Here is a 113,395-nt window from a genome sequence, read left to right on the forward strand (position 1 = left end):
GCTCCTTGCACTCGGTGCAGGCGAGCGTGATCTTGGGGCGAACGTCAGAGCTCTTGCTGGCCATGGTCTTGCCACCTCTCGCGCCGCCGGGGGCGCTGCGTACCGGGTTGCGCACGTCGCCGGCCGACGTGCGGATGTGTCCTGTTGGTAGCGGGAGCGGGACTCGAACCCGCGACACCACGATTATGAGCCGTGTGCTCTAACCACCTGAGCTACCCCGCCAACTATCGGTGGACGGGGGTCGCACCGCGGATCTCCCCGCAGCACAACCCCCGACACACCAACAGAGCCCCGAAAGGGAATCGAACCCTTGACCTTCTCCTTACCATGGAGACGCTCTGCCGACTGAGCTATCGGGGCAGCGCGAGCAAGGTTACAACGATCTTGGCGTGGGAGTGAAATCGGCTCGTCGGAGCCGCCCTGAGGCGCCCCGTCGGCCAGCCCTCGGGCCCCCGTCGGGCACCCCCGGGGATCCCAGATCGCGAGACGGATGTGGCCCAGGTGGGTGATCTGCACGCGGCGGACCGCGGCGATCTCGAGCTCGGGGGTTCCCGCTCGGCGTCCGCCTGCGTCACAGTACGGCCGTGCCCATCGACGACGACCTCAGGGTGGAGATCACCGACGCCGACGTGCGTGCTGCCAAGCAGGACTGGCTCACCGCACGCGACTCCGGCGTGCCCGGGATCGGCGTCGACGCGGCGTTCTGGCTGTACGCGCGCCTGATCTCGACCCAGGCCCAGCAGCTCGCCGAGACGTTCCGCGCCGCCCACCGCCGCGCCTGAGCACCCGCGGACGCCCCGCGCGCCCGTCGCTCGCCTAAAGGTTTCAGGTCATCGCGGCGCCGTCACGGCCCGTGCCAGCATCCCCCGCATGCGTACCCCACCGCGGCCCGCGCGCGCTGCCGCCCTCGTGCCCCTGATCGCCGCCCTGGCCCTCACGGCGGGCTGCTCGGGCGGCGGCCCGGCCGCCCCGCCGACCCCCGAGTGGCCGACCGCGCTCACCGTCGACGCCGACACCGCCGCACCGTTCTGGGTCGTGTGGACCGCCGTGGCCGAGCAGGGCGACACCGCGGCCAGCACGCTCCAGCCTGCGCTCGACCAGCTCGACGAGGCGGGCTACAGCGGGCAGGAGTGGGACCCCGCGTGCGTGACGGCCTCCGAGCAGCAGCTCGCCGCCCTCACGGGCTACGCCGACGTGGTGGGCGTGGGCGTCGCGTTCGCCTCCGAGAAGGACGTCGGGGCGTTCGACACGCTGTTCGAGGGGACCGTGGTGTCCGTGACCTCGGGCGAGTACACCTGCACCGCCTGAGCGCCCGAGCAGGCTCCGCAACGCGGCCGTCAGGCCCCGGACGCACCGATGGGGCGCCCTCTCGTGAGAGAGGACGCCCCATCTGCTGTGGCGGGTGAGGGATTCGAACCCCCGTAGGCGTTGCCAGCTGATTTACAGTCAGCCCCCTTTGGCCGCTCGGGTAACCCGCCAGGGTCGCAGCGCCGCGAACGGCGTGCGGATGGAAGGATAGCAACGAATCCGCGGTGCTCATGCATCGGGCCCACGGATCGACCATCGGATCACGGCACCGTGCAGGTGCCGGCAGGGAGGGAACCATGGCGAGCGAGTCCTCGTTCGACGTCGTCAGCAAGGTCGACCGGCAGGAGGTCGACAACGCGCTCAACCAGGCATCCAAGGAGATCGCGCAGCGCTACGACTTCAAGAACGTCGGCGCCTCGGTCGCCTGGAGCGGCGACAAGATCGTGATGATCGCCAACTCGGAGGAGCGCGTGCTCGCGGTCCTCGACGTGCTCCAGACGAAGCTCATCAAGCGCGGGATCTCGCTCAAGGCGCTCGACACGGGCGAGGGCACGCCCAAGGCGTCGGGCAAGGAGTACCGCCTCGAGGCAGTCCTCAAGGAGGGCCTCGACAGCGAGACCGCCAAGAAGATCGGCAAGCTCATCCGCGACGAGGGACCCAAGGGCGTCAAGTCCCAGATCACCGGCGACGAGGTGCGCGTCTCGGCCAAGAGCCGCGACGACCTCCAGGAGGTCATCGCGCTGCTCAAGGGCGCCGACCTCGACGCGGCGCTGCAGTTCACGAACTACCGCTGAGCCGGACGACGGCCGCGCGACCCCAGGTCGCGCGGCCGCGGGCCCAGGTCGCGCGGCCGCGGGCCCGCGTCAGGCCACGGGGACGTCCGCCGCAGCCGGTACCGGCTCGACGGCGAAGCGGGCGAGCGAGAACGCCCCCAGATCGACTCCCGGGACGTTCGGGCCCGCACCCGTCGCGAGCGCGGCCAGCACCTGGCCGATGCCCGGGGTGAACTTGAAGCCGTGACCCGAGAATCCCCCGCCGACGACCACGGGCCCCACCCGGTCGAGCACGAATAGACCGTCGGGGGTCGTGGTGTAGGTGCAGCTCACGGGCTCGGGAACGGACGAGTCGACACCGGGGAACCAGGCGTCGACGTACTCGCGCAGCGCGGCGAGCCGCATCGGCTCGGCCGCGAAGTCGCGTGCGTCGGGGTCCACGACGGGTCCTGTGCCGTGGTGGCCGACCTTGATCCCCACCCCCGGCGTGTGGTGCCCGTACACGCCCAGCGCGGGGTAGTCGTCGTCGGCGCCCAGCTCGCCGCGTGCCTCGGCGTGGGCCTGGGGGTCCACGTGGTGGATGAAGCTCGGCCAGGAGTCGTCCGCGACGAGCGCGGCGTCCCGCACGGGGAAGTGCGCGGGCTGCTCCTGCGTCACCACGAGCGACGCGAGCGCCTCGAACCCCGGCACGCCGGCCAGCAGGCCCTCGCTCCACGCTCCGGCCGCGACCACGACCGTCGCCGCCCGCAGCTCCTCGACGTCCCCCGGCGTCGCGGCCGGGTGGCCGCCGCGGGCCGACGGCGCCTCGGCGGCCACCCGCACGACCACGCCGTCGGGCACCACGTCGATCCCGAGCACGCGCACGCCGTGCCGCACCTGCGCACCGTGGCGCACGGCCTCGGACTGGAGCGTCGCGACCGTGCGGTCGGCGTGCGCCCGGCCCGCGACGGGCTGGAACACGACACGGTCGTCGAAGCGCATGCCGGGCCAGCGCGCGTGCGCCTCCCGGGCCGTCAGGTACTCGAACGGCACATCGCACTCGGTGAGCGTCTGCGTGAGCTGACGCAGCGCAGCCGCCGGACCGTGGTCGACGCAGCCGTTGAGGGTCAGCAGCTGCTCGCCGGACTCGGCCTGCAGCACGTCCCACCACCCGTGCGCGTGCTGCGCGAGGCGCACGTGCAGCGGGTCGGCGTAGCCCAGCCGGAAGATGCGACCCACCCCGTGCGACGCCCCGCGCACGTGCCCCGGCTCGAACCGCTCGAGCAGCACGACCCGGACCCCCTGGCGGGCCAGCGCCCACGCCGTCGCGGAGCCCATCGCCCCGCCCCCGACGACGACGACCTCGGCATCCTGTCCCCTGTCACCCATGCCCGAACACCCCTCGTCGTCCGACCCCGCTGCCGCGCGCCACGCTAGTGGCGGGCGCGCGGCAGCGGCAGGGGCAGTTCACCAGGGGGACAGCTCGGCTCAGTGCGGCGGCAGGCCCGACATCCGCTGGAGCCGGGCGATGCGGTCCGACATCGGCGGATGGGTCTGGAAGAGCTTGCCGACGCCGGCCCCGCGGAACGGGTTCGCGATCATCAGGTGCGAGACGTCGACGAGCTCGCGGTCCTGCGGCAGCGGGCGCGCCTGGGTGCCCTGCTCGAGCTTGCGCAGCGCGGACGCGAGAGCGAGCGGGTCGCCCGTGAGCCGGGCCCCGTCCTCGTCGGCGTCGTACTCGCGCGTGCGGCTGATGGCGAGCTGGATCATGGTCGCGGCGACGGGTGCGAGCAGCGCCGTCGCGATCGCCGCGAACGGGTTCCCGCCGCGATCGCGGTCCCCTCCCCCGCCGAAGATGAGCATCATCTGCGCGGCCGACGTGATGACGCCGGCGACCGCCGCCGCGACCGAGGACGTGAGGATGTCGCGGTTGTAGACGTGCATGAGCTCGTGGCCCAGCACCCCGCGCAGCTCCCGCTCGTCGAGGATCTGCAGGATGCCCTCGGTGCAGCACACCGCGGCGTTGCGCGGGTTGCGGCCCGTCGCGAAGGCGTTCGGGGCGGCCGTCGGCGAGACGTACAGCCGCGGCATGGGCTGGCGTGCGGAGGTCGAGAGCTCACGCACGATGCGGTACATCACGGGCTGCTCGAGCTCGCTCACGGGCCGCGCGTGCATCGCCCGGATCGCGATCTTGTCGGAGTTCCAGTACGAGTACGCCGTCATGACGACGCCGAAGAGCGCGAACAGCACGATGTAGCGGCCGCTGCCGACAGCCGCACCGATGCCCAGCAGGACCGCCCACAGGACGCCGAAGAGCGCGGCCGTCTTCAGGCCGTTGAAGTGTTGGTGCCCCATCGGGATGAACCTCCTAGTCGTCACCCGGACAACGCCCGGCGAAGCCGCGCGGTTCCCCTACTCTGGGCGCGCCTGCCCCCACCCCCCGAGGAGCACCCTGTGCGTACGAGCCGCGTCCTTGCCCTGGCAGCCCTGAGCGCCCTGGCGCTCGCGGCCTGCGCCCCCGCCGACGAGAGCACCCCGGAGGCCACCGACGGCGCGCTCCCGACGCTCACCGCGGGCACCCTCACGATCGGCACGTCCGACCCCGGCTACGAGCCGTGGGTCGTCGACAACGACCCGTCGAACGGCAAGGGCTTCGAGTCGGCCGTCGCGTACGCGGTGGCCGCCGAGCTCGGCTTCGACGCCGCGCACGTGGCATGGGTGCCGGTGTCGTTCGAGCAGATCATCGCGCCGGGCGCCAAGACCTTCGACCTCGCGATCAACCAGGTGTCGATCAGCGACGAGCGGCGCAAGAACCTCGACCTGTCGTCGAGCTACTACGACACGGCCCAGGCCGTCGTCGCGCTCGCGGGCAACCCGGCCGCGCAGGCCACGACGGCCGCCGAGCTCGCCGGGCTGCGCATCGGCGCGATGGTGGGCACCACGAGCCTGACGGTCGCGACCGACGCGATCGCCCCGACCACCGACGTGTCGGTCTTCAACGACAACGACCAGGCCAAGCAGGCCCTCGTCGCGGGCCTCGTCGACGCGATCGTGGTCGACCTGCCGACCGCGCTCTACATCACAGCGGCCGAGCTCGAGGACGGCGTGCTCGTGGGCCAGCTGCCCGCGGGTGACGACCCCGACCAGTTCGGCCTGGTGCTCGACCTCGACTCGCCGCTCACCGACGCGGTGACCGCCGCCGTCGACGCGCTGCGCGCCGACGGGACGCTCGCCGAGCTCGAGACCACCTGGCTCACCGACGCGGCCGGCGCGCCGGTCCTGCGGTAGTGGCGGGCACGGCACCGGCCGTCGGCTGGGTGCCGTCGGCCGTCCAGCAGGAGCGCCTGGCCTACCGGCGGGCGCGGGGCCGCCGCTCGACACTGGTCGCGCTCGCCTCGACGCTCGCGTGCGCGGCCGTCGCGGCCCTCGCGCTCACGAGCGCCCCGGGGTGGCCCCGGGTGCGCGCGTCGTTCTTCGACCCCGAGGTGGCGCTCGCGTCGCTGCCCGAGGTCCTCGACGGCCTGTGGCTCAACGTGCGGGTCATGGCTGTGTGCGCCGTGGTCATCGTCGTGGTGGCCCTCGGGCTCGCGCTCGCGCGGACGCTGCGGGGCCCGGCGTTCCTGCCGCTGCGCGTGCTCGCGACGGCGTACGTCGACGTGTTCCGGGGGCTCCCGCTGCTCCTCGTGCTCCTGCTCGTGGGGTTCGGGGTGCCCGGGCTGCGGCTCCAGGGCGTGCCCGCGTCGGCCGTCGTGCTCGGAGGCGTCGCGCTCGTGCTCACCTACTCGGCGTACGTGGCCGAGGTGTTCCGGGCCGGGATCGAGTCGGTGCACCCCTCGCAGGTCGCCGCGGCGCGCGCGCTGGGTCTCACCCGCGGGCAGGCGCTGCGGCACGTGGTGCTCCCCCAGGCCGTGCGTCGCGTCGTCCCGCCGCTGCTCAACGACCTCGTCGCGCTCTCCAAGGACTCCGGGCTCATCTCGATCCTCGGCGCGGTCGACGCGGTGCGGGCCGCGCAGATCCAGACCGCCACGCACGCGAACTTCACGCCCTACGTCGTGGCGGGCGTCCTGTTCGTGCTGCTGACCATCCCGTTGACCCGGTTCACCGACGCCCTCGCGCGGCGGAGCGGCTGGCTCGGCACCCAGGGCGCCCTCGCGGGAGCGGGGGCGCTGCGATGACCGGGCTGACGCGATCGGCCGAGCCGGGGCCCGCGGGCGCACCGCTCGGCGACGCGCCGGGCGGCAGCGCGCTGCTGCGGGTGCGCGGCGTGCGCAAGGCCTTCGGGGAGCACGTGGTGCTCGACGACCTCGACCTCGACGTGCACGCCCACCAGGTGGTCGTGCTCGTGGGCGCCTCGGGCTCGGGGAAGTCGACGCTGCTGCGCTGCGTCAACCTGCTCGAGGACGTCGACGACGGCGTGATCGAGGTCGAGGGACGCGACGTCACCGACCCGCGGGTCGACGCCGACGCGGTGCGCGCCCGCATCGGGACCGTCTTCCAGGCCTACAACCTGTTCCCGCACCTGCGCGTGCTCGACAACGTGACCCTCGCCCTGCGGCTCGTGCACCGCACCCCGCGGGCCGACGCCGACGAACGGGCGCTCGCGATGCTCGAACGCGTCGGGCTCGCCGACAAGGCGCGGGCGTTCCCGGACCAGCTCTCGGGCGGCCAGCAGCAGCGCGTGGCGATCGCACGCGCCCTGGTGAGCCAGCCCGCGCTCATGCTGCTCGACGAGGTGACGAGCGCGCTCGACCCCGAGCTCGTGGGCGAGGTCCTCGACCTGCTCGGCGAGCTCAAGGACGAGGGCACCACGATGCTCGTCGCGACCCACGAGATGGCCTTCGCCCGGCACGTCGCCGACGAGGTCGTGTTCCTGCACGAGGGGCGCGTGCACGAGCGGGGCACCCCCGCGCAGGTGCTCGACGACCCGCGCGAGGCGCGCACCCGCGAGTTCCTGGGCCGGGTCCGGGGCGCCTGAGGCTCCCCGGACCCGCGTCTCAGACGGCGCGGCGACGCCAGACCAGGACGAACGCCCCGGCGCCCACCAGGAGCGCGGCGAGGAGCGCGAGACCGGCGGCGAACACGCCCGTGGTGGCGAGCGAGCTGACCGTCACCTCGGCGGAGTCGCTGGCCAGCACCTCGGACGAGGAGGGGTCGGAGCCGTCCGTCCACCCCACCGACGCGGTGTTGACCACGGAGCCCGAGGCCCCCGGCGCCACCTGGACCGCCACCGTGACGTCCGGTGCGTGCTGCTCGGCACCGAGCCACCCGGCCAGCACGCACGTGACGAGCCCACCGTTGCCCTGCGCGTCGCGCTCGGTCACCGTGCACTCCTGCCAGGCCGGCGTCGTCGCGTCGGCCGGCGCCGCCGTGCTCACCCCGACGACCGTGAGCGCCGACGGCACCCGGTCGCGCACGGTCACGTCACCCGAGGCGCCGCGCCCCGTGCTCCGCACCGCGAGGGTGTAGTCCAGGTCCGCCGAGGTCCCCACCCGGGACGAGGACGCCGTCTTGCCCAGGGCGAAGCGTGCCGCGCGCGGCAGCATGCACCCCGAGCCGGCCGCGGGGTACACGGCGGACAGCAGCGCCGAGTCCACCGCGTCGACGCGGACCAGCACGCCGCCGGTGAGCGCCGCCTCCGGCAGGGCGGGGTCGGTCACCAGGTTGAGCCACGTCGGGGTCTCCCCCGCCCGCACGACCCGCATGCCCGGCCAGCCGGTGGCCACGCCGTCGGCGTCGAGCGTGGTGCCGGGCCACAGCAGCCGCCCGCTGAGGTCGCCGCCCGCGGGCACCGTGTCGACGTGCAGCGCGGCACCGTCCGGCACGCCGTCGCGGTCCGCGTCGGCGAACCAGGTGAACGTCACCGGGGTGCTGCTCGCGTCGATGGTGTGCAGCTCGACGTCGTACGTGAGCCAGCGCGCGTCGGCGACGCAGGCCGGTGCGGCCTGGGCCGTCAGGCGCAGCACAGTCACCCGGGCCTCGTCCGGGTCCTCACGCTCCGTGGGCGTCGGGTTCGGCGAGCCCGTGTCCGTCCAGCGCACGACCGCCGAGTTCACGAACCCGTCGACCGCCACGTCCGGGCGCACCTCGACGGTGACCCGCACCACGGGGGCGGACGCACCCGGGGCGAGCCGCGAGCCTGCCGGGTACGCGCAGGCCAGCGACCCGCCGTAGCCGTCGGCGTCGGCGCCGGTGGCCGCGCACGTCCACGGCGCCGGTGCGTCCACCTGGACCACCCTCACCTCGGTCGGCAGCGTGTCCACGAGCCGCACGTCGGCGGTCGCGGCAGGACCGGTGTTGGCCACCCCGAGCGTGTAGTCGAGCTGCTGGCCGCGCAGCACCGAGGCGGCGCCCACCTCCTTGGTGAGCTCGAGCGCCGAGAACGCGTTCTCGATCGCCACCTGGTTCGACGCGCCCGCCAGCGTCACGGTGCCGGTGGTCGACACGGTGGCCGACGTGCCGACCCGGTACCCGATGAGCGCGCCGTGCGACCTCGTCTCCGTGACGATGCACTCGGCGCCCACCGGCAGGTCGGTGACCGTGCGCGAGCCGCCCGCGGTGAGCGTGAACGCGGCGTCCGCGGCGGGCAGTGCGAGCGGCGTGCCCGCGGACGTGCAGACCAGCGTCACGTCATAGGTCTGCGACGCGGGGGCTTTCGATCGGGCGTCGACGACCTTGGAGACCGACAGGCTCGTCGCCTCGAACGTGTTGTGCACCCGCAGCGTGTCCGCGTCCGGGCCGGTGCCGCCGACGAGCACCGTCACCGGCTGCGCGGCCAGCGGGCGCCCGGGGTCGGCGGTGCCGTACTCCACGCCGGTGGCTCCGGCCGCCCCGGTCTCGGTCACCGTGCACGAGGCGCCGTCCGGGACGGAGGCGACCTGGGCCCGGTAGGAGCCCGCCGCGTCGAGCGTCAGCACGCCGCCTGCGGGCAGCATGAGGGCCGCCGTGCCCGCCGGGGTCGGCACGGTGCACGCCACGAGCACCTCGTAGGAGCGGTCCACCTGGTAGGCCGGGTCCAGGGCCGACTGGTCGACGGTCTTGACCACCGTCAGCGGGCGGTGCGGGAACAGCACCCCCACCTTGTCGGGCTCGAGCTGGCGGGCCATGCCGCCCACCGGGGTGACCTGGTAGCGGAACGAGTTCCACGCGGTCGCCCCGGCCGTGGCGTCGATCTGCGTCGGCGCCGTCATCGACCAGCTCACCGTGGCGGAGGCCAACGGCACCATCAGCCGCTGCCCGTTCACCGACGGCAGCGTGACGACGAACCGCAGCGACCGCACCGTGGCGGGGTCGACGCCGGGATCCAGCAGCGACCACACCCGGGGGTCGATCACGTCGTAGTCCGCGGGGACCACGCCGCCGTCGTTCCGCGTCGAGTAGTACGTCGTGAGGGCCACACCGTCAGCCGCACCGAGCTGTGCGCCGTCGGCGAGCGTGTACGTCAGCGTCGGCATGACGCCGTCCCACACGGGCGCCCAGGTGCTGCCACGGAGCTGGCCGCCCGGGGTCAGGTACGAGTCGCCGGGGTGCGGCAACGTGTCGATCATCGACAGCTTGGTGCCGTCGACGTTGCCGGTGTTGGTCACGCGGGCCTGCCAGGCGATCGACCCGCCCGGGGTGGTGACCGCGACGCAGGCCGACGAGCGGCTCATGCCGTCCGCGGCCGGCGTGCAGGTCGTCGTCGGGCCCGTGGAGGTCACGAACGTGCCGTCGGTGCGCACGCCCTTCGTCGCGGTGAACGTGTCGTAGGTGTTGACGCCCACGTCCCGTGTCGCCGAGCAGGAGGCGGCGGGCAGCGCTGCGCTGCCGAACGTGCCCGTGCAGGTGGCGGCGGTGAGCCGGCGCGTCGAGGACGCGGTGGACAGCCCGAAGGTGTTGCGGATCGAGACACCCGCCTCGGCGCCGGCCGCGATCTGCAGCGGCAGCCGGATGGTGCCGACCTCCCCCGGGCGGATCACCGAGCCCGCCGGCCACGTGAAGGTGATCCGGTGGGTCGCCGCGTCGTAGGCCATGGCGCCGCCCGTGGCGGGCAACGACGTGCCCGTCAGGCTCCACGGCCGGCTGCCCGTCGCGGGCGCGGCGTGCGTGGCGGCGGTGTCGAGGACGAGCTGCTCCCGGCCGTTGCGCAGGGGCAGCACGTCGGTCACCACCGGGTCGATCACGTCGGCGGTGCCGGTGTTCGTGAACTGCAGCGTGAAGGTCGCGGACTGGCCCGGGTTGAACGTGGTCGAGGAGCCCTCGACGCCCTTGCTCACCGCGACCCGCATGGCGCCCGCCAGCACGCCGAACGCGGCGGCTGACGAGTGCGGGGCGCTCGTGAACACGGCGTTCGGGCTGGCCGTGTCATCGGCCTGCGCGTACCCGGTGAACCCGTTGGACACGCGCCCCACGACGGACTCGCCCGGGTTCGGCGCGGCGTCCGCGGGGACGTTCGCTGTGCTCGTCGCGCTGGGCGCGACACCCGAGGAGCGCAGCGTCGCGCGCACGTTCCCGCGCATCGTCACCCTCGCGCTGGACGACGAGGGCGTCGTCAGCTTCTGGCCCGACGCCGCGAGGAACGTGACCCGCACGCCGTCGACGTCGGCCCAGCTCGACACGCCGGCAGGCAACGGCAGGGCGCCGTTCAGCACCGCCGGCCGCGCGACCCCGTTGGTCCACGCGCCGCCCGTCGCCGTGAGCGTCCCCCCGTCGACGGCGGAGGGCGTGCCGGCGGCGGCGAAGGAGGCTCCGTGGTGCACGTCGAGGCGCACGGTCACCGCCCCGCCCGACACCGACGGGACCCGGGCCACCGTGACCCCGGACAGGTCCACCGCGTCGTAGAACGTGGCGGAGCCCTGCACCGTGATGCCTTGCGGTGCGGCGCCGTCGGTCACCGCCGTGTCCACCAGCGCCAGGCCGTCCGAGGCCGTGTTGCCGATGTTCCACACCTCGAGCGTCGCGCTGACCGGCCCGCGGGTGTCACGGTCGAGCGTCGACGGGCTGATCACCTTGGTGGTGGACACCGTGAGCGACTTCGACGCGACGGCGATCGGCGCGCTGGCGAGCGCGGTGACCACCTGGGGCGTGCAGCTCACGGCGTCCTCGACCGCCGGGACGCCGGTCGCGGTGCACACCCGCGCGTCCGTCAACGACGCCGAGACCGTGTTGTCGACCGTGAGCGCCGAGACGATCGGATCGCCGGTCACCCGGTTCCTCGCGCGCAGCTCGGTGTCGAGAATCACGGTCGCGACCTGACCGCTGTCGATCCGGCCCGCGTACGCGACCTGGACCTGCACCACGTCCGCGAGGTCGGTCGGCGTCAACGCCAGCGCCTGGGCGAGGCTGTAGGTCGTGGCGTGCGCGGCGCCCGCGCGCGTGAGCCGCACCTCGACCGTGGTGCCGGCCGGGGTGCTGGTCGGCGTCGAGATCGACGTGATCTTCGTGATCGTGAAGCTCGAGAACGGCGCCGTGGCGGCGTCCGGTGTGGCGGCCGGCTCGGTGACCGTCATCGAGTCGACCCGCATGCCCGAGGAGTTCGTCCCGGTCAGGGTCAGGCGCGAGGTCGGGTACGGGCCGGCCTCCGTGCTCGGGATGCCGACCTCGCCGCGGCTCCACGCCTTGGTCGCGCCCGGCGTCAGCGTGGCCGGCAGGATCGTCACGTCGCGCTCGGACGGGAGCGAGGACGCCGAGCCGCCGAGCGCCGGACCGCTCGTGGTGGGCCCGGAGATCCACCCGTCGTTGACGACGTTGCCGTGCTTGGAGCCGTTGTAGTCCAGCGCGTCGTTGACGGGGTCACCGCGGTAGGTCGGGGTGACGGTCGAGCGCAGCGTGTCGCGCAGCACTGCGGTGACCTTGACCTGACGGGGGCTGCCGGTGCCCGGCGCCACGGTGGCGACGCCCGAGCCCACCGCCGGGGCGACGAGGACCCGCGGGTCGCCCCCGGCCACCAGCGCGGCGAGCTGCGCGGCGCGATCGGCGCGCTCGGCGTAGACGAGCCGGATGCCGCCGGCGACGGCACGCTCGGCGACGGTCAGGTTCAGACCCGGGAACGCCCCGACGCAGGCGCCGCCCTTGCAGACGCTCGCGACGTTCGAGGCGGTCTTCCAGGTGTCGGTGACGGTGTCGAAGTACTGCACGTCGACGACCTCGTCGAACACCAGGTACGGGTCGTAGGCCGTGGTCCCGACGCTGGCGGCGCCCGAGGTGATGGGGCCCACACCGACCACGTCGAAGGACTCCCAGAAGCTGCCTGCGCCTTCCAGCGGCCGCTCCTCCTCACCCGGCGTGGGGTTGTGGTCGCTCACCGTGACCTCGTCCAGCGACCCGCCCAGCAGACCGGTGTTCCACTGGAGCAGCGCGGTGACCTGGGTCGCGGCGCCCTCGAGCGCGTCGCCGGTCATGGTCTTGGTCAGCGGCGCGGGCTGCCCGGCGCCCAGGGCGACGCCCTTGACGGTGGGGCAGGTCGCGAGCCGGGAGGTCGCCTGAGCGGCACCGGGACGATCGGCGGTGGCCGTGACGCAGTTGGTGAGCACGGCGCCGTGCGCGAAGGCGGCGCCGCTGCGGACCTCGAAGCCCAGGTTGACCTGGATGCTGCCGTTCGCCGCGAAGTGCAGCCCGGTGTCGCGGGTCATCTCGGCTCGCACACCCTGCCACGTCGACGGGTCGCCGCTGAACGCCTCGTCGACGAGCAGGCCCGTCGTGCCGCCGTGCCTGGTGAGCACCGGGGACCAGGTCGTGCCGTCGGTGGTCGCGTACACGGTCAGCGTGGTCTCCGCGGGCACCATCGTGAGCTTGAGGCCCGTGGGCTGCATGACGTCCCACCACGCCTTCTCCGCGCCCCCGAAGACTGCCGGGTCCTGCACCGCGAGGGTCGTGGGCTGCACGTTGCCGCCGCTCACCGTCGCGGTGAGGCCGGCGATCACGGTCGAGCCCGGAGCCGTCGAGACGCTCGTCTGCGAGAGCCGCTTGCCGGCGGTCACGCCCAGCACCGGGGCCACGACGCGCAGCGTGGCGCACGCGGGGTCGGAGGTGTCCGTGCCCACCACGTCGGCGCCGTCGGTGGTGGCGGCGGTCGCCGCGACGCAGTTGACGACACCGCCGGGGGCGGCGGCAGCGGTCGCCGCCGGCCTGACCCGGTACGACAGGGCCACCGAGGCGCCCTGCGGCACGTCGCCCTCGAGCACGAGCTCGAAGCCCGTGAGCCCGGCGAGGCCGGTGAGCGCGATCAGCCCCGCGGCGTCGGCCACCGAGAAGACAGCCGCCGGCGCGGACGCGTACGCCACGTGCAGCGTCGCGCCCGTGGCCCAGGCCGGCCAGCTGAGGGCGGTGAAGCCGGCGAACTCGAGGACGTCGCCGCCGAGCAGGCCCGTCGTGCTGCCGGCTGCGGGGTCGCTGAACGTCAGCGACGTGACCGACTGGTTCGAGGCGTTGCGACCGGTCACGGTGAAGACAGCGGTCTCGCCACCGAGGGCGATCGTCGCCGGCGTCACCGACTTGGCCGCCGTGGCGATCCACACCGGTCGCACGATCTGGAACGAGGCCACCGGGCTCAGCGCCGAGACCCTCGCGACGGTGCCCGGGCTGACCGGGTCGTCACCCGCGAGGTCGACGCCGATCTGATTGCTCACCGTCACCGCGGTGTGCGTGGCGGGCGGGATCGGCGCACCGGCACGGGACGTCGCGCGCTGCGCGAGCTCGACCCCGACCGAGGCGGTGCGGTCCGCCGTCGACCCGGTCACCCGGAAGGTGCCGGCGAACTCGAACCGGAAGCCGGTGACGTCGGCGGGCGCGATGCCGGCGGGCCACGCGACCGCCTGACCCCGGGTGAACGTCGCCGGGGCGCTGGGGGTCGGGCCCTGGAAGGACGTCACCGTCACGCTGGTGGCGCCGTCGGGCCAGGTGACCTGCGGCGCGGTCGCCGCGAGGTCCAGCAGGTCGAAGGCCGAGCCGGGCGGGGCGGTCGACGCAGCGGGGTTCACCGGCTCGGAGATCGTGATCGTGTCCAGCGCGATGTTGGACGTGTTGACGGCCGACAGGGTCAGCGCCTTCGCGGCCCCGGGAGCGGCGAGCTCGTCAGCGCCCGACTGCCCGCTCGTCGAGGCGCCCCACACCTTCGTGGCGGTCGCCGACGGCGCCGCGGGGAACACGCCCGTCACGGCGGCCGTGTCGGTGGCCGTGATCGGGGTGAGGTCCACCGGGTGCACGGTCGACATCGCCGCGGTGTTCACCACCGGCCCGTGCGTCCCGGGAGCCTGGTCCCGGAACCGCGCGAGCACGGTCACGGTGCCGCCACCACCCGAGGCGAAGTCGCCGAGCGTCACGGTCAGCGGGGTGACCCCGCCGGTCCCGGCGTTCGTCGTCCAGGGCTGGACGACGCCCTCCGTGGACGTCACCGAGATGACCTCGAGCTCCGCGGGCACCTCGTCGGTGACGCGCGCCTGCGCGCACACCGTGACCGAGCAGCCGAACACGAGCCGGAAGGTCACCGACTCGCCGGCTCCCACGCGCGCCAGCTCACCCTGCGGACCGGTGGACGCCTGGGCCGTCTTGCTCAGCGTCGGGACCGGCACCGCCGTGTCCGCCGTCGCCGGGGACGCCGCGGCGAGCAGCATCGTCGCCGCGAGGATCACCGCGAGCGTCGAGGCGACGGCGTCCCGGAAGCGACGGCCCGCGGAGGTGACGATTCGGGCGCTGGGCACGGACCGGCCGTGGCGTGGGTGCATGGGGGACATCCATCGTTCGGGAGGGCGTGGAGAGACCTCGGGAGCAGGCCGATGAGGCCGCACCCCCAGTCAGTCATGCGTCCAGATGGCTTTTGCCCGGTCGAGAGGTGATCTTTCGGGTGATCCTCTGGCGCACCGACCACCGGGCGCCCGGTTGCTGCCCGGATGTCCGGATGTCCGGATGTCCGGATGGCAGGTCAGTCGGCGAGGAGGCCGATCCGGTACGCCGCCACGAGCGCGTCGTCGCGGTTGTGCACCCCGAGCTTGCGGTACAGCGACCGCACCTGGGACTTGACCGTGTTGGTCGAGACGAACAGCCGCGCGGCGATCAGCTCGAGCGACGAGGTGGTCGCGAGCTCGACGAGCACAGCACGCTCACGCTCCGACAGGTCGACCACGTCGACCCGCGAGGGCAGCGCGTCGCCGTGCTCGCGCAGGGCCGGGGAGTCGAGCAGGTCCAGCACGCGGCGCACGGCGCGCAGGGTCGTCCGGCCCGCCCCGGGAGTCACCGCACCCGCGATCTCCCGCAGGTCTACGGACGGCACGAGCGCGAACGGCTGCACGAGGCCCTCGGAGTCGGCCACCTCGACCGCGCGCGTCACCGCGGCGAGCGCCGCGGTGTCGTCGCCCATGCGGTGCTCCGCGACCGCCTCGATGAGCAGCGCGTCGAGCAGGTGACGGGTGTGCACGCCGGACGCGTGCGCGACCGAGACCGCGTGCGTCCGCGCATTGCTCGCGTCGCCCGTGAGCAGGTCGACCCGGGCCCGGCGCAGCCGCACCCCGGTGGCCGCCCCGGGTGCGCAGCGCATCGCGACGCTCGACCCGGGCGCGGTGCCGAGCGCGACCCGGGCCCGGTTGCCGTGGCCGAGCGCGAGCAGCAGGTCGACGCGCAGGCAGCCCACGACAGCCCCCAGGTAGGTCCCCTGACCGCACGTCGCGGGGTGCAGCGCGATCTGCTCCTCGAGCCGGTGCAGCGCTGTGAGCGTGTCGCCCCGCATGACTGCCAGCTGGACGTGGGCGACCTCGGCGAAGGCCCAGAGCTCCTCGCGCATGTGCACGTCGTCGAGCGCGTCCAGGTCGTCGAGCGTCTCCGCGGCCGCGTCGACGTCGAGACGTCCGAGCGCGACGAGGGCGCGCGCGACGGTCCACCCGGTGCGCGAGAGCCGTTCGAGATAGCCCCCGAGCGGGGGCAGCGCATCGACCTCGTCGAGCCACTCCTGTGCCGAGCCCAGGCTGCCGCGCAGCGTGTGCACGAGGGCCAGGTCACCCGCCGCGTTGCGGGTCAGGAAGTCGATGCCGGTGCGGTTCGCCGCCTGCGCGGCCAGACGGAAGTCCTCGGCGGCCGCCACCAGGTCGCCGCGGAGCAGCCGCAGGATGCCCCACTGCAGCCGGACCAGGGCGATCACGTCGTCGTGAGCGTCCGCGTACCCGGGGTCGGGGAGGAGCTGCTGCGCCTTCGCCGCGATGACCTCCGCCTCGTCGAGGTGCCCCAGCGTGCGCAGCGTGATGACCTGCGTGAGCGCGGGTGCGAGCCGGTCCCGCACCGTGGGTGGGCGCAGGGGGGCCGTGGGCGCGGCGCCGAGGACGGTGCCCGCCGCGGCGGTGCCGTCCGTGACGAGGACACGCACGAGGAAGCTGCGGGCCAGCGCGAGCGTCGCCCGCCCTTCGAGCACCTCCGTCGGGACCCGCGTGAGGAAGAGGTGCACGACCGGGAAGTGGTGGCAGAGCAGCGCGACGGGTTGGGCGTCGAGCACCTCGATCGCACGCTCCCAGTCCTCCGCGACGATCGCGTGGGCGAGCGCGCGGTGCAGCTCGCCCGCGTCCGTCGAGGTGTCGACGAGGCGTCGGTGCAGGTCGCGGCCGATGTCCGGGTCGTCGGCCAGCAGGCGGCGCGCCAGCGCCCGCCGCACCGACGGCGGGTACACGACGCCCTCGGGCGCGACCCCGAGGAGACCGGCACGGACCAGCCGGGGCACGGCGTCGACGTCGACGCCCAGGGCCGCGATGGCGGTCGCGTCGATCTCGTCGACGAGCGCCAGGTGCAGCGCGGCGGTCGCGACGGCCGGCTCGAGGTCGGCGAGCGCTGCGAGCACCGGGGGTGTCGCGGCGTCCCAGTCGTACCGGTCCTGACGGTGCACGCCCTCGGCCGCCGCGGCGTCCGACGCCAGCACAGCCCGCACCGGGGCGACCCATCCGCCGAGCTCGTCCACGACCACGTCGACCTGGTCGGGCGAGAGCGGCGAGCCGAGCATCACGGCCAGCTCGCGCGCCTCGACGTGCGTGAGCGCGAGGTCCCGCGGGCCGATCACCCGGACGCCGACCTGTGCGGGACCCCCCGTGTCGAACACGGTGTCGTACCGCGTCGTGAGCACCACACGCAGTCCGGGCACCGCCCGCAGGAGGTCGAGCAGCAGCAGGTCGCGCTGCGGGGGCGCAGGCGCGAGCCGCTCGACGACGAGGGTCGTCGGCCCCAGGCCGCGCAGCAGGGCACGCGCTGCGGGAAGCCCCGCACCCGTCGAGCGGGTGGCCCCGCCCACGACCAGCGGGTCCACCGCGACCCGCAGCGCGGCGAGGAGCGACGTCACGTCGCCCGCGCCGCTGCCGTCGACCCGGACGAGCCGGGTCTCGCGCACGCCACCCGCCGCGAGCCACTGCTCGAGGAGCACCCCGGCCCCGCTGCCTGCCGGGCCGCGCAGCACGGTGAGCGGGGCACCGGCGTCGGCCGCCGCGATCAGGCGTGGACGGACGACCAGCGTCTCGTCCCGCGTCGGGGCACCTGGCTGCGCAGGGACGTGCAGGGCGGCGCCACGGACGGTGACGCCTGGTTGCGCAGGGACCATCGGGACATCCCGTCTGTGCGTGCCGCGAGTCCTCACGCACCGTCGCTCCAGCGCGAACCCAGCACTGCGGCGGGCCGGCTGGGGGACCCACGCTAGAGGATCACCCCGACGTTCACCCCGACGTCCCGCGCACCGGACGGGCGCGCGGACCGCTCAGGCCTGCGGGCGCACCGTCCCCAGCGCGACCTGGACCATCTCCTCGCGCGGCACGACCTTGATGCGCTCGCGCCCGTGAGGCTCGCCGAGGGCCCGCTCGTACGCGTCGAGCTGCTCCCAGCCCGACCACTCGATGGGCTGCACGCCCCGCGCGACGAGGAAGTCGACCACGGCCTGCGGGTCCGGCTCGACCGCCGTCGCGAACTCGTCGGCCGGGCTCTCGACGCCGCCTGCGTCCTCGACGAGGTGCCGGATGGTCTCCGACGCGTCGGACTTGGTGTGCCCGATGAGGCCCACCGGGCCGCGCTTGATCCAGCCCGTCGTGTAGACCCCGGGGACGGGTTCGCCGTCGACGTCGATCACGCGGCCCTCGTGGTTGGGGATGACACCCGCGACCTCGTCGAACGGCAGGTCGACCAACGGCGAGCCGAAGTACCCGACGGCCCGGTACACGGCCTGCACGGGCCAGTCGTGGGTCTCGCCCGTGCCGGTGACGTTGCCGTCGCCGTTGAGCGCCGTGCGCTCGGTGCGCAGCCCGACGACCTTGCCGTCCTCGCCGAGGACCTCGACGGGCTTGTGCAGGAAGTGCAGGTGGATGCGACGGCTGGCGGTGAGCTCCTCGGGCTCCTTGAGCGTCCAGTCCGTGAGGGTCTTGACGACCTGCTTGGTCTGGTTCGAGGAGTGGATCGCGGCCATCGAGCCCTCGTCGAACTCGAAGTCCTCGGGGTAGACGATCACGTCGACGTCGGGCACGTGGCCCAGCTCGCGCAGCTCGAGCGGCGAGAACTTCACCTGCGCGGGGCCGCGGCGGGCGAACACGTGGACGTCCGTGACCGGCGAGGCCTTGAGCACGTCGTACACGTTCGCGGGGATCTCGGTGGGCAGCAGGTCGTCGGCGTGCTTGGCCAGCACGCGCGCGACGTCGAGCGCGACGTTGCCCGCACCGAGCACAGCCACCTGCGCGGCGTCGAGCGGCCAGGTGCGCGGGGCGTCCGGGTGCCCGTCGTACCAGGACACGAAGTCGGCGGCGCCGTACGAGCCGTCCAGGTCGATGCCCGGCACGGGCAGCTCGGCGTCGCGGATCGCGCCGGTCGAGAAGATCACGGCGTCGTAGAACTGACGCAGGTCCTCGAGCTTGAGGTCGACGCCGTACTCGACGTTGGCGAGCAGACGGATGTCGCCCCGCTCGAGCACCTTGTGCAGCGCGACGATGATCTGCTTGATGCGCGGGTGGTCGGGGGCCACGCCGTACCGCACGAGCCCGAACGGTGCGGGCAGGCGCTCGAACAGGTCGATGCTCACCTCGAGCCCCGTCTTCGAGAGGATGTCGGCCGCGTAGATGCCGGCGGGGCCCGCGCCGACGATGGCTACGCGCAGGGGTCGGTTCGTGCTCACGGGACGCGGGTGCCTTCCGGTCGAGGAGCCCAGGCAGCGGGGTCGGCGGCGGGGCCGTCGGACGTGGTCCGGGGTCGTCCCCGCTCGGCAGCTGCCGGGCGTGCTGGTGCCCGCCCAGTGTACGGCGGGGACGAAGGCATCCCTCAGGGGAACCAGGACGGGGACGGGACGGACCTCGGGCGCTCGTCCATGGACATCTGGGTCACGACCGCCCGAACCCTCTAGGTTCGGGACGTGAGCCCTGCACCCTCGACCGACGCGCTCGATCGCCTCGGCCTCGCCACCGGCGTGAGCGCCTACCTCCTGTGGGGCATGCTCCCGCTGTACTTCCCCCTGCTGCAGCCCGCCGGAGCGGTCGAGATCATCGGGCACCGCATCGTGTGGTCGCTCGTGTTCTGCCTGCTGCTGCTGGCCGTGACCCGAGGCTGGGGCCCGTTCCGCACCGTGCTCCGCTCGCCGCGCACGCTCGCGCTGCTGTTCGCCGCCGCGACGCTGCTCGCGGTCAACTGGCTCGTCTTCGTCTACGGGGTGCTCTCCGGCCAGGTCGTCGACGCCGCGCTCGGCTACTTCATCAACCCGATCGTCACCGTCGCGCTGGCCGTGGTGGTGCTGCACGAGCGGGTCCGTCCCATCCAGTGGGTCGCGCTCGGCATCGCGGCGACAGCTGTGGTCGTCATCACCGTCGGCAACGGACGGCTGCCGTGGATCGCGCTCGCCGTGGCCAGCACGTTCGGGGTCTACGGCCTGCTCAAGAACCGGGTCGGCCGCACCGTCGGCGCCATCCCGGGGCTCGCGGTCGAGACGCTCGTGCTCGCCCCGGCGGCGCTCGCCTACCTCGTGGTGCTCGAGGCGCGCGGCACCGGGTCGTTCGGTTCGTCGGGCGGGTGGCACGCCGTCGCGCTCGCCGCCTCGGGCGTCGTCACCGCCGTGCCGCTGCTGCTGTTCGGCACCGCCGCGCGGCGCCTGCCCCTCAGCGTCCTGGGGATGCTGCAGTACCTCGCCCCTGTGCTCCAGCTCGTGGTCGGGGTCGCTGTGCTCCACGAGCCCATGCCCGCGGCCCGCTGGGCGGGCTTCGCGCTGGTGTGGGTCGCCCTCGTGATCCTGACCGTGGACGGCGTGCACACCCACCGGCACCAGGCCCGCGACGCGCACCACGCGCTGCCTCTCGCGGAGGCGTCCGACGTGCCGGACGTCGCGAGCGGGCGGGACGCGAACGCGTCGAGCCCGTCGAGCCCGCCCGATCAGGACGAGGGCGCCCTCGCCTGACGCCGCCGGGTCCCGCCCAGCCGCGCCGTGAGCACCGCGAGCAGCACCGCGGTGAGACCGCCCCACGTCCACCACGCACCCACGCCGCGGGTCGTCGCGAGCGGGTCCGCCCGCACCTCGACCACCACGTGCTCGGCCGCGTCGGTCGCCGCGGTGGGACGCGCGTGCACCGGGCTCACGGGCCCGGCGGCCGAGCCGTCGTCCACGAACGCGAGCGCCTGGTCGGGGCGGACGATCCCCCAGCCCACCAGGTCGTCCCGCTCGCCGGGTCGCACCCGGGCCGCCGTGACCTCGAGCCGGTAGCGCCACTGGTCCGGGGTCTCGTCCGGGTAGCGCTCGGCGAGCAGCGCCGCCGCGGCGCTCACGTACGCCGTGGCGAAGCTCGTCGACGCCTGGTCCCCCGCGAGCAGGCAGTCGCCCGCCGCGTGGTACGTGGTCAGCACGTTCGTCCCGGGGGCTGCGACGTCGACGTGCGCGCCGCGCACCGAGCCGTCGGTGACCTGGTCCGCGTCGTCGACGGCGGTGACCGCGAGCACCTCGGGGTACCCCGCGGGGTAGCGCGGCCCGTCCGCGGCCCCGCCCGACGTGGCGCGGCTGCCGACGCTCGCCACGACGAGCACCCCCGCGCGGGTCGCGTCCTGGACCGCCGACCGCAGCTCCGGGGAGTCCTCGGTGGTGCTCATCGACACGTTGACGACCCGCGCGCCGTGCTCCGCGGCGTAGCGGATGCCCGCCGCGACCCGGTCGGCGCGGGGCCCGTTGCCGTCCCGCACCGACTGCTCGTCGTCCGCGAGGAAGACCCGCACCGGCAGCACCCGGGCGTCGGGCGCCAGCCCCACCACGCCCGAGCCCGGCACCGCGCGGGCGGCGATCTGCCCGGCGACCGCGGTGCCGTGCCCGTCCGTGTCGCTCAGCCCCGTGGGGTCGCCGCCCGCACCCACCAGGTCGACGCCCGGCAGCAGCGCGTCCGCGAGGTGCGTGTTGCCCGGGTCCACCCCGGAGTCGACCACGGCCACGACCACGCCTGCGCCGGTGGCCGTGCGCCAGGCCGCCTCGCTCGCGAGCCGGGCGAGCGCGGGAGGCGGGTCGGGCACGTACGTCGTGGTCCCCGGCGTGCACGCCACGTCCGCCGCGGACGCCGCCGTGCCCGGCACCACGACGCCGCCGCCCGCGACGAGCGCGACCAGCGCGACGACGAGCCGGGCGCGCGGCCGGCTGCCGTGCCTCACGAGCCGAGGGCCGCGACGACCTCGGTCGCCGCGTCCGCCTCGGTCAACGCCGGTCCGGTGGCGAGCAGCGCGGCCCACGCGGGGGGCACAGTCACGACCGCGTCGGGCGTGTACCCGAGCCGGGCGAGGATCTCGTCGTTCGCGTCGGGCACCGGGAAGGCCACGCCCGACTGGTCGACGAGCAGCACCTGGGACGTGGCGCCCGCGGCACCCTGGGCCCGCACGAGCGCGCCGCCGCCCGCCACCACCCGCACGCCGAGGCCGGTGACCGGGGCTGCCGGGGCGGAGGGCACCGGGCCGGGGGTGGTCACGAGGTCGACGCCCGCCCCCGCCCCCGTGGTCAGCCGTGCGCACGGCGCCTGGTCGGCACCCACCGCCGCCGGGAGGTCGGTCGGCCAGTCCGCGGGTGCGACCGGCTGCGCCGCGGTGCGCACGTTCGCCACCTGGGCCGCGCTCACCGCGATCTCGGCACCCGTCGAGGCCCCCGACCCGAGCTGGTAGAGCGGGTAGGCCCACGGGCTCAGGGGCGCCAGCTCGCCCTGCGCGTCGACCACGTACCGCGTCGGGCCGTCCGCGGTGCCCGCGACCTCCACGACCGAGCCGACCACCGCACCCCCGGGCAGCACGACGCCGAGCGGCGCCGGGTCCCCCGCGCCCGCGATCTCGAGCGGCGCCAGGTCGGTGCCGGGTGCGAACAGCCCGAGCCAGCCCGCCGGCACCTCGAGCGGCACCGCGGTCTCGAGCTCGAGGGCACGGCGCACCGCCGCGACGTGCTCGTCGGGCACCAGGTACCGGTACCCGCCCGCGACCACGTACAGGTCACCCACGACGGTCACGAGCACGGCCCGGGGCGCGCCGCCCGCGGCGTCGACCGTGAGGGGAAGATCGGCGCCGAGCAGCGTCGTCGCGGCGCCGTCACCGACCGCGCACGAGAGCCAGCCCGTCGCGACGAGCCGGGAGGCCGCCGGCAGCGAGTCGGGCGCACCGGCGATGCCGATCGTGGGCCCGCGCGGCGTGTCGACGATGTCGCTGTCCTTGACGGTCACGACCTTGAACGCCTGCGACGGGATCACCAGGCGCGCGCTGGTCGTGTTGAGCACCGGGTAGAGCGTGCCGTCGACCGCGACGTACCGGCTGCCGTCGGCCTTGACGAGCACGAGCGAGCTGTCGTCCCACCCGGAGGGGAGGCTCGGCGCGAGCAGCCCGAACGCCCACGACCCGGCCACGAGCAGCACCGACAGCGCCACGCCCGCGACGACGCCGCGCAACGGCTTCGTCGGCTCGAGCTCCTGACCACCGGGCGCACCGCTCACGAACGCCGTCAGCAGTCGCCGCCGGCTGTAGGTCTGCGCCTCGACGAGGTCGCGCTTGGACGCCACGCGCTCAGACCACGCCGGCGGCGGTCAGTGCGACAGGCAGCAGCAGCGCCAGGAACAGCAGCTCGCCGGTGTCCGCGAGCCGCCCCAGCCACAGCCGTCGGCCGGGGTTCACCAGGCCCAGCGCGACGACGACAGCGGCGAGCAGCCCGGCGGCCCCCGCGAGCCCGCCCCGCCAGCCCGGGTGGACGAGCGCGGCCGCGAGCGCCGTCGCCGCCAGTCCCACGATGCCCACCGACACGACGAGCAGGACGTCGCTGCGCGAGGAGGTCTGGCGCACGCTCAGCAGCAGGCCGCCGTAGCAGAGCACGAGCAGGAGCGTCCCGGCCACGCCCGTCCCCACGATCGCGGGGGTCGCGACGAGGGCCAGCACGCCGACCGCGGCACGCAGCGTGACCTGCAGCCGGTGGCCGGTCGCGTACTGCGCGCGCACCACGGCCGGGTCGACCTCGACGGGGTCGAGCAGGATCTCGGCGTCCGAGCGGGCGGTGACGACCCGCAGCGGCGTGCCCGACAGCGCGAGCCACGGCACCCCGATCGAGCACGCGACCACGACCGCGACGACGACCGCCAGCACTGCGCCCGGATCTGTCCCCGCGGCGGCGACCACCGTGCCGCTCGCAGCCAGCGCCAGGCCGACGAGCATCGGCCCGACGCACAGCTCGCGCCGGTCCGGCATCGCCAGCAGACCGATCCCGCCCGAGACCAGCAGCCCCGCCCCCGCGAAGGCCGTCGACCAGCCCCAGGTGGGCGCCCCGTCCAGAGCGGTCAGGCCGGCGACCGCGCCGAGCACGGTCGCAGCGAGCACCAGCACCCGACCCGCACCCGGCTCGGTGCCCACGCGCCCGACCACGGCCCCCGCCGCGAGCACCAGCACGCAGCTCGCGGCCGCCAGCACCGGGGGCAGCAGCGACGCCGGGTCGGCGCCGACGAGCAGCGCAGCAGCAGCGAGCAGCAGCGCGACCGCGGCGCCCGCCGCGCTCCGTGCGCTGTCCTGCGCGGTCCACGGCGCGTGGTGCGCCTCGACCGCGTCGGCCACCGCTTCCACCACGTCGTCGTACACGCGGGGCTCGGCCCGGTCCGCCCCTGCCTCGAGTGTGAGCACCGCGCCGTCCTCGACCCCCTGCGCCACGAGGCTCCGCGCCGACTCGACAGGTCGGCCGTCGGCCCGCAGCAGGCGGTAGCCGCCGTAGACGGTCGCGGCGTCGAGGACGCCCAGCGTGCGCGCGAGCCCGGGGATGAGCTCGGCGACGGGGACGTTGCCCGGCGCGCCGAGATCCGCGCGGCGGTCGTCGGCGACGACGGACAACCGGACGAGCGTCCCGACAGTCGTCGGGGACGAGGTCAGATCGGTCATCCGTGTCCTTCGGTCCAGGCCACCGGGCCGCGTCGGGTCGGTGGTGAGCATAGCCACGCGGGAGCCACCGCCGGAGGCTGCACACCCCGGATGCGCTGCCCGATCGCGTCGCACGCCCGACACGTGAGACGGGTCCTGACCCGATCGGGTGATTGCACTGCCCTGGGACGAATGCGACGGGGGGCTGCACTACGGTTCCCGTGTCAGGACGCATGCGTCCGTGACGGCGTCGCCGCACGGTGGTGCTAGGGGTTCGACCCGCAGGGGTCGAGTAACGGGAGGTGACGATGGCGGTCGAGGTTTCCGCAGCCGACGGTGCGCTCAAGCAGGGCGCGTCCGCGGTCGCTCAGTCCAAGGCAGACCTGCAGCGCGAGCTCTCCGCGCTCGAGGGCAAGCTCGCCGGGATCGGCTCGCACTGGCAGGGCCAGGGCGCCGTCGCGTTCTCGTCGCTGATGGCCCGGTGGCGCGAGGACGCGCAGAAGATCGTGCGTTCGCTCGACGACTTCGAGGCGAACCTCGTGTCGTCGCAGTCCACCTACACCGCCGCGGACGACGCCCAGCAGTCGGCCATGAGCCGCCTGCAGGGCCGGCTCGGCTGACCGCGCGACGAGAGGAACGACGACGATGAGCAACCTCAAGGTCAACTTCGGCGGGCTGCAGACCGCGGCCGCCGACATCGCCTCGGGCGCGAACCAGATCGAGAGCCGCCTCGCAGACATGGACCGCTCGCTGCAGCCGCTGCGTGCGAACTGGACCGGTGCGGCGGCCGAGTCCTACGAGGCCTCGAAGGCCTCGTGGACCGCGGCCATCACCGACATGAAGGCCCTGCTCGCGGACATCGGCCGCGCGGTCGCGGCCTCGGGTGAGGACTACCAGGCCACCGAGCGGGCGAACGCCCAGCGCTGGTAGCTCGACCCGCGCGCCGCGGCGCGCACGGCACCACGACGGACGCCCGCGCCGCCATCCCCCCGGGGCTGGCGGCGCGGCGCGCGTCGAGCACATCGGCCCGCGACACGGGCCGCGACGAGGGGACGGGCATGGCCGGCGAGATCGAGCTCGACAGCGAGGTCCTCAGCGCGCGGGTCGCGCGGCTGACCTCCATCCTGGACAACCTCGAGATCCTGCAGGGGGCGGTCGCGGAGATCGGCGGGAACCAGGACACCACCCGGTGGTCCGCCGCCCCGGGACCCGACGACTTCTCGCGGACGCTCGCCGCGTCGCTCGACGAGGCGCGCGGCTTCATCGCCCGGCTGCATGCGACCGTCGACAAGCAGATCACGGGACTGAGCACGAGCGCCTCGGCCCTCCTGGCGCAGGACGCCGCCGCAGCGGCCTCGCTGACCGCCGCAGCGAACCGGCTGGCCGGCCTCCAGGGCCGCATGGTCCCGCTGTGACCCGACGAGACGTGACGCGACGGCCCCTGCGCCACGGGGTGGTCGCGACGCTCGCCCTGACCGCCCTTCTCGCGACCCCCACGGGTCCGGCCATGGCCGCCGACGCCGGGGACGGCCTGTGGTACTACACCCAGACCGGCGTCGCCGAGGCCCACCAACGCACCCGGGGCGAGGGCATCACCATCGCCGTGCTCGACGGCCCGATCAACGCGGGAGCACCCGAGCTCGCGGGCGCGGACCTGACCGTCCACGAACCGGCCTACTGCGCACGGACGCCGGGCGGACCGCCCATCGACGCGATCACCACCGACCCGGAGGCGTTCCACGCCACGACGGTCACCTCGATGATCCTCGGTAACGGGAAAGGGGCCGCCGGCCAGCCGGGCACACTCGGGGTGGCCCCCGGAGCGCACGTGCTCCACTACACGGTCCACTTCAGCACCGGAGGCGAGAACAGCGACTGCGCTCGGGTCGGAGAGAGCACGGCGACGTCGGTCGTCTCTGCGCTCGACCAGGCCGTGGCCGACGGCGCCGACATCGTGAGCCTGTCGTTCGGCTATGGATCCACCGCCGACGTCACGGACGCGCTCGCGCGGGTCCTGCGAGCAGGCGTGGTCGTCGTGGCGGGCGTGCCCAACGACAGCTTTCAACCCGACTTCCTGTCCAGTGCGAATGGCGTGGTCGCGGTCGAGCGCAGCGACGTGGACGGCCGCTCGGCCACGGACACCATGGAAGCCACCCCGTGGATCACGGTCGCCGCGCCGGGGCAGGACGTCCGAGTCATCATGCCCACCTGGGACAGCTACGGGCTCGCCGGCGGGTCGTCCTACGCGACGCCGTTCACCGCGGGGGTCCTCGCGCTCGTCTGGTCCGCCTACCCCGACGCGACCGCGAACCAGATGATCCAGTCCCTGATCCGCAACACCGGGCCCACGGACCACGAACTCACCCGCAACGCCGACCTCGGCTACGGCATCGTGGACGTCCAGCACATGCTCGCCCACGACCCGACCACCTACCCCGACGAGAACCCGCTGCTGCGCGACGACGCCGAACCCTCGACCGCCACGATCCTCGGCCAGCCCGAACCCGGCACCGACACCACCACTGCGCCGCCGGCAGAGGCGCAGGACACCGCCACCCCCACCACGACGGCCTCACCCCTGAGCCCGCTCCTGCTCACCGCCGCCGGAGCTCTCGGGCTCCTCGTCCTCATCGGCATCGCCCTCGCCGTCGCCCTCACCCGCCGCGCACGACGCCGCACCACCGCCTCCTCGTCCCCGCCACCGACCCCCGGCCCCTGGGCCTGAGAAGGGATCCCCGATGGGACAGCACGCCGACGACCTCGCCCTCACGCTGCAGGCGGAGCTCGACACGATCACCCAGGACGCGATGCGCCTGCACTTCGCCGCGTCGGCCCTGGACTCGATGGCTGACTCGGTCACCGCGATCGTGGGCGACCTCGGCATCACCGGAGAGATCGCCGACGCCTCAGAGGGCGAGCTGACCCTCCTGGCCAGCGACATGCGCAGGACCGCCGACTCGATCACCCGCGCCCAGACCGCCGCCGAGAGCGCCCGCGCCGCGGTGGCCGCCGCGCAGGAGGCCTATCACGCACTGCCCGAGGGCAAGCTCTCCTTCGCCCAGCGTGCCGCCCTCACCGCGGGGGGGACCATCGCACTTCCGGGCATCGGCACCGTCGCCGCCACCGTCGCCGGGGAGATCTGGTCCAACCAGCGCGAGAGCGACCGGGAGTCGGCAGCGAAGAAGGCCCTGGCCAATCTGGCGACGGCGATCACCGACGCCACGCACTCACTCGCGTCCAGCCCCGAGATCGACGCCTACGTGACCCCGCTGTCCAGCCTCCCGGCCACGACCCCCACCGACCAGGCCCCGGTTGCCGATCCCGCCGATGCCGGTACCTGGACCCGGCAGCGGACCACGTCCGGCGTCCCGTCGCGGTCCGCTGCGGGGTCCTGGTCCACGGCCGCGGCCGGTGCGACGCCCTGGACCGCTGGCACCGAGTCGTCGCTCGACATCGCCAGCAAGCCCGGCACCACGATCGGCGGGGTCCCCGTCAGTGGTACCTCGCCGGTGGGTGGTGGCACGACCTCGGCCGACGGCACCGTGAGCGGGTACGTGCCCGGCGCGGGCACGACAGGCACGGGGCTCGGCACCGGCACGGGGCTCGGCACCGGCACGGGGCTCGGCACCGGCACGGGGCTCGGCACCGGCACGGGGCTCGGCACCGGCACGGGGCTCGGCACCGGCACGACCCCCGGGATCGGCGGCTTCGGCGGGAGCGCCGGCCACGGGGCGGGGCTCGGCGGGTCGGCTGCGGGCGCGGGTGCCCTCGCGGGCGGCCTGGCCGTGGGTGGTGCGGCGCTGGGCGCGGCCGGGGTCGGCCGGCTCGGCGGCTCCCCCACGGCGCTGGGCGTCGGCAGCGGCCTCGGCGGAGGCCTCGGGATCGGCGGAGGCCTCGGGATCGGCGCGACGGGCACCGGCACGGGCGCAGGGGCAGGCGCGGCAGGTGGCACGTTCCTCGGCGGCGGTCAGGGAGCGGCGGCCGGGGCGGGCTCGCGGTCGACGGCGGGAGCCTCGGGATCGGGCCTCACGGGCACCAGCGGCCGCTCGGGCCTGGTCGCCGGCTCGTCGACGACCACGTCCACGACTCCCGGTGCAGGGCAGGGCTCCACGATGGTCGGTCCGCAGGGCGCGGGCGCCGGCGCTGCGGGCGGCTCGACGAAGTCCCGTCGCACCACCTCATCGGGGTACCTCGCGCCCCAGCTCGAGGAAGACGACGCCCCCATCCCTGCGGCGCTGACCGCACGGGCACGCGCCGGGTCGCGCGACCAGCTGCCCACCGCCCCGGAGCCCGACCCCGAGGCCGACGAGCCCTGGTGACCCGCACCGCCCCGGCGCCGGCCGCGGGCGACCGCGGCGTTCGCTAACGGGTCGCGGGGCGGACAGTGAAGGTCCGGTTGCCGATCTGCACGGTGGCCCCGGCCGGCACGGAGACCCGACGGTCGGTGGGCACGACGACCGTGGGTCGGCCGGGGACGAGCAGCACGGTGCCGTTCCCCGAACCCGCGTCGGAGATCCAGAACCCGGTGCTGTCGATGCCGAAGCGCGCGTGGGTCCGGGACAGCGAACGGTCGGGGTCGTCGACCTGCACCACGTGGTCGCAGCGCTCGCCGGGCACGGCCCGCGGCGCACGCCCGACGACACCCGGCCCGTGGACCGTGGTCGACTCCCCGGTGTCGAGGGTGAGGACGAAGCCGGCCGCAGGGGCGGCGGACACGGCCGCGACCTCGCGAGGCGGGGCGACCGGCACGCCCCTGTCGACCGGCACACCCTGCCCTGCCGGCACACGCTGCCCGACGGGCGCGCCCGGCCTGCCCCCCGCCGCCACGTGGCCGGCGGCGTCGGGCCGCAGCCGCGGCTGGGCCTGGGTGACCGCCGACGTCGTCGGGGGCTCCGGTGTGCGGGGCTGCGCGGGTCGGACGGTGCTGACGGCAGGGCCGCTCACCGCACGGGGTGCCGGCGGCGGCGCCGGGCTGCGACGGGGCGCCCGCACGTCGACCACCACGGTGCGTGCAGCGCGGTCGTGCCAGCCGCGCACCCGCCCGGTGGGGTCGAAGGCCCCGGAGGCGACGACGAGCCACTGCCCGACGCCCAGACCCAGGTGGCCGGCACCGAGCACGAGGGCCCGGCGGGTCGAGCGGCCCGACCCCGCGGCGTGGGGCGACTCGATGCGGGCGGTGCGCAGGCCGACCGCGAGGTTGCCGAACGACGCGCCCGTGCGTCCCTCCCACACCACGATGCCGACCACGAGCTCGGCGCCCACGAGCACCGTGAGCACCACGCTGCGGGTCAGGACGAGCACGAGGGCGCACGCGAGCGTGACCGCGAGCGCGTCGACGGCGTAGGCGAGGAGCCGCTGGCCGACCCGTGCGGGCGTGACGCCGCCGAACGCAGGGTCCAGACTCGCGGCCCGCTCGTCGGTCGGGGACGGTGCGTGCGCGGTGCCGGTGCGGCGCGCCGCGCCCCAGGGCTCGCTGTGCGGCGCGGCGGGCTGGGCGTCCTCGATGACCACCACGTCGGACCCCGCGAGGACGACAGCGCTGCCGCATCCAGTGCAGAACCGGGCGCCGGGCTGCAACGGGCGCCGGCAGCCTGCGCAGACGGCTCCCTGGGCGGTGCTGGTCATCGGCTCTCCCGGAGGTCGCAGGACGGCGAGGGGTCGGGGGGCGGCGGCACGACGGACGCCGACCCAGCGGCTGCGGTCGTCATCCGGACGCCGCCGCGCGGAGCAGGGCGATCGCGTCGACCGCGACGAGGGCAGCGGGCAGGGCGAGCACGACCGCGAGCGACTCGATGCCGTCTGCGCACCTCGACGCCGCGACCGAGCGCCACCCGCGCCCCGTCGGCAGGCTCGTCCCGGCGGCCACCAGGGCGACGAGCACGAGCACGGTCGCCGCGAGCACGGGAGACGCTCCCCCGACGTCGGTGAGGACGACGGCCTCGGCCAGCACCGCGGCGGCGGCGAGGCGGGGCACGACCCGGGCTGTGGTGCCCCGGGCGGTGCGGGGCAGCAGCGCGAGAGCGAGCGCGACGCAGCCCGCGAGCGCGAGGCTCCCCCACCGCGCGACGGCGCTGGGCGCGGGGGTCGTGAGCACGACCGGGAGCAGCAGGGGGCCCACGATCGCCACGAGCACGGTGCCCGAGTCCTTGCGCCGCTCCGCGCGTCCGACGGTCAGCTCGACCTGCTGCCGGGTCGCCCGTGCGGGGGCGGGGCGACGGGGTCCGCGCACCGACAGGGCCGTGCGCGCGGTCAGGGTGAGGTCGACGAGCTGCTCGTCGGGCACGGCGATGGTCAGGCTGGGCAGGGCCCGCAGGGCGAGCGGCGCGGCCCCCACCAGGACGGCTGCCGCGAGGGCGCCGGGGAGCCCGGCGAGCAGCGTGGCGGCCGCGGCGGCGGCGGCGACCGCGAAGGCCACGAGCACGACGCCGGACAGGTCGGCCGCGGCAGAGCGCGCGATGCGGCTGACCGCGTGGCGTGCCGCGGCGACGACGGCGGCCACGACCAGCCCGACGGCGACGGCCAGCTGGTGCGCGCGGGCGAGCGCCGGGTCGACGGCCAGGACCCCGGCGGCGAACCCGAGGACGGGCGCCACGAGCGTGGCCGCGTCGGCCACCCCACGGCTGCTCCCGCGCGCCGTGACGAGCGCGACAGCGGTGAGCCCGAGCACGGCCGCGAGCACCTGCGGCCCACCGGCGACGGGCAGCGCGGACGGGACGCCCAGCAGCGCGGCGCCTGCGACGACGAGCCCTCCGACCCCGCCCAGGAGCACGAGGCCCGCCTGCGCCGGCGGCCGACGTGACGCCGACCCGGTGGTCCTGCGTCCCACCGGGTCGGGCGCTGCCGGGCGGACGACGTGCACCACGGCACCGTCGGCGAGGTTCGGGCCGACGCCCTCGTCGATCGCGAGCGGGCGGCCGGACGAGTCGAGCACCACCAGGCCGGGCTCGCGGACGTCCACGCCCGCGGACCGGAGGGTCGCGGCGAGGCTCACCTCAGGGGTGAGCGCGACGTCGAGCCGGTCGCCGCCGATCTGGAGCGCGAGACGGACGAGCGGCGCGGCAGGTGCGCTCACGCCAACCTCCTCCGATGGGGGCCGGTCGACCCGGGCAGGACCGGCGACATGCTACTGGGGCCCCGGGCGCGGCGGGGGCCCGCGCCCGCGCAGGTCACGCAGGTGGGTGAAGCCTGCACCTCCCGGGTGGTCTGTCCGAGATCGCACGCGCGGCGCCCGATATGGTGTGCCGCGGCTCACCGCACGACGCCGCCGGACCTCGCCCAGGGGCCGCGGCCGGCGGGGCCGCGGCCCGGCACCACGGAGGAGCAGCTCGGAATGTCGATCGCACCGTACCGGGCAGCCCGCGTCGCACCGCCCGGCGTCCCCTCCGGTCGTGTCGCGCTCCTGGCCCCGCCCGAGATCCAGGCGTCCGACGGCGTGAGCGGCCTGCTGGCCACGATGCTGCCGATGCTGGGCAGCGTCGGCTCGATCGTCTTCGTCGCGGTCTCCTCCCCCGGTCCCCGCGGCATGATCGCGGCCGGCATGTTCCTGGTCGCGTCGCTGGGCTTCGTGGGGGTCAACGGCTGGCGCCAGCGTTCGCAGCACCAGGCACAGGTGGTCGGTGCGCGGCGTGAGTACCTCGCCTACCTGGCGGACCTGCGCGGCACGGTGCGCCAGGCCGCGCGTCAGCAGCGTCGGGCAGCGGAGTGGGTCATGCCCGACCCGCGCGCGCTCGCGGCGGTCGCCGAGGAGGGCAGCCGGGTCTGGGAGCGCGAGCCCGACCACGACGACTTCCTGCTGGTGCGCCTCGGCCTGGGCGCCCAGCCGCTGTGCCTCGAGCTCGACGCCCCCGAGACGGCGCCGCTCGCCCAGCTCGACCCCGTCGCCGCCTCGGCCGCCCACCGGTTCCTCGTGACGCACCGGGTGCAGCGCGACGTCCCCGTGGGCATCGACCTGGGCTCCGTCGCCCGCGTCGAGGTCACGGGAGGCGAGGACGAGGCCCGCGCGCTCGCCCGGGCGCTCGTGAGCCAGCTCGCGGCCTTCCACTCCCCGGAGCACCTGCAGGTCGCGGTCCTGACGAGCGAGCGCAACGCCGCGGCGTGGGACTGGACCAAGTGGCTCCCGCACACCCACTCGGCCCGGGTGCGGGACGCCGTGGGGCCTGCGCGGATGATCGGCACGGCACTGACCGACGTCGAGGGCCTGCTCCCCGAGGACCTGCGGGACCGGCCGCGCTTCGGGCCGGGTGCGCAGCCACCGGTGCCCCATGTGCTCGTCGTGGTCGACGGCGGCCACGTGCCCGCCGGCAACGCGATCCTCACGCCCGACGGCGTGCTGGGCGTGACCGTGCTCGAGCTGCCCGAGAGCTGGTCCGACCTCGACTCCCCCCACACCCTGCGCCTCGGCCTGGGGGTCGCTCCGGCCACCGGGCCGAACGCCGGACGGGTGCCCGTGGACGTGCTGCGCGTGGGCCACGAGCCGTACCGGGTGGTCGCCGACCAGCTCGCGGTGCCCGACGCCGAGGCTGCCGCACGTCGCCTGATGCCGCGCCACGTCGAGCAGGGTCCCGCACGCACCGACGGGGCCAACGCGTCGTCCGAGCTCACCGACCTGCTCGGCATCGGTGACATCCGCGACCTGGACCTGGGCCTCACGTGGCGACCACGTCTGCCGCGCGACCGGCTCCGGGTGCCGATCGGGCTGACGATGCAGGGCCAGCCCGTCGCGCTCGACATCAAGGAGTCCGCGCAGCAGGGCATGGGCCCGCACGGCCTCATCATCGGCGCCACCGGATCGGGCAAGTCCGAGGTGCTGCGCACGCTCGTGCTGGCCCTCGCGCTGACCCACTCCTCGGAGGACCTCAACTTCGTCCTGGTCGACTTCAAGGGCGGCGCGACGTTCGCGGGCATGGCCGACCTGCCGCACGTGTCCGCGATCATCACGAACCTCGGCGAGGAGCTCACGCTCGTCGACCGCATGCAGGACGCCCTGCAGGGCGAGATGGTCCGCCGCCAGGAGCTGCTGCGCGCGGCGGGCAACTTCAGCAACGTCACCGAGTACGAGAAGGCGCGCGCGAACGGGCGCACCGACCTGGACCCGTTGCCCGCGCTGCTCATCGTGTGCGACGAGTTCTCCGAGCTGCTCTCGGCCAAGCCCGAGTTCGTGGACCTGTTCGTGACGATCGGACGGCTGGGCCGGTCGCTGCAGATGCACCTGCTGCTGTCCTCGCAGCGCCTCGAGGAGGGCCGGCTGCGCGGGCTCGAGTCGCACCTGTCCTACCGGATCGGGCTGCGCACGTTCTCGGCCGCCGAGTCACGCACCGTGCTGGGCGTGCCCGACGCGTACACGCTGCCCTCGGTGCCCGGCATGGGGTTCCTCAAGCCCGACACCACCACGATGGTGCAGTTCCGCGCGGCGTACGTCTCGGGGCCGCCGCCCGCGCGTCGGCACGCGGCACGCACGGCCGGGCCCGCCGGCCCGGCGCGCCTCGAACCGTTCACCGCGGCGCCGGTGCTGAGCCTCGCGTCCCCCGTCGCCGCGGCCGCCGAGGCACCCGTCGTCGAGGCGCCCGACGAGCGCGCCACGTTCGACATCGCGGTCGAGCGGATGCGCGGCAAGGGCCCCGCGGCGCACCAGGTGTGGCTGCCGCCGCTCGTGGTGCCGAGCACGTTCGACCAGCTCATGCCCGATCTCGCGGTCGACCCGCAGCTCGGCCTCGTCTCCCCCACCTGGCGGGCCGCGGGCGACCTGACCGTCCCGCTCGGCATCGTCGACCGGCCGCTCGAGCAGCGCCGCGAGAACCTCACGGTCTCGCTCGGCGGCGCGGGTGGGCACCTGGCCGTCGTGGGCGGACCGCGCACGGGCAAGAGCACCCTGCTGCGCTCGGTCGTGACCGGTCTGGCGCTGACCCGCACCCCGCACGAGGTGCAGGTCTACGTCCTGGACTTCGGCGGCGGCACGTTCAGCCCGCTCGCCCGTCTGCCGCACGTCGCGGGCGTGGCCGGCCGCTCCGAGCCCGACGTGGTCCGACGGGTCGTGGCCGAGCTGCGCAGCCTCGTGGACGCCCGCGAGCTGTACTTCCGCGCGCAGGGCATCGACTCGATCGAGACGTACCGCGCGCGCCGCCTCGAGGGCCGGGCCGACGACGGCTACGGCGACCTGTTCCTCGTCGTCGACGGCTGGGGCACGGTCCGCACCGAGTTCGACGAGCTCGAGCCCGAGCTGCAGGCCCTCGTCGGGCGGGGGCTGACGTACGGGCTGCACCTGCTCGCGTCGGGCGCACGCTGGATGGACTTCCGCGCGCAGGTCAAGGACCTCCTCGGCACCAAGATCGAGCTGCGCCTGGGCGACCCCGCGGACTCCGAGATCGACCGCAAGACCGCCGTCGACGTCCCGAAGGACCGTCCGGGGCGCGGTCTGGCCATGTCGCGGCACCACGTGCTCGCCGCCCTCCCCCGCATCGACGGCTCACCCGACCCAGGGACGCTCGGCGCGGGCGTGGACCACCTGGTCGACGCGGTCGTCGCCGCGTGGCGCGGTGCCCCCGGACCCAAGCTCCGGCTGCTGCCCGAGCGGGTCACGCTCGCCCAGGTGCGTGCCCTCGCGCAGCACGACACGAGCCGCCTGCTGCTCGGCATCGACGAGGCCCGCCTCGCGCCCGTCGGCATCGACCTGGCCGAGGAGAACCACCTGTACGCGTTCGGCGACGGCGGATCGGGCAAGTCCGCCCTGCTGCGCGCCGTGGCCGACGAGGTGCGCCGGGTGTGGACCCCCGACCGCGCGCAGGTCTTCGCCGTCGACCTGCGTCGCTCGCTGCTCGGCGAGATCCCCGGCGAGTACCTCGCGGGGTACCTCACGACCCAGGAGCAGGCCACCGAGGAGATCGCCGCACTCGCCGCGTACCTGCGGACCCGTCTGCCCGGGCCCGACGTCACGCCCGAGCAGCTGCGCGCGCGGTCGTGGTGGACGGGCGCCGAGGTGTTCGTGCTGGTCGACGACTACGACCTGGTCGCGACCAGCGCCGGCAACCCGCTCGCCCCGCTCGTGCCGCTGCTCGCCCAGGCCGGCGACGTCGGGCTGCACCTCGTGCTCACCCGGCGCACCGGCGGCGCGGGACGCGCGATGTACGAGCCCGTGCTGCAGGCCCTGCGGGACCTCGCCGCACCGGGCCTCGTGCTCGCGGGAAGCCCCGACGAGGGCGCGCTCGTGGGTGCTGCCCGGCCCGTGCCGGGCGTGCCCGGCCGCGGTCAGCTCGTCACGCGCGACGGCGGTCGCCAGGTGGTGCAGCTCGCGTTCAGCGCACCCACGCACTGACCGACGCGCGGTCAGTCCCGCGGGGCGTCGACCACCACGGCCGTGACGTTGTCCCGGCCACCCGCGGCGACCGCTGCCGCGACCAGCGACTCGGCCGCGTCCTGGGGGTGCGGGCGCGAGCGCAGCAGCCCCGCGATCAGCGAGTCGTCGAGCTCGCCCGTGAGCCCGTCCGAGCACACGAGCATGCGGTCGCCGTGCTCGACCGGCACCAGCAGGTAGTCGACCGCGAGGGAGGACGCCGCACCGAGCGACCGGGTCAGCACGTGGCGGCGCGCGTGGTGCAGCGCCTCCTCGGGCGAGATGTGCCCCGCGTCGACGAGCTCCTGGACCTCCGAGTGGTCGACGCTCAGCTGCTCGAGCACGTGGCCCTGCAGCCGGTAGGTGCGCGAGTCGCCCAGGTTGAGCACGAGCCAGTGCGGACGGCCCTCGTGCTCGGTGAGGACGACCCCGGCGACAGTCGTGCCCGGGCTGCGCCCGAGGGTCGGCGGCAGCGCCTGGAGCCGCGCCCGGGCGGCCTCGAGCCGCAGCTGGACGTCCTGCGCGGTGACGTCCGTCAGCCCGGCGAGCCGTGCGAGCGCCCCGGCCGCGGCCGCGCTCGCGACCTCACCGGCATCGTGGCCACCCATGCCGTCGGCCACGGCGAACACGGGCGTCGCGGCCACGTAGCTGTCCTCGTTGGACGTGCGCCGCGTGCCGATGTCCGTCGCCGCGCCCCACACGGGGCCGATCGCGCTCATCGCGCCTCGACCCGGAACGCGCGCTCGCCGAAGCGCACGACCCAGCCCGGCGCGACGTGCGCCCGCGCACCGGCAGGCAGCGCCCGCATCTCACCGTCGGGCGCGACGACCACGGTGCCGTTGGTCGAGCCACGGTCCATGACCCACACCCCTCCGGGCTCGGGGCCGAACACCAGGTGGAGCTTGGAGATCGACCGCGACGGGTCGTCGATCGCCACGGCGTGCGCGACAGCACCGTCGATCGCACCCTGCGGATGACGGCCCACGGCGCCGTCACCGACCACCGCCAGGCTCTCGCCCGTGTCGAACACGAGCCAGACCTGCGTGGCCACCGGCATCCGCGACGGTTCCGACCGGGACACGGGCCACGGGGCGGGTGCGGGTTCCGGTGCCGGGACGGGGGCGGATACCGCTGCGGGTGCGGGTACCGCTGCGGGTACGGACGCGGGTGCGGGTACCGCTGCGAGCGCGGGCGCGGGCGCGGCGTACCGGTCGGCGCTCGGGGTGGGCGCCGTGAGCACGGTCTGCTCACGCCCGGAGGCGTCACGCCGCAGCACCATCGTGCCCGCAGCCTTGTCGTGCCAGCCACGCTGGGCGGGCGAGGCGTCCCACGCCCCCGAACCGGCCACCACGTAGGTGCCGACGACGGGGACCACCGAACCCAGCCCTTGCACCACGGTGCGCAGCAGGACGCGTCCGAGGCCCGCGGGCCGACCGGTCGCGGACGCGACGGTGCGGGTGCCGAGCAGCAGGTTCCCGATCGTCAGCCCCGTGCGGGCCTCGGCGACCCACTGCGCGACGGCCACGCAGGCCATGACGGCACCCGCCACGAGCGGCGCGAGCGCGGCGCCGCTGCTCGGGGCGAGCAGGTCGGTGGCGGCGAGCACGACCGCGCCGACGGCGACCACGACGACCTGGTCCAGGACAAGCGCACCGAGCCGGGCGCCCACCGGTGCGACCTCCCCCGGCGAGACCGTGAGGGTGCCGGACGACGCGCCGACGCTGCGCCGCGTCGCGACAGGCGCAGGCAGCGACGGGGCAGGCGGTGACGGGGCGGGCGGCGGTGCGACGGCGTGCGCGGGCGGGAGGGCGGGAGCGGGCGACCCGCACGCGCCGCAGAACAGCGCGTCGGGTGCGAGCGGGACGTCGCACGTGAGGCAGACCGCGGACGGGTGCGTCGCTCGTGCGGTCATCGTCCCTCCCGTCGACGTGTGCGAGGCGCGGGCCTCAGGAAGCGCGGTCCACCAGCGCGTCCGCGAAGGCCACGAGCGCGTCCTTGACCGGTCCGGTGGGCAGCGGTGCGAGCTCGGCCGCTGCGGCGCGTGCCAGCTCGACGGCCTGGCTGCGGGTCTGCTCGACCACGTCGTGCGTCCGGAGCGCGCCCACCGCCTCGTCGAGCGCGGCGTCGCTCGACAGGTCGGAGTCGAGCAGCGCGACGAGCTCACGGTCCGCGGCCGTGCCCGCGGCCGAACCGGCGAGCCGACGCAGCAGCAGCGCGGGCATGGTGGGGACCCGCTCGCGCAGGTCGGTGCCCGGGGTCTTGCCCGTGACGTCACCGAGGGACGTGAGGTCGATCACGTCGTCGGCGAGCTGGAAGGCCACGCCGACCTTCTCGCCGAAGCTCGTGAGGGTCGAGACGACGTCCGGGGTGCAGCCCGCGAACATCGCCCCGAACCGGGCCGAGGTCGCGATCAGCGAGGCCGTCTTGTCGGAGAGCACCTGCAGGTAGTGCGCGACCGGGTCCTCGTCGGGCCGGGGTCCCACGGTCTCGTGCAGCTGGCCGAGGCACAGGCGCTCGAACGTGGTCGCCTGGATGCGGACGGCCTCGGGTCCCAGCCCGGCGACCGTGACCGAGGCGCGGGCGAACAGCAGGTCGCCGGTGAGGATCGCGACCTGGTTCCCCCACACCTCGTGGGCCGACGGCGCACCGCGGCGCAGCGGCGCCGAGTCCATGACGTCGTCGTGGTACAGCGACGCGAGGTGCGTCAGCTCGACCACCACGGCCGCGTCGAGCACCTCACGGCGCGCACCGTCACCCAGCTCGGCGGCCAGCAGCGTCAGCATGGGCCGCAGCCGCTTGCCGCCGGCGTTGACCAGGTGGCGCGAGGCGTCGTCGGCGAGGGGGTCCGCGTGCGCGACGGAGTCGCGCAGGCGTTCCTCGACCAGGGCGAGGCGCCCCGTCAACAGCTCGGCCAGGGCCGGGTCGTTCAGGGGGAGGACGGTTGTGGAGCTCACGGGATGAACTTAGCCGCCTCGGTCACCAGATCGAGAACCGGCGACGGCAGCACACCCAGGACGATGGTCAGCAGCGCGCACGCCGCCACGGCGACGGCGGTGAACCCCTGCGTGGTGACGACGGTGGTGACCGACGTGCTCGGCGCCTCGTCCGGGGCCCCCTCCGTGCCCGGGGGCGGCGTGAAGAACATCAGCACGACGATGCGGACGTAGAAGAACGCCGCCGCGGCCGAGGCCAGGACACCCACGAGCGCGAGCTGCCACGCACCACCGGCGACCGCTGCCGAGAACACAGCGAACTTCCCGGTGAAACCGGCCGTGAGCGGGATGCCCGCGAACGAGAGCAGGAAGAGGGTGAAGGTCAGGGCGGTCAGCGGGTGCGTGCGCCCCAGCCCGGCCCACTGCGCGAGGTGCGTGGCCTCGCCGATCACGACGCCCTCGCTCTCGGTCACGTCGTCCGAGCCGCCACCCGCGGTGACGGTCGCGGGGACCGCCGTGCGCTCGCGCACCAGCGAGACGATGCCGAACGCGCCGACCGTCGCCGCGCCGTAGGCCAGCAGGTAGAAGAGCACCGAGCTGATGCCCGTGCTGTCGAGCGCGATGACGCCGGTGAGCACGAAGCCCGCGTGCGCGATCGACGAGTAGGCCAGCATGCGCTTCATGTCGGTCTGCACCAGGGCCGCGACCGTGCCGACCACCATGGTGAGGATCGCGACGGCCCACAGCATCGGCTCGAGGTCCCACGCCAGGCCGGGCAGCACCACGTACATCATGCGCAGCAGCGCACCGAACGCCGCGACCTTGGTGCACGCGGCCATGAAGCCGGTGACCGGCGTCGGGGCGCCCTGGTAGACGTCGGGCGTCCACTGCTGGAACGGCACCGCGCCGACCTTGAACAGCAGCCCCACGAGCACGAGCACAGCACCGACGAGCAGCAGCCCGTCGAGGCCCACCACGGTCTGCGTGGCGGCGGCGATCTCGGAGTAGCGCAGCGAGCCGGAGAACCCGTAGAGCAGCGCGACGCCGAACAGCAGGATCGCCGAGGCGAACGCCCCCAGCAGGAAGTACTTCATGGACGCCTCCTGGCTCAGCAGGCGGCGACGGCGCGCCATCCCGGTGAGCAGGTACAGCGGCAGCGACAGCACCTCGAGCGCGACGAACAGCGTCAGCAGGTCGGCGGTGGCCGGGAAGATGAGCATGCCGCCCGTGGCGAAGAGCAGCAGCGGGTACACCTCGGTCTGCGCGAGACCCTTGCGGAGCGCGAGCTCCTCGTAGTCCGAGCCCGGCAGCGCCGCGGCCTGGGGCGCGAACGCGTCCTCACCCGAGCGGGTGCGGTCAGCGACGACCAGGAACGAGAGCAGCGCGAGCAGCGCGATGGTGCCCTGCAGCACGAGCGTCGGTCCGTCGACGACGAGCGCGCCGCCGAGCACCACGGTGCCGCCGGTCGTCCTGACGTCGGACCACAGCAGCGCGACGGCCACGAGCGCGCCCGCGGTCGCGGCGACCGAGAGGGTGAGCTGCACGGTGCGGCGCACCCGGCGCGGCGCGAAGGCCTCGACGAGCACCCCGACCACCGCGGCGCCGAGCACCAGGATGACGGGGGTCAGCTGCGCCCACGCGATGTCCGGTGCGGTGAAGCCGGCCCCGTTCACTTGTCACTCCCGTCGGTTGCTGCACTGTCGTCCACGAGCACCTGCGAGGGCACGTCCTGGATCCCCACCTGGTCGAGCGTGACCTGCGCCGGGTCGCCCACGAGGTCGAGGGCGGGAGCCGGGTAGAAGCCGATCACGAGCATGATCGCGATGAGGGGGGCGATGGCCCACCGTTCGCGTCCGGACAGGTCCGGGGTCGTGGCGAGCTCGTCACGCACCGGTCCGGTGAAGATGCGCTGATACGTCAGCAGGATGTAGAGCGCGGCGAGCACCACGGCGAAGGCAGCGACGACCGCGGCCGGGCGGTCCCGGGCGTACGTGCCGATCAGCACCATGAACTCGCTGACGAACGTGGACAGGCCCGGCAGCGACAGCGCCGAGAGGCCCGCGACGAGGAACGTCCCCGCGAGCACCGGCACGACCTTCTGCAGGCCGCCGAAGTCCGCGATGCGACGCGAGCCGCGACGGGCCACGAGGTAGCCCGCGAGCAGGAACAGCGCACCCGTCGAGAGCCCGTGGTTGACCATGTAGAACGACGACCCCGACACGCTCAGCGACGTGAAGGCGAAGATGCCCAGCACGATGAAGCCGAAGTGCGAGACCGACGTGTACGCGATGAGCCGCATGAGGTCCTGCTGCGCGATCGCGAGCAGCGCCCCGTAGAGGATCGAGATCACGGCGAGCACCACGATCGCGGGCGCGGCCCACGTCGAGGCGTTCGGGAACAGCGGCAGGCACAGCGTGAGCATGCCGAACGTGCCGACCTTGTCGAGCACGCCGACCAGCAGCACCGAGGTGCCCGCGGGGGCCTGCTCGGCGGCGTCGGGCAGCCACGTGTGCACCGGGAACATGGGCGCCTTGATCGCGAACGCGAGGAAGAACGCCACGAACAGCCAGCGCTCGGTCGCGACCGGCAGGTCGACGCCCACGAGGTTCTGGGTGAGGAAGCCCTGCGGTCCGCCCGGGCCCTCGAGGTACAGGGCGATGACGCCTACGAGCATCACGAGCCCGCCCGCGAGCGAGAACAGCAGGAACTTCACGGCCGCGTACCGCCGCCGCTCCCCACCGAACTGCCCGATGAGGAAGTACACCGGGATGAGCATGGCCTCGAACAGCACGTAGAACAGGAAGACGTCGCGCGCCGCGAACACGGCGACCATGAAGACCTGCGTGAGCAGGATCAGGGCCATGTAGTGCCGCAGCTGGTCGGTGACGACCTCACGCGTGCTGCCCTGCTCGTGCCAGGCGGCGAGCAGGACGAGCGGGACGAGCACGACCGAGAGCAGCACGAGCAGCAGGCCGACGCCGTCGACCCCCACCGCGTAGCTGACCCCCAGCGCGGGGATCCAGCCGTGGGTCTCGACGAGCTGGTGCACGCCCGACTGCGCGGTGTCGAACGCGAGCACGGCACCGACGGCGAGGGCGACCTCGACGAGGGAGAAGCCGAGCGCGACGGGGCGCACCAGGCGGCGACGCGAGGTGGGCAGGGCCCACACCGCCGCCGCTCCGAGGAGCGGCAGGACGATGAGGGCGGTGAGCCAGGGGAATCCGGAGGACATCGACGCGGCTCTCTCTCAGATCCGGGGGGCCAGGACGGCGACGACGAGGATGACGAGCCCGAGGAGCATCGTCGCGGCGTACTGACGGGCGTAGCCCGTCTGCACCCGCCGGACGACGTTGCCCGTGCCGACGACGAACCGGGCCAGACCCGAGAACCCGCCGTCCACGACCTGACGGTCGAGGTACACGAGCGAACGGGTCAGGTGCTGGCCGGGCTCGACGAGCAGCGCGTCGTTGACCTGGTCCTGGTACAGGTCCGCGCGGGCCGCGCGGGTCAGCACCGAACCGGGCGGTGGGGTCAGGGGTACGGGGGCCGCGGCGTACTGGCGCCACGCGAGCACGAGGCCCACGACGACGACCAGCAGCGTGAGCGTCACGATGAGCCACGCGGGCAGCACCGGGCCGGCCTCGTGCGACACGTGGCCGGTCACGGGCTCGAGCCACGTGGTGAACCCGCCCGCGGCGAGCAGCCCGCCGAGGGCCACCGAACCGGCCGCGAGCACGATCATCGGCACCGTCATGAGCTTCGGCGACTCGTGCGGGTGCTGCGGCTCGCCGTCGGCCTTGGGGGCCCAGCGGCGTTCGCCCTCGAACGTCATGAAGAACATGCGCGACATGTAGAACGCGGTGATGCCCGCGCCGACGAGCGCGATGGTGCCGAACACCCACGCGCGCCACGGGGCGCCGTCCACCGGGACGAAGGCCGCCTCGATGATGCGGTCCTTGCTGAAGTAGCCCGAGAACGGCGGGATGCCGAGGATCGCGAGCCAGCCCAGGCCGAACGTGACCCACGTGACCTTCATGTAGCGGGCCAGGCCGCCGAAGCGGCGCATGTCGACCTGGTCGTCCATGCCGTGCATCACGGACCCGGCACCCAGGAACATGCCGGCCTTGAAGAAGCCGTGCGTGACGAGGTGGAAGATCGCGATCGCGTAGCCGATCGGGCCGAGCCCGGCCGCGAGGAACATGTAGCCGATCTGGGACATGGTCGACGCGGCGAGGGCCTTCTTGAGGTCGTCCTTCGCGCAGCCGACGACGGCCCCGAACAGCAGCGTGATCGCACCGACGACGACCACGACGAGCCGCGCGTCGGGTGCGCCGTCGTAGATGGCCCCGGAGCGGACGACGAGGTAGACGCCCGCGGTGACCATGGTCGCCGCGTGGATGAGCGCCGAGACGGGCGTCGGGCCCGCCATCGCGTCACCGAGCCAGGACTGCAGGGGGAACTGCGCCGACTTGCCGCACGCCGCCACGAGCAGCACGAGGCCCATCGCCGTCAGCGTCCCCGTGCTCGCGTGCGGCACGCCCGCGTCGACCGTCGAGAAGCTCACGCCGCCGAAGGTCGAGAACATGAGCATGAGCGCCACGAGCAGACCCACGTCGCCGACGCGGTTGGCGATGAACGCCTTCTTGGCCGCGACGGCGTACGCGGGGCGGTGGTTCCAGAACCCGATGAGCAGGTACGAGGCGAGCCCCACCCCCTCCCAGCCGACGAACAGCAGGAGGTAGCTGTCGGCCAGGACCAGCAGCAGCATCGCCGCCACGAACAGGTTGAGGTACGCGAAGAACCGGCGCTTGCTCGGGTCGTGGGCCATGTACGCGATCGAGTACACGTGGATGAGGGTGCCGACGAACGTCACCAGCATCACGAACGTGAGCGACAGCGGGTCGAGCCGCAGACCCGCGTCGAGGTGGAACGACCCGACGGATATCCACGAGAACATCGACAGGTCGAGCACGCGCTCGTCGGCGGGGCGGCCGAGCAGCGTGACGATGCTGGCCAGGCCTACGACGAACGACAGCGAGGACATCGCCACGGCGAACCAGGGGCCCCAGCGGTCCGAGCGACGGCCCGTGAGCAGCAGCAGGGCCGCGCCGAACAGCGGCAGGGCCACCATCAGCGGGGCGAGGGAGAGCACGCCGCCGTCGACCGCCTGCACGCCGGTGACGGCGGACGAGTCGGTGAGCAGGGCGAGCGGGGTCAGGGTGTGCACGGGCCGGCCCTCAGCTCTTCAGCAGGTTGACGTCGTCGACCGAGGCCGAGCGGCGGGTACGGAAGATGGCCACGATGATCGCGAGCCCGATGACGACCTCGGCGGCCGCGACGACCATCACGAAGAAGGCCAGCACCTGGCCCGTGAGGTTGCCGTGGATCCGCGCGAACGTCACGAGCAGCAGGTTCGTCGCGTTGAGCATGAGCTCGATGCCCATGAACACGATGATCGCGTTGCGGCGCAGCAGCACAGTCGTGGCACCGATGCTGAACAGGATGCCGGAGAGCACCAGGTAGTGCGTGAGGCTCATGGCGTCTCCTCCGTGCCGCGGTCGGTGGTGATGGGCGTCGTGGGACCGGACGTCTCTCCGACGTCACCGGCCCGCTGCACCGGGGGCCCGACGTCGGCTCCCCCGTGGAACGGCTGGATCTCGGCGCGGAAGCCCGCGGTGCCGGCCTCCTGCCCGCGGATGCGCAGCACCCGTGAGACCGAGGCCTGGATCGGGTTGCCCTGCGGGTCGAGCGCGGGCACGTCCATCGCGTTGTGCCGGGCGTAGACGCCGGGGGCGGGCGGGGGCGTGAGCGAACCGCCGGCCAGGACCCGCGCGTCGGCGCGCTCGCGCTGCGTGATGCGCGGCAGCAGGCGTTCGCGGTGCGTGAGCACCAGCGCGCCGAGCGCCGCGGTGATGAGCAGCGCGCCCACGACCTCGAACGAGAAGACGTACTGACCGAACACGATCCGTGCGACGCCCACCGGGTTGGAGTCGGCGTTCGCGTCGGTGAGGCCCACGGGCGTGGCGTACGTCGCCCGGCCCACGACCCCCACGAGCACGACGCCGAGCCCGATGCCCGCGAGCAGCCCGATCCAGCGCTGGCCGCGCAGGGTCTCGACGAGCGAGTCCGAGGCGTCGACACCGACGAGCATGAGCACGAACAGGAACAGCATCATCACGGCGCCCGTGTACACCACGACCTGGACGACCCCGAGGAAGGGGGCGTCCTGCGCGACGTAGATGAACGCGAGGGAGATCATCACGAGCACGACCGACATCGCGGCGTGCACGGCCTTGCGGGCGAAGAGCAGGCTCAGCGCTGCCAGGACCATGATGGGGGCGAGGACCCAGAACAGGACGGCCTCGCCGGTCGTCGTGACGCCGGCGTCCGTCAGGACGGTCGGCAGCGCCGCGGCTATGTGACTCATCGGTTCTCCTGCCCGGGGGTGTGGGCGTGTGCCTGACGCTCGGCGGCGCGCTCGGCACCGGGGAGCGTCGGGTCGTCGGGGCGGTGCTCCGCGACCCAGCCGACCTGTGCGGGCACAGGTCCGGTGATCTCGCCGCGGTAGTACTCGGTGTCGGTCGTGCCGGGCACCATCGGGTGCGGGGCCGCGAGCATGGTGTCGAGCATCGGCGCGAGGAGGTCGCCCTTCTCGTAGATGAGGCCCTCCCGCGTCGGGCCCGCGAGCTCGAACTCGTTCGTCATGGTCAGCGCCCGCGTGGGGCACGCCTCGATGCACAGCCCGCAGAAGATGCAGCGCAGGTAGTTGATCTGGTAGACGCGGCCGTAGCGCTCGCCGGGCGAGAACTGCGCGTCGGGCGCGTTGTCGGCACCTTCGACGTAGATCGCGTCCGCGGGGCACGCCCACGCGCACAGCTCGCAGCCGATGCACTTCTCGAGCCCGTCCGGGTACCGGTTGAGCTGGTGCCGGCCGTGGTACCGCGGCATGGGCGGCACCTTCTCGTACGGGTACTGCTCGGTGACCGTGGGCCGGAACAGGTTCGAGAACGTGACACCGAAGCCGCCGACGGGCCCGAAGACCTCGGCGAGCCCGGTGCGGGGCTCGATGAGCGGCTTGTACGCCCCGGGGACCGAGACGTCCTTGCCCTCGCCCTGCTCGGGTCCGGGCGCGACGTCCTTGCTCTTGTCAGCCACGGTTCGCCTCCTGGGTGACCTGGGGGGTCTCGTTCGGGTCGGTCGCGGTGCGTCCGCGCCGCGGGGACGGCGGCAGCGCCTGGCCGGGCAGCGGCGGCACCGGGTAGCCGCCCGCGAACGGGTCGATCACCACGGGGTCGTCGAACGTGCCGCGTGGGGGCCCGTCGGGTTCGTTCGCGGGCTTCTCGGGCACCAGGAACGAGACGACCACAGCGAGGATGAGGATGCCCGCGAGCACGAACAGCACGGTCCGCAGCTCGATGTCGGTGAAGTTGCGCACGCCCTGCACGAGCGACACGCAGACCACCCAGGCGAGCGCGGCCGGGATGAGCACCTTCCAGCCGATCTTCATGAACTGGTCGTAGCGGAAGCGCAGCGCCGAGCCGCGGATCCACACGAACACGAACATGAGCATCCAGACCTTGGCCAGGAACCACAGCACGGGCCACCAGCCGGTGTTGAACATGCCGTCGTTGATCCACGAGATGGGCCACGGTGCCCGCCAGCCGCCGAGGAACAGGGTGGTGGCGACGGCCGAGACGTTGATCATGTTGATGTACTCCGCGAGGAAGAACCACGCGAACTTCATCGACGAGTACTCGGTCATGTAGCCCGAGACGAGCTCGCCCTCGGCCTCGGGGAGGTCGAAGGGCAGCCGGTTCGTCTCGCCGACCATCGAGATGATGTAGATGACGAACGCGGGCAGCAGCGGCAGGAACCACCACACCTGGGTCTGCGAGCCCACGATCTGCGAGGTCGACATCGACCCGGCGATGATGAACACGCTCACGAGCGACAGGCCCATCGCGAGCTCGTACGAGATGACCTGGGCCGTCGAGCGGACCGAGCCGAGCAGCGGGTACGTCGAGCCCGACGACCAGCCGCCGAGCACGATCCCGTACACGCCGACCGAGGCGCACGCGAGGATGTACAGCACCGCGACCGGGAAGTCCGTCAGCTGCAGCGGGGTCACGATCCCGAACATGCTCACGCTCGGGCCGAACGGGATGACAGCGAACGTCAGCAGCGAGCAGAACACAGCGATCATGGGCGCGACGAGGTAGACCAGCTTGTCGGCCGCCTTGACCGTGATGTCCTCCTTGAACAGGAGCTTCATCGCGTCGGCGACCGGCTGCAGCAGACCGAACGGGCCGTGCACGTTCGGGCCGGGGCGCACCTGCATGCGCGCGACGACCTTGCGCTCGAACCAGATGGCGATCAGGACGCTGACCAGCAGGAAGACGATGATCCCCACGGCCTTGAGCAGCCAGATCCAGCCGTTGTCGTTGCTGAAGTCGGCCACGACCGGGTCACCGGCCGCGGGCAGCACCGCACCGAGCAGCCTCATGCCTGCACCTCCGCGTCCGTGACGTCGTTCTGGGCACCGGCCGCGAGGCGCACGAGCGCACCGGGTCCTGCGTGCAGGGTCTCGCGCACGGTCGAGCCGGGCGAGCAGGTGGGCAGCCAGACCACGTGGTCGGGCATGTCGGTGACGACCACGGGCAGCTCGATCGTGCCGGTGCCGGTGCTCACCGCGAGCACGTCGCCGTCCACGACACCCGCACCGTCCGCGGTCGCGGCCGAGACGCGCGCCACGGGCCGCTTCGCGGTGCCGGCGAGGAACTTCTCGCCGTCCTGCATGCGGCCCGCGTCGAGCAGCAGGTGCCACGTCGCGAGCACGGCGTGGCCGGGGGCCACCGCGGGCGGCTCGGCCGCGTCCTGCGTCGGGGCGGCCACGCGTGCACCGTCCCACGCGCCGAGCTGGTCGAGCTCGGCGTGCACCTTGGCGAGCGTGCCGACGCCGAGGTCGACGCCCATCGCGTCGGCCAGGCGGTCGAGCACGCGGTGGTCACCCACCGCGGTCGAGGTCAGGGCCTGCGGGAACGGGCGCGGGCGCCCCTCCCACGTGACGAACGTGCCGCCCTTCTCGACGGGCGGTGCGACGGGCAGCACCACGTCCGCGAGCTCGGTGACCTCGGAGGCGCGCACCTCGAGCGACACGAGGAACGGCACCGCGCGCAGCGCGGCGCGGGCGGCCTCGGGGTCGGGCAGGTCGCGCAGGTCCACGCCGCCCACGACGAGCGCACCGAGCCGACCCGTGCGGGCCGCCTCGAGGATCTCGCCCGTGGGGCGTCCGGGGGCTGCGGGCAGCTCGGCGACGTCCCACGCGGCGGCGACGTCGACGCGGGCCGCGGCGTCGGCCACGGGCCGTCCGCCGGGCAGCAGGCTCGGCAGGGCGCCGACCTCGACGCCACCGCGCTCCCCCGCACGACGCGGCACCCACGCGAGGCGGGCACCCGTGCGCTCGGCGAGCCGCAGCGCGGCGGTCAGGCCACCGGGGACGGCCCCGAGGCGCTCACCGACGAGGATCACGGCGCGGTCCTGGGACAGGTCGGTGGCGAGGTCGCGCAGGACCTCGTCCGAGGCGTCGGTCGTCACAGCGTCGAGCACCTCGGCCTCGGTGCCCGGGGCGGCGGAGAGCAGCGTGCCGTCGAGGCGCTCGAGCCCGCGGCTCGCGAACGGCGCCACCGCGGCGACCCGCGTCGTGCCGGCGAGCACGGCCTTGCGCAGGCGCAGGAACGTGATCCCGGCCTCTTCCTCGGCCTCGAGGCCCGCGAGCAGCACCGTCGGCGCCTTCTCGAGGTCGGCGAACGTGACCTGCATCGCGCGTCCGGCGACGTGGTGGCCCAGGAAGGCCTCCTCCTCGGCCGAGTGCGGGCGGGCCCGCAGGTCCACGTCGTTGGTGCCGAGCGCGACCCGGGCGAGCTTGGCGTACGCGTACGCGTCCTCGAGCGTGACCCGGCCGCCGGGCAGCACACCGGCGCCCCGTGCGAGCGTCTCCGCGTCGGCGGGCGAGAGCGCGGCGCGCAGGCCGTCGGCCGCGACCTCGAGGGCCTCGACCCAGCTCGCGGTGCGCAGCTCGCCGGTGACCTCGTCGCGCACGAGCGGGGTCGTGATGCGGTCGGGGGCCGACTGCCAGGTGAACGCGAAGCGGTCCTTGTCGGTGATCCACTCCTCGTTGACCGTGGGGTCCTCGCCCGCGAGGCGGCGCAGCACGACGCCCCGGCGGTGGTCGACCCGGATCGCCGAGCCGCACGAGTCGTGCTCGGAGACGCCCGGGGTCGAGACCAGGTCGAACGGACGCGCACGGAAGCGGTAGGACGCGCTGGTCAGCGCACCCACCGGGCAGATCTGCACGGTGTTGCCCGAGAAGTACGACGCGAAGGGCTCCCCCGACTCGTCCTCCTCCGACGGGCCCACGGGCACGTCGAACCCGGCGCCCACGGGGGTCTCGAACCCGAGCACGGCCGGCGAGAACCGGCCGATCTGCTGGTTCGCGCCACGCTTCTGCAGGTCGATGAACGCGTCGCCCGCGATCTCCTTCGAGAACCGCGTGCAGCGCTGGCACAGGATGCAGCGCTCCCGGTCGAGCAGGATCTGCGTCGAGATCGCGATGGGCTTGGGGAACGTGCGCTTGACGTCCACGAAGCGCGTCGACGCGCGACCGTTGCTCATGGCCTGGTTCTGCAGGGGGCACTCGCCGCCCTTGTCGCACACCGGGCAGTCGAGCGGGTGGTTGATGAGCAGCAGCTCCATCACGCCGTGCTGGGCCTTGTCGGCCTCGGGCGACGTGTGCTGCGTCTTGACCTGCATGCCGGGCGTGGCCTCGAGCGTGCACGAGGCCTGCGGCTTGGGCATCTTCGCGAGCTTGCCGTCGCGGCCGGGCGCCCACACCTCGACGAGGCACTGGCGGCAGGCCCCGGCGGGGGCGAGCAGCGGGTGGTCGCAGAAGCGCGGGATCTGGATGCCGACCTGCTCGGCGGCGCGGATGACGAGCGTGCCCTTGGGCACCGCCACCTCGAGACCGTCGATCGAGAAGGTCACCGCGTCGACCGGGGCCGGCGTCGCCGGGGTGCCGCCGGTCGTGGCCGGGGTCCCGGAACCGGGCTTGGGCGTCGTGATCGTCATGCGTGGACCCCCGCGAGCTGCCCGGCCGACCGGCGCGGGGTGTAGGTGAACTTCGAGCTGCGCTCGGGCGGGAAGAGCACGTCGGCAGGCGTGTGCGTGCCCGCCTCGAACTCCTCCCGGAAGTACTTGATGGCCGAGGTGATGGGGCTCGTGGCCCCGTCGCCCAGCGCGCAGAACGCGCGGCCGAGGATGTTGTCGCACAGGTCGAGCAGCAGGTCGATGTCCTCGCTCGTGCCCTGACCGGCCTCGATGCGGTGCAGCACCTGCGCGAGCCAGAACGTGCCCTCGCGGCACGGCGTGCACTTGCCGCACGACTCGTGCTTGTAGAAGTCGGTCCAGCGCGTGACGGCACGGACCACCGAGGTGGTCTCGTCGAAGATCTGCAGCGCGCGCGTGCCGAGCATCGACCCCGCGGCGCCGACCGACTCGTAGTCGAGCGGCACGTCGAGGTGCTCGGCCGTGAAGATCGGCGTCGAGGACCCACCGGGCGTCCAGAACTTCAGCTCGTGGCCCTCACGGATCCCGCCGGCCATCTCGAGCAGCCGCCGCAGCGTGATGCCGAGCGGCGCCTCGTACTGGCCGGGACGCTGCACGTGGCCGGACAGCGAGAAGATGCCGAAGCCGGGCGAGCGCTCGGTGCCCATCTCCCGGAACCACTGCGCGCCGCCCCGCACGATCGAGGGGACCGACGCGATGGTCTCGACGTTGTTGACGACCGTGGGCCGTGCGTACAGGCCCGCGACCGCGGGGAACGGCGGCTTGAGCCGCGGCTGGCCACGACGCCCCTCGAGCGAGTCGAGGAGCGCGGTCTCCTCGCCGCAGATGTACGCGCCGGCGCCGGCGTGCACGGTGATGTCCAGATCGAAGCCCGACCCGAGGATGTTCTTGCCGAGGAACCCGGCCGCGTAGGCCTCCTCGACCGCGCGCAGCAGGCGGCGGTAGACGTGCACGACCTCGCCACGCAGGTAGATGAACGCGTGCGAGCAGCCGATCGCGTACGACGTGATGATCGCGCCCTCGATGAGCGACTGCGGGGTCGCCATCATGAGCGGGATGTCCTTGCAGGTGCCCGGCTCGGACTCGTCGGCGTTGACCACCAGGTAGCGCGGTCCGCCGTCGGGCGCGGGCAGGAAGCCCCACTTCATGCCCGTCGGGAAGCCGGCGCCGCCACGGCCGCGCAGGCCCGAGTCCTTGACGGTCGTGATGACGTCCCCGGGCGTCTGGGCCAGCGCGGCCCGCAGCCCGGCGTAGCCGCCGCCGTCGAGGTAGGTCCGCAGCGTCCAGGAACGCTCGGCGTCCCACTGCTTGCTGAGGACGGGGGTCAGGGTCGTCGCGTCGGTCATCACGACTCCTTCGCCTGGTCGGACTTCTGCTTCTTCTGCTCGCCCGCGGCGGACGTGTCCGGCCCGGCGGTCGGCGTGCGCTCGGCGCTCGACTGCGCGCCACCCACCGTGGGGCCGCCCGACGTCGCGGCGCTCGCGGCGGGCCGCGTCGCCCCGGTGTCACCGGCCTGGCCGGGGAACGGCGGTGCGGTCCAGCCCTCGGCCTCGGCGAGGAGCGTGCCGCGCTCGGTCTCGGGTCCGGCACCGGCGCCCTCGTCGGCGAGCCCGTCGGGGAAGCCCGCGAGCACGCGCGAGACCTGCTTGAACGAGCAGACCTTCGACGGGCCGCGGGTCGGGGCCACGGGCTCGCCCGCACGCAGGCGGTCCACGGTGTCGACCGCGCTGGCCGGGGTCTGGTTGTCGAAGAACTCCCAGTTGACCATCACGACCGGCGCGTAGTCGCACGCCGCGTTGCACTCGATGCGCTCGAGCGTGATCTTGCCGTCGGCCGTCGTCTCGTCGTTGCCGAGATCGAGGTGCTCGCTGAGCTCCTCCCAGATCGCGTCGCCGCCCATGGTCGCGCACAGCGTGTTGGTGCACACGCCCACGGTGTAGTCACCGTTCGGGCGTCGCTTGTACTGCGAGTAGAAGGTCGCGACCGCCGACACCTCGGCCGAGGTCAGGTCCAGGGTCTCGGCGCAGAACGCGACACCCGCGGGGCTCACGTAGCCGTCCTCGCTCTGCACCAGGTGCAGCAGCGGGAGCAGCGCCGAGCGGGGCTGCGGGTACCGCGCGATGACCTGCGCGGCGTCGGCGGCGAGGCGCGCGCGCGTCTCGTCGTCGTAGCGGGCGGGCGGGCGCACCGTGCCGGTGGGCCGGTCGCTGTTCTCGACGGACATCAGCGGTCCACCCCTCCCAGGACGGGGTCGAGCGAGGCCACCGCGACGACGACGTCGGCCAGCTGGCCGCCCTCGCACATCATCGAGACGGCCTGCAGGTTGTTGAACGACGGGTCGCGGAAGTGCGCGCGGTACGGCTTGGTGCCGCCGTCGGAGACCAGGTGGACCCCGAGCTCGCCGCGCGGGTGCTCGACAGAGACGAACACCTGCCCGGCGGGGACGCGGAAGCCCTCGGTCACGAGCTTGAAGTGGTGGATCAGGGCCTCCATCGAGGTGCCCATGATCTCCCGGATGTGGTCGAGCGAGTTGCCCATGCCGTCCGAGCCGATCGCGAGCTGTGCGGGCCAGGCGATCTTCTTGTCCGCGACCATCACCGGGCCGGGCCCCATGGCCTGCAGGCGCTCGACGGTCTGCTCGACGATCCGCATCGACTGGTACATCTCCTCGATGCGGAGCCGGGCACGCGACCAGGCGTCGGCCTCGGTCGAGGTCGGCACGTCGAAGTCGTACGTCTCGTAGCCGCAGTACGGCTCGGCCTTGCGCACGTCGTACGGCAGGCCCGTGGAGCGCAGCACCGGACCGGTCATGCCCAGCGCCATGCACGCGGGCAGCCCGAGGTAGCCGATGCCCTTGAGCCGGCCCTGCAGGATCGGGTTGGCCAGCATGAGGTCCTCGAGCTGGCGCAGGTAGTGGCGGATCTCCGTGAGCGCGTCACGCACGGCGTCGAGCGCACCCGGGGGGATGTCCTGCACGACGCCGCCCGGGCGGATGTACGCGTTGTTCATGCGCAGGCCCGTGATCAGCTCGAAGACCTTGAGCACCTGCTCACGACCGGTGAAGCCGGCCGTCATGATCGTCGTGGCACCGAGCTCGTTGCCACCGCTCGCGAGGCACACGAAGTGCGAGGCGATCCGGTTGAGCTCCATCATCATGACGCGGATGACGGTGGCCCTCTCGGGCACGTCGTCCGTGATGCCGAGCAGCTTCTCGACCGCGAGGCAGTAGGCCGCCTCCTGGAAGATGTTCGCCACGTAGTCCATGCGGGTGCAGAACGTGACGCCCTGCGTCCAGGACCGGTACTCCATGTTCTTCTCGATGCCGGTGTGCAGGTAGCCGATGCCCGCACGGGCCTCGGTGACCGTCTCGCCGTCGATCTCGAGCATGAGCCGGAGGACGCCGTGCGTCGACGGGTGCTGGGGACCCATGTTGACGACGATGCGCTCCTCGCCGAGGCGCGCTGCCTCCTCGGCGATGTCGGACCAGTCGCCGCCCGACGACTCGAACGACGGGATGCCCGTCGTCTCGTCGTCGACGATGTGGCCCGTCGCGGTGGGGGGACCCTGGTGGGTGCTGTGGGTGGACATCAGCTGTACGACCTCCGCTGGTCCGCGGGCGGCACGGTGGCGCCCTTGTACTCGACCGGGATGCCCCCGAGGGGGTAGTCCTTGCGCTGGGGGTGCCCCGGCCAGTCGTCGGGCATCTCGATGCGCGCGAGCGCCGGGTGACCGTCGAAGACGATCCCGAAGAAGTCCCACGTCTCGCGCTCGTGCCAGTCGTTCGTCGGGTAGACGGCGACCGTCGAGGGGATGTGGGGGTCGGCCTCGGAGGCGGCGACCTCGAGGCGCAGCCGGTGGCTGTGCGTGACCGACACCAGGTGGTAGACCGCGTGCAGCTCGCGGCCCGTCTCGTGCGGGTAGTGCACGCCCGAGACGCCCAGGCTGAGCTCGAAGCGCAGGTCCTGGTCGTCGCGCAGCATCTGGCACACCTCGACGATGTGCTCGCGGGCGACGTGCAGCGTCAGCTCGTCGCGGTCGACGACCACGGACGGGATCGCTGCCGCGAAGCCCGTGCCGGACGCGTCGAGCAGCTCGATCAGGACGTCGACCGCCTCGTCGAACCAGCCGCCGTACGGCCGCGGGCTCGACCCGGGCATCGCGACGGTCGTGACGAGGCCACCGAAGCCCGAGGTGTCCCCCGAGCCCGGTCCGCCGCCGAACATGCCCTGGCGCACGGCGATGACCTCGGGGCGCGCGGCGCCGGTGGCACCCACGTGCTGCGAGCCGCCCTCGAGGGCCGCCTCGCTGGTGCTCTGCGCGGCCAGCGCCGAGGACGTGGTCGCGTCCCCGGGCTTGACGGCCGATGCCGCGTCGGACTTCTCGGCGGACACGTCGGGGGTCTTCCCGGCGTCCGCGTCGGACTTCTCGCTCATGCCAGCAGCCCCTTCATGTGCGACGTGGGCGTGGCGGCGAGCGCGGCGGCCTCGGCGGCGCGGGCCGCCTCCTTGCGGTTGACGCCCATCGGCTCGGCCTGGATCTGCTCGTGCAGCGCGAGGATCGCGTTGATCAGCATCTCGGGCCGCGGCGGGCAGCCCGGCAGGTAGATGTCGACGGGCACGACGTGGTCGACGCCCTGCACGATCGCGTAGTTGTTGAACATCCCGCCCGACGAGGCGCACACGCCCATCGACAGGACCCACTTGGGCTCCGGCATCTGGTCGTAGACCTGGCGCACCACGGGGGCCATCTTCTGGCTCACCCGACCGGCCACGATCATCAGGTCGGCCTGGCGCGGCGAGGCGCGGAAGACCTCCATGCCGAAGCGCGAGATGTCGTACCGGCTCGCGCCGGTGGACATCATCTCGATCGCGCAGCACGCCAGACCGAAGGTCACGGGCCACAGCGACGCCTTGCGGAAATACCCGACGAGGTTCTCGACCGTCGTCAGCAAGAACCCCGAAGGGGCTTCTTCGATACCCATGTCAGATCACCCCTAGTCCCACTCGAGCCCACCGCGGCGCCACTCGTACACGAAGGGCACGGTGATGAGGGCCAGGAAGCCCAGCATCGCGACGAGCCCGAACGTGGCGAGCTCCGTGAAGTTCACGGCCCACGGGTACAGGAACACGACCTCGATGTCGAAGACGATGAACGTCATCGCGACGAGGTAGTACTTGATCGGGAAGCGGCCGCCACCCACGGCGTGCGGAGTCGGCTCGATGCCGCACTCGTACGCCTCCAGTTTCGCGCGGTTGTAGCGCTTCGGCCCGAGGATCGCGCTCGCGCCGACGCCACCGAGGGCGAGCACGGCGGCGATCCCCATCAGGACGAGGATCGGGACGTACGGGTTGGTCATGAGTCGACTCTCCCGGTCGGGGTGTGGGTACTTCCGTGCAGGACCAAGGTCGCGGTTCGCAGCGGGCCCGGGTGAGCGTCCCCCGAGGTGAGGGGCGCCTGGCAGGACCAACGTCCCGCATCGGTCCTCGGCGCTGAGGTCGTCGTCGTCATGCTGCCGGCGCGATCCGGGCGAGCGCGGCGATGGTCCTGTCGACCATGTCGCCGCCGTGGGGCTCGTAGCAGTCCGAGAGCAGCTTGAGCGTGAACTTCATGAGCAGCGGACGGGGCAGCCCGTAACGCGTGCACAGGTGCATGACCTGCGGGTGCTCGATGAGCTTCACGAAGACGCGACCGAGCGTGTAGTAGCCGCCCAGGTCGTCCTTCATGCGCGTCTCGTACGCGTGCAGCGCACGCTCGCGGCCCGCGGCCGAACCCCGGGCGGCGGCCTGCACCGCGGCGTCCGCCGCGAAGCGACCCGCCTGGAGGCCGTACGCGATGCCCTCGCCGTTGAACGGGCTGATCATGCCCGCCGAGTCGCCCGCGAGCATCAGGCCGCGGCCGTACAGCGGTCCCCGGTTGAAGCCCATCGGCAGCGCGGCGCCCCGCACCTCGCCGATCTGGTTCTCGGGCGTGAACTCCCACTCCGCGGGGGCGTTCGCCATCCACTTCGCGAACAGGTCCTTGTAGTCGACCTTGGTCGCGGCGGCCGTCGAGGACACGCTGCCCAGGCCGACGTTCGCGGTGCCGTCGCCGAGCGAGAAGATCCAGCCGTAGCCGGGCATGAGGTTCGAGCTCCCGGGGGCCCCGTCCCACAGCTCGAGCTGGGACTCCATCCACGGGTCCTCGTGGCGCGGCGTACGGAAGTAGGTGCGGACCGCGACGCCCATCGGACGGTCGGTGCGCTTCTCGAGGCCCATGCCCGTCGCGAGGCGGGCCGAGACGCCGTCCGCCGCGATCACGAGCGGGGCCCGGTACGTCACGTCGTCGCCCGCGCGGCGACCCGCGCCGTCGACCGGGCGGGCGGTCACGCCCACCACCCGGCCGGTGCGCTCGTCGAGCAGCGGACCCGTGACGTTGGTGCGCTCGAGCAGCTTGGCGCCCGCGGCCCGCGCGTGGTCGGCGAGCAGGTGGTCCAGGCTCATGCGCGAGCGGGCCAGGCCGTACGACGGGTAGCTCGACAGCTCGGGCCACGGCAGCTCGAGGCGGTGCCCGCCCCCGACGACCCGCAGGCCGCGGTTGCGGATCCAGCCGTCCTCCTCGCGCAGCGGCACGCCCATCGCGGCGAGCTCCTTGACCGCGCGCGGCGTCAGACCGTCGCCGCAGACCTTGTCCCGGGGGAACTCGGCCTTCTCGAGCAGCAGCACCTGCAGGCCTGCGGAGGCGCAGTGGTAGGCGGCGCTGGACCCCGCGGGACCTGCACCGACGACGATGACGTCGGCGTCATCGCTCCTTGCGTCAACCACGGCCCCGCCCCACTTGTGAAGACGTTCACATCACGACCCGGCCGAGTGTAGCCAGGGCCACAGACCATGTCTGCGAAGGCTTACCTCACCTGGCCGTACGGACCTGTCCGGAGCCCTGATCAGGCCTCGGGACGCACCGCTCGGTGCAGCGCCACGATGCCGCCCGTGAGGTTCCGGTACGCGACCTCACGCCACCCGGCGGCCTTGACGAGCCGGCCCAGGCTCTGCTGGTCGGGCCACTCGCGGATCGACTCGGCGAGGTACACGTAGGCGTCCGACTCCTTCGCCACGGCCCGCGCCACGGGCGGCAGGGCCCGCATGAGGTACTCGGTGTAGACGGTGCGGAACGGCCCCCACGTGGGCCGCGAGAACTCGCACACCACGAGGCGACCGCCCGGGCGCGTGACCCGCAGCAGCTCCTCGAGCGCGACCTGCGTCCCGGCCACGTTGCGCAGCCCGAACGACATCGTCACCGCGTCGAACGACGCGTCGGCGAACGGCAGGTGCACGGCGTCGCCCGCCACGAAGCCCAGGTCGGGGCGACGGCGCTTGCCGACGCCGAGCATGCCCATCGACAGGTCGCACGGCACCACGTGCACGCCCGCGTCCGCGAGCGGCTCGCTCGACGTGCCGGTGCCCGCGGCCAGGTCGAGCACGCGCTCGCCCGGCTGCGCGTCGAGCGCGGCGAGCGTGGCGCGACGCCAGTAGCGGTCCTGACCGAACGAGAGCACGTCGTTCGTCAGGTCGTAGCGGCGGGCGACGCCGTCGAACATGGCGGCGACGTCACGGGGGTCCTTCTCGAGGCTGGCGCGAGACATGCGCACATCGTCTCAGGTCCAGAGGCGTGGACGTACCCTGAACGCGATGACCAGCACCATGCCCGACGCCGTCCCGCACCCCCTCGTCGTCCGGACGGTCGCCCTCGACCTCCCTGCGCCCGCCGACGGCTCCCCGCCCGACCCCGCCGACCTGCTCGACCTGCTGCCCCCCGACGCGCCCCTCGCGTGGGTGCGCCGCGGCGACGGCCTCGTGGGCTGGGGCGAGGCGCTGCGCGTCGAGGTGCACGGCCCCGACCGGTTCGCCGCGGCCGAGCGCGCGTGGCACGAGCTGCTCGACCACGCGATCGTGCGCGACGAGGTGGACCTGCCCGGCACGGGCCCCGTGGCCTTCGGCTCGTTCGCGTTCGACGAGGACTCGGCCGCCGGTGGGGTCGTGGTCGTCCCCCGCGTGGTCGTCGGGCGGCGCGGAGCCGTCGCCTGGCTCACCACGATCGACACGGGCGCCACGCTGCGCGCGGCCCCGACGCTCGCCGCGGTCGTCGACCCCCGTGCCGGCACCCCGGCCTCCCCCGGTGCGGTCAGCTGCACCGACGGCGCCGTCAGCGCGCAGGACTGGCCCGCGGTCGTCTCGCGCGGCGTCGAGGCCATCCGGGCCGGTGAGGTCGACAAGGTGGTGCTGGCCCGCGACGTCGTCGCGACCACGAGCGAGCCGCTCGACGTGCGCTGGCCGCTGCAGCGCCTCGCCGCGCGGTACGACTCGTGCTGGACGTTCTCGGTCGACGGCATGATCGGCGCGACCCCCGAGCTGCTCGTGCGCTCGTCGAAGGGTCTGGTCACCTCACGCGTGCTGGCCGGCACGATCCGGCGCACGGGAGACGAGGACGCCGACGTGGCCCGCGCCGCGACGCTCGCGCACTCGTCCAAGGACCTCGAGGAGCACGAGTACGCGGTGTCCTCGGTGGCCGACGCGCTCGCCCCCTTCTGCACCTCGACGAACGTGCCCGACGTGCCGTTCGTGCTGCACCTGCCCAACGTGCTGCACCTCGCCTCCGACGTCACGGGCGTGCTCGCCGCGAACCCCTCGAGCCTCGCGCTCGCCGCCGCGCTGCACCCCACAGCCGCCGTGTGCGGGACCCCCACGGCGGCCGCCGCCCAGCTCATCGCCCGGATCGAGGGCATGGACCGGGCGCGCTACGCCGGCCCGGTCGGCTGGTTCGGGGCGGACGGCGACGGCGAGTGGGGCATCGCGCTGCGCTCGGCGCAGGTCGACCCGGACGACCCGCACCGGGTGCGGCTGTTCGCGGGCTGCGGCATCGTCGCGGCGTCCGAGCCCGCGGCCGAGCTCGCCGAGTCCGAGGCCAAGCTCGTGCCGATGCGGGACGCGCTCGGCTCCGACTGAGCCCGCGACACGCGCTGACGGCCGGCACCTTCTGGTGCCGGCCGTCAGCGCGTGCGGGTCAGGTCGGGTCGGGCGACCAGGTCAGCCCCCCTGCCCCCCCTGCCCCTGCTGCCCCTGCTGCTGCTGCTGCTGGAACCACTCCCAGAGCTGCTCCGGGGTCAGCGAGCCCGAGCCGTTCTGCCCCTGGCCCGGGGTCTGCGGCTGGCCCGTTCCGGAGCCGCTCGGTGCGCTCGTCGCCGTCTCCTGCCGCGTCGCGAGCGTCACGTCGACCTTCTCGGTCTTCCCGTCGCGCACGACCGTCAGGGTGGCCTTCGACCCCGCCGTGAGCTCCCGCACGTAGGCCGTGAGCGACTCGGCGCCGCCGACCGGCTTGTCGTCGATCGCCACGATGACGTCCTTGGGCTGGAGGCCCGCCGCTGCGGCCGGCGAGTCGGCGCTGACCTGCTCGACGACAGCACCCCGGCGCGTGACGCCGTCAGCGGTGGCCGTCCCGTCGGTCATCGAGACCCCGAGGAACGCGTGCTCGGCCGAGCCGTTGTCGATGAGCTGCGAGGCGATCTGCTTGGCCAGGTCGACCGGGATCGCGAACCCGAGGCCGATCGACCCCGACTCGCTCGACAGCGTCGCGATCGAGGACGTGATGCCGATGACCTCGCCCTGCCCGTCGAACAGCGGACCACCGGAGTTGCCCGGGTTGATCGCGGCGTCGATCTGGATGGCGTTCGTCACGACGGCCTCGGTGCCCGACTCGGACGTCGAGACGGGACGGTCCACGGCCGAGACGATGCCCGTGGTGACGGTGTTGGACAGGCCCAGCGGGTTGCCGACAGCCATCACGGCCTCACCGACCCGCACGTCGCTCGAGCTGCCGAGCGTCGCGGGGCTCAGGTCGTCCGGGGCGTCCGTGATCTTGATCACCGCGAGGTCGGTGGTCGGGTCCGTGCCCACGATCTCGGCCGCGAACAGCCTCCCGTCGGTGAGCGTCACCTGGAGCCCGTCCGCCGTCGCGCCCGCCACCACGTGGTTGTTGGTGACGATGTTGCCGCTCTTGTCGATGATCACGCCCGATCCCTGGGCGCCACCGCTCTGCGTCTGGACCTCGATCGCGACGACCGAGGACTGCACCGCGGCGGCGACCTTCTCCCAGTCGGGGTTGTCGACGCTCGAGCCGGTCACCGGCGCTGACGCGGTCGAGCCCTGCCCGAGCGTCGCGAGCGACGCCGACTCGCTGTCGTCGTCGTTCTGGAACAGCGTCATGAGTCCCGCGGTGACGATCGCGGCGCACAGCGCGGCGACGACGGCCACGACCACGAGCGGTCCCCAGAGCGAGCGCCGCGGACCACGGTCGCCCTCACCTCCCGTCGGCCCACCCCCGCCGGGCGGCTGGTTGCCACCGGGCGGGACGACACCGGGGGCCCCGGCACCCGGGTAGCCCTGCGCGGCGTAGCCCTGCTGCTGCCCGTAGCCGGGCTGGCCCTGCCCTGGCTGGCCCTGCCCCGGCTGACCCTGCTGGCCGGGCTGGCCCTGCTCGCCGACGCGCGACTCGGGCGGGGCGGCGGGGTGCGGAGGAAGGAACGGGTTGGTGGGGTGCGTGCTGCGCGGCGGCTGGCCGTGCGGGCTCTGACCGTAGGGCGGCTGGCCCTGCTGCTGACCCTGCTGCTGGCCGTACGGCGGCTGCTCGTGCGCGGCCTGCGCCGGACGGAGCACCTGGGTGTCGGCGGCATGGCTGGGCGTCGGGTGCTCGGGCTGGGCCGGCTGCTCGGGTTCGGTCGGGTGCTCGGGCTGGGCCGGCTGCTCGGGCTCGTTCGAGCGGGGATCGTCCGGGGTGCTCATGGTGACCTCCTTTGTGTTCACCATGAGACATGTCGGCGCTGGGCGCATCCTCCACGGTTCCTGGGAATCAGCCAAGAATCTGCCGTGCCTTCGGTTCGGTGCGCCGACCTGCGCGGACGCCGCCGTCACCGTCAGGCGAGGGCGCGTCCCACGGCCTCGTCGGCGGCCGCGCCGAGGCGGCCCATGAGGGCCCGGCGCGAGGCCCTGTCGACCCGCACCTCGACGAGGCTGACGCCCGGCCCGGGGGCCGCGAGCGCGGGGGCGAGACCCTCGACGTCCGACACGCGGGTGTGCCGCACCCCGTAGGCCGCGCACAGCGCCGCGAGGTCCGCGCCGTGCGGTGTGCCGAAGACGCGCTCGAAGACGTCGGCGTGCTCGGGCGCCCCGTGCTCGAGCGTCGCGAAGATCGACCCGCCGTCGTCGTTCGCGACCACGAGCTGGAGGTCGACGGCCGGTTCGAGGGGACCGCGCAGCAGCCCGCCCGCGTCGTGCAGGAACGTGAGGTCACCGACGAGGGCCCGCACCCGGCGCCGGGGCAGCGCGTGGGCGACACCGAGGGCGGTCGAGACCGTGCCGTCGATCCCCGCCAGCCCGCGGTTCGCGAGCACGAGGCGCGGGCCGTCCCACGTCGCCACGAGGTCCAGGTCACGCACGGGGTTGCTGGATCCGACCACGAGCACGTCGTCGGGGGCCGTGGCCCGGGCGACCTCGCGGGCGAGCGCCGGTCCGCTCACCCGGGTGCCGCTGCGCGAGGGCGGGGTGGGGGCGTCGAGCACCTCGTCGAGCGCCGCGAGCGCGGCCTTGCCCGCCGACTGCCACGCCGCGAGCCAGCCGTGTGGGCCGTCGGCGTGCGGGCCGGCGCCCGCGAGCATCCGGGCCGGGACCTGCGTGTGCACCTCGCGCGCGGTGCGGGTCGCGTCGGGCCAGTCCCGCCCCTCGGGGGTGACGACGACGACCTCGACGTCGTCGCGACCGAGCAGGTGCTGCACCGGACGGGTCAGGGTGGGTCGGCCGAGGACGACGACGCGGCGCACAGCACCGCCCAGCCCCGGGTGCGCGAGCAGCAGCCGGTACGCGGGGACCGCGTGCAGGCCGCCGAGGGCCCCCGACGTCGGCTCGGCGAGCAGCGGCCAGCCGTTGGCCTCGGCCACCTCGCGTGCGACGGGCCCCGCGCCGTCCCCCGCGACGACCACGGTGGGCAGGTCGAGCGCCCGCCGGGTGGTCCGCGCACCCCCGACGGCGGGGGCCGCGAGCGCGGCGGGCACCGCGTCACGCGGCGCGACCCAGGTGAGACCGTCGTCGCTCGGCGTCGGCCACGGTGCACCCGCCGGGGCGAGGGGCTCGCGGAAGGACACGTCGAGGTGCACAGGACCGGGGGCTCCCGTGCGGGTGCCCATCGCGGCGCCCACGGCCCGGGAGAGCAGGTTGCGCAGGTCGCGGTCCTCGCCGGGACGGCCCGACGGCGCGGGCACGTCCGCGGCCAGCCGCACCGCGGAGCCGAACAGGCCGACCTGCTCGGTGGTCTGGTTCGCCCCCGTGCCGCGCAGCTCGTGCGGCCGGTCGGCCGAGAGCACGACCAGCGGGAGGCCTGCGTGGTGGGCCTCGAGCACAGCGGGGTGCAGGTTCGCGACGGCGGTGCCGGACGTCGTGACGACCACGACGGGTCGACGCTCGCCCACCGCGTCGGCGGCCTTGGCCAGACCCAGCGCGAGGAAGCCCGCGGCCCGCTCGTCGACGCGCACGTGCAGCGTGAGGGCGGGGGCGCCCGCCGCGCGCTCGTGGTCGGGGCGTGCGGCCTCGGCCAGCGCGTAGGCCAGCGGGGCGCTGCGCGACCCGGGCGCCAGCACAGCCTCCCGCACCCCGAGCGCCGCGAGCGCCTGCACGAGCACCCGCGCCGCCGTCGTCGCGGGGTTGTCGTGCGCGGGGTTGTCGTGCCCGGGGTCGGGGGTGGGATCGGCTGCGCTCGTCACCGTCCCACCGTAACCGCGCTCGCGGGGAGCTCAGCCACGCTCGGCCCGCTCGACCTCGGCCACGCCCTCGACCTCGGCCAGGCGCTCGAGCCATCGTGCGCGCACCGGGGCGCTCGCGGCGCTCGTCGCGAGCAGGTCTGGTTCAGCTGCCGGTCGCGTGACGCGGATGGCCCCGTCGCGCGGCAGGAGCGGATCGGCCACCACGTCGGCGGTGAGGAGCTGCGCGGTCGCGAGCCCGCAGGCGTACGGCAGATCGGGCAGGGCCGCGGCGAGGGCGAGCCCGGCGGCCAGCCCGATCGAGGTCTCGAGCGCGGAGGAGACGACCACCGGCAGGCCGATCTCGGCCGCCAGGTCGAGGCACGCGCGCACGCCGCCGAGCGGTTGCACCTTCAGCACCACGATGTCCGCGGCCTCGGCCCGGACCACAGCGAACGGGTCCTCGGCCCGGCGGATCGACTCGTCGGCCGCGACCGGTACGTGCGTCGCGCGGCGCACGGCGGCGAGGCCCGGCACGTCGGCCACGGGCTGCTCGACGTACTCGAGGCCGCCCGCGGCCCGGTCGAGCACCCGCAGCCGGGCGATCGCGGTCTCGACGTCCCACGCCCCGTTCGCGTCGATGCGGATCGCGCCGCCCGGGCCGATCGCGTCCCGCACGGCCTCGAGCCGCTCGACCTCGTCGCGCTCGGACTGCCCGGGCTCGGCCACCTTGACCTTCGCGGTGCGGCAGCCGCCCGACGCGGTGACGATGCGGTGCGCCGTCGCGGCGTCGACCGCCGGCACCGTCACGTTGACCGGGACGACGTCGCGCACCGGCGCCGGCCAGCCCACGTCGGCGGCCTCCCGCGCTGCCCGCAGCCACGCGGCCGACTCGGCCGCGTCGTAGTCGCCGAACGGGCTGAACTCGGCCCAGCCGGCCGCCCCGCGCCACAGCACGCCCTCGCGCACCGTGATGCGGCGGAACCGCGTGCGCAGCGGGATCGCGTAGACGTGGAGGTCGGCGGGCAGGGGGGCGAGATCGGACCGGGGCACGCGCTCCAGCCTAGGAGCCGCCCGGCAGCACCTGGGCGAGCAGCGCGGCGGCGCTCGCCCGCACGGGGCGCTGCTCGGTGAGGGCCGTGACGACAGCGCCGTCCACCACTGCCACCACGAGCGCCGGGCTCACGTCGGCGCCGACCAGCCGCACGACCTCGGCGACCACCGCGTCGAGGTCGTGGCGCCCGGCGGCGATCGCGCGGGCCAGGGCGGGCACCCGGCCCGCGCCGAGCAGGTGCTCGTAGTGGGCGCGCACGGCGTCGTCGTCGCCCGGGGGCAGCACCGCGCTGACCAGCAGGTGCGCAGCCCGCTCCCGGGCGGGCTGCGTGGCGGGCGTCGCCCGGGCCGCCACCTGGGCGGCGACCGTGCGGGCGTGCTCGACCCAGGTGGCCACGAGCGCCTCGCCGGCGGCCGCCAGCAGGTCGTCGAGCCCCGTGAAGTAGTAGGTGGTCGCGGACAGCGACGCACCAGCCCGGGCGGCGACGGCCCGGTGGGTGAGCGCCCCCGGGCCTTCCTCGCGGACGATCGCTGCCGCAGCCCGGGCGAGCTCGGCGCGGCGGCGCTCGCCCTTGGCTGTGGTCGTGCCGGCTCCCCCGCTCACGCGTGCTGCGCGCCAGACAGGTTCAGCCCGACGACCCCCGCGACGATGAGGACGAGCGAGACGATCTTGAGCACCGACACCGACTCCCCGAAGATCAGGATCCCGAGCACGGCGGTCCCGACCGCGCCGATGCCGACCCACACCCCGTAGGCGACGCCCACGGGCAGGGTGCGCAGCGCCCAGCTCAGTCCCGCGAAGGACAGCACCGCGAGGACCACGAACCCGACGCTGGGCCACAGCCGCGAGAACCCGTCGGACGCCTTGAGGCTCAGCGCCCACCCCGTCTCGAGGAGGCCGGACAGGACGAGGACGACCCAGGCCATCGTGCACCCACTTTCTGGTACGGACGTACCACTCGTGATGTGGTACGAGCGTACCAGTCTGCTCGCTGACCTAGGCTGTGCCCGTGAGCGACCTCCCCGCGCAGGTGTCCCAGACCTTCGACCCGCACCGCTGGCGCACGGTCGCCGGCTTCGAGGACCTCACCGACCTCACCTACCACCGCGGCGTCGACCGCGGCGCTGACGGTGCCGACGGCCAGCGCGACCTGCCCGTCGTCCGGATCGCGTTCGACCGGCCCGAGGTGCGCAACGCGTTCCGCCCGCACACCGTCGACGAGCTCTACCGCGTGCTCGACCACGCCCGGATGAGCTCCGACGTGGGCACCGTGCTGCTGACCGGCAACGGCCCGAGCCCCAAGGACGGCGGCTGGGCGTTCTGCTCGGGCGGCGACCAGCGGATCCGGGGCCGGGACGGCTACCGCTACACGTCCGACCCGGGTGCCGAGCTCGCCGACGCGATCGACCCCGCGCGGGCCGGGCGGCTGCACATCCTCGAGGTCCAGCGCCTCATCCGCACCATGCCCAAGGTGGTCGTGGCCGTGGTGGGTGGCTGGGCCGCGGGCGGCGGGCACTCGCTGCACGTGGTCGCCGACCTGACGATCGCCTCGCGCCAGCACGCGCGCTTCATGCAGACCGACGCGAACGTCGGGTCGTTCGACGGCGGCTACGGCTCGGCGCTGCTCGCGCGGCAGGTGGGCCAGAAGCGGGCCCGCGAGATCTTCTTCCTGGCCCGTGAGTACTCGGCCGAGGAGGCCCTGGCGTGGGGCGCGGTCAACGACGTCGTGGACCACGAGCAGCTCGAGGACGCAGCGCTCGAGTACGCCCGGATCATCGCGACCAAGTCGCCCCAGGCGATCCGCATGCTCAAGTTCGCGTTCAACCTGGCGGACGACGGGCTGGCCGGGCAGCAGGTCTTCGCGGGCGAGGCCACGCGGCTGGCGTACATGACCGACGAGGCTGTCGAAGGGCGCGACGCGTTCCTCGAGCGGCGCGACCCCGACTGGTCGGGGTTCCCGTACGCGTACTGACCCGTGGAGGTCAGTGGGCCGTCAGGGCCCAGGACGCGACGTCGAGGAGCTGGCTGACCACGAGTCCCGCGCCCACGACCAGGGCGATCAGCACGGCGCAGGACGTGAGCACGGCCCCGATCGCGTGCACCCGGTCGTCGTGGTCGGTGGCCTCGTGCGAGATGAGTGCTGTCATGCGACCAGGGTCGCCCGCACCCCGCACTCACCACATCGACCCGGCGACCGAGCCGCACCGCGCCGACTTCCGTCCGCCGGTGCCGTCCGGTGCCCGCCCGGTCAGCCCTGAGGCGGAGCACAGCGCGGCGACGTCCACCCGCGGGGGCACACCGCCCCGACGGCTCGGGCGTCAGCTGACCGTCAGCGAGCCCGATCCGGCGGGCACGAGCTCGACCCAGGTGTTGCCCGGCGCGAGCGTGACCGGTGAGCCGTCGGCGCCCACGAGCAGCAGGGGCGCGTCCTGCGCGGCCTTCTCCCAGCGCACAGCGAGCGTGCGCCCGCCCGTGGCCACCACGGCGTCACCCGAACCGACGAGCGTGTAGGTCGGCACCGCAGCCCCACCCTGGGCGCCGAAACCCGTCGCGGGGTGGTCGGCTGTGATCGCGACGACGTTGGTCGCGGAGAGGCGGGCCCCGCTGGCGGCCGTGGCCTCCTTGCTGCCCTCGGAGCGCAGCCAGGCGCTGCCGTCCCACGCCCAGCTGGGGCTCGACGCTGCCGAGAGCCGGAACGCGAGCGTGCTCGCGGGCGCCCCCGCCGTGACCGCTGAGGCCCGTTCGAGGCTGCGCGCGAACGCGAACTGCTCCGCGGGGGCCGCCTGGTGCTGGGCGTCGGCCTGGGCCCAGAACGTCTCGGGGCTGCCGTAGACGTTGTGCGGCGCGGACCGTGAGCCGATCCGGTACATGCCGTCGACGCCGCGGTCGTGGCTCAGCGACTGCACGCCGCTCTCCGCCACGAGGTCGAGGATGCCGGGCTGGCCGCCCGAGTACGCGAGCAGGCCGTGCAGCGGGGCGACGACCAGCGGGTCCATGGGACGCACGGACCGGATCGGCCCGACCTCGCCCGGCACCTGCGAGTGGAACACCGCGATGAGCCGCGACACGTCGAACTCGACGATCGTCTCCCAGACCACGTCGGCCTGGTCCAACCCCGACTGGGGACGCGCGACCGCCGTGTTCTCGATCTTGACCGCGAGCGCGGGGCGCGCGGCGGGCTCCCCCGCGACCCCGGTGAGCGGCCACGTGACGGGCACGACGGGCTCGGGGGCCGCGACCTTCTGCGCCTCGACGGCCACGGGCACCGCGACGGTCTCGCGCACCGGCGCGACGGGCGCGGGTGCGCTGCACGCGCTCAGCACCAGGGCGAGCGACGTCCCGAGCAGCACGACCCGCGCGGCTCCTCGCCCGCGGGTCGTGCCCGACGTCGTCCGTGCCGCTCGTGCCGTGCGCATGGCGCCCCCTCGTCGCGGCGCCCGCGCGCCGTCAGCTGACCGTGACCGACCCGGTCCCGTTGGGGACGAGCTCGATCCAGGTGTTTCCCGGAGCAAGTGTGACGGCCGTACCGTCCGCCGTGGCGAGGGTGAGCGGCGCGTCGGTCGCCGACTTCGACCAGGTCGCCGCGATCGTGCGGCCGCCGGTGGCGACGGTCGCCTCGCCCGAGCCCACGAGCTTGGTCTCCGGCACCGGGTTGCCCGCGGGGTCGGTCGTGCCCGAGTTGACCAGGTCGACGCGCAGCAGCACGACGTTCGTGGCCGAGAGCCGCGCACCCGACTTCGCGGTCGCGGGCTTCCCGGCCTCCGAGCGGAGCCACGCCGAGGTCGCCGCGTCCCAGTCCCAGCTGGGCTTGGACATCCCGGACAGGTGCGCCGTGACGGTCGTCGCCGGGGTCCCGGCGGTCATTGCCGTGGCCTGCTCGGGCGTGCGCGCGAACGAGAACTGCTCGGGCGGCAGGTCCTGGTGGGTCGCGTCGGCCTGCTCCCAGAACGTCGCGGGCGAGCCGAACACGTTGTGCGGGGCCGCGGCCGTCTTGGTGCGGTAGAACCCCGAGTCGCCGCGGTCGTGGCTGAGGATCTGCACGCCCGAGTCCGCGAGCGCGGTGACGAAGCCCGCCTGACCGCCCGAGAACGCCACGACGCCGTGGAGCGGCGCGGTGATCGCAGGGTCCATGGGTCGGACCGAGCGGATGGGCCCGACCTCGTCGGGAACCTGCGAGCTGAAGACGACCACGAACCGCGTCACGCCACCCTCGACGACCTGCTCCCAGACCATGTCGGCCAGGTCGATGCCCGTCTGCGGGCGGACCTCGGGCGGGTTCTCGATCTTGACGGCCAGGGCCGGGCGGTTGACCACCGCGTCCGACGCGACACCCGTGAGGGGCCAGCGGTCGGGGACGACGGGCTCGGGCGCGACGCCCTTGTCGGCGTCGATCACCGCGTCGGCGGTCACCGGTGAGCTCGTCCCGGAGGAGCTGCACGCGCCGAGCGCGAGGCTCGTCCCGAGAGCGAGCAGGGCCATGGCACGGACGCGCCGACCCGAGGCCGACGTCCGTGTGCGCACTGTGAGAGCCACTGCTGAACTCCTTCCGGGGTCGGGCCGGAGGCGCCCGACGACGGCCACACTGTACGACCCGCACCTACCCTGGCCTGGTGAGCCGTGCCGTCCATGAGGTCCTGTCTTCTGCGTCCACCGTCCCCGAGCTGACCGCCGCGATCGCGCGGGCGCTCGACGGCACCGGTCCGGCGGTGCTGCCGGTCGCGCCCGACTTGGGCCTCCCCGACCCCGGTGCCGCGACGACCGTGCCGGACGAGGTGGCCCTCGTGGTCCGCACCTCGGGCTCGACCGGGACCCCCCGCGGGGTGCTGCTGGGTGCCGCGGCGCTGCGCGCGTCGGGCTCCGCGACCGAGGCCCGCGTGGGTGGCCCGGGACGCTGGCTGCTCGCGCTGCCCACCGCGCACGTCGCCGGGCTGCAGGTGCTCGTGCGCTCGGTGCTCGCGGGCACCTCCCCGGTGGTCCTCGACCCGGGCCCCTTCCGCCCCGAGGCCTTCGCCGCAGCGGCCGACCTGCTCACGGACGCACCTCGGCGGCTCACGTCGCTCGTCCCCACCCAGCTGCACCGGCTCCTGGGCTCGCCCGCGGGGACCCGCGCGCTGGCCACGTTCGACGCCGTGCTGCTCGGCGGTGCCGCGGCCTCGCCCGCCCTGGTCGCCGAGGCCCGGGCCGCGGGCGTCCGGGTCGTCACGACGTACGGGATGAGCGAGACCTGCGGGGGCTGCGTGTACGACGGCGTCCCGCTCGACGGCGTTCGGGTGGACCTGGACGAGGACGGCCGGGTGCTGCTCGCGGGTCCCGTGCTCGCGGCCGGCTACCTCGACCGGCCCGACCTGGACGCGGAGACGTTCACCCGTCGCGACGGCGTGCGCTGGCTGCGCACGAGCGACCTGGGCGAGCTGGTGCCCGACGACGCGGCGCCCGGCGGCGTGCGCCTGCGGGTGCTCGGCCGGCTCGACGACGTGGTCGTCACCGGCGGGGCCAAGGTCGCGCCCGCCGCGGTCGAGCGCGCGCTGCACGACGTCCCGGGCGTGGGCGAGGTGTGCGTCGTGGGCGTGCCCGACCCCGAGTGGGGCCAGGCCCTCACGGCCGTCGTGGTCCCCCGGCCCGGGACCGCGGCCCCCACCCTGGCCGACGTGCGCGACGCGGCCCGCACGCTGGGTGCGGCGTCGGCCCCACGCCACCTGGTCCTCGTCGACGCGCTGCCCGTGCGGGGTCCCGGCAAGACCGACCGGCAGGCCGTCATGGCCCTCGCCACGGCCCGGCTGGCGGCGGACGGCTGACCCGGGTGCGCCGCCTCGGCACGCGCCGGCCCAGCCCGGCCGGGTAGCGTCCTCCCGCACGAACGTTTCGCCCGCACCCCGCACGCACCCCACGCCGCACCCCCGGCGCACCGGTCCGCCACCACCCGTCACGGGCCCGGACCCTCATCTGACTGGAGCACGATGGCCACCTCGTCCGAGTGGATCGCCGGCGCACGACCCCGCACCCTGCCGGCCGCCGCGGCACCGGTGATCGTCGGCACGGGCGCCGCCGCGCAGCTGGGACAGGCCGACCTCGGGCGCGGGCTCCTCGCGCTCGGCGTCGCGCTCGCGCTGCAGGTGGGCGTCAACTACGCCAACGACTACTCGGACGGCGTGCGCGGCACCGACACCGACCGTGTGGGCCCCATGCGGCTCACAGCGACCGGTCTCGCGCTGCCCGGCCAGGTCAAGCGCGCCGCGTTCGCCGCGTTCGGCGTCGGCGCGGCGCTCGGGCTCTGGCTCGTCGCGCTCAGCGGGCAGTGGTGGCTGCTGGCCGTGGGTGCCGTGTCGATCCTGGCCGGCTGGTACTACACGGGCGGGCGCCGGCCCTACGGCTACCGCGGGCTCGGCGAGGTCGGGGTCTTCGTCTTCTTCGGCCTGGTCGCTGTGCTCGGCACCACGTACACCCAGACGGGACGCATCTCGTGGCCCGCGGCCGCCGGGGCGGTGGCGATCGGGCTCATCGCGTGCGCGCTCCTCATGGTCAACAACCTGCGCGACATCCCCACCGACGTGCTCGTGGGCAAGCGCACCCTCGCGGTCCGGCTCGGCGACCACCGTGCCCGACGCGTGTACGCCGCGATGGTGCTGCTGCCGATCGCTCTCGGCATCGCGTGCGCGTTCGTGGCCCCGTGGTCGCTGCTCGTGCTGCTCCTCGCCTTCCCCGCCGGGCTGCTCGCGTTCACCGTGATCGTGGGCGCTCGCGGGTTCGCGCTCGTGCCCGTGCTCGCGGGGACCGGGGTCTACGAGCTCGGGTTCGGCGTGCTGCTCGGGCTCGGCCTCGCGCTGTAGCGACCGCCTCGATCCAGGGGGCCCAGCCCCTCCGTCACCCCCCTCGGGGGGAGAACGGTCGAGACGTAGGTCTGATGCGCCTGGCAGGCGTGGCGCCGAACCTGGGGGCATGACGCTCTACGTCCACGGTCGCCCACCCCGCGCGGTGCGTCGCCGTCGCGCCCTCATCGTGGCGCTCCCCGTCGTGCTCGCGGCGGGCGTGGGGGTCGCGGCGCTGGGCGCTCACACCCCCGATGCCGCGCAGGAGCAGGCGACCTTCATGGCCGCCGGGTCGAGCGGGACAGGTGTCGACGCTGCTCCCCAGGACCCGGCGCTGGCTGGCGTCGACCCGGAGCTGGCCCGCAGGTTCACCGAAGCCCAGGCGGCAGCGGCCGACGCGGGGATCCCCCTCACCCTCACGTCCGGGAAGCGCTCGTTCGCGGAGCAGCAGGCGCTGGTCGACGCGGCGATCGAGAAGTACGGCTCGCAGCAGGAGGCGTCCCGGTGGGTGCTGCCGCCCGAGACGTCGGAGCACGTGAAAGGCCTGGCCGTGGACGTCGGCCCCCCCGAAGGGGCGAAGTGGCTCGGGAAGCACGGGCTCGAGCACGGCCTGTGCCGGACGTACGCCAACGAGGCATGGCACTTCGAGATGCTGCCCGACGGCGAGTCGTCCTGCGCCCCCATGCACGACGACTCGTCGAGCGGCTGGTGACCGCCCGGGCTGCTTCACCCCGGGCCCGCTAGGACGCGACGGTGTCGCTTGCGGTCTCGACCATGCGCGTGGCCCACTCGTAGGCCTTGTGAGCGTCGGTCGAGCCGATCGGCCCTGCGGTGTACTGCGCCTTGGTCTTCAGGGCGATCAGTCGGCGGAACGTCGAGGACAGGTTGTCCCCGACGGGGCCGGATGCTTCCAGCTCGGACACTGCCGCCTTGTGGTCGTCAGCCTTGTTCGTGTGCCCGACGGTGCGCAGGCAGATCGCGTCTTTGGCGTTGATGCCGGCCAGGACCGAGCTCGACGTCGCAGCGGTGTACAGCTCGCCAGAGAGCTCGACGTCGGCGGCGTCGAGGAACTCGCGAGCTTTCGCCAGGTGTGCGCGGGCGTCGGTCAGGGCGCTCATGCGGAGCCCTTCGGCGATGGGACGGAAGAGCGATTCCCGATGAGGAACCTGCCGTCGGTGCGGATGTTGGTCAAGAGCGTCTCACCGCGCTCCGCCATCGACTCGAGCTCATGCGGCGAGCAGCTCAGCAGGTCGACGTTGTTGCCCGTCCATCGCCTCACCTGGGCGACCAACGCCGACAGCCCTTCCTGCCAGGCCGGGTCGTCGTCGTCCACCTCGGCGGGCCGCACGACGAGCACATCGATGTCGCTGGTGGTGCTGCCGTCTCCGCGGGCGGCGGACCCGAACACGACCACCGCGACCGGCGGGGACGTCCAACCGGTCGCCAGTTCCGTCATGCGCGCCCACAGCCGTTCCTTGGCGGTGACCAGCTCGTGCAGCCCTTCGTACAACAGATGCTCGCGGTTGATCGAGTAGAGGTTCGCGGTTCCTGCAGGGGTCACGCTGACCAGTCCGGCCTCGGCGAGCGATCGCAGCACGGTTGCGGTCTGGGTCTGGGAGACCTGGGGCGAGGTCAGCTCCGCGACCCGGCGCCCAGTGAGTGGTTCACCGGCCCGGACGAGGACGGCGATCACTGGCCCGTGCGCGGATGGCAGCACGGAGGTGAGCGGGGAGGTCATATCCATCAGCGTCTCCGTCCTGCGTCTCCGACATGCCCACTATATCGGTCACGCGACCGGAAAACCACTCACGCAACCGCTTTTCCGCTCATGGACCCAGATCGTCGAAGCTCGCCGGAGGGCCGACGCCGGGGAGACCGTCAGCTGCTAGGACGGCCTCGCGACGTCCTGACAGCAGGTCGGGAGCGCAGAGCTCTCGGGCTCGGCGGCGCGACCAGGCATCACACCGGTCCCGGCTCGCCCTCGGCCGCGTCGAGGACCGCGTCCTCGACGTCGGCGTCCTCCTTCTCGCGCGCCGACATCCCCGAGCGCTCGGCACGCGCCTGCGCCCGGTGGGCCAGGTGGAGCGCGGCGGCATCGCGATGCTTCCCGAGCAGCACGTAGGACAGCGCCCAGGCGATCAGCGCGGCCACGACGACCGCGAGCCAGGAGCCCATGCCCGCCCACACGAGCAGGGCGAGGCTCACGGCGAAGAGGCCGAACCTCCACAGGGAGTACGTCACGACGGGCACGGCACCAGGGTAGGTCGCGCTGCGCCGCGCTCGTGCACGCGACGGCGAACTAGGGTGGGACGATGCGCAACCTCTTCGTCCTCGCGGCGGTCGGGCTCATCGTCTACACGATCATCGACGTGCTGCGCAGCGACGAGTCCGAGCGGTTCGGTGTGCATCGCATCCTCTGGCTGGTCTTCATCGTGGTGCTGCCCGTGATCGGCTCGCTCGCGTGGCTCGTGCTGCGCCGGCTGGCCCGTTCGGCGAGCCGGCGCGGAGGTGGCGCCCCGCGGCCCCGCACCGCCTCCGGCCCGGTGGCCCCCGACGACGACCCCGAGTTCCTGTGGCGCCTCGAGCAGCAGCGTCGGCGCGCCGAGCGCGACCGCCCCGCGGGCGACCACCAGCCCGAGGACCCGCGGCCCGACGCCTGAGCGTCGCTCCGACTCCCCCGCGCCCGGTGGTGCGGCACGATGGACCCATGAGCACCCTCGACCGGCTGACCACCGACCTCACCGCGTCCATGAAGGCGCGTGACGCGTTCCGGACCAACACGCTGCGGCAGGTGATCGGCGCGGTCCGCGCCGCCGAGAAGGCCGGCCCCGTGGCCGTCGAGCTCGACGAGGAGCAGGTCCAGGGCGTGCTCGCGAGCGAGGTCAAGAAGCGCCGCGACAGCGCCCAGATCTACACCGACGCGCACGCGACCGAGCGGGCCGAGACCGAGACGGCCGAGGCCGACCTGATCGAGACGTACCTGCCGGCAGCTCTCGACGAGGCCCAGCTCGACGCGGTGGTGGCCGACGCGGTCGCCGCCACGGGTGCCACGGGCATGAAGGACATGGGCACCGTCATGAAGGCCGCGACGGCTGCCGCGTCGGGCCTGGGCCGGGTCGACGGCAAGGCGCTGTCCCAGCGCGTGCGGCAGGCGCTCCAGGCGCTCTGACCGACGCGGCACCGGAGACGACGACGGCGCGCTGCGGGCTCAGGGCCCGCGGCGCGCCGCGTCGTCGTCCGGGGTCAGAGCCCGCTGTAGGAGTGCAACCCGCTCGGGACCAGGTTGACGACGGTGAAGTTCGCGATCACGCACGCGTAGCCGACGAACACGAAGTAGGCCGCGCGGCGCCCGCTCCAGCCGCGCGTGGTGCGCGCGTGCAGGTAGGCCGCGTAGACGACCCAGGCGACGAACGTGCCGACCTCCTTGGGGTCCCAGCCCCAGTACCGGCCCCATGCGTGCTCGGCCCAGATGGACCCGCCGACGAGCGCGAACGTCCACAGCACGAAGCCGACGGCGTTGAGCCGGAACGACTGCGCCTCGAGCGCGCGCGGCGACGGCACCGTGCGCAGCCAGGCCCACGCGGGACCCGTCACACGCCAGCGGTGCAGCGACCGGCGCACGCCGTCGAACCGCCGCCACGGCGCCTCGAGGTGGCTGCGTCCGCTCGTGCGGGAGTCCTTGAGCACCTGGAGGGCGGCCGCCGCGAACGCGACGGTGAACACGCCGGTGGCGATGATCGCGACGCCCACGTGCAGCACGAGCCAGTAGCTCTGCAGGGCGGGCTGCACCGCGTCGGCCTGCACGAAGAAGACGAGCAGCGCGACGGCGAGCGCGAGCACCGAGATGCCGAGCACCACGACGCCCACGAAGGGGATGAAGCGGCGGCGCTGCACGAGCACCAGCACGACGAGCGCCGTGAGGACCCCGACGAGCGTGAACTCGTACATGTTGGCCGTGGGTGAGCGTCCGGCCGCGACACCACGGGCCGCGATGCCCGCGATCAGGAGCAGCGCACCGAGGAGCGTCGTCGAGCGCGCGATGCCCGACGCCTTCGAGCCGCCGCTGCTGGGCAGGTCGTCCTCGTCGTCGGGCACGGCCCCGGACGCGGAACCACCTCCGACGCCTGCCGCGACCGTGGCTGGCTGAGCCGCGGCACGGCGCGAGGAGATCTCGGCGTGCCGGGCGAGCGCGAGCGTGTACGCCAGGAACGCGATGGTGAGCGCGGTCGCAGCACCCCACACGAGGAGGGTGCTGAGGTCGGCGACGGTCATCTCTGGGCCTCTTCTGCGGTGCGTGCCGGTGCGGTGGGTGCTGTGGTGCCGTCGAGCGGTGCGGGGAGCGCTGCGAGCACGCGGTCGAGCTCGTCCTGGAGCCCGATGTCGTCGCTGCGGGCGAGGGCTGCGGCCGTGACCACTGTACGGGCGGGGTCTGCGCTGTCCACCGCGGCCCGGACCCACACGCGGCGGCGGGGGGTGAACAGCGACGTGCCGAGGCCCGCGATCGCGAGCAGCGCGAACACGAGCAGGTACGGCAGGGCCGGGTCGAAGCGGAGGTCGAGCGCGACGAAGCGCGGCAGGTCCTCGAACGTCAGCGTGCCCAGGCCGTCGGGCAGCGCGACGGTCTCGCCCGGGTGGACGTAGAGCGTCACGGGCACGCCCTGGTCGTCGGTGGCCTGGACCATCCCGGTGTCGTCGAGCTGGTAGACGTTCTGCGGCACCCCGTCGTCGAGACCCAGGTCGCCCGACCACACCGCGAGCACGAGCAGCGGGTCGGTCGGCTGCGGGTCGGTCGAGCGCCACACCGTGTCGGTGAGCTGCTGCGCGGTGGGCAGCAGCGAGCCCACGAGGCCGATCTGGTCCTGCCCGCCCGAGACGTCGGGCACCTTGATGACGCCCTGCGAGGTGTACACGGTGTCCTGCGGCAGGAACGGCACGGCGCCCTCGAACGCGATCTCGCCCGCGCCGTCACGCACGACGACGCGCGGCGCGTAGCCGTTGCCCTGCAGGTAGACCTTCGCGCCGCCCGCGGTGAGCGGGTGGTTGACCTTGATGGTCGCGTCCTCGGCCTCGGCGCCCGGCTCGGCGACCGTCACCTCGGCGAGGAAGTCGCGGGACTGGAGCGTGGTGGCGTCGAAGCGGGACGTGAACCGGTCGAGCGTGAGCCGGAACGGCACGAGGCTCTCGGCGTCGAAGGCGGTGCCGGACTCGAACGTGTCGTAGTCGGTCTGCGCGTTGGCGAACGTGCCGCCCTCGACGAGCATCACCTGGCCGCGGTAGTGCAGCATCTGCCCGGTCGCGACAGCGATCAGCAGCCCGACGAGCGCCAGGTGGAACACGAGGTTGCCGGTCTCGCGCAGGTAGCCGCGCTCGGCCGACAGGGTCCACGTCCCGGGGCGCTCCTCGCTGACGTCCGTGCGGAACGTGCGCAGCGGCCCGCGACCGCGCAGTGCCCGTTCGGCGGCGCGCACGACCTGCTCGGGGCTCGCGGCCGACGTCGCGGCACCCTGCGCGGGGAACCGGTCGAAGCGGCGCGGCGTGCGCGGCGGCCGGGCCCGCAGCGCCCGCAGGTGCACCTTGGCGCGCGGCAGGATGCAGCCGACGAGCGAGACGAACAGCAGCAGGTAGATCGCCGAGAACCACGCCGAGGCATAGACGTCGAAGAACCCGAGCCGGTCGAGCCACGGCCCGCTGCCGGGGTTGTCGAGGAGGTACTGCGCGACGTCCTCCGGCGACTGCGGCCGCTGCGGGAACACCGAGCCGGGCACCGCCGCGACCGCGAGCAGCATGAGCAGCAGCAGCGCGACCCGCATGCTGGTGAGCTGGCGCCACGTCCAGCGCAGCCACCCCACGAGGCCGAGTCGGGGCAGCGCCACGGCTGCCGCACCGATCGGGGCGTCGGGGTCGTTCGAGAACGCGTCGTCGAGCCCCTCGGGCGTGTACGTCGGCTTGTTCGCGCTCATCACACCACCGGGACGAAGAAGTCGGAGCCTGTCAGCAGGCCTTGGAGCCAGCTCGCCCACGAGGCCCACAGGCCCGTGGCCAGCGCGATGCCGAGCACCACGAGCAGGCCGCCACCCACCCGCATGACCGCGAGCCGGTGCCGGCGCAGGAAGCCCAGCGCCCGGCGGCTGCGGGCCGTGCCGAGCGCGATGAGCAGGAACGGCAGCCCGAGGCCGACGCAGAACGCGACCGAGAGCACGCCGCCGCGCACGGCCGAGCCGCCGTCGAGCGAGAGCGCGGTGATGGCCACGAGCGTGGGGCCGATGCACGGCGTCCACCCCAGGCCGAAGACGAGGCCCAGCAGGGGCGCGCCCCACAGGCCGGCGCGGGGGCTCAGGTGCGGGCGGGTGTCCTGCTGGAGGAACGGGACGAAGCCCATGAACGCGAGGCCCATGAGCACGACGACCACGCCGAGCACGCGCGTGAGCCAGCCCTGGCCGTCCTGCAGCACGGCGCCGACCGAACCGGCGAGCACGCCGAGGGCCACGAAGACGAACGTGAACCCGGCGACGAACAGGCCCACCCCTGCGAGCAGCCGCCCACGGCCGACCGCGGGCACGGCGTGCGTCGTCGTCACCACGGGTGCGCCGCCCAGGTCCACGACGCGCGGGGCGCCGGGTGCCGCACCGAGCGTCGCGCCCGACATGCCGCCGAGGTAGCCGAGGTAGCCGGGCACGAGCGGCAGCACGCACGGCGAGGCGAACGCGACGAAGCCCGCGACGACGGCCACGGGCACGGCGAGCAGCAGCGACCCGCTGAACGCGGTCGTGGCGAACGCGTCCCCCACGTCCGCGGCCAGCGTCATCCCTGCTGCGGCGCCCATGGCTACGCGGCCTGCCCCTCGGCGAGCAGCTCGTCGACGAGCGCCCGCAGGGTCGAGGCGTCGGCCGTGCCGAGGATGCGTGCGGCGACGCGGCCCTCGCGGTCGAGCACGACGGTGGTGGGCACGGCCTTGACGGGCACGACGGCCTGGAGCGCGGCGATCGCGGTGCGGTCGCCGTCGGCGATGCTCGGGTAGGGGATCTCGAAGGTTCGCTCGAACGCCTGCGCGGCGCCCGCGTCGTCGGTGCCGTTGATCCCGAGCAGGTGCACGCCCTGGTCGGCGTAGTCGGTCGCGAGCGCGGCGAGGTCGGGGGCCTCGGCCCGGCACGGCGGGCACGCCGCGTACCAGGTGTTGAGCACGACGACGTCCCCGCGCCACGTGGCCACGTCCTGCGCGGTGCCCGTGAAGTCGGTGCCGGCGAGCTCGACGGGCTCGGAACGGTCGGCCACCGCCCAGGTACGGGTCGAGCCGTCGCCGGACTGGTAGCCCTGGTCCACGACGTCACCGCCCGTGCCGGTGCCGCCGTCGCCGCCCGCGCTGCACCCGCCCGCGACCAGCACGGCCACGAGGAGCGCGCCCGCGAGCGGGAGCCGACGGCGGCGGACGGCGCTCATGCTCCGGGCACCCCGGACACGCCGGGCAGCAGGGACCTGGCGGGCTCGGCGTAGTCGATCCCGACGAGCCGGTCGTCCTCGAAGCGCAGGCTCGTGACGGACGCGACCGAGCACTCGCGGCGGCGCGGGTCGTGCCACAGTCGGCGGTTCTCGAGCGCAGAGCGCGTGACCCAGATGGGCAGCTGGTGGCTCACGAGCACGGCCTCGTGGCCGCGCGCGGCCTCGCGCGCGGTGTCGACCGCCGCGAGCATCCGGTCGACCTGGACCCGGTACGGCTCGCCCCACGAGGGGCGGAAGGGGTTGCGCAGCAGCGGCCAGTGCCGCGGGTGCCGCAGCGAGCCGTCGCCGACCCCGAACGTCATGCCCTCGAACTGGTTCTCGGCCTCGATGAGGTTCGCGTCGGTGCCGATCGGCAGCCCGAAGGCCTCGGCTATCGGACCGGCCGTCTCCTGGGCGCGCTGGAGCGGCGACGCGGTGACGACGGTGACGTCCCGACGCGGCGCCCCGGACTCCCCGGCGAGGTACGCGGCGACCATGTCGGCCATCGCGCGCCCCCTTTCGGAGAGCCGGAAGCCCTCGAGTCGGCCGTACAGCACTCCGGACGGGTTGTGCACCTCACCGTGCCGCATGAGGTGGACCGTGGTGGCGACCATGGGACCAGTGTCCCAAACGCGGGCGGGTGATCCGGTCGGTCCCAGTGTGTCCCCTGACACCCTGCGGTACGCGGTCAGGCGTGCTGTGCCGCGGCGGGTTGGCGCAGCGCGTCCGCGACGGCGGTCATGGCCTCGCCGAGGGCGCGCAGCTGCGCAGGGGTGAGCACGTCGACGAGGTGCTCACGCACAGCCCGCACGTGGCCCGGGGCCGCCGCCACGATGCGCTCCCAGCCGGCCTCGGTCATGGTCGCGTTGACGCCGCGGGCGTCTTCCTTGCACGCGGTGCGCTCGACGAGCCCGGCGGCCTCCATGCGGCGGATGGTGTGCGTCAGGCGGCTGCGCGAGTGCGCGAGCTCGTCGGCCAGCTCGGACATGCGCAGCGTGCGGCCGGGGGCCTCGGAGAGCCGGACCAGCACCTCGTACTCCCCCAGCGACAGGCCGGAGTCGGCGTCGAGCTCGCGGGCGAGGGCCTCGGTGAGCAGCGCGTTGCCGTCGCGGAACGCACGCCACTGGTGCTGCTCCTCGACCGTGAGCCAGCGCACCTCGTCGTGGGGTGCGGGGGCGGGTGCGGGCTGCGTCTGCTGCGTCATGGGGTCTCCGTTCGGTCGTCCGCGGGGCCGAGGGACGAGATCGTCGTCACGCGGGGTTGCGGCTCTGGTCCGAGTGTAGTAGAACTCTCAACTAACGAACAGTTGACCTTTCAACTATGAGGAGCCACTCATGAGCACCACGACCACTTCCCTCCCCGCCGGCCTCACCGCCGGGACCTGGACGATCGACGCGTCGCACAGCGAGGCCTCGTTCACCGTGCGTCACGCTGGCATCTCCAAGGTCCGCGGCTCGGTCGCGATCACCGACGGCACGCTCACCGTGGGCGACGACCTCGCCGCGAGCTCGGTCGTCGCGACGCTCGACCCCTCGACCGTGAGCACGGGCGACGCGGGCCGCGACGGGCACCTCCAGACGGCCGACTTCTTCGACGTCGAGACCTTCGGCTCGTGGACGTTCACCTCGACCGGCGTGCGTGCCGACGGCGAGGACTTCCTCATCGCGGGCGACCTGACGCTGCACGGCGTGACGCGCCCCGTCGAGCTCGAGACCGAGTTCCACGGCACCGCCGTCGACGCGTACGGCAACCTGCGCGCCGGCTTCAGCGCCCAGACCACGATCTCCCGCAAGGAGTTCGGCCTGACCTGGAACGCCGCGCTCGAGGCCGGTGGCGTGCTCGTCTCCGACAAGGTCGTCCTGAACCTCGAGGTCTCGGCGATCCGCCAGGCCTGAGCACCCTGCACCACCACGACCCGACGGGGACCGCGCGCGAGCCGCACGGTCCCCGTCGTCGTCCCACCGGCGTCCCCGCGGCCCCGGTCGGACGCGTCAGCCGTCCTCGCCGGCCCGGCGTCGGTCGTGGAACGCGAGGATCTGCAGCTCCGACCCCAGGTCCACAGCCCGCAGGTCGACCTCAGGGGGCACCCGCAGCGCGCGCGGGGCGAACGACAGGACGCCGCTCACCCCCGCCGCGACCAGCTTGTCGCACACGTCCTGCGCCGCGTCAGCGGGCGTCGCGATGACAGCGATCGTCGCGGCCTGCTCCTCCACCACCGCCGCGAGCCGGTCCGGCGGCTCGACCACGAGTCCCGCCACGCGAGAGCCCACCACCGCAGGGTCGGCGTCCACGAGCCCCGCGACGACGAAGCCGCGGTCCGAGAACCCGGGGTAGCCCGCGAGCGCCCGCCCCAGGTTGCCCACCCCCACGATGACCACGCGCCGTTCCCGGGTGAGCCCCAGCACGGCGCCGAGCTCGGCGCTCAGGTGCGCCACGTCGTAGCCCACGCCGCGCCGCCCGTGCGTACCGAGGAACGACAGGTCCTTGCGCAGCTGTGCGGGGCTCACCCCCGCGACCTGCGCGAGCGCCCCCGACGACGTCGTGACCACACCGCGCTCCGTGAGCACGGCGAGCGCCCGCAGGTACCCGGGGAGGCGTCCGACGGTGGCCGCCGGCACCGACCGTCCGGGCCGACCCGTGCCGGGGTCCCGGTCGGTGCCCGGCGCGTCCTCGCGCGGGTCGCCCTCTCGCCGTGTCGCCACCAGTCCCCCTGGATGAAAGAGACGGCCAGGCTAGGGGGTCCGCGCGCGGGGCACCTAGGACCTCGGCGGACCTGCCGCGACCGCCCGACGCAGCCGCTCCTCGTCGAGGTACCAGTACCCCTGCCGCACGCCGTCGACCTCGACCACGGGCACCAGCTCGCCGTACTCCTCGCGCAGCGGTCCGGCGTCCGGACCGGGGGCGTCCACGTCGACCTCGACCCACCCCACCCCGGCAGGTTCGCACACCCGTCGCACCAGGTCACGGGCGCCGTCGCACAGGTGGCAGCCGGGTCGGGTGAACAGCACGACACGCGAGGTCGGCGGATACGTCTCAGGCACAGACCCACCCTAGGCGTGGTCGATAGAGTGTCCGGATGCCCGACCAGACGCCGCCGGAACCCGCGGAACCCGCCGCGCAGCCCGCGGGCGGGCGCGTCGCGGCGTTCTTCGACGTCGACAACACGATCATCCGAGGCGCGAGCGCATTCCACCTCGCGGTGGGCCTCTACCGACGCGGCTTCTTCCGCAAGTGGGACATCCTCACCTTCGCGGCGCACCAGTCGCGCTACCTCATGTTCGGCGAGAACAAGAAGCAGATCGACCAGGTCCGCGAGCGCGGCCTCGAGATCATGGCGGGCCACTCGGTCGCCGAGGTGGCCGCGATCGCCGAGGACGTGTACGACGAGGTGCTGTGCCTGCGCATCTACCCGGGAACCCAGAAGCTGCTCGACGAGCACATCGCCGCGGGCCACCAGGTGTGGCTCGTGACGGCGACACCCGTCGAGATCGGCGAGCTCCTCGCCCGGCGGCTCGGGGTCACGGGTGCGATCGGCACCGTCGCCGAGCACCGGAACGGCTTCTACACGGGTCGTCTGGTCGGCGACATGCTGCACGGCAAGGCCAAGGCCAGCGCGGTGCAGGCCATCGCCGCACGCGACGGGATCGACCTGTCGCAGTCGTACGCCTACGGCGACTCGACGCACGACGTGCCGATCCTGTCGCAGGTCGGCAACCCGTGCGCGATCAACCCCGACGCGCGGCTGCGACGCCACGCGCGCGAGGTCGGCTGGCCCATCCGCGAGTTCCGTGGGCGGCGACGGGCCGCACGCCGGGGGGTCAACGCCGCGAGCCTCGCGGGCGTGGTGTGGGCCGCGAGCCTCGTGGTGCGGGCCATCCGGCGCGGCGGCCGGCCCTGAGCCCGCGGCCCGCACCGACGCCATGACCGTCTCGATCCGCACCGCCCGGCCCGCCGACGCCCCCGCGCTGGCCCGGCTCGCGGCGATCACGTTCCCGCTCGCGTGCCCCCCGGGGTCGACCCACGAGTCGCAGCAGGCCTTCATCCGCGACGTGCTCTCGGCCGAGCGGTTCGCCGCGTACCTGAGCGACCCGTCCCGCGTGGTGCTCGTCGCGCACGAGACCGACGACGGGACCGACCCCGGCGCCGATCCCGGCGAGCCCGTGGGCTACACCATGCTGGTGGACGGTGAGCCGACCGACGACGACGTCCGGGCGGCGATCACGCTGCGTCCCACGATCGAGCTGTCCAAGTGCTACGTGCTGCCGGGCCACCACGGGCGCGGCATCGCCCCCGCCCTGATGGCTGCCTCGCTCGACGTGGGCCGCGCGCGCGGCGCCCGCGGGGTGTGGCTCGGGGTCAACCAGGAGAACGCCCGGGCCCAGGCCTTCTACGCACGGCACGGGTTCGCGCGGGTCGGCACCAAGCACTTCCTGGTCGGCACCCGCCTCGAGGACGACTTCGTGCTCGAACGCGCGCTCTAGCCGCGAGTGGGCGTGGGGCTGCTGCTCACGGGGTGCCGTCGGGCGCCGTGGTCCCCCCGGTCGACTCGCGCACCACGATCGCGTAGTCGGCCACGACCCGCTCGAAGGGCCGCGCGCGGCCGCCGTCCGCGATGCGCGCCACGAGCAGGTCGACAGCGGTGCGCGCGATCTCCTCACGCCCGGGCGCGACGGTGGTGAGCGTGGGCCAGGAGTAGGACGCCTCGTCGATGTCGTCGAAGCCGACCACGGCGATCTGCTCGGGCACCGCGATGCGGCGCGCGTGCAGCGCGTGCAGGGCGCCGAGCGCCAGTGCGTCGTTGAGCGCGAAGACCGCGTCGGGCTCGGTGCCCGCGTCGAGCATCCGGTGCATGACCTCGGCGCCCGTCGCGCGGTCCCACGGCCCGGCCTCGCCCACGAGCGCGGGGTCGAGGGGCAGACCGGCCGCCGCGAGGGCCTGCTGGTAACCCTGGATGCGCAGCGCGGACGAGCCGACCGCCTCGCCCTCGTGCGCGCCGATCACAGCGATGCGCCGTCGCCCGAGGTCGATGAGGTGCTGGGTCGCGGCGCGTGCGGCCTCGACGTTGTTCATGGTGACGTGGTCGGCCGGTCCGCCGAAGATGCGCTCGCCGAGCAGCACCATCGGGAAGTCCACAGCGAGCACGTCGGTGTCCTCGGGGCCCAGGCTCAGCGGGGAGAAGATCAGGCCGTCGGTCAGGTGCCTCCGTCGACCGGAGAGCACCTCGAGCTCGCGCGCGCGCACTGCGCCGGTCTGCTCGATGAGCACGGTCAGGCCGACCGTCTCGGCCGCACGGATCACCGAGTCGGCGAGCTCGGCGAAGTACGGCAGGCTCAGCTCGGGGACGGCCAGCCCGATCATCCCGGTGCGGCCCCGGCGCAGGTTCCGGGCGGCGACGTTGACCTGGTAGCCGAGCTCCGCGATGGCCATGTCGACCTTGGCGCGCGTCGCGGGGCGGATGTACGGGTAGCCGTTGACGACGTTCGACACCGTCTTGATCGACACGCCCGCCAGCTCGGCGACGTCGTGCATGGTCGCGGTCCCGGCCCGCCTCGAGCTCGCCACCTGCGCCTGTCCTCCCGTGGTCCACCCTCGTGGACGCCGTCCCCACCGCCGGCAGCACGTCGTCGTGCTGCACGCCCGGCGAACCGCACGACAAACGACTCGGGCCCGGCGCTGAGGCCGGACCCGAGATCGAACACCTACCGCCGGAGCGGAGGGGTCACTTCTTGTTGCGACGCTGGTGACGCGTCTTGCGCAGCAGCTTGCGGTGCTTCTTCTTGGCCATCCGCTTGCGGCGCTTCTTGATGACGGAGCCCATAGGTCCTCACTAACTTCAGGTGGTCGGACGCCTCGGCGCCCTGCCAAAGTGGTGGTCGATCGACGCGCGGCACGGTCGAACGCCCACGCACGGGAAAGTCCGGCCCTTACATTACGCGATCCGAGCGGTTGAACGCGACGCGCCGGGCTCAGCGGGGGTCAGGAGGTCATCCGGTCCCGCTCCACGACCGCCGTGCGCAGGTAGTGGTCGAGCGCATCCTGCGGCACCCGGAACGATCTGCCGACCCGGACCGCGGGCATCTCGCCCGAGTGCAGCAGCCGGTAGACGGTCATCTTCGAGACCCGCATGACGTCGGCGACCTCCGCGACGGTCAGGAACCGCACACGTGAGGGTTGATCGCTCGGCATCCGTCGCTCTTCCGGCCTGGTCGGCCTCCGGGCCGACGTCGGCGACCGTTGACCCAGGCCGCTGGTCCACCCTAGGCCCTGACCTTGACCCGGGAAAGCGGAACGGCCCGGAATCACCCCTGGTCAGCAGCGCTCCGGTCAGTCGTTCTCCGGATCGAGCCCGAGCAGCGGGAACACCGCCGCCCGCGTCGCCCGCACGGCACGGTCCACGTCGTCGGCCGGGTCGTAGCCCGCGCCCCACGGGCGGAACGCCGCGTCCGCGCCGTCGGTCATCCGCGCCGGGCCGCGCCGGCCGTAGCGCGCCACGACCTCCGCGTGCCAGGACTCGGGGGTGCGCGTCGCCGGGTCGACCGGCCGGTGCGTCGCGACCGCGATCACGTGCGACCAGGCGCGGGGCACGACGTCCACGACCGCGTACCCGCCGCCGCCCAGCGCGAGCCAGCGACCGCCCGCGACCTCGTGCGCGAGCTCGTGCAGCCACTGCGCCGCGACGCGCTCGGCGTCGATGCTCACGCTCAGGTTCGTGATGGGGTCCTCGACGTGCGCGTCGCACCCGTGCTGGCTCACCACGACGTCGGGGGCGAACGCCCGCAGCACGGCAGGCACGACCGCGTCGATGGCCCGCAGCCACCCCGCGTCGCCCGTGTGCGCGGGCAGCGCGACGTTGACCGCGGAGCCCTCGGCACCGGGGCCGCCCGTCTCGCGCGGGTGACCCGTGCCGGGGAACAGCGAGTGGCCGCTCTCGTGCACCGAGAGCGTCAGCACGCGCGGGTCGTCCCAGAAGACCCGCTGCACGCCGTCCCCGTGGTGCGCGTCGATGTCGACGTACGCGACCCGCTCGGCGCCCTCGTCGAGCAGCGCACGGATCGCCACCGCCGCGTCGTTGTACACGCAGAACCCCGACGCCCCGCCCGGCATCGCGTGGTGCATGCCACCCGTGAGGTTGACGGCGTGCTCGGCCTCGCCGCGCCACACCGCGAGGGCGCCCTCGACGCTGCCCCCCACGACGCGCGCAGCGGCCTCGTGCATGCCGGCGAACACCGGGTCGTCGGCGGTGCCCAGGCCACGGTCGGGGTCGCTCGTGCCGCGCTCGGAGGCCGCGCGGACCGCCGCCACGTAGGCGGGCTCGTGGACCGTCTCGAGCACGGCGTCGGTCACCGGCTCGGCTCCCACGAGCCGCACCCCGGGCCCGTCGAGCAGCCCCAGGTCGCGTGCGAGGCTCATGGTGAGGTCCAGGCGCAGCGGCGCCATCGGGTGCCCGTCGCCGAAGTCGTAGGCCAGCAGCGCGGGCGACCACACGACCTGCACGTCCGGCGCCATGGGAGCACGCTAACCTCCGGCGGGGCACATGCGTGCCAGAGTGAGACACGACAAGCTTGTCCGCGTACGGGAGGTGCGATGGCTCGGGGCCTCCCGAGGGCGATGTGGTCGGCCCGTGAGCTCGTCGACCGCCTGGCCCGGCAGTCGCCTGCGCGGCTCGCGATCGGCGTCTTCGCGGGCGTCGTCGCCGTGTTCACCGCGCTGCTGTCCTCGCCCTGGGCCACGGCCTCGGGCCAGCGGGCGCCGTTCGTGGACGCGCTGTTCACCGCGACGTCGGCCGTGTGCGTCACCGGGCTCGTGACGGTGCCGACCGGCTCGTACTGGTCGGGCGCCGGCATCGCGACGATCGCTGTCGCGATCAAGATCGGCGGCCTGGGCGTCATGACCCTCGCCTCGATCCTCGGCCTGGCCGTGTCGCGGCGCATCGGGCTGACGCAGCGCCTGCTGACCGCCTCGGAGACCAAGACCACGCGGCTCGGCGAGGTCGGTTCGCTCGTGCGCACCGTGATCGTGACGTCGACGGCGCTCGAGGTCGCGATCGCGCTCGTGCTGCTCCCCCGGTTCCACATGCTGCGCGAGGGCTGGGGCGAGGCCGCGTGGCACTCGCTCTTCTACGCGATCTCGGCGTTCAACAACGCGGGCTTCGTCCCGACCGTCGAGGGCCTCCAGCCGTACGCGACCGACTGGTGGATCCTCGCGCCGATCATGGTCGGGGTGTTCATCGGCGCCCTGGGCTTCCCGGTGCTGCTCGACATGGGCAAGCACCTGCGTGAGCCTCGCCGGTGGAACCTGCACGCCAAGCTGACCCTCACCACGAGCGCGCTGCTCGTCGGGCTGGGGGCCCTGCTCATCACGGCCGTCGAGTGGACCAACCCGCTCACGTTCGGGCCGCTCGACGTCGGCGACAAGGTCCTCACGGGCCTGTTCGCGGGGATCATGCCCCGGTCGGGCGGCTTCTCCACGGTCCCCGTGGGCGACATGCATCAGGCGAGCTGGCTGCTCGACGACGCGTTGATGTTCGTCGGGGGCGGCTCGGCGTCGACCGCGGGCGGGATCAAGGTCACGACGCTCGCGGTCATGCTGCTCGCGATCGTCGCCGAGGCGCGCGGTGACGCGGACGTCGAGGCGTTCGGGCGCCGCATCCCCCGCGCCGCGCTGCAGGTCGCGATCGCCGTGTCGCTCGTGAGCGCGACGCTCGTGCTCGTGGCGAGCCTCGTGCTGCTCCAGATCACAGACTGGAAGCTGGACGAGGTGCTGTTCGAGGTGATCTCCGCCTTCGCCACGTGCGGCCTGTCGACCGGGAACACCCATCGTCTGCCCGATGCGGGCAAGTACGTCCTCACCGTGCTCATGTTCATCGGCCGGACGGGCACGATGACGCTCGCGGCAGCCCTCGCGCTGCGCAACCGTCGTCGGGTCATCCGGTTCCCCGAAGAGAGGCCGATCATTGGTTGACAACGAGCTCACGGGGTCGATGCCCCCCGTCGGACGGGGCGGCAAGGCCTCGAAGAAGAACGCTGGCGTGCTCGTGATCGGGCTGGGCCGGTTCGGCTCGGCGATCGCCACGACGCTCGACCGGCTCGGGCAGGACGTGCTCGCGGTCGAGCGCAACCCCGAGCTCGTCGCGCAGTGGGCCGGGCGCATCCCGCTCGTCGAGGCCGACGCGGCCAACCCCGACGCGCTCGAGCAGCTGGGCGCGCAGGACTTCGGCTCAGCGGTGGTGGGCGTCGGCTCGTACCTCGAGGCGAGCGTGCTGATCACGGGCAACCTCGTGGACCTCGGCACCCCGCAGATCTGGGCCAAGGCGATCTCGTCCGAGCACGCACGCATCCTGCAGCGCATCGGCGCGCACCACGTGGTGCTGCCCGAGGCCGATGCGGGGGCCCGGGTGGCGCACCTCGTGTCGGGCAAGATGCTCGACTACATCGAGGTCGAGGACGGCTTCACGATCGTCAAGATGCGTCCGCCGCGCGAGACCCAGGGCTTCACGATCGAGCAGTCGAAGATCCGTGACCGCTACGGCGTGACCGTCATCGGGGTCAAGAGCCCCGGCCGCGAGTTCGTCTACGCGGAACCCACGACCCGCATCTCCGCGAACGACCTCCTGATCGTCTCCGGCCACGCCGACCTCCTGGAACGCTTCGCCGCCCGCCCCTAACCCCCGTTCGCCGAGATAGAGCGCGAGCGCCGAGATAGAGCCCTGGGGGGCTCTATCTCGGCGCTACGGCTCTATCTCGGTAATCGTTCGGGGGTGGGTTACTTGACTGCGCCGGAGGTGACGCCGGAGATGATCTTGCGCTGGGCGAACATGAAGACCAGCAGGAGCGGCAGGCTCATGAGGATGATGTACGCGAAGATCAGGTGCCAGTTGTTGAGGTACAGACCCGCGCTGGCCACGCTGTAGAGGTTCAGCGGCAGGGTGTCGAGCGACCCGCTGAGCACGAAGAACGCGTAGAACACGTCGTTCCACACGTACAGGCAGATGAGGATGGTCGCGGTCGAGAGCACCGGCACGAGCAGCGGCAGGATGATCCGCGCGAAGATCTTGACCGGTCCGGCGCCGTCCACGCGGGCGGCCTCCTCGAGCTCGACCGGGATGGTCCGCACGAAGCCCGTGACGAAGAAGATCACCGTCGACATGTAGATGCCCGCGTAGACGCAGATCATGCCGATCACGCTGCCGGAGAGCCCGATCTGGCGCAGCAGCAGCACGATCGTGACGACGGCGGGCGGCAGGACGACACCCGAGATCGCGGCGCCGTACGCCACCGCCATGGCCTTGCTCGACCGACGCGCCAGGACCCACGCGGCCATCGAGCCGAGGACCAGCACGATGAGCACCGACGGCACCATGACGAGCAGGCTGCCGAAGAACCCGGCGGTGATGTTGCCGCGGCTGAAGATCTCGGTCACGTTCTGCCACAGCTGCCAGTCGCTCGGCAGCGACAGGCTCGGGGACAGCGCCTCGGCCTGGCTCTTGCCGGCCGTCACGACCATCATCCACAGCGGCAGGCCGAGCAGGAACGCCGTCAGGAGAACGACGACCGCGGGCTGCACGCGCGACCACAGGCTGCGGCCCGACGTGCCCTTGCGCGAAACGCTCACAGTGCTCACAGCACGTTCTCCCGTCGACGGAGCATCCCGATCACCGGGAACGCGAGGACCGCAACCACCACGAACAGCACCAGGCTCATCGTGGTCGCCTGGGCGAAGAGGCCCTGGCCGAAGGTGCGGAAGATGAAGATGTTGAGGATCTCGGTGCTGCGCGCGGGACCACCGCCGGTGGTCGCCTGCACGATGTCGAAGCCGTTCATCGACCCGAGCAGCGCGGTGGCGACGTTGAAGGTCAGCGCGGGGGCCAGCAGCGGGAACCGGATCTTCCAGAACGTCGTCCAGGTGCCGGCACCGTCGAGCCGGGCCGCCTCGAGCACGTCCTCGTTGATGGTCTTGAGGCCGCCCAGGTAGACGAGCATCGACAGCCCCATCCACTTCCAGGCGTGGATCAGGGCCACGACCACGATGGTCCAGGACGTGCTGCCCAGCCAAGCGACGCTCACGTCGGACCCGGTGAAGAAGCCGAGCACCTGGTTGAGCGGCCCGTCGGTCTTGAGCAGCGCCTGGAAGACGTACCCGACGGCCAGCGCGGACATGATCACGGGGATGAAGAACATCACCCGGGCGATGCGGTTGAGGCGGTTGTCCTTCTCGAGCAGCAGCGCGAGCAGCATCCCGAACACGTTCTGGAACACGGCGACGAGGACCGCGTAGACCAGCGTGATCCGCAGCGAGGACAGCAGCGTCCCGCTGGTCAGCATGCCGCGGAAGTTGTCGAGGCCCACGAACGCGATCTCGGACTTGAAGCTCGACCAGTTCGTGAACGCGTAGACGAAGTTGTAGATCGTCGGGACGAAGAAGAAGATCCCGAGGACGGCGAACGCGGGGACGAGGAACCACAGCGGGTGCGTCCCCCGGGGCTTCCTCCCAGCCGGCGGAACGTCCTGGGGTCGGCGCCGTCGGGCCTGGGGGGGCTCGACCTGCGCGTCCTGCATGGTCACCATGTCGTGAAGTCCTCACCCCGGGTGACGGGGCCGGACCTGGGGTCCGGTCCCGTCACGCGGATCGTCCGTCGTGGGTCAGAAGCCGTCGATGCCCGACGCCTTGGCGAGCTCGACGAACTGCTGCTGCGTCGCCTCGGCCGCCTGCTCCGGGGTCTTGACGCCGTTGATGACGTCGACGACGTTCATCCACAGGTCGGGGTTGGCCACGGCCTGCGCCTGCATCGAGCCGACCGAGTCGGACAGCGACGCGTGCACGTCGCGCAGGGCCTGCGGCACCGAGGCCGGCGACTCGATCGACGTGAAGAGCGAGACGGTGTTCTGCTCCTCGATGAACGTCGGGTAGTACTCCGTCATCCAGAACGTGAGGAACTGGCGGGCAGCGGCCTCACGGGCGGCGTCACCGGTCTTGAACGCGACGACGGCGTTGGACTGGTCAGGGTGCGAGGTCGCGACGTTGCCCGAGGGCGAGATCGGGAAGAACCCGATCGTCTCGTCGAGCGTGGCGGTGTCGGCCTTGGCCTGCAGCTGACCGAACAGCGCGTTGATCTGCACGGCCATCGCGGCGTCGCCGTTCAGCAGCGCGTCGCCCTGGTCCTCGAACGTCGCCGTGACGATGTCCGAGTTGAACAGACCCTCGTCGATCAGGTCCTTGAACGTGGTGATCGCGTCGACGACCACGTCGTCGGTGAAGGACGCCTTGTTGGCGTTCAGGTCGTCGTAGAAGCCGTCAGCCGCGGCGTCCGCGAGCAGGACCTGCGGCCACCACTGGGTCGACCAGCCGGTGTTGCCCTCCTCGAAGAACGGCGTCACCCCGGTCGTCTCCTTGATGACGCGCGCCTTGGCGACCATGTCGTCGAAGCTCGTCGGCAGCTCGGTGATGCCGGCGTCGGCGAAGACCTTCTTGTTGTAGTAGACGCCCTGGACGCTGGGGCTCGTGACGAGCGCGGCGTAGCGGGTGCCGTTGAGGATGCCCGTCAGGTCCTGCAGCGCGGGGTCCATGTCCTCGATCCACGGCGCGTCGTCGAGCACCTGGAGGTTGTTCGCGGCGTTGATGGCCGTGAGCATCGAGGAGGTCGGCTGCCAGAACGCCAGGTCGGGCTTGTCACCCGTGGCGACCTTGGTCTGGATGCCGTTCTCGTAGGGGTCCGGGATCGTGACGAGCTCGACCTCGGCGCCGGTGGCCGCCTCGAACGCGTCGATGACGCCCTCGGGGATCGTGTTGCTGGCCTGGGCGGCCCAGAACGTCAGCTGCACGCCCTCGAGCGACGCGGTGGCCTCGGGCCACGTGGCGGGCTCGCCGGAGCCTGCCGAGGTACCGGCGCCGGGGTCGCTGCAACCGGCCACCAGCAGCCCTGCGGCGACCAGCGTCGCGGTCGTCATCATCAACTTCTTCATCGAAGCTCCTCGATCTCGGGCCGGCTGCCCAGACGGTGCCAGCCCTGGCTGTGTGTGGTGCGCCGCGCCGTCGCAGGGGACGGCGCGGGGGTCAGGAGTGGCGGACCCGCAGGACCCGCGCGGTGGGTGCGGCGCTCGGCGTCACGTGCAGCACGCCGTCCTCGCGCGACCAGCGCGTGGTCCAGGTGCTGGCCCGGGGGAACAACGTCTCGACCTCGACGTCGCGGCCCGCGAGGTGCGCGAGCGGGAGCGCGATCTCGGTCGCGTCCTCGCCGCGCGCCCACACCGTGAGGTACGTGACCTCGTCGGTCGCGAGGGCGAGAGCCACCTCGGGCGCGTCCCACACGGGCAGCCCCAGGGGCCACACGGGCAGCGAGCGGGCGAGGTCGTCGCGGATCTCCTGGTGCGTGCGCACGGCCTCCTGCACGAGCGCGAGCTGCGCGCCGGTCATGAGGTCGAGGCGCCCGGAGAGGTAGAGCCGGCCGAGCATGCCGGTCACGAGCGTGAAGGTGATCTCCTCGTCGCTCATCTCGGTCTGCGGGTAGGCCCAGTTGCCGGCCTGCTCGGGCAGCAGCGACGCGGGGGCCGCGGCGGCGACGGGCGGGTACAGCAGCGCCTCCTGCTGGTCCGTGGTCGACTGCAGGTGCAGGCGGGTGAGCATCGCGTAGTCCATGCGCTGGGCGCCCGATGCGCAGTTCTCGATCACGAGCCCGGGGTGGCGCTCGAGCACGCCCTCGAGCCAGGTCAGGTGCGCCCGGTTGTGCGCGAGCAGACCGGCGCCGACGCTCGGGGCGTCGAGGTCGGTGCCCGGACCTGCGGTGATGTTGTAGTCGAGCTTGAAGTAGCCGATGCCGAAGTCCCGCACCAGGCCGTCGACGACCTGGTCGAGGTGCGCACGCACCTCGGGGCTGCGCAGGTCGAGGTGGAACCGCGAGTGCTCGACGACGCGGTGGCCGTCGCGCTGCAGGAACGCCGACTCGGGCAGCCGGTCGACCATGGGGCTGCGCACGCCCATGACCTCGGGCTCGAGCCAGAGCCCGGGGACCATGCCCGCGGCGCGGATGTGGTCGATCACGGCACCCAGCCCGCCGCCGGGGAAGCGCACGGTCGAGGGCTTCCACTCCCCGACGCTGTCCCACCAGTCCTCGAGCGAGTCGTCGTACCAGCCGGCGTCGATGCAGAAGTACTCCGCGCCGGCCGCAGCGGCCGCGTCGATGAGCGGCAGCAGCTTCGCGGTGGTCGGGTCGCCCATGAGCGTGTTCATGTAGTCGTTGAAGATCACCGGCAGGCCCGCCGGCTGCGGGCGCTCGGCGCGCAGCGCACGACGGTGCTGGGTGAGGACCTGGAGGGCGCCCTGCCAGCCGGTGCCGACCGCGACCGAGACGGGCACCGTGGTGAACGACTCGCCCGGGGCGAGCGGCTGGGTCCACTGGTGCTCGGTGTCGCACGGGCCCATGAGCAGGAACGCGAGCTCTCCCGAGCTGTCGCGCAGGCGCTCGCCGAGCTCGGCGTGCCAGGCGCCGTTGTGCTCGACCTGCCACGCCCACGCGGAGCCGGTCGCGCGGTTCTCGAGCACCCCCGTGGGGATCCGCTCGCCCGACGACCACGTGCTGCGGCTCGTGACCGCGAGCGCGCCGCGGGCGTCCTGGTTCTGGTGCGAGGGCAGGGCCAGCTGGACGAGGCCGCGCTGGCTGCGCACGGGCACCCGCTCCCAGCGGCTCTCGCCGAGCCAGTCGCCGTAGGCGGTCAGGAGGTCGACGTCGTCGATGCGGTCGCCGTCGGCGCTGAACGCACCGGTGGCGAACGAGGTGACCGCGAGCAGCACGACCGGCGCCGTCCCCTCGTTGACCACCTCGGTCCAGGCCTGCACCGCGGCCACGCCGTCGGGGGCGCGCAGCGTCGAGCGCACGCGGAGCCCGGTCAGGGGGTCGACCTGCTCGACGTCGAGGCGCTGCCAGCCGGCCTCGCGGACGGTCGAGTGGGTCACGTAGCGCAGGCGCTCACCGATCGCGGACGCCGTGTGGCGGAGGTTCGCGTGTGCGTGACCGTGCCCGAGCGCGAAGACCTCGACGAGCGGCTGCGCCGGGACGAGCGTGGGTTCGGCGTCGGTCCCGCTGCCGGGCTCGAGACGCGCGAGGCGCACGGGCGCGTCGTCGTCGGAGACGAGCACGACGTCCAGGACGCCAGTACCCCAGTGCAGCATGGTCCGGTTCATCAGGGCCGAGCTCCTCTTCGTCGAGCGGGTCGCTGCGGTGCGACCCGTCCTCATGAAAGCGTTGATCAGACCGGGGCGCAAGCCCTCGGTACAACGTCTTGATAACGCTTTCATGCTTCTCGGCACAGAGGCCCTCCCGATCGGCGACGACATGCGGCAGCGCACCCCCGGGGGTGTTCGCCAGGTGGACGCGCTCTCAGGCCTGCGGCGGTGGTGCCGCGCTGCCCCGCACCACGAGGCGTGGGACGGCGGTCGAGCGCGCCTCCGACGTGCCCGTGCGCAGCTGCTCGTCGAGCAGCGCGAAGGCCCGGTGCCCCAGACCCACGAAGTCCTGACGCACCGTCGTCAGCGCGGGCGACCACATCTCCGCGAACGGCTCGTCGTCGAAGCCGACCACGCTCACGTCCTCGGGCACCGAACGGCCCGCGTCCATGAACGCCCGCATCAGCCCGATCGCGAGCTGGTCGTTGCCCGCGAGCACAGCCGTGACCTCCGGGTCACGCGCCAGGTGGACCCCCGCGTCGTACCCTGCCGACGGGTGCCAGCCCGGCGCCATCGGCTCGGTCACCGGAGCCCCCGCGGCGACCAGCGCATCACGCCAGCCGAGCGTGCGCCCCACCTCGGGGCCTGTCGACGGGATCGACACGTGGTGCACGGTGCGGTGGCCCAGACCCAGCAGGTAGTCGACAGCCTCCGCGGCGGCGCACCGGTCGTCGAGCTCGGCGTGCGGGCGCGCGTGGGTGCCCGGCCGTGTCGCCGAGACCGTGACCACGGGCACCGAGCCCGGCACGGCCCGCGCCGCGGCGATCCCCGCCGCGTCGAACTCGAGGACCACCGCCCCCGCGACCGCCTGCCCCAGCACCAGACCCACCGCGGAGTCGACCACGTCGGGCTCGTCCGACTCGACCACGGTGATGACCACGAGGTACCCGGCGGCACGCGCCGCCTCCTCGACCCCCTGGAGCGTCGCCGCGTACCCGTACCGCGTGGTGTTGCCCGCGAGCACCGAGATCATCGAGTGCCGCCCGCTCACGAGCGCGCGCGCGGCGGCGTTCGGGCGGTACCCCAGCTTCTCGATCGCGGCGTGGACCAGCGCACGCTTCTCCTCGCTCACGGGCGTCGAGCCGGTGAGCACGCGTGAGACGGTCGGCACCGAGACGCCGGCCACCCGGGCGACGTCGGCGATGACTGGCGGCCTGCGGCGAGAGGGGTCGGTCACACCCAGAGCCTAGCGACGACGCCGCAGGCCACACCTGGGACGCCTCCCCGACCCGCGTGGCGCGCGCGGCGGGCTACGTGCGACGGGTCACGTGCGGCGTCGGATGATCAGGAGCCGCTGGAGGACGACGAAGACCAGCAGCAGCGCGCCGATCACGATCTTGGTCCACCACGAGCTGAGGGTCCCCTCGAAGCTGATGATCGTCTGGATGGTGCCGAGCACCAGCACGCCCAGCAGCGAGCCGATCACGAACCCCGAGCCCCCGGTGAGCAGCGTCCCGCCGATCACCACCGCCGAGATCGCGTCCAGCTCGACCCCTACGCCGGTGAGCGCGTAGCCGGAGAGCGAGTACATCGCGAACAGCAGCCCGCCGATCGCCGAGCAGGCCCCGCTGACCACGTAGACCAGCACCTGGGTGCGGGCGACGGGCAGCCCCATCAGCTCGGCCGAGCCCTGGTTCCCGCCGATCGCGTACACGGTGCGGCCGAACCGCGTGCCGTGCAGCAGCCACATCGCCACCGCGACGATCACCAGCGCCACGATGACGCTCGGGGAGATGAACGCGTACAGCGTGCGACCGTCGAACGCCGTGCCGGTGGGCCACAGCCGGATGCGGCTCTGCGACAGGTCCACGAAGAACGGGTCGGTGATGGACAGCGAGCTGGGGCTGACCACGAAGCACAGCCCGCGGGCCAGGAACATGGCGGCCAGGGTGGCGATGAACGGCTGCACCTCGAACACCCGGATGAACAGGCCCACGCCGAGCCCGAACACGCAGCCCAGCACCAGCACCGCGGCGATCACCGGCCCGGGCGCCCACCCCGCGATCAGCAGCCGCGCGGTGACCATCGTGGACAGCGCCATGACCGCACCCACGGACAGGTCGATGCCGCCGGTGAGGATCACGAACGTCATGCCGACAGCGAGCACGATGAGGAACGCGTTGTCGATGAACAGGTTGAGGATCGTCTGGCTGTCCAGGAACCCGGTGTACCGGGTGGAGCCGATGACGAACACGAGCACCAGGGTCACGAGCGTCGCGAGCACCGACCCGTAGCGGGCCAGCGGGGACGTCCCCCTGGTGCGGGCCGTGCGGGTCTGGGCCCCGGTCTGCACCTCGGTCGCGGCCATCACGCCACGACCTCGACGGCCTCGCCGTGCTCCTGGGCCACGGCTCTGCGCCGGGCCCGGAACCTGCGCTGGACGACCGGCGACTGCAGCAGGCAGACCAGGATCACCACCACGGCCTTGAACACGAGCGTGACCTCCGGGGCGATGCCCAACGAGATGACGGTGATGCGCAACGTCTCGATGATGAACGCCCCGATCAGCGTGCCGGTGAGCGAGAACTTGCCGCCCATGAGCGACGTCCCGCCGATGACCACAGCGAGGATCGCGTCGAGCTCGATCCACAGGCCGTTGTTGTTCGCGTCGGCAGCCGTGACGTTCGAGCTGATCAGGATCCCGGCGATCGCCGCGCACAGGGCGCTGAACACGTAGACGGTCCAGATGATGCTGCGCGCGCGGACCCCGGCGAGGCGGCTGGCCTCGGGGTTGATGCCGACGGACTCGACGAGGGTGCCGAGCGCGGTGCGCCGGGTCAGCAGGGCCGTCGCGCCCAGCACCACGCCCGCGATGATCGCGGACACCGGCAGGGTCAGCAGGTACCCGGCGCCGATCGACTTGTACAGCGGGCTGTTCACCGTGGTGATCTGCCCGCCGGTGACGAGCATGGCGATGCCCCGCCCGGCCGTCATCAGGATCAGCGTCGCGATGATCGGCTGGATGCCCACCACCGCCACCAGGAACCCGTTCCAGGCGCCGAGCACGAGGCACACCAGCACCGCGGTGCCGACGGCGATCAGCACGGTCGACGCCGAGCCCGGCGTGGGCGACGCGGCGATCTGCGTGCAGGCCACGGCACCCGCGATGGCGACCAGCGCCCCCACCGACAGGTCGATGCCGCGCGTCGCGATGACCAGCGTCATGCCGATCGCCACCAGCAGGATCGGCGAGGTGTTGCGCAGGATGTCGATCATCGACCCGTACAGGTGCCCGTCCTGCATGCGGACCCCGAGGAACCCGGGCCGCGCCGCCACGTTCACCGCCAGGAGCAGCACCAGGGCCACCAGCGGCCAGAACACGCTCGACCGGACGAGCCTGCGCATCACTCCTGCCCTCCGCTCGCGATGAGCTCGAGGACGTCACGCGCTGTGACGTCCGGACCGTTGGCGATCTCTGCGACCTTGCGGCGGTCGCGCAGCACCGCGATGCGGTGGCTCAGGCGCAGCACCTCGTCCAGCTCGGCCGAGATGAACACGACAGCCATCCCCTGCGCCGCGAGCTCCTGCACCAGCTTCTGGATCTCGGCCTTGGCGCCCACGTCGATGCCGCGGGTGGGTTCGTCGAGGATCAGCAGCCGGGGCGCCGTGGCGAGCCACCGCGCCAGCAGCACCTTCTGCTGGTTGCCGCCCGAGAGGTTCCGCACGAGCGCCTCCGGGTTGGCGGGCCGGATGCCGAGCGCCTCGATGTAGTGCGCCGTCAGCTCGTCCTGCTTGCGCTGCGGGACCCGCCGGGCCCACCCCCGCGCGGCCTGCAGCCCCAGCACGATGTTCTCCCGCACGGTGAGGTCCTCCACGAGTCCCTCGGTCTTGCGGTTCTCGGAGGAGAACGCGATGCGCTCGACGATGGCGTTGCGCGGCGTGCGCAGCCGCACCGGGGTGCCCTCGACCTCGAGCGTGCCGGCGTCCGCGTGGTCCGCGCCGAACAGCAGGCGCGCCAGCTCGCTGCGGCCCGACCCCAGCAGGCCCGCCAGCCCGACGACCTCACCGGGGTAGACGTCCAGGTCGAAGGGCTCGATCGACCCCCGCCTGCCCAGCCCGATCGCCCGCACGAACGGCTGCGGCCCGGCGTCCGAGCCGCCCTGTGCCCCGGCCTCGTCGCGGGTCTCGGTGTCCAGCGCGATGTCCTCGAGGACCGCGAGCTCCCGCCCGATCATCAGCGACACCAGCTCGAGCCGGGTCATCTCGCCCGTGCGCCGCTCCCCCACCCGGGCCCCGTTGCGGAGCACTGTGAGGCGATCGGCGATCTCGTCGACCTGCTCGAGGAAGTGCGTGACGAACAGGATCGCGACGCCGTCCTCGCGCAGCCCGCGCATCACCCGGAACAGCTCGGCGACCTCGTCGGCGTCGAGGCTCGACGTGGGCTCGTCGAGGATGAGCACCTGGGCGTCCACCTGCATCGCGCGCGCGATGGCCACGAGCTGCTGCACCGCGATCGAGTGCGCCGACAGCGGGGACGCCGGGTCGATGTCCACGTTCAGGCGGCCCAGCACCTCCGCGGCCTGGCGCCGCATGCCGCGCCAGTCGATGCCCGGCCCTCGGCGCGGCTCGCGGCCCAGCATGATGTTCTCCGCCACCGACAGGTTGGGGCAGAGGTTGACCTCCTGGTACACGGTGCTGATGCCCAGGTCCTGCGCCTGCGCGGGGCCGTGGATGGCCACGACCTGGCCGCCGACGCGGATCTCGCCCGCATCCGGTGGGCGCACGCCCGTGAGCGCCTTGATCAACGTGGACTTGCCGGCGCCGTTCTCACCGAGCAGGGCGTGCACCTCCCCCGCGTACAGGGTGAGGTCGACGTCGTGCAGCGCCCGGACGCCGGGGAACTCGACAGTGATGCCGGTCATCTGCACCCGCACCTCGGGCGGCGGCGCGGCCGGCCCGGGGGTGGTGGCTGCGGGCGGGGTGGCGTGAGCCATGGGCGGTGCCTTCCGGTGGGCGCAGGCCGACGGTGCTGGCGCTGCGCGGGATGCGGCGACGTGCGGGACGCGGTGCGCACGTCGTGCGGCGGTCCGAGCCCCGCGGCTCCGGGCCGACCGCGACCGAGCCCGTGCGGGATCGGCCGGAGGGGATCCGGTCGGGCCCGCACGGGCCCTGCCAGGCCGCGCGCACCGCGGCGCGCGGGATGGCGGTCAGTACTGCCGCGTGGGCAGCGCCTCGATGGCCTGCTCCTGGGTGAAGGTCGTCTCCTCGGTGATGATGCGTGGCTCGACGGTCTCGCCCGCGAGCACAGCCCGGGTGATCTCCATCAGCTGCGGGCCGAGCAGCGGCGAGCACTCGACGATGAAGTTGATCTTCCCGTCGGCCAGGGCCTGCATCCCGTCCTTGACCGCGTCGACCGTGACGATCTTGATGTCCTGGCCGGGCACCTTGCCGGCGGCCTCGATCGCCTCGATCGCACCCAGGCCCATGTCGTCGTTGTGCGCGTAGACCAGGTCGATGTCGGGGTTCTGCTGCAGGAACGCCTCCATGACCTTCTTGCCGCCGTCGCGCGTGAAGTCACCGGTCTGCGAGGCGATCACCGTGAAGTTGGACTTGCCCGCCAGCACCTCCTCGAACCCCTCCTTGCGGTCGATGGCCGGGGCGGAACCTGTGGTGCCCTGCAGCTCCACGATGTTCGTGGGCTCGGAGCCGAACTCGTCGACGACCCACTGCCCGGCCTTCTTGCCCTCCTCGACGAAGTCCGAGCCGAGGAACGTCACGTACAGCGACGTGTCCGCGGAGTCGACGGCACGGTCGGTGAGGATCACCGGGATGCCGGCGTCCTGGGCCTCCTTGAGCACCGTGTCCCAGCCGGTCTCCACCACGGGCGAGAAGGCGATCACGTCGACCTTCTGCTGGATGTAGGAGCGGATGGCCTTGATCTGGTTCTCCTGCTTCTGCTGCGCGTCGGAGAACTTCAGGTCGATGCCTGCCTCCTCGGCGGCGTCCTGGATCGACGTCGTGTTGGCGGTGCGCCACCCGCTCTCGGCACCGACCTGCGCGAAGCCCATCACGATCTGCTCGTCGCCGCCCCCGCCTTCGGTCGAGCCCGAACCGGAGTCCGAGTCGTTGGCGCAGGCCGTGAGCCCGAGGGCCAGGGCTGCTGCGGCGCCCGCCGCGAGGGCGCGCCGCGTGTTCCTGCTGACCATGCTTCTCCTCCTTGAGTCGCACCGGTGAGGGTCCGCTTCGACCCGGTTTCAATGTTAACGCTCACATTGTTCAACCGGGGCAATCAGGAGATAACGGATCGGTAACACCCGCAACGGCGCAGGTCCACGGGGAGCCCGCGGCCGAAAGGAGGCCCGCCGGCCTGCCGCTCTTGCTTGGATGGCGGGATGACAGCGGATCTGCTGAGTGCGATCGACCGGGTGAACCAGGCGCACCCCTGGTCGCACAACGACGCGTACTCCGCGTTGGTGATGCGTCATGCGAGGCGGGCGCGTCGCGAGGGCGGCGTCAGCGCGATCGATGTCGGGTGCGGCACCGGGAACCTGCTCCGTCGCCTCGCGCTGCTCTTCCCGCGCGTGGTGGGAATCGAGGCGGCCCCTGCGACCGCGGCACGTGCTGTCTCGGCGGTGAGCTCGATGCCCGCGGCGACAGTGGTCACCGGGACGTTCCCCGCCGACGCGGAGCGCTACGACTTCGTGTCGATGGTCGCCGTGCTGCACCATCTTCCGCTCAGCGAGGGGCTCGACGCCGCCCGCGCTGCCGTCGCCCCCGGTGGACGACTGGTGATCGTCGGGCTCTACCGGGAGGAGCGAACCGACACCCTGCTCTCGACCGTCTCGCTCGTGCTCAACCCGATCGTCGGCCTCGTGCGGCATCCCCGACGCGCCGCCGGGCAGCCCGAGAACATGACCGCACCGACCGCTCCGGCGTCCGACTCGTACCGGCAGATCAAGGAAGCGCTCCGTGCTGCTCTGCCAGGAGTCAGAGTCCGACGCGGCCTGTTCTGGCGCTACACCGCCGTCTGGCACGCGGATCGACAGCCGACCCGGCGCACATGACGGGGCGGGGTGCCGACCCGGCACCCCGCCCCGTCGTCCCGGCCTGCACAGGCCGCGTGCGTCAGCGGCCGGCGACCACCGGCTCGCCCTCGGTCGACGCCACCTTGGGAGTCGCCTTGACCGTCCGGTCGTCCGACGCGGTGGTGGCCCGGCGCTTGTTGTAGACGTCGAAGGCCACGGCCAGGAGCAGCACCAGGCCCTTGATCATCTGCTGGATCGACTGGTCGATCCCCATGAGCTGCATGCCGTTGGTCATGACGGCCATGACCAGACCACCGATCATGGCGCCGACCACGGTGCCGACGCCACCCGTCACGGCGGCGCCGCCGATGAAGCCGGCCGCGATCGCGTCGAGCTCGAACATCTGGCCCGCCGCGGGCTGTGCACCGTTGGACCGCGACGAGTACACGACGCCGGCCACCGAGGCCATGAAGCCCATGTTCGTCATGATCCAGAAGTTGACGCGCTTGACCTTCACGCCCGAGAGCTGGGCAGCGCTGAGGTTGCCGCCGATCGCGTAGACGTGCCGACCGAAGACCGTCCGGGTCGTCACCACGCTGTAGACCATGATCAGCACGCCCAGGATGATCAGCACGACGGGCAGGCCACGGCTGCGCGCGAGCTGGTAGGCGAACGCCATGACGACCGCGGCGACGGCCACGAGCCGGAGCACGAACAGCGGCAGGCTCTCGACCAGCTGCTGGTAGGCGATGCGTGCGCGGCGCGAGCGGTAGGCGCTGAACGCGAAGCCGCCCACCCCCAGGGCCGCTACGACGAGCGTGAACACGTCGTAGCCCTGACCGCCCAGGAACCCGTTGAGGAACCCGCCCGCGATGACCTTGTACGAGTCGGGGAACGGCGACAGCGAGATGTTGTCGAGCACCTGGAGCGTCATGCCGCGGAACAGCAGCATGCCGGCCAGCGTCACGATGAACGCGGGGATGCCCACGTACGCGACCCAGAAGCCCTGCCAGGCACCGACGACGACGCCCACGGCGAGCGCGGCGAGCACGCCGACCCACCACGGCTGGCCCTCGCGGATCACGAGCACCGCGGAGACGGCGCCTGTGAGCGCGACGACCGACCCCACGGAGAGGTCGATGTGGCCGCCGATGATGACGATGACCATGCCGATCGCGAGGATCAGGATGTACGAGTACTGCAGGACGATGTTGGTGAGGTTGCCCGGGCTGAGCAGCACCCCGTGGGTGAGCACCGTGAACAGGCCGACGATGGCCGCGAACGCGACGAAGATGCCGGACTGCCGCAGGTTCCGCGTGAAGATCTGCTGCAGGGATGCGAATGCGTTCATCGGACCTGGTCCCTCTCCTTGGTCATGAGCTCCATGAGGCTCTCCTGGGTGGCCTCGTCGCGGGGCAGCACACCGGTGATGCGCCCTGCGGAGAGCGTGTAGATGCGGTCGCAGATGCCGAGCAGCTCGGGCAGCTCGGAGGAGATGACGAGGACGGCCTTCCCCTCGTCCGCGAGGCGGTTGATGATCGTGTAGATCTCGTACTTGGCGCCGACGTCGATGCCGCGCGTGGGCTCGTCCAGGATCAGCACGTCCGGGTCCGTGTGGATCCACTTGCTGAGGACGACCTTCTGCTGGTTGCCGCCCGAGAGCTTGCCCGCGAGGGCCATGACCGTGGGCGTCTTGATGTTCATCGACCGGCGGTAGTCCTCGGCGACCTTGACCTCCTCGTTGCCGTTGACCCACCCGGCCTGCGAGAGCTTCTCGAGGCTCGCCGCCGAGATGTTCCGGCGGACGTCCTCGATGAGGTTGAGGCCGTACTTCTTGCGGTCCTCGGTCGCGTACGCGATGCCGTGCCCGATGGCCTCGCTCACGGTGCGGGTGCGGATCTCCTGGCCGCGCAGGTACACGCGTCCCGTGATGTTGCGGCCGTAGCTGCGACCGAACACGCTCATCGCCAGCTCGGTGCGGCCCGCTCCCATGAGCCCGGCGATGCCCACGATCTCGCCGGCCCGCACCGACAGCGTGGCGCCGTCGACCACGATCCGGCCCGGCTGGGTCGGGTGGTGCACGGTCCAGTCCTCGATCCGGAGCACCTCCTCGCCGGGGTGCGAGACGTGGTCGGGGAAGCGCTGGTCGAGGTCGCGCCCGACCATGGCCTTGATGATCCGTTCCTGCGTGACGTCGCCCGCGCGCATGTCGAGCGTCTCGATCGTGCGCCCGTCCCGGATGATCGTCGTGGAGTCCGCGATCGAGGCGATCTCGCCCAGCTTGTGGGAGATCATGATCGACGTGATGCCCTGCTCCTGGAGCTGGCGCAGCAGCCCGAGCAGGTGCTCCGAGTCGGAGTCGTTCAGCGCTGCGGTGGGCTCGTCGAGGATGAGGAGCTTGACGCGCTTCGACAGCGCCTTCGCGATCTCCACGAGCTGCTGCTTGCCGACCCCGAGCTGACCGACGGGCGTGACGGGGTTCTCGTCGAGGCCCACCCGCGCGAGCAGCTCAGCGGCCGCCGCGTTGGCGCGGTTCCAGTCGATGAACCCGCGCGACGAGTGCTCGTTGCCCAGGAAGATGTTCTCGGCGACCGACAGGAACGGCACGAGCGCCAGCTCCTGGTGGATGATGACGATCCCCTCGTCCTCGGAGTCGTTGATCGAGCCGAACTCGACCTTCTCCCCCTCGAACACGATGTCGCCGTCGTAGGTGCCCGCGGGATGCACCCCGGACAGGACCTTCATCAGGGTGGACTTCCCGGCTCCGTTCTCACCGCAGATCGCGTGGATCTCACCTCGCCTGACGTTCAGCGAGACGTCCTGCAGCGCCTTGACCCCGGGAAAGGTCTTGGTGATGGAATGCATCTCAAGAATGTGGTCGCTCATGCGGCCTCGACCGTCCTTGCTCGTGCGGGCTGGGGACCTCGCGGGACGGGATCGCCGGCACGTGCGTGCCGGCGACCCCGCCCTGCGGGTAGGACCTGGTCAGGCCTGGCCGCTCGCGACCTGCGCCTCGCTCCAGTAGCCCGAGTCGATGAGCAGCTTCTGGATGTTGCCGGCGTAGACGATGTCCGACTCGAGGAGGTACGACGGCACGATCTTGTTGCCGTTGTCGTACGTCTCGGTGTCGTTCGCCTCGGGGGTCCCGCCGTCGAGGAAGGACTGCGCGGCGGTCACGGCCTGCGCGGCGAGCTTGCGCGTGTCCTTGAAGATCGTCGCGAACTGCACGCCGTCGTTGATGAGCTTGACCGAGGCGATCTCGGCGTCCTGGCCGGTCACGATCGGCAGACCGGCGTCCATGCCCGGGCCGTAGCCCGCGTTCTGCAGCGCCGTGATGATGCCGCGCGAGATTCCGTCGTACGGCGAGAGCACGCCGTCGACCTTGGTGCCGTCGGAGTACGTGGAGGTGAGCAGGTCCTCCATGCGCTTCTGCGCGGTCTCCTGGAGCCAGCGCAACGTGGCGGCCTTCTCGATGTCCGTCTGGCCCGACTTCACGACGATCGTGCCCTTGTCCATGTAGGGCTTGAGCGTGTCGATCGCACCGTCCCAGAAGAACTTCGCGTTGTTGTCGTCGAGCGACCCGGCGAACAGCTCGACGTTGAACGGGCCGGTCGCGGTGCCGGCCGTCTTGCCGTCCTCCGCGAGCAGGCCGAGGCCCACCAGCAGCGACGTGGCCTGCTGGACGCCCACGTTGTAGTTGTCGAACGTCACGTAGAAGTCGACGTTGTCGGTGCCGTTGATCAGGCGGTCGTAGGCGATGACCGGGATGTTCTTCTTGGCTGCGGCCTCGAGCTGGTTGGCCAGCGCGGTGCCGTCGATCGACGCCACGATGAGCAGGTCGACGCCCTGGGTGATCATCTGGTCGATCTGCTGCTGCTGGGTCGGGATGTCGTCGTTGCCGAACTGCAGGTTGACCTCGTAACCGGCGTCCTTGAGGCCCTTCTCGACCGCCGCGCCGTCGGCGATCCAGCGCTCGGAGGTCTGGGTCGGCATCGCGACGCCGATGGTCGTGACGCCGTCGTCGGCCGGCGCGGAGGCGTCGTCGGTGGTCTCGCCACCCGCTCCGCCACCCGAGCACGCGGCCAGGCTGAGGGCGAGGGCTGCGCCGACCGCCGCGAACTTGAGGTTCTTCATGTCCGTCTCCTCTTTGAGAACGTGCTGATGACCTTCGTGCTGACCGGGGGGACCGGTCGTCCCGGTCTGACCGGGGGCTCGTCCTGTCGGAACGCCGGTGGCGGCCGACCGTCGTGCGGTGGGTGACGGGCGTCCTACCCGTGACCCGCGGTGCAGGGGGGTCCTGCATCCGATGCATTCGGCTCTTCATTGAGCACGTCACAACCATCGGGTGGTGCATTCATTTCGTCAAGCCAAGAGCGGGCGATCTCAGGTTGCAGATCAATAACGGCCCGCGACGTCACAAAGAATGTCGGTCAGCACAGACGCCCGGGCCTCGCAAGGAGGTCCGGGGCGTCTGCATTCTTCAATTGTCGAACGGTGGGACCGCCCGGCTCAGGGCATCAGATCCCCTGCGCCAGCCGGTAGTACGCCGCGTTCCAGCGGATCGCGTCCTTGAAGCCGCGCCGCGTGGTGTCCTTGTCGATCACCAGCAGCTCGGTGCGGGCGATCTCCGCGAAGTCCTCCCAGACCTCGAGGCCTACGGCCGTGGTGAGCACAGTGTGGTGCGCGGCACCGGCCGTCAGCCACGCCTCGGCCGACGTCGCGAAGTCGGGCTCGGGCACCCACACCGCGCGGGCGACCGGAAGGTTCGGCAGCTCCTCGTCGGGGGCCACGACGTCGACCACGTTCGCGGTGAGACGGAACCGGTCGCGCATGTCCGACAGCGCCACGACGACGCCCTTGCCCGGGTCGGTGTCGAAGACCAGACGGACCGGGTCCTCCTTGCCGCCGATGCCCAGGGGGTGGATCTCGAGCTTGGGCTTGGACGTGGTCAGCGTGGGGCAGATCTCGAGCATGTGCGCGCCGAGGATCTTCTCCGCGCCGGGCACCATGTTGTAGGTGTAGTCCTCCATGAGGGAGGCGCCGCCGGGCAGCCCCTCGCCCATGACCTTCGCGGCCCGGACCAGCAGCGCCGTCTTCCAGTCCCCCTCGGCGCCGAAGCCGTAGCCCTGCGCCATGAGGCGCTGCACGGCCAGGCCGGGCAGCTGGCGCAGCGCGCCCAGGTCCTCGAAGTTCGTGGTGAACGCCGTGGCGCCCAGCTCGCCGAGGAACGACAGCAGCGCGAGCTCCTGACGTGCGCCGTAGCGCAGCGACTCGTGGCGCTCGCCGCCCTTGCACAGCTCGGGGACGACGTCGTAGAGCTCCTCGTACTCGGCCACGAGCGCGTCGACGTCCGCGTCGGAGACCGCGTCGACGGCCTCCACGAGCTCGTTGACGGCCCACGTGTTCACCGAGACGCCGAACCGCAGCTCGGCCTCGGTCTTGTCGCCCTCGGTGACCGCGACGTTGCGCATGTTGTCGCCGAACCGCGCCAGGCGGGTGTCGTGCATCGTGGCCCAGCCCGCGGCGGCCCGCACCCAGGTGCCGATCGACTGCGCGACGGCCGGGTTCGAGTGGTGCCCCACGACGGTCTTGCGGGCCACGCCCAGGCGGGACTGGATGTACCCGAACTCGCGGTCGCCGTGCGCCGCCTGGTTGAGGTTCATGAAGTCCATGTCGATGCTGTCCCACGGCAGCTCGACGTTGGCCTGCGTGTGCAGGTGCAGCAGCGGCGTGCGCAGCGCGTCCAGGCCCGCGATCCACATCTTGGCGGGCGAGAACGTGTGCATCCACGCGATGACGCCGATGACCTTGTCGTCGCTGTTCGCGTCCAGCGCGGCGCGACGGATCGAGGCCGAGTCCTTCAGGACGGGCTTCCAGACGATGTTCACCGGCACGTCCGAGGACGCGTCGAGCGCCCGGGCGATCTCCTGCGACTGCTCGGCGACCTGGCGCAGCGTCTCCTCGCCGTACAGGTCCTGGCTGCCGGTGAGGAACCAGACCTCGCGGTCGGCGTACGGCTTGCTCATGCGGATGCTCCTGGGTCTCGTGGTGCGGGGTCGAGCTGGGGTGCGGGCGTCAGCGCCCGTAGACGTTCTGGTACCGGTCGTACAGCGAGTCGACGTGCTCCGGCGCGATGGGCAGCGGCTCACCGAGCTGGCGCGAGATGTGCACGGTGCGGGCGACCTCCTCGACCATGACGGCCGCCTTGACCGCCGCCTTGGCGTCCTTGCCGATCGTGAACGGTCCGTGGTTGCGCATCAGCACGGCCGGGCTGCGGGAGCCCTTGAGCGTCTCGACGATGCCCTGCCCGATCGAGTCGTCGCCGATCAGCGCGAACGGCCCGATGGGGATGTCCCCGCCGAACTCGTCGGCCATCATCGTCAGCACGCACGGCACCGGCTCCGCCCGCGCGGCCCACGCCGTGGCGTAGGTCGAGTGCGTGTGCACCACGCCGCCGACCTCGGGCATGTTCCGGTAGACGTAGGCGTGCGCCGCGGTGTCGGAGGACGGCGAGCGGTCGCCGTCCACCAGGTTCCCGTCGAGGTCGCACACGACCATCGACGCGGGCGTCAGCTCGTCGTACGTCACGCCCGAGGGCTTGATCACGAACAGGTCCGCGCCGGCGACGCGCTCGGAGACGTTGCCCGCGGTCCACACCACGAGCCCCCAGCGGGGCAGCTCGGCGTGCAGGGTCGCGACGACCTCACGGACGCGCGCGACCTCGGCCTGGACCTCGGCGGAGAACCCTGCGAGCCCCCTCACGCGTCGGCCCCCAGACGGTCGGCACGTGCCTCGCGGCGGATGCCCTTGAGCCGGTGCATGACCTCGTTCGCGCCGCGGCCGAAGTAGTCGTGCAGCAGCGTGTACTCGGCGAACAGGGCGTCGTAGCGCTGCGCGTTCTCCTCGATCGGCGTGTACGCCGCGACCGTGCGCTTGCCCATGGTCTTCGCGGCTGTGCGCACGTCGGGGTACGCGCCGGCGGCGACGGCCGCGTGGATAGCGGAGCCGAGCGCGGGCCCCTGGTCCGAGGCGATCGTGCTGAGCGGCAGGCGCGTCACGTCGGCGTAGATCTGCATGAGCAGCGCGTTCTTGAGCAGGCCGCCCGCGACGACGAGCTCGGTGACGGGGACGCCCGAGGTGGTGAACGCCTCGACGATGGTGCGGGTGCCGAAGGCCGTGGCCTCGAGCAGCGCGCGGTACGTGTCCTCGGGCCGGGTCGCGAGCGTCTGCCCGACGACGATGCCCGAGAGCTCGTGGTCGACGAGCACCGAGCGGTTGCCCGAGTGCCAGTCGAGCGCGACGAGCCCGTGCTCGCCGATCTGCTGCTCGGCGGCGAGCTCGGTGAGGTGCTGGTGCACGGAGATCCCGCGCTCGGCAGCGGCCGAGACGTAGGCCGGCGGCACGCCGTTGTCGACGAACCAGCCGAAGATGTCGCCGACGCCGCTCTGGCCGGCCTCGTAGCCCCACAGCCCGTCGACGATGCCGCCGTCGACGACCCCGCACATGCCCGGGACCTCGTGCAGCTCGTCGCCGTTCATGACGTGGCACGTCGAGGTGCCCATGATCGCGACCATCTGGCCGGGCTCGACGGCGTTCGCGGCGGGGGCCGTGACGTGCGCGTCGACGTTGCCCACGGCCACGGCGATGCCCTCGGGCAGCCCGGTCCAGGCGGCGGCCTCGGCGGTGAGGCGGCCCGCACTCGCGCCGAGCTGGCCGATGTGGTGCTCGACCTTGTCGGCCACGAAGCCCGCGAAGTCGGGGTTCAGTGCGGCGAGGAAGTCCTCGCTCGGGTACTGGCCGTCCTGGTAGATGCCCTTGTAGCCCGCTGTGCAGGCGTTGCGCTCGTAGCGACCACCCAGCTGCCAGACGATCCAGTCCGCGGCCTCGACCCAGTGCTCGATCGCGTCGTAGACCTCGCGGTCCTCCTCGAGGATCTGCAGCCCCTTGGCGAACTCCCACTCGGACGAGATGAGACCGCCGTAGCGGTTGATCCAGGACTCGCCGCGCTCGTGCGCGAGGGCGTTGATGCGGTCGGCGTGCGACTGCGCGGCGTGGTGCTTCCACAGCTTGACGTAGGCGTGCGGCCGGTCCGCGAACGCGGGCAGCTCGCACAGCGGCGTGCCGTCGGCCGTGGTGGGGACCATCGTGCACGCGGTGAAGTCGGTGCCGATGCCGATCACGTCGTTCACGTCGATGCCGTGCTCGGCCTGCGCGGCCGCGATCGCGGCGGGCACTGCCGTCTTGAGCACGTCGACGTAGTCGGCGGGGACCTGCAGGGCCCACTCGGGCGGCAGGGCCACCGGGCGGCCGGCCTCGGCTGCGGGACCTGCCGTGAGGGTCTGGTCCATGACCGCGTGGGGGTACGCGTGCACACCGGTCCCGAGCTCGGCGCCGTCGCTCACCCGCACGACCACCGCCCGGCCCGAGAGGGTTCCGTAGTCCACGCCCACCACGAGGGCTCGCTGGGGATCCACCGCCATCGTCGTCCGTCCTTGTCCGCTCGGGCTTCGGCGCCTGGGAACGATGGTCTGCGACTGGAAGGCCGCTGACGTCCGCCGGGCATCGTGGCCACCAGCGGACGCCGGCGGCCGAACCAATGTTAACGCTAACATGGGGGCGCGCGTCAACCGCGCCCGCGCCCCGGCCGCAACCCTCAGACGCGCGAGCTGGACCGGACCACGAGCTGCGCGGCGATCGTGTGCCGCGTGACCTGCCGACCCTCGAGGGCCGCCGTCAGCGCCTCCATCGTCAGGCGCCCCAGCGCCACGAAGTCCTGGCGCACGGTCGTGAGCGGCGGGATGAAGTACGCCGACCCCGTCGCGTCGTCGAAGCCCACCACGGCGACGTCACCCGGGACCCGCAGGCCACCCTCCCAGAACGCCCGCAGCAGTCCGAGTGCGAGCTGGTCGTTCGCCGCGAAGACCGCCGACGGCGCCCCCTCGCGGACCATCGCCCGCCCCACCGCGTAGCCCCGCTCCGCCGTCCAGTCCGCCTCGACCGGCGCCGGCGCCACGACACCCCGCGCCGCACACTCGGCGCGCCACCCCGTGAGCCGGTCGCGCGCGTCGAACCAGTCGGACGGCCCCGCGACGTGGACCACCTCGGAGTGCCCCGCGTCGATGAGGTGCCGGGTGGCCTGCCGCGCCCCGTCCAGCTGGTCGACCGAGACGGTGTGCAGGTGCGCTGCCTCGGGCTGGGCCGCCGAGCTGATCATCACCACGGGCACCGGCGCGTCGAAGTCCTCGACCGCCCGCATCACCTCGACCTGCGGCGCGATGATGACGATGCCCTCCACGCCCTGCCCCATGAAGTGCTCGAGCGTGCGGTGCATCGTCCCCGCGTCGAACTGGCTGATCGTCGCGACGCTCACGAAGTAGCCGCCGTCGCGCGCGGCCTCCTCGAGCCCCACGAGCGTGCTCGTCGGCCCGTACAGCATCGACCCTGTCGTCACCACGCCGATGGTTCCCGACCGTCGCGTCACGAGCGCCCGCGCGGCGCTGTTGCGCCGGTACCCGAGCTCGCCGATCGCCGCGAGGACACGCTCGCGCGTCTCCGGGCGCACGCTCGGGTGGTCGTTGAGCACGCGGGAGACGGTCTGGTGCGAGACGCCCGCGACCTGAGCGACGTCGCTCATCGCCGGCGGGCGCCGGCTCCCCGCGTCGTTGCCCACCGGGCTCAGCCCGCGTACTCGGCGCCGAGCTCGCGCGAACGGTCCCGCGCAGCCTCGGCCGCCGCGACGATCCCGGCACGCACGCCGTGCGCGTCGAGCTCGCGCACCGCGGCCACCGTCGTGCCGCCCGGTGAGGACACGCGCTCCCGCAGCACCACCGGGTGCTCGCCGCGCTCCTGCGCGAGCGTCGCCGCGCCCTGCACCGTGCCCACCGCGAGGGTCGTCGCGAGCTCGCGCGTCAGGCCGAGCAGCACGCCCGCCTCGGCCATCGCGTCGATCAGGTAGAACGCGTACGCCGGGCCCGACCCCGAGATGGCCGTGACGGCGTCGAGGTCCTTCTCGGGCACCTCGACCACGACGCCCGTCGCGGAGAGGATGTGCCGCGTGAGCGCCAGGTGGTCGGCGTCGGCGTGCGTCCCGGGCGAGATCGCGCTGACCCCGCGCCCGACGACGGCGGGGGTGTTCGGCATGACCCGCACGACGGGCGTGCCCTCGGGCAGCCTGCTCTCGTAGAAGCTGATCGGCAGGCCCGCCGCGATGCTCACCACGAGCGTGCCCGGGCGCAGCGACGGCGAGACCTCGGCCAGGACGTCGGCCACCACGTTCGGCTTGACCGCGATCACCAGCACGTCGGCCCGCTTCGCGACCTTGGCGTTCGCGTCGCACGACCGCACGCCGTACCGCTCCGCGAGCTCGTTGGCCCGCACCGCGTAGAGCTCGGTCACGTCGACGTCCTCGGGCGACCACCCGGCCTGCAGCAGCGCCGAGACGACGGTCTCGCCCATGACCCCGCCGCCGAGCACAGCCACCTGCGGACGGCCCTCGTCCGTCGTCCCGTCAGACATCGTCAGCCTTCCTCACCGCACCGCGGCACCGGGCGGTGCCACCCGACGAGCGTAGCCACCTGCACAGCGACGTCCACGCACGCCTCACGCGGTGCGACGGCTCTCACGCGGTGCGACGGCTCTCATGCGGTGCGACGGCGCAGCGTCGTCGCACCCACGACCACCGCCGCCACGACGAAACCCGCGATCACCAGCACGTCGCCCCGCACGTCGACGAACGTCGCCCCCGCGGCGAGCTGCTGGAGGGCGTCGATGCCGTAGGTGAGCGGCAGCACCCGCGAGATCGCCTCGAGCACAGCGGGCATCTGGTCGCGCGGCATCAGCAGACCGCACGTGATGAGCTGGGGGAAGATGATGAGCGGCATCATCTGCACGGCCTGGAACTCGGTGCGGGCCGCCGCCGACGCCGCCAGCCCGAGCGTCGAGCCGAGCACCGCGTCGAGCACAGCCACGAGCACCACGACCCACAGCGACCCCGCGACCTGCATGCCGAGCAGACCCACCGTCACGGCCGTCAGCACCAGCCCCTGCACCACGGCCAGCAGCCCGAAGGCCAGCGCGTAGCCGGCCACGAGGTCACCACGGCCGAGCGGCGACGCCATGAGCCGTTCGAGCGTGCCCGACGTCCGCTCGCGCAGCGTCGCCACGCTCGTGACCAGGAACATCACGATCAGCGGGAACAGCCCGAGCAGCAGCGGCCCGAACTGGTCGAGCACGTCCGTGCCCTCGAACATCCAGGCGACGAGCCACAGCAGCACGCACGGCAGCACCATGATCAGCGCCACCGTGCGCGGGTCGTGGCGGATCTGGGCCAGCACGCGGCGCGCCGTGGCCGCCGTCAGGCGAACGCTCATCGGAGGCCACCTCCTGGTTCGCCGTCGGACCTCTCGACCAGAGCCAGGAACGCCCGGTCCGCATCCGGAGCACCCGTGCGCGCCAGCAGCCCCGGCAGGGAGTCGTCGGCCACGACGCGCCCCCCGCGCAGCAGCAGCAGGCGGTCGCACCGCGTGGCCTCGTCCATCACGTGGCTCGACACCAGCAGCGTCGTCCCCCGGTCCCGCAGCCTGCCGAACAGGTCCCACAGGTCACGCCGCAGCACCGGGTCGAGCCCGACGGTGGGCTCGTCGAGCACCAGCAGCTCCGGGGAGCCGAGCAGCGCGGCCGCGAGCGACACCCGCGAGCGCTGACCGCCCGAGAGCGTGTCGACGCGGCGGGACGCACAGTCCGTCAGGTCCACCTCGGTCAGCACCCGGCCCACGTCGGAGGCCGGCGCCCCGACCACCGTGGCCAGGTACCGCAGGTTCTCGGTCACCGTGAGGTCGCCGTACACGCTGGGCGCCTGCGTCACGTACCCGACGCGTCGTCGCAGGTCGGGGCTGCCCGCCGGGCGTCCCAGCACCTCGACCGTGCCCGACGTGACGACCTGCACGCCGACCACCGCGCGCAGCAGCGTCGACTTCCCGCTGCCGCTCGGGCCGAGCACACCGACCACCGCACCGACCGGGACCGTCAGGTCCACGCCGTCGAGGGCGACGGTCCCCCGTCTGCCACCACGGACCACCCGGAGCCCGGTCGTCTGCACAGCGACGTCCGCCGCGGGGTCCAGGTCCGTCACAGGACGAACACTGGCCCCGCGGCGGACGCCGTGCAAGGGACCCTCGGTTCCTCAGGTCAGGCCGAGGCACCCGACGTGCTGGTGCCTTCCGGGCTGTCCGCGCGGTCGGTGCTGTCCGGCGCCGACCGGCGCTCGCGGGTCGACCCGTCGTCCGGCGAGGACCGATCGCCCTGCGTCGCCTGGTCGTCGGGCGCCGCCTGGTCGTCGGGCGTCGCCTGCTCATCGGGGGTGGCGTCGCCCTCCGGGGCGGGCGCGGTACCGCGCTCGTCGGCGCCCGGGGCACCGTCGCGACCATGCTGCCGCTGCTCGCCACCCGGCACCCGGTCCCCACTCATCCCTGCCGGGTCGCGCGGGCCGTCACCCAGATCGGCGGCGTGCCCCACGAGCACCCCGCCGGCGAACAGCACCACGGCCGCCACCGCCGAGGCCAGCACGGTCAGCACCGTGTGCGAGCGCCGCGGGGGTGTCGACGCAGGCGCGGCCGCGGGCGACGCTGCGGCCGGGACGGCCTGCGGAGCGTTCTGCGGCTCGCGCGGGTCCTGGGGCTCCTGCGGGTTCTGCGTGTTCTCCATGCCGTCTCCTTTCCTGCACGTGGCTCGTGCGTACGGACGGCCCGGGCGGCACCCGTTGTTCGCGGTCTCGCTCACCCCGAGCCGTACCACGATCCTCACGGCTCGACCTGAGCCGATCGCAGGTCTCCCCTGTGGCTCGCCTGTGAGCCGTGGTGGACGAGGGGGCGCCCACCACGGCTCACGGTCCGACCGGCGACGAGTCCGGGAGGTCAGCTTCCCGGCGGGACACCGAACCCTGCTCCGCCGCCCGGAGGGGCACCGCCCGGGAACGTCCCGCCGCCGGGCACCTGGCCCGCTCCGGGCCGCTCGTCGGTCGATCCGCCCAGACCCGAGAGGCCCGTGCTGGTGCTCGACGCGTCGTCCGAGACGAGCTGCTGCGTCAGGTCCGCGAGGACGACCTCGTCGCCCTCCGCGAGGCCCGAGGCGATCTCGGTGAGCTCGGCGCCCACGGCTCCGCGCTCGACCTCGACATCCGTGGCCACGCCGTCCTCGAGCCGCTGCACCGTGACGGTCGAGCCGTCGAGGTGCACGGCCGAGCTCGGCACCGTGAGCACCGCGTCCCCGCCCGCGACGGTGATCCGCACCTGCGCCGACGAGCCGTCGTAGAGCTGCACGTCGGTCGGGTCGACCGCGAGCGCGACCGTGTACGAGGGCGTGGAGGTGCTCGACGCGTCGAGGATCCC

The 113,395-nt window shown here is 73.3% G+C and carries 100 protein-coding genes and 3 tRNA genes (2 of these 103 cut by a window edge); 26 read left to right on the plus strand and 77 right to left on the minus strand.

The features are described 5' to 3' along the window. The 3 genes from rpmG to ACGIF2_RS13175 form a co-directional block, all read right to left on the minus strand. Positions 1-64 carry the 5' portion of a 50S ribosomal protein L33 gene (gene rpmG / locus ACGIF2_RS13165; protein ID WP_028045094.1) on the minus strand. The gene continues 107 nt to the left of window position 1, outside the view, so the window shows 64 of its 171 coding nt (coding positions 1-64); it begins with the start codon at positions 62-64; its stop codon lies beyond the left edge, outside the window. An 81-nt stretch (positions 65-145) separates the two neighbouring features. Continuing rightward, positions 146-222 (minus strand) — tRNA-Met (locus ACGIF2_RS13170). 65 nt (positions 223-287) lie between these two features. Next, positions 288-360, minus strand: a tRNA-Thr gene (locus tag ACGIF2_RS13175). A gap of 224 nt (positions 361-584) precedes the next feature. On the opposite strand from ACGIF2_RS13175, the gene ACGIF2_RS13180 reads away from it, so the two are divergent. After that, positions 585-782 carry a hypothetical protein gene (locus ACGIF2_RS13180; RefSeq protein WP_396047307.1) on the plus strand — a complete coding sequence of 66 codons (198 nt, stop codon included), beginning with the start codon at positions 585-587 and terminating at the stop codon, positions 780-782. A gap of 88 nt (positions 783-870) precedes the next feature. Beyond that, on the plus strand, positions 871-1,308 hold the full coding sequence (locus ACGIF2_RS13185) for a hypothetical protein (protein WP_396047309.1): 438 nt from the start codon (positions 871-873) through the stop codon (positions 1,306-1,308). 88 nt (positions 1,309-1,396) lie between these two features. Here the strand turns inward: ACGIF2_RS13185 and ACGIF2_RS13190 are convergent. Next, a tRNA-Tyr gene (locus ACGIF2_RS13190) sits at positions 1,397-1,478 on the minus strand. A 126-nt stretch (positions 1,479-1,604) separates the two neighbouring features. Here ACGIF2_RS13190 and ACGIF2_RS13195 point away from each other — a divergent pair. Beyond that, complete coding sequence (locus ACGIF2_RS13195) at positions 1,605-2,102, plus strand: YajQ family cyclic di-GMP-binding protein (RefSeq protein WP_396047311.1); 498 nt, start codon at positions 1,605-1,607, stop codon at positions 2,100-2,102. Positions 2,103-2,171: 69 nt separating this feature from the next. Here ACGIF2_RS13195 and ACGIF2_RS13200 read toward each other — a convergent pair whose 3' ends face one another. Then, on the minus strand, positions 2,172-3,449 hold the full coding sequence (locus ACGIF2_RS13200) for an FAD-dependent oxidoreductase (RefSeq protein WP_396047313.1): 1,278 nt from the start codon (positions 3,447-3,449) through the stop codon (positions 2,172-2,174). 99 nt (positions 3,450-3,548) lie between these two features. Next, the gene (htpX, locus tag ACGIF2_RS13205; RefSeq protein ID WP_396047315.1) at positions 3,549-4,415 is read right to left on the minus strand and encodes a zinc metalloprotease HtpX; all 867 of its coding nucleotides are present in this window, start codon (positions 4,413-4,415) and stop codon (positions 3,549-3,551) included. A 99-nt stretch (positions 4,416-4,514) separates the two neighbouring features. On the opposite strand from htpX, the gene ACGIF2_RS13210 reads away from it, so the two are divergent. The 3 genes from ACGIF2_RS13210 to ACGIF2_RS13220 are packed head-to-tail and all read left to right on the plus strand — an operon-like array spanning position 4,515 to position 7,035. Next, positions 4,515-5,348: an ABC transporter substrate-binding protein gene (locus tag ACGIF2_RS13210; protein WP_396047317.1), complete on the plus strand. Its 834-nt coding sequence runs from the start codon at positions 4,515-4,517 to the stop codon at positions 5,346-5,348. Continuing rightward, complete coding sequence (locus ACGIF2_RS13215) at positions 5,348-6,235, plus strand: amino acid ABC transporter permease (protein ID WP_396047319.1); 888 nt, start codon at positions 5,348-5,350, stop codon at positions 6,233-6,235. Before ACGIF2_RS13210 ends, ACGIF2_RS13215 begins: the two co-directional genes overlap by 1 nt. Then, positions 6,232-7,035: an amino acid ABC transporter ATP-binding protein gene (locus tag ACGIF2_RS13220; protein WP_396047321.1), complete on the plus strand. Its 804-nt coding sequence runs from the start codon at positions 6,232-6,234 to the stop codon at positions 7,033-7,035. The genes ACGIF2_RS13215 and ACGIF2_RS13220 overlap by 4 nt, the downstream gene beginning before the upstream one ends. Positions 7,036-7,054: 19 nt before the next feature. On the opposite strand, the gene ACGIF2_RS13225 is transcribed toward ACGIF2_RS13220, so the two are convergent. The 3 genes from ACGIF2_RS13225 to ACGIF2_RS13235 all read right to left on the minus strand — a co-directional run bounded on the left by ACGIF2_RS13225 (position 7,055) and on the right by ACGIF2_RS13235 (position 19,149). Then, positions 7,055-14,734, minus strand: coding sequence for a DUF5979 domain-containing protein (locus ACGIF2_RS13225; protein WP_396047323.1), 7,680 nt, complete (start codon positions 14,732-14,734; stop codon positions 7,055-7,057). Positions 14,735-14,955: 221 nt separating this feature from the next. Further along, on the minus strand, positions 14,956-17,598 hold the full coding sequence (locus ACGIF2_RS13230; protein ID WP_396047325.1) for a LuxR C-terminal-related transcriptional regulator: 2,643 nt from the start codon (positions 17,596-17,598) through the stop codon (positions 14,956-14,958). Between the two features lie 153 nt (positions 17,599-17,751). Further along, on the minus strand, positions 17,752-19,149 hold the full coding sequence (locus ACGIF2_RS13235) for an FAD-dependent oxidoreductase (RefSeq protein WP_396047327.1): 1,398 nt from the start codon (positions 19,147-19,149) through the stop codon (positions 17,752-17,754). A 234-nt stretch (positions 19,150-19,383) separates the two neighbouring features. Between ACGIF2_RS13235 and rarD the strand changes: the two genes are divergently transcribed. Then, on the plus strand, positions 19,384-20,415 hold the full coding sequence (rarD, locus tag ACGIF2_RS13240; protein WP_396047329.1) for an EamA family transporter RarD: 1,032 nt from the start codon (positions 19,384-19,386) through the stop codon (positions 20,413-20,415). On the opposite strand, the gene ACGIF2_RS13245 is transcribed toward rarD, so the two are convergent. Genes ACGIF2_RS13245 through ACGIF2_RS13255 form a run of 3 tightly spaced genes read right to left on the minus strand, consistent with a single transcriptional unit; the run spans position 20,391 to position 24,377 of the window. Continuing rightward, positions 20,391-21,644 carry a S8 family serine peptidase gene (locus ACGIF2_RS13245; protein WP_396047331.1) on the minus strand — a complete coding sequence of 418 codons (1,254 nt, stop codon included), beginning with the start codon at positions 21,642-21,644 and terminating at the stop codon, positions 20,391-20,393. The genes rarD and ACGIF2_RS13245 overlap by 25 nt on opposite strands. Continuing rightward, complete coding sequence (gene eccB, locus ACGIF2_RS13250) at positions 21,641-23,023, minus strand: type VII secretion protein EccB (RefSeq protein ID WP_396047333.1); 1,383 nt, start codon at positions 23,021-23,023, stop codon at positions 21,641-21,643. Before eccB ends, ACGIF2_RS13245 begins: the two co-directional genes overlap by 4 nt. Before the next feature lie 4 nt (positions 23,024-23,027). After that, positions 23,028-24,377 (minus strand): EsaB/YukD family protein, encoded by a 1,350-nt coding sequence (locus tag ACGIF2_RS13255; RefSeq protein ID WP_396047335.1) that lies wholly within the window; start codon positions 24,375-24,377, stop codon positions 23,028-23,030. A gap of 287 nt (positions 24,378-24,664) precedes the next feature. Here ACGIF2_RS13255 and ACGIF2_RS13260 point away from each other — a divergent pair, with 287 nt between their 5' ends. From ACGIF2_RS13260 to ACGIF2_RS13280, 5 genes are all read left to right on the plus strand, one after another. Next, positions 24,665-24,976: a WXG100 family type VII secretion target gene (locus ACGIF2_RS13260; protein WP_396047337.1), complete on the plus strand. Its 312-nt coding sequence runs from the start codon at positions 24,665-24,667 to the stop codon at positions 24,974-24,976. A 25-nt stretch (positions 24,977-25,001) separates the two neighbouring features. Beyond that, complete coding sequence (locus tag ACGIF2_RS13265; protein ID WP_396047339.1) at positions 25,002-25,286, plus strand: WXG100 family type VII secretion target; 285 nt, start codon at positions 25,002-25,004, stop codon at positions 25,284-25,286. Positions 25,287-25,414: 128 nt separating this feature from the next. Then, a complete protein-coding gene (locus ACGIF2_RS13270; protein WP_396047341.1) occupies positions 25,415-25,771 on the plus strand; it encodes a hypothetical protein in 357 nt (118 codons plus the stop codon). Beyond that, entirely contained in the window at positions 25,768-27,081 is a 1,314-nt protein-coding gene (locus ACGIF2_RS13275) for a S8 family peptidase (protein ID WP_396047343.1), read from the plus strand. Before ACGIF2_RS13270 ends, ACGIF2_RS13275 begins: the two co-directional genes overlap by 4 nt. 13 nt (positions 27,082-27,094) lie before the next feature. Beyond that, positions 27,095-28,675, plus strand: coding sequence for a hypothetical protein (locus tag ACGIF2_RS13280; protein WP_396047345.1), 1,581 nt, complete (start codon positions 27,095-27,097; stop codon positions 28,673-28,675). Between the two features lie 43 nt (positions 28,676-28,718). Here ACGIF2_RS13280 and ACGIF2_RS13285 read toward each other — a convergent pair whose 3' ends face one another. Both ACGIF2_RS13285 and ACGIF2_RS13290 read right to left on the minus strand, forming a co-directional pair. Further along, on the minus strand, positions 28,719-29,981 hold the full coding sequence (locus ACGIF2_RS13285) for an FHA domain-containing protein (RefSeq protein ID WP_396047347.1): 1,263 nt from the start codon (positions 29,979-29,981) through the stop codon (positions 28,719-28,721). A gap of 79 nt (positions 29,982-30,060) precedes the next feature. Next, positions 30,061-31,428 (minus strand): hypothetical protein, encoded by a 1,368-nt coding sequence (locus tag ACGIF2_RS13290; RefSeq protein ID WP_396047349.1) that lies wholly within the window; start codon positions 31,426-31,428, stop codon positions 30,061-30,063. 258 nt (positions 31,429-31,686) lie between these two features. On the opposite strand from ACGIF2_RS13290, the gene eccCa reads away from it, so the two are divergent. Beyond that, positions 31,687-35,664 carry a type VII secretion protein EccCa gene (eccCa, locus tag ACGIF2_RS13295; RefSeq protein WP_396047351.1) on the plus strand — a complete coding sequence of 1,326 codons (3,978 nt, stop codon included), beginning with the start codon at positions 31,687-31,689 and terminating at the stop codon, positions 35,662-35,664. An 11-nt stretch (positions 35,665-35,675) separates the two neighbouring features. On the opposite strand, the gene ACGIF2_RS13300 is transcribed toward eccCa, so the two are convergent. From ACGIF2_RS13300 to ACGIF2_RS13390, 19 genes are all read right to left on the minus strand, one after another. Continuing rightward, positions 35,676-36,401 carry a PP2C family protein-serine/threonine phosphatase gene (locus tag ACGIF2_RS13300; protein ID WP_396047353.1) on the minus strand — a complete coding sequence of 242 codons (726 nt, stop codon included), beginning with the start codon at positions 36,399-36,401 and terminating at the stop codon, positions 35,676-35,678. Then, a complete protein-coding gene (locus ACGIF2_RS13305; protein WP_396047355.1) occupies positions 36,398-37,594 on the minus strand; it encodes an RDD family protein in 1,197 nt (398 codons plus the stop codon). The genes ACGIF2_RS13300 and ACGIF2_RS13305 overlap by 4 nt, the downstream gene beginning before the upstream one ends. 34 nt (positions 37,595-37,628) lie before the next feature. After that, positions 37,629-38,636, minus strand: a complete 1,008-nt coding sequence (locus tag ACGIF2_RS13310; protein WP_396047357.1) for a polyprenyl synthetase family protein — start codon at positions 38,634-38,636, stop codon at positions 37,629-37,631. Next, on the minus strand, positions 38,633-40,288 hold the full coding sequence (gene nuoN / locus ACGIF2_RS13315; RefSeq protein ID WP_396047359.1) for an NADH-quinone oxidoreductase subunit NuoN: 1,656 nt from the start codon (positions 40,286-40,288) through the stop codon (positions 38,633-38,635). The genes ACGIF2_RS13310 and nuoN overlap by 4 nt, the downstream gene beginning before the upstream one ends. Beyond that, a complete protein-coding gene (locus tag ACGIF2_RS13320; RefSeq protein WP_396047361.1) occupies positions 40,285-41,847 on the minus strand; it encodes an NADH-quinone oxidoreductase subunit M in 1,563 nt (520 codons plus the stop codon). Before ACGIF2_RS13320 ends, nuoN begins: the two co-directional genes overlap by 4 nt. Before the next feature lie 15 nt (positions 41,848-41,862). After that, the gene (gene nuoL, locus ACGIF2_RS13325) at positions 41,863-43,842 is read right to left on the minus strand and encodes an NADH-quinone oxidoreductase subunit L (RefSeq protein WP_396047363.1); all 1,980 of its coding nucleotides are present in this window, start codon (positions 43,840-43,842) and stop codon (positions 41,863-41,865) included. Between the two features lie 10 nt (positions 43,843-43,852). Further along, positions 43,853-44,152 (minus strand): NADH-quinone oxidoreductase subunit NuoK, encoded by a 300-nt coding sequence (nuoK, locus tag ACGIF2_RS13330; protein ID WP_396047365.1) that lies wholly within the window; start codon positions 44,150-44,152, stop codon positions 43,853-43,855. Continuing rightward, positions 44,149-45,042 carry an NADH-quinone oxidoreductase subunit J gene (locus ACGIF2_RS13335; RefSeq protein ID WP_396047367.1) on the minus strand — a complete coding sequence of 298 codons (894 nt, stop codon included), beginning with the start codon at positions 45,040-45,042 and terminating at the stop codon, positions 44,149-44,151. The genes nuoK and ACGIF2_RS13335 overlap by 4 nt, the downstream gene beginning before the upstream one ends. After that, positions 45,039-45,770 (minus strand): NADH-quinone oxidoreductase subunit NuoI, encoded by a 732-nt coding sequence (gene nuoI, locus ACGIF2_RS13340; protein ID WP_396047369.1) that lies wholly within the window; start codon positions 45,768-45,770, stop codon positions 45,039-45,041. Before nuoI ends, ACGIF2_RS13335 begins: the two co-directional genes overlap by 4 nt. Continuing rightward, entirely contained in the window at positions 45,763-47,118 is a 1,356-nt protein-coding gene (gene nuoH / locus ACGIF2_RS13345; RefSeq protein WP_396047371.1) for an NADH-quinone oxidoreductase subunit NuoH, read from the minus strand. Before nuoH ends, nuoI begins: the two co-directional genes overlap by 8 nt. After that, the gene (locus ACGIF2_RS13350; RefSeq protein WP_396047373.1) at positions 47,115-49,739 is read right to left on the minus strand and encodes an NADH-quinone oxidoreductase subunit G; all 2,625 of its coding nucleotides are present in this window, start codon (positions 49,737-49,739) and stop codon (positions 47,115-47,117) included. The genes nuoH and ACGIF2_RS13350 overlap by 4 nt, the downstream gene beginning before the upstream one ends. Beyond that, entirely contained in the window at positions 49,736-51,082 is a 1,347-nt protein-coding gene (nuoF, locus tag ACGIF2_RS13355) for an NADH-quinone oxidoreductase subunit NuoF (RefSeq protein ID WP_396047376.1), read from the minus strand. The genes ACGIF2_RS13350 and nuoF overlap by 4 nt, the downstream gene beginning before the upstream one ends. Continuing rightward, positions 51,082-51,960, minus strand: coding sequence for an NADH-quinone oxidoreductase subunit NuoE (nuoE, locus tag ACGIF2_RS13360; protein WP_396047378.1), 879 nt, complete (start codon positions 51,958-51,960; stop codon positions 51,082-51,084). Before nuoE ends, nuoF begins: the two co-directional genes overlap by 1 nt. Continuing rightward, the gene (locus ACGIF2_RS13365; RefSeq protein WP_396047379.1) at positions 51,960-53,324 is read right to left on the minus strand and encodes an NADH-quinone oxidoreductase subunit D; all 1,365 of its coding nucleotides are present in this window, start codon (positions 53,322-53,324) and stop codon (positions 51,960-51,962) included. Before ACGIF2_RS13365 ends, nuoE begins: the two co-directional genes overlap by 1 nt. Next, positions 53,324-54,169, minus strand: coding sequence for an NADH-quinone oxidoreductase subunit C (locus ACGIF2_RS13370; RefSeq protein WP_396047381.1), 846 nt, complete (start codon positions 54,167-54,169; stop codon positions 53,324-53,326). The genes ACGIF2_RS13365 and ACGIF2_RS13370 overlap by 1 nt, the downstream gene beginning before the upstream one ends. Beyond that, a complete protein-coding gene (locus ACGIF2_RS13375) occupies positions 54,166-54,717 on the minus strand; it encodes a NuoB/complex I 20 kDa subunit family protein (RefSeq protein ID WP_396047383.1) in 552 nt (183 codons plus the stop codon). The genes ACGIF2_RS13370 and ACGIF2_RS13375 overlap by 4 nt, the downstream gene beginning before the upstream one ends. A gap of 12 nt (positions 54,718-54,729) precedes the next feature. Then, on the minus strand, positions 54,730-55,092 hold the full coding sequence (locus ACGIF2_RS13380; protein ID WP_396047385.1) for an NADH-quinone oxidoreductase subunit A: 363 nt from the start codon (positions 55,090-55,092) through the stop codon (positions 54,730-54,732). A 148-nt stretch (positions 55,093-55,240) separates the two neighbouring features. After that, on the minus strand, positions 55,241-56,536 hold the full coding sequence (locus tag ACGIF2_RS13385; RefSeq protein ID WP_396047387.1) for a geranylgeranyl reductase family protein: 1,296 nt from the start codon (positions 56,534-56,536) through the stop codon (positions 55,241-55,243). 119 nt (positions 56,537-56,655) lie between these two features. After that, complete coding sequence (locus ACGIF2_RS13390; protein ID WP_396047389.1) at positions 56,656-57,354, minus strand: demethylmenaquinone methyltransferase; 699 nt, start codon at positions 57,352-57,354, stop codon at positions 56,656-56,658. 46 nt (positions 57,355-57,400) lie between these two features. Here ACGIF2_RS13390 and ACGIF2_RS13395 point away from each other — a divergent pair, with 46 nt between their 5' ends. Further along, the gene (locus tag ACGIF2_RS13395; RefSeq protein WP_396047391.1) at positions 57,401-58,714 is read left to right on the plus strand and encodes an isochorismate synthase MenF; all 1,314 of its coding nucleotides are present in this window, start codon (positions 57,401-57,403) and stop codon (positions 58,712-58,714) included. Positions 58,715-58,795: 81 nt separating this feature from the next. Here ACGIF2_RS13395 and ACGIF2_RS13400 read toward each other — a convergent pair whose 3' ends face one another. The 5 genes from ACGIF2_RS13400 to ACGIF2_RS13420 all read right to left on the minus strand — a co-directional run bounded on the left by ACGIF2_RS13400 (position 58,796) and on the right by ACGIF2_RS13420 (position 64,473). Then, positions 58,796-60,547: a trypsin-like peptidase domain-containing protein gene (locus ACGIF2_RS13400; RefSeq protein ID WP_396047393.1), complete on the minus strand. Its 1,752-nt coding sequence runs from the start codon at positions 60,545-60,547 to the stop codon at positions 58,796-58,798. A gap of 131 nt (positions 60,548-60,678) precedes the next feature. Continuing rightward, complete coding sequence (gene menD / locus ACGIF2_RS13405) at positions 60,679-62,517, minus strand: 2-succinyl-5-enolpyruvyl-6-hydroxy-3-cyclohexene-1-carboxylic-acid synthase (protein ID WP_396047395.1); 1,839 nt, start codon at positions 62,515-62,517, stop codon at positions 60,679-60,681. Between the two features lie 30 nt (positions 62,518-62,547). Beyond that, entirely contained in the window at positions 62,548-63,546 is a 999-nt protein-coding gene (locus tag ACGIF2_RS13410) for an o-succinylbenzoate synthase (RefSeq protein ID WP_396047397.1), read from the minus strand. Between the two features lie 10 nt (positions 63,547-63,556). Next, on the minus strand, positions 63,557-64,150 hold the full coding sequence (locus ACGIF2_RS13415; protein ID WP_396047399.1) for a TetR/AcrR family transcriptional regulator: 594 nt from the start codon (positions 64,148-64,150) through the stop codon (positions 63,557-63,559). Then, entirely contained in the window at positions 64,147-64,473 is a 327-nt protein-coding gene (locus ACGIF2_RS13420) for a DMT family transporter (protein ID WP_396047401.1), read from the minus strand. The genes ACGIF2_RS13415 and ACGIF2_RS13420 overlap by 4 nt, the downstream gene beginning before the upstream one ends. Before the next feature lie 83 nt (positions 64,474-64,556). On the opposite strand from ACGIF2_RS13420, the gene ACGIF2_RS13425 reads away from it, so the two are divergent. Beyond that, positions 64,557-65,519, plus strand: coding sequence for a 1,4-dihydroxy-2-naphthoyl-CoA synthase (locus ACGIF2_RS13425; protein WP_396047403.1), 963 nt, complete (start codon positions 64,557-64,559; stop codon positions 65,517-65,519). A 10-nt stretch (positions 65,520-65,529) separates the two neighbouring features. Here the strand turns inward: ACGIF2_RS13425 and ACGIF2_RS13430 are convergent, their stop codons facing one another. From ACGIF2_RS13430 to ACGIF2_RS13440, 3 genes are all read right to left on the minus strand, one after another. After that, a complete protein-coding gene (locus ACGIF2_RS13430) occupies positions 65,530-65,694 on the minus strand; it encodes a hypothetical protein (protein ID WP_396047405.1) in 165 nt (54 codons plus the stop codon). A gap of 171 nt (positions 65,695-65,865) precedes the next feature. After that, positions 65,866-66,963 (minus strand): DUF3048 domain-containing protein, encoded by a 1,098-nt coding sequence (locus tag ACGIF2_RS13435; protein ID WP_396047407.1) that lies wholly within the window; start codon positions 66,961-66,963, stop codon positions 65,866-65,868. 31 nt (positions 66,964-66,994) lie between these two features. Continuing rightward, complete coding sequence (locus tag ACGIF2_RS13440) at positions 66,995-68,080, minus strand: DUF3048 domain-containing protein (RefSeq protein WP_396047408.1); 1,086 nt, start codon at positions 68,078-68,080, stop codon at positions 66,995-66,997. Between the two features lie 77 nt (positions 68,081-68,157). Between ACGIF2_RS13440 and menE the strand changes: the two genes are divergently transcribed. The 3 genes from menE to ACGIF2_RS13455 all read left to right on the plus strand — a co-directional run bounded on the left by menE (position 68,158) and on the right by ACGIF2_RS13455 (position 71,065). Continuing rightward, the gene (gene menE / locus ACGIF2_RS13445; protein WP_396047410.1) at positions 68,158-69,342 is read left to right on the plus strand and encodes an o-succinylbenzoate--CoA ligase; all 1,185 of its coding nucleotides are present in this window, start codon (positions 68,158-68,160) and stop codon (positions 69,340-69,342) included. A 162-nt stretch (positions 69,343-69,504) separates the two neighbouring features. Further along, entirely contained in the window at positions 69,505-70,374 is an 870-nt protein-coding gene (locus tag ACGIF2_RS13450) for a 1,4-dihydroxy-2-naphthoate polyprenyltransferase (protein ID WP_396047412.1), read from the plus strand. Between the two features lie 109 nt (positions 70,375-70,483). Beyond that, on the plus strand, positions 70,484-71,065 hold the full coding sequence (locus tag ACGIF2_RS13455) for a M15 family metallopeptidase (protein WP_396047414.1): 582 nt from the start codon (positions 70,484-70,486) through the stop codon (positions 71,063-71,065). A 28-nt stretch (positions 71,066-71,093) separates the two neighbouring features. Here the strand turns inward: ACGIF2_RS13455 and ACGIF2_RS13460 are convergent, their stop codons facing one another. From ACGIF2_RS13460 to ACGIF2_RS13470, 3 genes are all read right to left on the minus strand, one after another. Then, a complete protein-coding gene (locus tag ACGIF2_RS13460) occupies positions 71,094-71,471 on the minus strand; it encodes a HEPN domain-containing protein (RefSeq protein WP_396047416.1) in 378 nt (125 codons plus the stop codon). Further along, entirely contained in the window at positions 71,468-72,097 is a 630-nt protein-coding gene (locus ACGIF2_RS13465) for a nucleotidyltransferase domain-containing protein (protein ID WP_396047418.1), read from the minus strand. Before ACGIF2_RS13465 ends, ACGIF2_RS13460 begins: the two co-directional genes overlap by 4 nt. 215 nt (positions 72,098-72,312) lie before the next feature. Continuing rightward, entirely contained in the window at positions 72,313-72,603 is a 291-nt protein-coding gene (locus ACGIF2_RS13470) for a DUF4229 domain-containing protein (protein ID WP_396047420.1), read from the minus strand. A gap of 62 nt (positions 72,604-72,665) precedes the next feature. Between ACGIF2_RS13470 and ACGIF2_RS13475 the strand changes: the two genes are divergently transcribed. Both ACGIF2_RS13475 and ACGIF2_RS13480 read left to right on the plus strand, forming a co-directional pair. Continuing rightward, positions 72,666-73,013 carry a PLD nuclease N-terminal domain-containing protein gene (locus tag ACGIF2_RS13475; protein WP_396047422.1) on the plus strand — a complete coding sequence of 116 codons (348 nt, stop codon included), beginning with the start codon at positions 72,666-72,668 and terminating at the stop codon, positions 73,011-73,013. A 47-nt stretch (positions 73,014-73,060) separates the two neighbouring features. After that, complete coding sequence (locus tag ACGIF2_RS13480) at positions 73,061-73,522, plus strand: GatB/YqeY domain-containing protein (RefSeq protein ID WP_396047424.1); 462 nt, start codon at positions 73,061-73,063, stop codon at positions 73,520-73,522. Between the two features lie 74 nt (positions 73,523-73,596). On the opposite strand, the gene ccsB is transcribed toward ACGIF2_RS13480, so the two are convergent. The 6 genes from ccsB to ACGIF2_RS13510 form a co-directional block, all read right to left on the minus strand. Beyond that, complete coding sequence (ccsB, locus tag ACGIF2_RS13485; RefSeq protein ID WP_396047426.1) at positions 73,597-74,625, minus strand: c-type cytochrome biogenesis protein CcsB; 1,029 nt, start codon at positions 74,623-74,625, stop codon at positions 73,597-73,599. After that, on the minus strand, positions 74,622-76,313 hold the full coding sequence (locus ACGIF2_RS13490; RefSeq protein WP_396047428.1) for a cytochrome c biogenesis protein ResB: 1,692 nt from the start codon (positions 76,311-76,313) through the stop codon (positions 74,622-74,624). Before ACGIF2_RS13490 ends, ccsB begins: the two co-directional genes overlap by 4 nt. Then, on the minus strand, positions 76,313-77,176 hold the full coding sequence (locus ACGIF2_RS13495) for a cytochrome c biogenesis CcdA family protein (protein WP_396047430.1): 864 nt from the start codon (positions 77,174-77,176) through the stop codon (positions 76,313-76,315). The genes ACGIF2_RS13490 and ACGIF2_RS13495 overlap by 1 nt, the downstream gene beginning before the upstream one ends. Positions 77,177-77,178: 2 nt before the next feature. Next, on the minus strand, positions 77,179-77,790 hold the full coding sequence (locus ACGIF2_RS13500; RefSeq protein ID WP_396047432.1) for a TlpA family protein disulfide reductase: 612 nt from the start codon (positions 77,788-77,790) through the stop codon (positions 77,179-77,181). Further along, positions 77,787-78,443: a histidine phosphatase family protein gene (locus tag ACGIF2_RS13505; RefSeq protein ID WP_396047434.1), complete on the minus strand. Its 657-nt coding sequence runs from the start codon at positions 78,441-78,443 to the stop codon at positions 77,787-77,789. Before ACGIF2_RS13505 ends, ACGIF2_RS13500 begins: the two co-directional genes overlap by 4 nt. Before the next feature lie 74 nt (positions 78,444-78,517). Continuing rightward, a complete protein-coding gene (locus ACGIF2_RS13510; protein WP_396047436.1) occupies positions 78,518-79,033 on the minus strand; it encodes a MarR family winged helix-turn-helix transcriptional regulator in 516 nt (171 codons plus the stop codon). A gap of 130 nt (positions 79,034-79,163) precedes the next feature. On the opposite strand from ACGIF2_RS13510, the gene ACGIF2_RS13515 reads away from it, so the two are divergent. Next, a complete protein-coding gene (locus ACGIF2_RS13515) occupies positions 79,164-79,724 on the plus strand; it encodes a YceI family protein (RefSeq protein WP_396047438.1) in 561 nt (186 codons plus the stop codon). Positions 79,725-79,820: 96 nt separating this feature from the next. Here ACGIF2_RS13515 and ACGIF2_RS13520 read toward each other — a convergent pair whose 3' ends face one another. Together ACGIF2_RS13520 and ACGIF2_RS13525 are read right to left on the minus strand one after the other, a co-directional pair. Then, the gene (locus ACGIF2_RS13520; RefSeq protein ID WP_396047440.1) at positions 79,821-80,531 is read right to left on the minus strand and encodes a redox-sensing transcriptional repressor Rex; all 711 of its coding nucleotides are present in this window, start codon (positions 80,529-80,531) and stop codon (positions 79,821-79,823) included. A 54-nt stretch (positions 80,532-80,585) separates the two neighbouring features. Further along, positions 80,586-80,870, minus strand: a complete 285-nt coding sequence (locus ACGIF2_RS13525) for a glutaredoxin family protein (RefSeq protein ID WP_396047442.1) — start codon at positions 80,868-80,870, stop codon at positions 80,586-80,588. Positions 80,871-80,905: 35 nt separating this feature from the next. On the opposite strand from ACGIF2_RS13525, the gene ACGIF2_RS13530 reads away from it, so the two are divergent. Continuing rightward, the gene (locus ACGIF2_RS13530; protein WP_396047444.1) at positions 80,906-81,727 is read left to right on the plus strand and encodes an HAD family hydrolase; all 822 of its coding nucleotides are present in this window, start codon (positions 80,906-80,908) and stop codon (positions 81,725-81,727) included. Between the two features lie 22 nt (positions 81,728-81,749). Next, positions 81,750-82,310, plus strand: a complete 561-nt coding sequence (locus ACGIF2_RS13535) for a GNAT family N-acetyltransferase (protein WP_396047446.1) — start codon at positions 81,750-81,752, stop codon at positions 82,308-82,310. A gap of 25 nt (positions 82,311-82,335) precedes the next feature. Here ACGIF2_RS13535 and ACGIF2_RS13540 read toward each other — a convergent pair whose 3' ends face one another. The 4 genes from ACGIF2_RS13540 to ACGIF2_RS13555 form a co-directional block, all read right to left on the minus strand. Beyond that, on the minus strand, positions 82,336-83,358 hold the full coding sequence (locus tag ACGIF2_RS13540) for a LacI family DNA-binding transcriptional regulator (protein WP_396047516.1): 1,023 nt from the start codon (positions 83,356-83,358) through the stop codon (positions 82,336-82,338). 190 nt (positions 83,359-83,548) lie between these two features. After that, the gene (locus ACGIF2_RS13545) at positions 83,549-83,647 is read right to left on the minus strand and encodes a 30S ribosomal protein bS22 (protein WP_003792170.1); all 99 of its coding nucleotides are present in this window, start codon (positions 83,645-83,647) and stop codon (positions 83,549-83,551) included. Positions 83,648-83,805: 158 nt separating this feature from the next. After that, on the minus strand, positions 83,806-84,015 hold the full coding sequence (locus ACGIF2_RS13550) for a helix-turn-helix domain-containing protein (RefSeq protein WP_396047448.1): 210 nt from the start codon (positions 84,013-84,015) through the stop codon (positions 83,806-83,808). A 138-nt stretch (positions 84,016-84,153) separates the two neighbouring features. Continuing rightward, entirely contained in the window at positions 84,154-85,335 is a 1,182-nt protein-coding gene (locus ACGIF2_RS13555; RefSeq protein WP_396047450.1) for an acetoin utilization protein AcuC, read from the minus strand. 78 nt (positions 85,336-85,413) lie between these two features. Between ACGIF2_RS13555 and ACGIF2_RS13560 the strand changes: the two genes are divergently transcribed. Next, positions 85,414-86,790, plus strand: coding sequence for a TrkH family potassium uptake protein (locus ACGIF2_RS13560; RefSeq protein WP_396047452.1), 1,377 nt, complete (start codon positions 85,414-85,416; stop codon positions 86,788-86,790). 19 nt (positions 86,791-86,809) lie between these two features. Next, positions 86,810-87,493: a potassium channel family protein gene (locus tag ACGIF2_RS13565; protein WP_396047454.1), complete on the plus strand. Its 684-nt coding sequence runs from the start codon at positions 86,810-86,812 to the stop codon at positions 87,491-87,493. A gap of 98 nt (positions 87,494-87,591) precedes the next feature. Here ACGIF2_RS13565 and ACGIF2_RS13570 read toward each other — a convergent pair whose 3' ends face one another. The 9 genes from ACGIF2_RS13570 to ACGIF2_RS13610 all read right to left on the minus strand — a co-directional run bounded on the left by ACGIF2_RS13570 (position 87,592) and on the right by ACGIF2_RS13610 (position 99,191). Next, on the minus strand, positions 87,592-88,449 hold the full coding sequence (locus ACGIF2_RS13570) for a carbohydrate ABC transporter permease (RefSeq protein WP_396047456.1): 858 nt from the start codon (positions 88,447-88,449) through the stop codon (positions 87,592-87,594). Continuing rightward, positions 88,446-89,393, minus strand: a complete 948-nt coding sequence (locus ACGIF2_RS13575) for a carbohydrate ABC transporter permease (RefSeq protein ID WP_396047458.1) — start codon at positions 89,391-89,393, stop codon at positions 88,446-88,448. The genes ACGIF2_RS13570 and ACGIF2_RS13575 overlap by 4 nt, the downstream gene beginning before the upstream one ends. A 75-nt stretch (positions 89,394-89,468) precedes the next feature. Beyond that, entirely contained in the window at positions 89,469-90,788 is a 1,320-nt protein-coding gene (locus ACGIF2_RS13580; RefSeq protein WP_396047460.1) for an ABC transporter substrate-binding protein, read from the minus strand. A 91-nt stretch (positions 90,789-90,879) separates the two neighbouring features. Beyond that, entirely contained in the window at positions 90,880-93,003 is a 2,124-nt protein-coding gene (locus ACGIF2_RS13585; RefSeq protein WP_396047462.1) for a glycoside hydrolase family 36 protein, read from the minus strand. A gap of 196 nt (positions 93,004-93,199) precedes the next feature. Then, positions 93,200-94,222 (minus strand): LacI family DNA-binding transcriptional regulator, encoded by a 1,023-nt coding sequence (locus ACGIF2_RS13590; protein WP_396047464.1) that lies wholly within the window; start codon positions 94,220-94,222, stop codon positions 93,200-93,202. 87 nt (positions 94,223-94,309) lie between these two features. Then, complete coding sequence (gene yjfF / locus ACGIF2_RS13595; protein WP_396047466.1) at positions 94,310-95,353, minus strand: galactofuranose ABC transporter, permease protein YjfF; 1,044 nt, start codon at positions 95,351-95,353, stop codon at positions 94,310-94,312. Then, positions 95,353-96,390 (minus strand): ABC transporter permease, encoded by a 1,038-nt coding sequence (locus ACGIF2_RS13600; RefSeq protein WP_396047468.1) that lies wholly within the window; start codon positions 96,388-96,390, stop codon positions 95,353-95,355. Before ACGIF2_RS13600 ends, yjfF begins: the two co-directional genes overlap by 1 nt. Next, on the minus strand, positions 96,390-97,979 hold the full coding sequence (locus ACGIF2_RS13605; RefSeq protein ID WP_396047470.1) for a sugar ABC transporter ATP-binding protein: 1,590 nt from the start codon (positions 97,977-97,979) through the stop codon (positions 96,390-96,392). Before ACGIF2_RS13605 ends, ACGIF2_RS13600 begins: the two co-directional genes overlap by 1 nt. 213 nt (positions 97,980-98,192) lie before the next feature. Further along, positions 98,193-99,191 carry an ABC transporter substrate-binding protein gene (locus ACGIF2_RS13610; RefSeq protein WP_396047472.1) on the minus strand — a complete coding sequence of 333 codons (999 nt, stop codon included), beginning with the start codon at positions 99,189-99,191 and terminating at the stop codon, positions 98,193-98,195. A gap of 186 nt (positions 99,192-99,377) precedes the next feature. Between ACGIF2_RS13610 and ACGIF2_RS13615 the strand changes: the two genes are divergently transcribed. Next, on the plus strand, positions 99,378-100,049 hold the full coding sequence (locus tag ACGIF2_RS13615) for a class I SAM-dependent methyltransferase (RefSeq protein ID WP_396047474.1): 672 nt from the start codon (positions 99,378-99,380) through the stop codon (positions 100,047-100,049). A gap of 61 nt (positions 100,050-100,110) precedes the next feature. Here the strand turns inward: ACGIF2_RS13615 and mmsB are convergent, their stop codons facing one another. From mmsB to ACGIF2_RS13675, 12 genes are all read right to left on the minus strand, one after another. Further along, a complete protein-coding gene (mmsB, locus tag ACGIF2_RS13620; RefSeq protein WP_396047476.1) occupies positions 100,111-101,361 on the minus strand; it encodes a multiple monosaccharide ABC transporter permease in 1,251 nt (416 codons plus the stop codon). Continuing rightward, positions 101,358-102,896 (minus strand): multiple monosaccharide ABC transporter ATP-binding protein, encoded by a 1,539-nt coding sequence (gene mmsA, locus ACGIF2_RS13625; protein ID WP_396047478.1) that lies wholly within the window; start codon positions 102,894-102,896, stop codon positions 101,358-101,360. Before mmsA ends, mmsB begins: the two co-directional genes overlap by 4 nt. A 99-nt stretch (positions 102,897-102,995) precedes the next feature. Continuing rightward, positions 102,996-104,144 (minus strand): multiple monosaccharide ABC transporter substrate-binding protein, encoded by a 1,149-nt coding sequence (gene chvE / locus ACGIF2_RS13630; RefSeq protein ID WP_396047480.1) that lies wholly within the window; start codon positions 104,142-104,144, stop codon positions 102,996-102,998. 383 nt (positions 104,145-104,527) lie between these two features. After that, positions 104,528-106,036, minus strand: a complete 1,509-nt coding sequence (araA, locus tag ACGIF2_RS13635; RefSeq protein WP_396047482.1) for an L-arabinose isomerase — start codon at positions 106,034-106,036, stop codon at positions 104,528-104,530. A gap of 49 nt (positions 106,037-106,085) precedes the next feature. Next, on the minus strand, positions 106,086-106,772 hold the full coding sequence (locus ACGIF2_RS13640; protein ID WP_396047484.1) for an L-ribulose-5-phosphate 4-epimerase: 687 nt from the start codon (positions 106,770-106,772) through the stop codon (positions 106,086-106,088). Continuing rightward, on the minus strand, positions 106,769-108,490 hold the full coding sequence (araB, locus tag ACGIF2_RS13645; RefSeq protein ID WP_396047486.1) for a ribulokinase: 1,722 nt from the start codon (positions 108,488-108,490) through the stop codon (positions 106,769-106,771). Before araB ends, ACGIF2_RS13640 begins: the two co-directional genes overlap by 4 nt. Positions 108,491-108,663: 173 nt before the next feature. Then, complete coding sequence (locus ACGIF2_RS13650) at positions 108,664-109,644, minus strand: LacI family DNA-binding transcriptional regulator (protein WP_396047488.1); 981 nt, start codon at positions 109,642-109,644, stop codon at positions 108,664-108,666. Positions 109,645-109,685: 41 nt separating this feature from the next. Next, positions 109,686-110,525, minus strand: coding sequence for a pyrroline-5-carboxylate reductase (gene proC, locus ACGIF2_RS13655; RefSeq protein ID WP_396047490.1), 840 nt, complete (start codon positions 110,523-110,525; stop codon positions 109,686-109,688). 122 nt (positions 110,526-110,647) lie between these two features. Next, the gene (locus ACGIF2_RS13660; protein ID WP_396047492.1) at positions 110,648-111,379 is read right to left on the minus strand and encodes an ABC transporter permease; all 732 of its coding nucleotides are present in this window, start codon (positions 111,377-111,379) and stop codon (positions 110,648-110,650) included. After that, a complete protein-coding gene (locus ACGIF2_RS13665) occupies positions 111,376-112,140 on the minus strand; it encodes an ABC transporter ATP-binding protein (RefSeq protein ID WP_396047494.1) in 765 nt (254 codons plus the stop codon). Before ACGIF2_RS13665 ends, ACGIF2_RS13660 begins: the two co-directional genes overlap by 4 nt. Positions 112,141-112,196: 56 nt before the next feature. Beyond that, positions 112,197-112,712, minus strand: coding sequence for a hypothetical protein (locus ACGIF2_RS13670; RefSeq protein ID WP_396047496.1), 516 nt, complete (start codon positions 112,710-112,712; stop codon positions 112,197-112,199). Positions 112,713-112,921: 209 nt separating this feature from the next. After that, a protein-coding gene (locus ACGIF2_RS13675; protein WP_396047498.1) for a biotin/lipoyl-binding protein crosses the window boundary here: on the minus strand, positions 112,922-113,395 show its 3' portion. The gene runs 1,734 nt beyond the window's last position; 474 of the gene's 2,208 nt are visible here — the last part of the coding sequence; its start codon lies beyond the right edge, outside the window; its stop codon occupies positions 112,922-112,924.

The organism is Cellulomonas sp. P22 (assembly GCF_044392165.1).

Bases quoted from the DNA above. Each gene is read 5' to 3' on its own strand.
- ACGIF2_RS13185 (WP_396047309.1), top strand. From the start codon at position 871: ATGCGTACCCCACCGCGGCCCGCGCGCGCTGCCGCCCTCGTGCCCCTG.
- ACGIF2_RS13195 (WP_396047311.1), top strand. From the start codon at position 1,605: ATGGCGAGCGAGTCCTCGTTCGACGTCGTCAGCAAGGTCGACCGGCAG.
- ACGIF2_RS13200 (WP_396047313.1), bottom strand. From the start codon at position 3,449: ATGGGTGACAGGGGACAGGATGCCGAGGTCGTCGTCGTCGGGGGCGGG.
- htpX (WP_396047315.1), bottom strand. From the start codon at position 4,415: ATGGGGCACCAACACTTCAACGGCCTGAAGACGGCCGCGCTCTTCGGC.
- ACGIF2_RS13220 (WP_396047321.1), top strand. From the start codon at position 6,232: ATGACCGGGCTGACGCGATCGGCCGAGCCGGGGCCCGCGGGCGCACCG.
- ACGIF2_RS13230 (WP_396047325.1), bottom strand. From the start codon at position 17,598: ATGGTCCCTGCGCAACCAGGCGTCACCGTCCGTGGCGCCGCCCTGCAC.
- ACGIF2_RS13255 (WP_396047335.1), bottom strand. From the start codon at position 24,377: ATGACCGATCTGACCTCGTCCCCGACGACTGTCGGGACGCTCGTCCGG.
- ACGIF2_RS13260 (WP_396047337.1), top strand. From the start codon at position 24,665: ATGGCGGTCGAGGTTTCCGCAGCCGACGGTGCGCTCAAGCAGGGCGCG.
- ACGIF2_RS13265 (WP_396047339.1), top strand. From the start codon at position 25,002: ATGAGCAACCTCAAGGTCAACTTCGGCGGGCTGCAGACCGCGGCCGCC.
- ACGIF2_RS13270 (WP_396047341.1), top strand. From the start codon at position 25,415: ATGGCCGGCGAGATCGAGCTCGACAGCGAGGTCCTCAGCGCGCGGGTC.
- ACGIF2_RS13280 (WP_396047345.1), top strand. From the start codon at position 27,095: ATGGGACAGCACGCCGACGACCTCGCCCTCACGCTGCAGGCGGAGCTC.
- ACGIF2_RS13285 (WP_396047347.1), bottom strand. From the start codon at position 29,981: ATGACCAGCACCGCCCAGGGAGCCGTCTGCGCAGGCTGCCGGCGCCCG.
- eccCa (WP_396047351.1), top strand. From the start codon at position 31,687: ATGTCGATCGCACCGTACCGGGCAGCCCGCGTCGCACCGCCCGGCGTC.
- ACGIF2_RS13300 (WP_396047353.1), bottom strand. From the start codon at position 36,401: ATGAGCGCGATCGGCCCCGTGTGGGGCGCGGCGACGGACATCGGCACG.
- ACGIF2_RS13305 (WP_396047355.1), bottom strand. From the start codon at position 37,594: ATGACCGCACGAGCGACGCACCCGTCCGCGGTCTGCCTCACGTGCGAC.
- ACGIF2_RS13320 (WP_396047361.1), bottom strand. From the start codon at position 41,847: ATGTCCTCCGGATTCCCCTGGCTCACCGCCCTCATCGTCCTGCCGCTC.
- nuoK (WP_396047365.1), bottom strand. From the start codon at position 44,152: ATGAGCCTCACGCACTACCTGGTGCTCTCCGGCATCCTGTTCAGCATC.
- ACGIF2_RS13335 (WP_396047367.1), bottom strand. From the start codon at position 45,042: ATGAGTCACATAGCCGCGGCGCTGCCGACCGTCCTGACGGACGCCGGC.
- nuoH (WP_396047371.1), bottom strand. From the start codon at position 47,118: ATGAGGCTGCTCGGTGCGGTGCTGCCCGCGGCCGGTGACCCGGTCGTG.
- ACGIF2_RS13350 (WP_396047373.1), bottom strand. From the start codon at position 49,739: ATGACGATCACGACGCCCAAGCCCGGTTCCGGGACCCCGGCCACGACC.
- nuoF (WP_396047376.1), bottom strand. From the start codon at position 51,082: ATGACCGACGCGACGACCCTGACCCCCGTCCTCAGCAAGCAGTGGGAC.
- nuoE (WP_396047378.1), bottom strand. From the start codon at position 51,960: ATGTCCGTCGAGAACAGCGACCGGCCCACCGGCACGGTGCGCCCGCCC.
- ACGIF2_RS13365 (WP_396047379.1), bottom strand. From the start codon at position 53,324: ATGTCCACCCACAGCACCCACCAGGGTCCCCCCACCGCGACGGGCCAC.
- ACGIF2_RS13370 (WP_396047381.1), bottom strand. From the start codon at position 54,169: ATGAGCGAGAAGTCCGACGCGGACGCCGGGAAGACCCCCGACGTGTCC.
- ACGIF2_RS13375 (WP_396047383.1), bottom strand. From the start codon at position 54,717: ATGGGTATCGAAGAAGCCCCTTCGGGGTTCTTGCTGACGACGGTCGAG.
- ACGIF2_RS13380 (WP_396047385.1), bottom strand. From the start codon at position 55,092: ATGACCAACCCGTACGTCCCGATCCTCGTCCTGATGGGGATCGCCGCC.
- ACGIF2_RS13390 (WP_396047389.1), bottom strand. From the start codon at position 57,354: ATGTCTCGCGCCAGCCTCGAGAAGGACCCCCGTGACGTCGCCGCCATG.
- ACGIF2_RS13395 (WP_396047391.1), top strand. From the start codon at position 57,401: ATGACCAGCACCATGCCCGACGCCGTCCCGCACCCCCTCGTCGTCCGG.
- ACGIF2_RS13400 (WP_396047393.1), bottom strand. From the start codon at position 60,547: ATGAGCACCCCGGACGATCCCCGCTCGAACGAGCCCGAGCAGCCGGCC.
- ACGIF2_RS13420 (WP_396047401.1), bottom strand. From the start codon at position 64,473: ATGGCCTGGGTCGTCCTCGTCCTGTCCGGCCTCCTCGAGACGGGGTGG.
- ACGIF2_RS13430 (WP_396047405.1), bottom strand. From the start codon at position 65,694: ATGACAGCACTCATCTCGCACGAGGCCACCGACCACGACGACCGGGTG.
- ACGIF2_RS13435 (WP_396047407.1), bottom strand. From the start codon at position 66,963: ATGCGCACGGCACGAGCGGCACGGACGACGTCGGGCACGACCCGCGGG.
- ACGIF2_RS13450 (WP_396047412.1), top strand. From the start codon at position 69,505: ATGGCCACCTCGTCCGAGTGGATCGCCGGCGCACGACCCCGCACCCTG.
- ACGIF2_RS13455 (WP_396047414.1), top strand. From the start codon at position 70,484: ATGACGCTCTACGTCCACGGTCGCCCACCCCGCGCGGTGCGTCGCCGT.
- ACGIF2_RS13460 (WP_396047416.1), bottom strand. From the start codon at position 71,471: ATGAGCGCCCTGACCGACGCCCGCGCACACCTGGCGAAAGCTCGCGAG.
- ACGIF2_RS13465 (WP_396047418.1), bottom strand. From the start codon at position 72,097: ATGGATATGACCTCCCCGCTCACCTCCGTGCTGCCATCCGCGCACGGG.
- ACGIF2_RS13475 (WP_396047422.1), top strand. From the start codon at position 72,666: ATGCGCAACCTCTTCGTCCTCGCGGCGGTCGGGCTCATCGTCTACACG.
- ACGIF2_RS13480 (WP_396047424.1), top strand. From the start codon at position 73,061: ATGAGCACCCTCGACCGGCTGACCACCGACCTCACCGCGTCCATGAAG.
- ccsB (WP_396047426.1), bottom strand. From the start codon at position 74,625: ATGACCGTCGCCGACCTCAGCACCCTCCTCGTGTGGGGTGCTGCGACC.
- ACGIF2_RS13490 (WP_396047428.1), bottom strand. From the start codon at position 76,313: ATGAGCGCGAACAAGCCGACGTACACGCCCGAGGGGCTCGACGACGCG.
- ACGIF2_RS13495 (WP_396047430.1), bottom strand. From the start codon at position 77,176: ATGGGCGCCGCAGCAGGGATGACGCTGGCCGCGGACGTGGGGGACGCG.
- ACGIF2_RS13500 (WP_396047432.1), bottom strand. From the start codon at position 77,790: ATGAGCGCCGTCCGCCGCCGTCGGCTCCCGCTCGCGGGCGCGCTCCTC.
- ACGIF2_RS13505 (WP_396047434.1), bottom strand. From the start codon at position 78,443: ATGGTCGCCACCACGGTCCACCTCATGCGGCACGGTGAGGTGCACAAC.
- ACGIF2_RS13510 (WP_396047436.1), bottom strand. From the start codon at position 79,033: ATGACGCAGCAGACGCAGCCCGCACCCGCCCCCGCACCCCACGACGAG.
- ACGIF2_RS13515 (WP_396047438.1), top strand. From the start codon at position 79,164: ATGAGCACCACGACCACTTCCCTCCCCGCCGGCCTCACCGCCGGGACC.
- ACGIF2_RS13530 (WP_396047444.1), top strand. From the start codon at position 80,906: ATGCCCGACCAGACGCCGCCGGAACCCGCGGAACCCGCCGCGCAGCCC.
- ACGIF2_RS13535 (WP_396047446.1), top strand. From the start codon at position 81,750: ATGACCGTCTCGATCCGCACCGCCCGGCCCGCCGACGCCCCCGCGCTG.
- ACGIF2_RS13540 (WP_396047516.1), bottom strand. From the start codon at position 83,358: ATGCACGACGTCGCCGAGCTGGCGGGCGTGTCGATCAAGACGGTGTCG.
- ACGIF2_RS13545 (WP_003792170.1), bottom strand. From the start codon at position 83,647: ATGGGCTCCGTCATCAAGAAGCGCCGCAAGCGGATGGCCAAGAAGAAG.
- ACGIF2_RS13550 (WP_396047448.1), bottom strand. From the start codon at position 84,015: ATGCCGAGCGATCAACCCTCACGTGTGCGGTTCCTGACCGTCGCGGAG.
- ACGIF2_RS13555 (WP_396047450.1), bottom strand. From the start codon at position 85,335: ATGGCGCCGGACGTGCAGGTCGTGTGGTCGCCCGCGCTGCTGGCCTAC.
- ACGIF2_RS13560 (WP_396047452.1), top strand. From the start codon at position 85,414: ATGGCTCGGGGCCTCCCGAGGGCGATGTGGTCGGCCCGTGAGCTCGTC.
- ACGIF2_RS13565 (WP_396047454.1), top strand. From the start codon at position 86,810: ATGCCCCCCGTCGGACGGGGCGGCAAGGCCTCGAAGAAGAACGCTGGC.
- ACGIF2_RS13575 (WP_396047458.1), bottom strand. From the start codon at position 89,393: ATGGTGACCATGCAGGACGCGCAGGTCGAGCCCCCCCAGGCCCGACGG.
- ACGIF2_RS13580 (WP_396047460.1), bottom strand. From the start codon at position 90,788: ATGAAGAAGTTGATGATGACGACCGCGACGCTGGTCGCCGCAGGGCTG.
- ACGIF2_RS13585 (WP_396047462.1), bottom strand. From the start codon at position 93,003: ATGAACCGGACCATGCTGCACTGGGGTACTGGCGTCCTGGACGTCGTG.
- yjfF (WP_396047466.1), bottom strand. From the start codon at position 95,353: ATGGCCGCGACCGAGGTGCAGACCGGGGCCCAGACCCGCACGGCCCGC.
- ACGIF2_RS13600 (WP_396047468.1), bottom strand. From the start codon at position 96,390: ATGCGCAGGCTCGTCCGGTCGAGCGTGTTCTGGCCGCTGGTGGCCCTG.
- ACGIF2_RS13605 (WP_396047470.1), bottom strand. From the start codon at position 97,979: ATGGCTCACGCCACCCCGCCCGCAGCCACCACCCCCGGGCCGGCCGCG.
- ACGIF2_RS13610 (WP_396047472.1), bottom strand. From the start codon at position 99,191: ATGGTCAGCAGGAACACGCGGCGCGCCCTCGCGGCGGGCGCCGCAGCA.
- ACGIF2_RS13615 (WP_396047474.1), top strand. From the start codon at position 99,378: ATGACAGCGGATCTGCTGAGTGCGATCGACCGGGTGAACCAGGCGCAC.
- mmsB (WP_396047476.1), bottom strand. From the start codon at position 101,361: ATGAACGCATTCGCATCCCTGCAGCAGATCTTCACGCGGAACCTGCGG.
- mmsA (WP_396047478.1), bottom strand. From the start codon at position 102,896: ATGAGCGACCACATTCTTGAGATGCATTCCATCACCAAGACCTTTCCC.
- chvE (WP_396047480.1), bottom strand. From the start codon at position 104,144: ATGAAGAACCTCAAGTTCGCGGCGGTCGGCGCAGCCCTCGCCCTCAGC.
- araA (WP_396047482.1), bottom strand. From the start codon at position 106,036: ATGAGCAAGCCGTACGCCGACCGCGAGGTCTGGTTCCTCACCGGCAGC.
- araB (WP_396047486.1), bottom strand. From the start codon at position 108,490: ATGGCGGTGGATCCCCAGCGAGCCCTCGTGGTGGGCGTGGACTACGGA.
- ACGIF2_RS13650 (WP_396047488.1), bottom strand. From the start codon at position 109,644: ATGAGCGACGTCGCTCAGGTCGCGGGCGTCTCGCACCAGACCGTCTCC.
- proC (WP_396047490.1), bottom strand. From the start codon at position 110,525: ATGTCTGACGGGACGACGGACGAGGGCCGTCCGCAGGTGGCTGTGCTC.
- ACGIF2_RS13660 (WP_396047492.1), bottom strand. From the start codon at position 111,379: ATGAGCGTTCGCCTGACGGCGGCCACGGCGCGCCGCGTGCTGGCCCAG.
- ACGIF2_RS13670 (WP_396047496.1), bottom strand. From the start codon at position 112,712: ATGGAGAACACGCAGAACCCGCAGGAGCCCCAGGACCCGCGCGAGCCG.